This is a genomic window from Streptomyces sporangiiformans (assembly GCF_005768555.2).
GTDB lineage: Bacteria > Actinomycetota > Actinomycetes > Streptomycetales > Streptomycetaceae > Streptomyces > Streptomyces sporangiiformans.
This window is the reverse complement of sequence record NZ_VCHX02000181.1, coordinates 1-94,984: the sequence shown is the minus strand read 5'-3', so window position 1 is coordinate 94,984 and position 94,984 is coordinate 1. Positions and strand designations below refer to the sequence as shown.

Here is a 94,984-nt window from a genome sequence, read left to right as displayed (position 1 = left end):
CACGCCGTCCCGGCCCCTCCGGGACGGCGTGCGCGTTCTCTGTGCCTCCTCGCGCCGGCGGGCCGGCGGGGATCCCGCCCTCACCGATCGATCATCGCTCATTTGTTAACGCCAAATGACAGATGAGAGAAACTTTTGGCACTCGGTGCCTTGCGAGGTGACACGGCGTGCCATACGTTGGAGTAGTCCGGGCGGCCGGCGTGCAGAGCACCTTCGTACGTCGGCTGTCCCCGCAAGCCTCCCCAGGCGAGCGCGCCCGGACGCCTGCGTCACAGGCAACCTTCCGCGCCACAAAGCGCTGCCAGCTCCACCTTCGCCGAACCGACGGCACGCCTCACACCAGCAGAACCCACCCCGACGTACCCCTCAAGCGTTCCCCTCGGAGCGCTCGCTTCGCCGGAGGCAACACCGTGAAGGAAATCCTGGACGCGATTCAGTCGCCGGAGTCCACCTCCGCCGACTTCGCCGCACTGCAGCTGCCCGACTCGTACCGCGCGGTCACCGTGCACAAGGACGAGACGGAGATGTTCGCGGACCTCACCACCCGCGACAAGGACCCCCGCAAGTCACTGCACCTGGACGACGTGCCGGTGCCGGAGCTCGGCCCCGGCGAGGCCCTGGTGGCCGTCATGGCCTCCTCGGTCAACTACAACTCGGTGTGGACCTCGATCTTCGAGCCGCTGCCGACCTTCGCCTTCCTGGAGCGCTACGGCAAGCTCAGCGAGCTCACCAAGCGCCACGACCTGCCGTACCACATCATCGGCTCCGACCTCGCGGGCGTCGTCCTGCGCACCGGCCCGGGCGTCAACGCCTGGCAGCCCGGTGACGAGGTCGTCGCGCACTGCCTGTCCGTCGAGCTGGAGTCCTCCGACGGCCACAACGACACCATGCTGGACCCGGAGCAGCGCATCTGGGGCTTCGAGACCAACTTCGGCGGTCTCGCGGAGATCGCACTCGTCAAGTCCAACCAGCTGATGCCGAAGCCGGATCACCTGAGCTGGGAGGAGGCCGCCGCTCCGGGGCTCGTGAACTCGACCGCCTACCGGCAGCTGGTCTCCCGCAACGGCGCCGACATGAAGCAGGGCGACAACGTGCTGATCTGGGGCGCGAGCGGTGGACTCGGCAGTTACGCCACGCAGTTCGCACTCGCGGGCGGCGCCAACCCCATCTGCGTCGTGTCCTCGCCCCAGAAGGCGGAGATCTGCCGCTCGATGGGCGCCGAGGCGATCATCGACCGCACCGCCGAGGACTACAAGTTCTGGAAGGACGAGCACAACCAGGACCCCCGCGAGTGGAAGCGTTTCGGCAAGCGCATCCGTGAGCTGACGGGTGGGGAAGACGTCGACATCGTCTTCGAGCATCCCGGCCGCGAGACCTTCGGCGCCTCCGTCTACGTCACGCGCAAGGGCGGCACCATCGTCACCTGTGCCTCCACCTCGGGCTACAACCACGAGTACGACAACCGCTACTTGTGGATGTCCCTGAAGCGCATCATCGGCTCGCACTTCGCCAACTACCGCGAGGCCTGGGAGGCCAACCGGCTCATCGCGAAGGGCAAGATCCACCCGACGCTCTCCAAGGTGTACAGGCTGGAGGAGACCGGGCAGGCCGCGTACGACGTGCACCGCAACCTCCACCAGGGCAAGGTCGGCGTGCTCGCGCTGGCCCCGCGCGAGGGACTCGGCGTGCGCGACGAGGAGAAGCGCGCCCGGCACATCGACGCCATCAACCGCTTCCGGAACATCTGAGGGAGCAGGGAGCAGGGAGCAGCACGATGACTGAGCGGCAGGCACCAGAAGAACCCGTGAAGGACCGTCCCTGGCTCATGCGGACGTATGCCGGTCACTCCACGGCCGAGGCGTCCAACGAGCTGTACCGGCGCAACCTCGCCAAGGGCCAGACCGGACTGTCGGTCGCGTTCGACCTGCCGACACAGACCGGCTACGACCCCGACCACATCCTCGCCCGCGGCGAGGTCGGCCGGGTCGGGGTCCCGGTCTCGCACCTGGGCGACATGCGCCGACTGTTCCAGGACATACCCCTGGACCAGATGAACACCTCGATGACCATCAACGCCACCGCCATGTGGCTGCTGGCGCTCTACCAGGTCGTCGCGGAGGAGCAGGGTGCGGACATCACCAAGCTCCAGGGGACCACGCAGAACGACATCGTGAAGGAGTACCTGTCGCGGGGCACCCATGTGTTCCCGCCCGGGCCTTCGCTCCGTCTGACGACCGACATGATCGCCTACACGGTCAGCCACATCCCCAAGTGGAACCCGATCAACATCTGCAGCTACCACCTCCAGGAGGCCGGCGCCACCCCGGTCCAGGAGATCGCGTACGCGATGTCCACGGCGATCGCCGTCCTCGACGCCGTGCGCGACTCCGGCCAGGTGCCGCAGGAGCGGATGGGCGATGTCGTCGCCCGCATCTCCTTCTTCGTGAACGCGGGCGTCCGGTTCATCGAGGAGATGTGCAAGATGCGGGCGTTCGGCCGCATCTGGGACAAGATCACGCGTGAGCGGTACGGGATCGAGAACCCGAAGCAACGCCGCTTCCGCTACGGCGTCCAGGTCAACTCCCTCGGTCTGACCGAGGCCCAGCCGGAGAACAACGTCCAGCGCATCGTGCTCGAGATGCTGGCCGTGACCCTCTCGAAGGACGCACGCGCGCGTGCCGTGCAGCTGCCCGCCTGGAACGAGGCGTTGGGCCTGCCCCGCCCCTGGGACCAGCAGTGGTCCCTGCGCATCCAGCAGGTGCTCGCCCACGAGAGCGACCTGTTGGAGTACGAGGACATCTTCGACGGCTCGCACGTCATCGAGGCCAAGGTGGCCGCCCTGGTCGAGGAGTCGCTCGCCGAGATCGACCGCATCCAGGAGATGGGCGGCGCGATGGCGGCCGTCGAGTCGGGCTATCTGAAGTCACAGCTCGTCACCTCGCACGCCGAGCGCCGGGCCCGCATCGAGTCCGGTCGGGAGAAGATCGTCGGCGTCAACATCTACGAGACGACCGAACCGAACCCGCTGACGGCCGACCTGGACACCGCGATCCACACGGCCGACCCGACGGTCGAGGACCGCGTCGTACGAGCGCTGCGCAAGTGGCGTGACGCGCGCCAGGAGCCCGGTGCGCGCAAGGCACTGGAGCGGCTGAAGGAGACGGCGGCCGGCGAGGGCAACCTGATGGAGGCCACGGTGGAGTGCGCCCGTGCGGGGGTCACCACCGGCGAGTGGTCGGGCGCCCTGCGCGAGGTGTTCGGCGAGTACCGGGCGCCCACCGGCGTCTCCTCCGCGCCCGTCGCGGTCGCCGGCGAGGAGGGCACCGCACTCGCCGAGGTGCGTCGCAGGGTCGACGCGACCGCCCGCGACCTGGGCGTCGGCAAGCTCCGCTTCCTGGTGGGCAAGCCGGGCCTGGACGGCCACTCCAACGGGGCCGAGCAGATCGCCGTACGGGCCCGCGACGCCGGGTTCGAGGTCGTCTACCAGGGCATCCGGCTCACACCCGAGGAGATCGTGGCCGCGGCCCTCGCCGAGGACGTGCACGCGGTCGGCCTGTCCATCCTGTCCGGCTCGCACGCGCAGCTGGTGCCGGATGTGCTGGAGCGGCTGCGTGAGGCCGGCGCGGCCGACATCCCGGTGATCGCCGGCGGGATCATCCCGAACGGCGACGCCGATCAGCTGCGGGCCGCCGGAGTGGCCGCGGTCTTCACCCCGAAGGACTTCGACATCACCGGAATCATCGGCCGTATCGTCGACGAGATCCGGAAAGCGAACAAGCTCGACCCTCTGGAGGTCCCCGCATGACCAGCCCTGTTCCCCAGGCCAACCGCCTTCGTCCGCGGCGCTCGTGTCTCGCGGTGCCCGGGAGCAACCCGCGCTTTCTGGAGAAGGCCCAGGGCCTGCCCGCGGACCAGGTCTTCCTGGACCTGGAGGACGCGTGCGCCCCGCTCGCCAAGCCCGAGGCGCGGCACACCATCGTCAAGTTCCTCAACGAGGGCGACTGGACGGGCAAGACTCGGGTCGTGCGCGTCAACGACTGGACGACGGAGTGGACGTACCGCGATGTCGTCACGGTGGTCGAGGGCGCGGGGCCGAACCTGGACTGCATCATGCTGCCGAAGGTCCAGGACGCCCAGCAGGTCGTGGCGCTGGACCTCCTGCTGACGCAGATCGAGAAGACGATGGGCTTCGAGGTCGGCCGGATCGGCATCGAGGCGCAGATCGAGAACGCCCAGGGCCTGAACAACGTCAACGAGATCGCCCAGGCTTCCCCGCGCATCGAGACGATCATCTTCGGCCCGGCCGACTTCATGGCGTCGATCAACATGAAGTCGCTGGTCGTCGGTGAGCAGCCGCCCGGTTACCCGGCGGACGCCTACCACTACATCCTGATGAAGATCCTGATGGCCGCCCGCGCCAACAACCTCCAGGCGATCGACGGTCCCTACCTCCAGATCAAGAACGTGGAGGGCTTCCGCGAGGTCGCGGGCCGCGCCGCCGCGCTCGGCTTCGACGGCAAGTGGGTACTGCACCCGGGTCAGGTGGACGCCGCCAACGAGGTGTTCTCGCCGTCCCAGGAGGACTACGACCACGCCGAGCTGATCCTGGACGCGTACGAGTACTACACGTCCGAGGCCGGCGGAAAGAAGGGTTCCGCGATGCTCGGCGACGAGATGATCGACGAGGCCAGCCGCAAGATGGCGCTCGTCGTCTCGGGCAAGGGCCGGGCCGCCGGTATGCAGCGCACGTCCAAGTTCGAAGCTCCGGAGGCCTGAGCACCATGCAGTTCGGACGCACCTACGAAGAGTTCGAGGTCGGCGCGGTCTACAAGCACTGGCCCGGAAAAACGGTCACCGAGTACGACGACCACCTCTTCTGTCTCCTGACCATGAATCACCACCCGCTCCACATGGACACGAACTATGCGGAGAAGACGACGGACTTCGGGAAGAACGTCGTCGTCGGGAACTACATCTACTCACTGCTGCTCGGCATGTCCGTACCGGACGTGTCCGGGAAGGCGATCGCGAACCTCGAGATCGAGTCTCTCCGTCATGTCGCGCCGACCTTCCACGGCGACACCATCTACGGCGAGACGACGGTCCTGGACAAGACGCCCTCCAGGTCGAAGAGCGACCGCGGCATCGTCCATGTCGAGACCAAGGGCTACAAGCAGGACGGCACGCTGGTCTGTGTGTTCCGCCGCAAGGTGATGGTCCCCACCGAGACGTACATCAAGGAGCGCGGCGGCGAGCAGCCGGGCCGCCCGGAACTGAAGGCACAGGAGAAGTAGCCATGGCGCGACTCGCCCAGACCGCAGGTCTGACCGACATCCAGCAGGAGATCCTGTCCACCGTCCGGGACTTCGTGGACAAGGAGATCATTCCGGTCGCGACAGAGCTGGAGCACCGCGACGAGTACCCGCAAGCGATCGTCGACGGCCTCAAGGACCTGGGCCTCTTCGGGCTGATGATCCCCGAGGAGTACGGGGGCCTGGGTGAGTCGCTCCTCACCTACGCACTGTGCGTGGAGGAGATCGCACGCGGCTGGATGTCGGTGTCCGGCATCATCAACACGCACTTCATCGTGGCGTACATGCTCAAGCAGCACGGCACGCAGGAGCAGAAGGACTACTTCCTGCCGCGTATGGCGGCGGGCGAGGTGCGCGGCGCGTTCTCCATGTCGGAGCCGGGACTCGGCTCGGATGTGTCGGCCATCACATCCAAGGCGGTCAAGGACGGCGACGAGTACGTCCTGAACGGCCAGAAAATGTGGCTGACCAACGGCGGCACGTCGACGCTGGTGGCCGTTCTGGTCCGAAGTGATGAAGGACACGCCGAGGGCACGGCACCCCACAAGTCGATGACGACCTTCCTGGTCGAGAAGGAGCCCGGCTTCGGTGAGGTCCGCCCCGGCCTGACGATCCCCGGGAAGATCGACAAGATGGGCTACAAGGGTGTAGACACCACCGAGCTCATCATGGACGACCTGCGAATTCCGGCCAATCGCGTACTTGGTGGCGATACGGGCCGAGGGTTTTACCAAATGATGGACGGCGTCGAGGTCGGCCGGGTGAATGTGGCGGCCCGTGGCTGCGGTGTCGCGCAGCGTGCGTTTGAACTTGGTGTCTCCTATGCCCAGCAGCGTCACACTTTCGGCAAACCGATCGCCCAGCACCAGGCGATCCAGTTCAAGCTGGCGGAGATGGGTACCAAGGTGGAGGCCGCTCATGCGATGATGGTCAACGCAGCTCGCAAAAAGGACTCCGGTGAGCGAAACGACCTCGAAGCAGGGATGGCGAAGTACCTCGCCTCCGAATACTGCAAGGAAGTCGTGGAAGACGCGTTCCGGATCCACGGCGGCTACGGCTTCTCGAAGGAGTACGAGATCGAGCGCCTCTACCGTGAGGCACCGATGCTGCTGATCGGTGAAGGTACCGCCGAGATCCAGAAAATGATCATCGGGCGCAGGCTGCTCGAAGAGTATCGGTTCCAGGGCTAGATGTCCGAGTACGGGGTGTTTTCTTGGAGAAGAAGGTCACACCCCGTCAGCACTCTTCGGACGCCGACTCGGCTTCCTGGCTTGCCCAGTTGCGGCCCGCGACCGGTACCATCCCCGGAAAGCCGCCGTCCCCCGTTCCAGCGCGGCATCATCCGCTACGAAGGTCATCCATGCCCCACAGCCAAACCTCTGCACCACGCGTCAGCGCCCTCGGTGGACGCATCGCGCGCGGAGCATCGCCGTGGCTCCTCCCGACCGTTGCCACCGCAGCACTCAGCCTGGCCCGCGCGCGCCGCTCCGGCGCCGCCAAGGCCGTGGCCGTACCCGCCACCGCGCTCGCGGCGGGCATGCTGTGGTTCTTCCGCGACCCCGAGCGTGAGATCGCCCCGGGCCGGGTCATCTCGCCCGCCGACGGTGTGGTGCAGAGCATCATGCCGTGGCGGGACGGACGCACCCGCGTCGCGATCTTCATGAGCCCGTTGAACGTCCACGTCAACCGCGCCCCGCTCGCCGGCTCGGTGACGTCGGTCGAGCACATCCCCGGTGGGTTCGTTCCGGCGTTCAACAAGGAGAGCGAGAACAACGAGCGCGTCGTCTGGCACTTCGACACCGAGCTCGGCGACATCGAGATGATCCAGATCGCCGGTGCGGTCGCGCGACGTATCGTGCCGTACGTTCCGCAGGGCACCAAGGTCGAGCAGGGGGACCGGATCGGCCTGATCCGCTTCGGCTCGCGCGTCGACATCTACCTCCCCGAGGGCGTCGACGTCGCGGTGGAGGTCGGTCAGAAGACCGTGGCTGGGGTGACTCGCATTGACCGTGATTGATCCGGATACTCAGGCCGGCTGGGTGCCGGATGCCGACGAGGTGGACGACGCGGAGGAGATGCCGCTCTCACTCCGCCTCTCAATAGCGGACACCCTCACGCTCGGTAACGCCACGTGTGGCTTCATGGCGGTGTACTTCACCACCACCGGCATCCTGATCCCGCACCTCACGGGCAGCCAGGAGACGGGCATGGCCCGGCACAGCGCGGCCACGGCCGTGATCCTGATGCTGTGCGCGGCGGTCTTCGACCTCTTCGACGGCCTGGTGGCCCGCAAGCTGCGCTCCTCCCCCATGGGCGCGGAGCTGGACAACCTCTCCGACCTGATCAGCTTCGGTCTGGCGCCCGCGTACTTCGTGCTCGTCTACGGCATGGTCGCGGACGACGCGCACCAGCGGGTGGCGGCGGTGGGAGCCATCGTGGTCCTGCTGGCGGTCGTGCTGCGGCTCGCCAGGTTCTCGTGCGTGACGGTGAAGGACGGAACCTTCCAGGGCATGCCCTCGCCGTTCGGCGCGCTGACAGTCGTCTCGATCGTGCTCCTGGAGCTGCCGTTCGTCGCCACGCTCATGGCGATCCTCGGCACCGCCTGGCTCATGGTGAGCCGGGTCGAGTACCCGAAGCCGCGGGGTCCGCTCGCGGTGGCGATGCTCTCCTGGATCGTCGCCGCGATGGGTCTGCTGGCGGCGTGGGCCTTCGACGCCCCCGGCGGTCAGCTCCTCCTCCAGACGGGCTGCGCGCTCCAGCTGGTCCTCGGCGCGGTGATCCCCCTCTTCGCCACGGCTCGCAGGGTGAACAACTTCCGCGACAACCGACGCGAGGCCCGGGCGGCGCAGCTGCCGTAGCTCGTCTTGTACGTACGGCGAGAGGGCCCGAACCGGAAGGTGCGGGCCCTCTCTCGCGTACCGAGGAGCCGGTGGCCACGCGCTCGGCCACGACGAAGAGGGCCCGGACCACACGGTTCGGGCCCTCTTCACCGCGCGGGTGAGGTCCTTGCTCGACCCTCAGGTCAGGAAATCCCGCCCGATCCGCTCCGCCACGTCCTCCAGAATCGGCCCGGCCTCCGCGATGCACCGCGCCACATCGGGCTCCACCCCCGTCAGCGGGTACACCCGACGGATACCAGCCCTGCCCAGGGCCTCCGGCGGAAGCGCCAGGCGGCCGCACACCGCGATGACCTCCTTGCCCGCGGCACGCGCCGCGGCAGCCACCCCTGCGGGAGCCTTGCCATGGAGGGTCTGCTCGTCGAGAGATCCCTCACCGGTGATGACAAGGGTGGCGCGCTCCAGCGCGGAGGCGAAGCCCAGCACATCGAGCATGACCTCGATCCCGGGCCGGAAGCTCGCACCGAGCCCCACCAGCGCGCCGTACCCGATACCACCGGCCGCCCCGGCCCCCGGTGCGGCCGCGTACTCCGCGGCCTTGGCTCCGATCGACTTCTCCAGCACCGTGACGAAATGCGCGAGAGCCGCGTCGAGGACGGCCACGTCATCAGGAGACGCGCCCTTCTGCGGCCCGTACACCGCAGGCGCCCCCTTCGGCCCCGTCAGCGGATTGTCCACATCACTCGCGAGGACGACGTCGACCGACTCCAGCCGGGGGTCGAGCCCGGAAAGGTCGGCCGTGGCGAGGTCCCGCAGCGACTCGCCACCGGGAGCCACCGGCTCCCCGTCCGCGTCGAGGAAACGCGCCCCGAGCGCGGCCAGCATCCCGGCGCCCCCGTCCGTCGTGGCGCTGCCGCCCACCCCGAACACGATCGTGCGCGCCCCGGCGTCCAGGGCGGCCCGCAGCAGCTCTCCGGATCCGTACGTGGACGACGTGAGCGGCGCGAAGACACCGGCGGGCAGCCGCTGCAGCCCACTGGCCTCGGCCATCTCCACGACCGCCATGTCGCCGCGCAGCGCGAACGCGGCGGTGACCTCGCCCCCGAGCGGTCCGGCGACCCGCACCTCACGGCGTTCGAACCCCGCCGCCACCGCCGCGTCGACCGTGCCGTCACCGCCGTCGGCCACCGGCAGCGCCTCGACCTCGGTCCGCGGCGCCACCCGGTGAAGCCCGGCCGTCACCCGCTGTGCGACCTGCACGGCCGTGAGCGAGCCCTTGAACTTGTCCGCGGCGATGAGCACCCGTTGGGTCCGATTCACTGCAGCGTCCGCCACCTTTGCATTCCCCTTGCTCTCCGGGCCTTGCACTCGTCAAGGCAGTCGCGCCGCTGCGACCTTAACCGGAGGAAGAGGCCGCTGCCCAGTGCGGATCCCGCGCCCACGACCGGCCACGGACATCGTCCGAACCGGCACCCGACCGGCCCACCCGGACAGCGACCCTCTCATGCGACATGGGTCGGTATGCGCATAAACCAGGCAGGAGCGGCCGGAATTCGGTACACCGGACGTATGACTGCTGTCGGTGTTGACGTCGCGGACCGCGTTCTCGGGGGCTGGCTGGGCCGGATCTCGGGCAACATGCTCGGCAAACCGGTCGAGCAGGGCGACCACTGGACGCGGGACCGCATCGACCGCTACCTGAGGCAGGCCGCCGCCCTGCCGCTCACCGACTATCTGCCCGAGCCCGCCGCCCCGGCCGAGGAGTCCGCGCTGCGTCCCGAGTGGCGCCAGTGCGTACGCGGCCACATCCACGGCAGCTGCCGGGACGACGACGTGGACTACGCGATCCTCGGCCTGCACCTGCTGGAGACACACGGCTTCGGCTTCACCACGGAGCAGGTCGGCGAACTGTGGCTGCTGCGACTGCCGTATCTGCAGACGTTCACGGCGGAGCGCGCCGCGTACCGGAACCTCGCCAACGGGCTGAAGCCGCCGCTGACCGCGACGTACGACAACCCCTACCAGGAGTGGATCGGCGCCCTCATCCGCGCCGACATCTATGGCTGGACCTGCCCGGGCCTGCCCCGTCGCGCGGCGTCCCTGGCGCGCCGGGACGCCGTCCTGTCGCACACCGGCAACGGCGTGTACGGGGCGATGTGGGCGGCGGCGCTGGTGTCCGCCGCGTTCACCGCGCCGACCGTGCGGGACGCCCTGAACACCGCGCTGACGGTGATCCCGGCAAGCAGCCGCCTGGCGCGCACCGTACGCCGGGTGCAGTCGCTCCACGAGTCCGGCCTGACGTGGGAGGACACGCTCACCACCATCGCGGAGGAGACCGCCGCGCTCGGCTGGATCCACACCATCCCGAACGCCGCGGTCCTCACGGCCGGACTCCTGTACGGCGACGGGGACTTCACCCGCACCATCACCCTGACCGTGCGCGGCGGCCTCGACACCGACTCGAACGGCGCGACCGCGGGCTCCGTCGCGGGAGTGCTGAGCGGAGGCGCCGCGATCCCGCCGCAGTGGAAGGACCCGCTGGAGGACACGGTGCACAGCGCGGTATTCGGCTTCGACGGCGTACGGATCAGTGAACTGGCCGAGCGGACGCTGCGGTTGGCGCGGACGCAGATGTAACACCTCGGAGCTCGGCCCGCCCCAGCACACGCTGCAGCGGGCGGCCGGACCGCCTCGCTAGGCTTTCCCAATGACCGTTCCTGACTACGCCACGTACATTGCCGGCCTACCCCGCGTCCTCGCCGGTGCCGCCGCGCTGTTCCGTGATGCCGATGGCCGCGTGCTGCTGGTCGAGCCCAACTACCGCGAGGGGTGGGCGCTGCCCGGCGGAACCGTCGAGTCCGACGCCGGGGAGACTCCGCGGCAGGGCGCCCGTCGGGAGACCACGGAGGAGATCGGCCTGGACCTGGAGGTCGGCCGGCTGCTGGCGGTGGACTGGGTCCCGGGTGCCGCGCGCCCGCCGATCGTGGCGTATCTGTACGACGGCGGTGTCCTGGAGGAGGAGCAGTTCAAGTCGATCCGCCTCCAGGAGGAGGAACTGCTGTCCTGGCGCCTCGTCCCACGCCATGACCTCGCCGAGTACCTGCCGGGCGCGCTGGGGCGGCGCGTACTGGCCGCACTGGATGTCCTGGCGGACGGCTCGGGGACGGCGGAGCTGGAGAACGGTCACCGGGTCGGCTGACACGAACCTGCGTAGCGCTTCCCCGAGCACAGGGCTTCAGGACCGGCGCTGCGCGCGTCGCCACTTCAGACGTCGGACGCCCAGGGCGGCCAGGATGGCCGTCATGGCGGCGAGTCCCCAGGACAGCAGAGGGGGCCACTGCCTGAAGTTCGCGATGTCGGGGGCGATGGACGCGCCCCACATGCCGGGCGACGGAAAGCTGACGGTGGCGGTGGCGGTCTCCCGGACCCTGCCGCTGGCCAGAGTCAGCTTCGCTTTCCAGGGGCCGTTGGGCAGTTGGTCATCCAGTGCGGCGGTCACGGACCCGGTATCGCCGGGGGCCAGAGTGGTGCCCCGTGCCACGAGGTAGGGACCGGCACTCAGACCCGCCGGTCCCTTGGACAGCCAGAGCTTGCCGGACATCTCCAATGCGCGTTCGCCGGTGTTGCGGACCTGGGCGGTGAGCTGTGGTTTGCCCTCGCCGGAGCGGGCGGGGGTGAGCTTCTCGATCCGGAAGGCCGAGGGCGGTTCCCCACCAGGGCCGACATCCAGATAGAGCCGGGTCCCGACCCGGTTGACCAGCTTGATGTTGCCCTTGCCGGAGCTGGCGACCTCAGCCCAGATGACCGCGTACCGCTCGCCCCGCGAGGCCCATCGCGGCACCTGGATTCTGAACCGTGCGGTCTCTCTGCTCTCCGGGGGAAGGGTGAGCACGGGGCGGTCGAGCGACGTCCACTCCGACAGTTCGTTCTTGGAGCGGCCGGCGGCGAAGGTGAATTTGCCGTTCTTGATGGAAGCGGCAGCGGCGTAGAGGCTGACGCGCAGGGGCTTCGGTGACTTGTTCGCGACTTCCACGCGCCGTTCGATGGTGGCGCCCGGATTGAGGTGATCGACGACGGAGGTGTACGCGCGGGGATCGTCGCGCCGGACGACCGGCGCGTCGAGCAGCCGTAGGCCGAACGTCCCCTTCGGCTCTCCAGGGCCCTCGCTTCCTCCCGGGGCATCCCCCGTCGCGTTGGCATCACTGCTGACCGCGCCCTGGACGAGCGCGGTCAGCAGGAGCAGCAGAAGCAGCGGGGCGGCTCGCCTAGGCACCGGCGACGGAGTGGGTCACGGTCCCGGAATAGGCGCCGGCCACGATGTTGCCGGGGACATGCACGATGAGATGGGGATCCCACGATGCGTTGTTGATGCCGGCGCCGCCGGTGAGGCTGCACGCGGTTCGGCTCGTGCTGAGATCCACTGCTGCCCCAGCATCGGCCTGCCCACCGGTCCACACCGGTGTGGCACCGCCTCCGTCGCCGCCGGTTCCGGTGCACGTACCCGACCAGTAGTCCACGTTGCTGTTCGCGATGGTGCGAGAGGCCCCACCACCCGGGGTGGTGAAGGCGGTAGCCGTCACCGTCGCGGTCCACACGGCGGGCTGCACGGCCCGGCCGTCCACCACCGTGACGGTTCCGATCCCGGCCGCAGGAGCGATGTCGGTGCCCGGAGCCCCACTGCCCAGGGGCGCACTGGCCGGGGCTGTGATCCCCAGGACATCCCCGGTCACGGTGAAGGTCGCGCCGGTGTCCGCCGCGGACGCCGGAGCGGCGGTCACCACACCGAGGGCCGCCACGGCGACGACCGAGAGCCCGACACGGGACGTGACTCTTCCCAACTGCTTGAACCGTGAATCCATTGCTACTCCCAGAGCTGATCGCCAGTTGACCCCGCTGATCAACAGGTCCCTTCCACCGCCACTCGACGAGTCATTCCGATTAGCTGACTTTTCACCCGCGCGGCATCCAACGGCAGTCATCGGCAGTCGCCGGCACACGGCTGGAGTGCCCAGCCGATTCATCCGTCACGGTGAACCGACCGCGCCGCATCGGCGAGCCCGGCCATCGGTCCGCGGGCAGCCGCTTTCACTGGCCGGGAGTCCAGACCGAGCGGAACCGGGGTCCCACGGACGAGGCCGCGTTTTTGCCGCCGTGAGGAAAGCCAGCGATGCCCCTTCCTGGGAATCCGCTCACCAGGTGGCTCAGAAAGGAGCACGGGTGCGATCGCGATCTCTTTCACGGCCCCGACTCTCGTTGCGGATCGGGACCGGAGTAATGCTGTGTGCCGGCTGTCTGACGCTGCCTCCGATGGAATCGGGACGGGCCGCGCAGGCCATGGCGGCCACCGCGACCTTCGTGGTTCCCCGGGCCGTGATGGCCGCCCCCGCGATCACCACTCCGGCTTCGGCCAACCTCGGGTCCGCGGCGCCCGGACAATCGACGACCGTGCAGCTGGGGCAGGTGAGGGTGACCAGCAGCGGTAACCGGACCTGGGCCACTACTGTGTCGGCGACCGCCTTCACCACCGGGGGCGGCACCGCCCTCGAGACGATTTCGTCGAGCCGTCTGGCGTACGCATCGGGTCCGCTCGTCTCCAAAACGGGCCCCGGGACCTTTGTTCCTGGGCAGCCGAACACAAATCAGAAACAGCCCCTGGACACCCCTCGCCTGGCATTCTCCTACAACACTGTTGTGACGAACGCAAGTTCCGTTATCTGGAACCCGACGTTGACGATGTCGGTGCCTGCCACCGCGGTGGCAGGCACCTATACCGGCTCGATGACCCATTCGGTCGCCTAGCCGGCGGACCGCAGGCCCGAGGAGGGCCTGAGGCCTTATGGAGTCGTCGTGTTGAGCAGGACCGACACGTTGTTCGGCTGGTAATTGCAGGTCACCACATCAGGGCGCGTGTCCTCGTCGAAGTCGCCCACCGCCACCGAGAACGGCGTGCTGTCGACGGCGAAATCTGCCCTGGTGCCGAATGTGCCGTCACCATTGCCCGGCAGCACCGACACATTGTTCCCTGCGGAGTTCGGCGTCACGAGATCGAGAGCCGAATCACCGTCGAAATCCGCTACCGCGAGCGAGAACGGAGACAAGTCCGTTCCGTAGTCCACCTTGGTGTCAAGGGTTCCGTCACCATTGCCCAACAGCACCGACACCGTGTTGTCCTCGAGATTGGCAACCGCCAGGTCGACGTTGCCGTCCTCGTCGAAGTCCGCCAGCACTACCCAACTGGGCTGAAGGCCCGTTCCGTAGTCGACCTTGGCATCGAACGTGCCGTCACCATTGCCCAACAGCACCGACACCGTGTTGTCGCCGACGTTGGAGACGGCCAGGTCGACGTTGCCGTCCTCGTCGAGGTCGGACGTGGCGATCCCGTAGGGCCAGGTTCCCGTTCCAAAGTCGACCTTGGGGTCGAACGTGCCGTCACCATTGCCGTCCAGAATGGACACCGTGGCGTCGTCGATGTTGCTGACGGCCAGGTCGACATTGCCGTCCTCGTCATAGTCGGCGATGGCCACCTTGTACGGAGACGTGCCCGTTGTGTAGTCGACCTTGGTGTCGAAAGTGCCGTCACCGTTGCCGATCAGGATCGACACGGTGGAATCACCGGAGTTGGCCGAGACCAGGTCGACGTTGCCGTCCTCGTCGAAGTCACCGACTTCGACTCCGTTCGGGATGTCGCCCACGACGTAGTCGACCTTGGTGTCGAAAGTGCCGTCACCGTTGCCGAGCGCGACCGACACGGTGTCGTCGTCGAAGTTGGCCGTGACAACGTCTTGGTTGCCGTCCTCGTCGAAGTCGGCCACCCGGACGGCGACAGGAGACTCTCCTACCCCGTACTCGACATGGGTCGCGAACGTCGGTGCGTCCGCCCACGCGATTCCCTGCGTCATGAACAGCGCCATGGCCGCCGCCACGACAGTCACCACATATCTGTGGCTTCTCCGGGCTCTGGCGGTCTGTTGTTTCTGCGACATATTTCCTCCTCGGCGCCTGTATACCGCTTTTCCGCGTGACCACTTGAGACTTGTCGAGACGACGGAGTCGGCGACTCGGCGGGAATCACGCTCAGTAGGAGGTTTACAGCGACGACCACTGTTGACGCCTTCTCCCTGAATTTCAGGGGCCGTTGAAGGGAACAGGTGCCGCAACCGCAGGGCGGCCGGACAGCGCGTACGGCTTCTTCGACGGGCCGCTCAAAGAAGCCGAGGCCACGCCGAAACCACCCATACGGTCCCGCATCCTTGACAACCCTTCAATAGGAAAAGGGCGCGGAGGAGGCCGAATTGATGCACAACGATACTTCGCGATGGTAGTGAAATGTCCCCCGGAGCCAGCCTCGATCTTTCGTGACGGCCTGCCGCTTCATCTGGTGGGCCGTTTCGGCTTGTTGGGTGGGGTGCGGGCAGGTCAGTGGCCCGGCTGTCGCGTCGGGTGGGCGCCGGGTTCCACGGCTCCGGCGTGTGGGTTCTGGTTGTAGGGCTGGTTGTCTCTGCTGGTCAGCCTGGGTTCGGGAGGGCCTGCAGTCGTTCGATCGCGTCGATGATCACGTTGGTCCATGGCCAGTGCGTCGCGAATTTCAGGTGCCGGCGGCGGGCTGTGGTGACTAGTGCTGTGACCGCATAGGTTCGCCGAGTTGACGATTGGAGCGATGGGACGCCGACCGGCCGCAGTGGAACTGCCTGCAGCGGTACAGGAGTCGGTGACCGTGTTCGGGGAGGAGGTGGCCGCTTTGGAGTTCGATGCCAATGGCTCTGACGCCACCTTCGCTGCCCTGAAGGAGTACCGGGCGGCGTTGGCGGCGTACGACCGGGCCAGTGGGGCGCGTACGAAACCCGACGCGCTGACCGCCCTGCGCGACGGCCGCGCCGCCATGATCCGTCTCGACGCCCGGCGCCATGGCCGACCAGTCCCGATCGACGCCCTCCCGCCGGCCGCCGACCCCGGTCGCCCGCGACCGCTCACCGGCACCGGCGAACGTCATCTGTCCATCGGTTACGGCGACGCCAAGACCGAGGTGCTCATCGACGACCCCGAGCCCGGCCGTCCTGCCCTGGTGGAGGCCGATCCACCAGCGAGGGCAACTTCCACTGAGGGGCATGACACACACTGCGGATTGCCCCATACCAGGATCTGGTCGTGATCACTGGGAAGTACCATGGCCGTCGCTACCTGGCTGCGGACGGCACCCACCTGCTCGTTACCACTGCCAACAGCAGGGACGACCGCAGTTGGTCGACCCGCGTCGCCCCGTTGTCGGCCACGACCAGGCTCGCCCCCGAACACTGCGGCCACAGTGACGAGGTGCTTCGCCACAACGGCGGCCTCGCGTTGCTCACCGTCCAGTACCAGTCCGACACCAACTGGCAGGTCCGTTACGTGTGCCAGTGCCTACGGTATTGGCCTGCAAGGCAGACGTCGACGCCGACCTCAGGCACAGAGGTCGGCGTCGACAGACGTTGTGGTGACTAGAACGAATGAGTGTCGCAGTACGGGTAAACGCCCCCGTTGACGACGTCCTGGGCATATCCCAGCCACTTAATCGCATTACGGGTTGCCGGCCCGTAGACGCCGTCGGCGCTCAGGCCGAGCATTGATTGGAGCCACCGAACGGCATCCACCGTGCCGGTGCCGTAGATCCCGTCTGCCCCTCCGGTGGCGCGGATCCGATCGGCGGCATAGGTGCCGCTGTAGCAGCGAAGGATAGACGTCTGCAGCGTCTTCACGGCGTTTGAGCTGCCCGTGTGATATTGCATGTAACAGCTCGTACCGTTATCGGTGCGCGCGGGAACTGTGTAGCTTGCCAAGTACCCATCGGCGCGCTTCACCGTCGTGTTGCACGGACCGTAGGCGGCGTGGGCGGGCGCAGTCATCATCGGGCTGGCCGTCAGGCCGGCGGCGAAGAGGAGAGCCAAAGCCCCCAACACTCCGCTCCGCATGCGGAGCGTCGTTGATACTCGTTGCACGATGCAATCCTTCCGGTCGGTGATGTCGTCTCAGGGACGGCCTCGCCCACGGACCGTAGGGTCATCGTGACCTTCGGACTTTGTCATCCGTGCAGGGACCTTTGTCAGTAGTGCACAGCCTCAAGTTGACGCCACATCAGGCGAGGCCCTGCGTGTGCCCGTCGAAGCCATTGCGCAGCAAGAGAGAATCCCGCCAAACTGAGGGCGGGAACCGTCCGTGTCTAGGGGGACTTGTGGGGGAACGGGCCGAGGTACTGTCAGGCTGGCTCTATGACCGACGCAGACGAAGGTCTGCCTCATGAGCCCGGTCCTGGACACCGCGTTCATACCGCCGCGGGACCGGGAGGAAGTGATCCGGAATGCGGTGTGGGAATCCATGGTGGCGGTCGATATCGACCACCGTCCTCCGGCTGAGGACATCTCCGTTCGCATAGGGCTCGGCGCCGTTGGGCCAATCAAGATCTGTTCGGCGCGGGCGACCGCGGTCACTCTCCGTCGGACGGCGCGGCTCGCCCGGGAGGACGAGGAGCCGGCCGTCACTCTCGGTGTTCAGATGACGGGCAGCAGCCTGGTGGTGCAGAACGGCCGCGAGTGCCTGCTGAGGCCGGGAGACTGCGCCGTCTACGAATCGATCGCTCCCTACACACTTCTCTTCGACGAGGGAGTCGACCACCGCTTCATCCGGTTCCCCCGCGCGGCACTCGCGCTCCCCGACCGGTTGCTACGAGACATCACCGCGGTCCCCCTGGGATCCGACAACCCCATTGCGCGCCTCGCCTTCACCTACTTCTCCCAACTGGCCGTCAGCGACGAATTGCACCAGGGCGTGTACGCCGACGCCGTGGTGGAACCCAGCATCGAACTGCTCCGTGCCGCGTTGGCGTCCCAGCACGGTAACTCCAGCGTGGCCAAGGGCCCGTTGGAGGCGACACTCAGCCTGCGGATCACTCATTACATGCGGGCGCACCTGGCTGATCCCGATCTGTCGGCGGCACGGATAGCCGCTGCACACAGCATCTCCGTACGTCACCTCTACGCGGTGCTGTCCCGGTCGGGCATCACTCTCGGAGACTGGATCCGTAACCGCCGCCTGGCCGAATGCAGGCGAGAGCTGGCCGGCCCGACCGGCCGACTGCGGACCATCGCAGCAATAGGACGGAGTTGGGGCTTCGTGGACGCGACCCACTTCAGCAAGGTGTTCAAACAGGCATACGGACTCTCGCCTCGGACCTGGCGCGACCAGAACCACCCCCGCTCCTCCGCGTGATGGTCTCCGCGCGGCCGCGTTTCGCATGGCCGACCTTGGACGCTCAGTCTGGGCCCGGGGTCAGACCGAGCGGACCATCAAACTCATGCCCGACGGAACCGTCTTCGACCAGACGGCAAGAAGGTCAGCCTCCAGGAGCAGGGCCACGAGTATGCAGAAGCCCAGCTCATCGCGCTCGGAGCGCCGGTGCCGTGGGCTGGCTGCACAGGTTTCGCCAAGTTCTTCAGGCCGCGGCGGCGACGGGACGTCCGCCCCAGCGGATGCCTCTCTCGTTGCGGATCCGGGCGCGTTCCTTGCATTCGGCGGCCAAGACGTCGCGGTGACGGGCATGGGCGTTGCGCCACCGCAAGTAGGCGTGCAGAGCCCAGGTCTGCACGGTGTGGTTGGGGTGATGGGAGTTGGCGATGGTGAACTGCCGCAGCGGTCCGAAGTGGGCCTCGATCGGGTTGGCCCACGAGGCGTAGGTCGGGGTGAAGCACAGTTCGACCTTGTGCTTCTTCGCCCAGCGGCGGATGTCGGCGCCCTTGTGGGCGGACAGGTTGTCCAGGATCACGTAGATCGGGGCGCCGTCGGGCCGGGCGGCGCGGATCGACTTCAGCGCGGCCAGAGTGTTCCCGGCGCCTTTCTTGCGACGGTTGACGCCCCACAGGGTGTCGTCGCCGATCGAGTAGCAGCCGTGGAAGTACCGCACCCCGTGGGTGCGGTGGTAGGTGGCCGGTACTCGGTCGGGCTTGGTCTGCTCGGCCCAGCAGTTGCCGCCGGTGGGCCGGATTCCCAGCGGGCCGAACTCGTCGAAGGCGAAGGCCCGGTCCGGGAAGCGGTCCAGGACGTGTTCGATGCGGTCGAGCTTGGCGTCGCGCTCGGGGTCGGGTGATTCCTTCCACGTCTTGGTGCGCTGGAAGGTGATGGCGCGGCGGGCGAGCAGGCAGCGTAATGTCTCGCGGCCGATGCGTATGACCCGGCCGTGGACCTTCCGCAGGTAGGCGACGAGCTTGCGCAGTGACCAGCGGGTGAAGGGCTGGCCGAGGTGACCGGTCGGGTTGTGGCCGTCGCCACGACGAAGTCCTCGTCGTCAGTGCTGAGCAGGCGGGGACGGCCTCCCGCCCATCGAGGGTCCAGACAGGCCAGGCCGATCTCGTTGAAGCGATGGATCACGCCGCGGACGGTGTCTTCGTCGGCCTGAACCAGCTGGGCGATCACCGGCACGCGGTTCCCGCCGGCCGAGGCCAGCAGCATCATTGCCCGCCGGTAGCGCACCGAACTCGTGCTGCCCCGCGCACGATCTGCTGCAGCCGCTGCCCTTCCTGGTCGGTCAGTCCGCGCACACGGACAGGCTCAGCCACCGCGCCTCCAGCAGGCGGAAAGGACGTCACCGCACATCCAACCGCCAGGACCACCAACCCGGCGAACCTATGCGGTCACAGCACTAGCTGGGCGGCGGCGGAGAAGAGACGGATCCGCAGGCGGCGGGGCTCCCAGAGCCGGGCCCGGCCGGTCAGGGCTTGCAGTCCTCGGCTCTCGCCCGCTGGCGGTGGACAGTTCGAGGGCGGCGATCGCCGCGTGGGTGGTGCTGGTGGCGAAGCAGGTCAGCCGTAGTCCGTCGGCGTCGGTGAAGCGCAACTGGGCGCCGGGGTGCGGGCGTTCTCGTGGGTGCCGCCGCCGGAGTCGGCCCGGATCAGTGTCTGCCGTCCGCTCCGGTACTTCTTCGGCAGCTGGGCCAGGGCGACGGGTGGTGTCCGAACGTCTTCTTCCAGGTCGCGGCGTCCTGTTTCTCTGAGTGGGCCAGCACGAGCACCCCGTCGATGTCGACGATCACCTGTCCGCCGGCGTCCGGGCCCGCTTGTCCGGCCGGCTTCCAGACGCGTTCGCGGACGTGGGGCCACATCCAGCAGAACCTTCCCCGGATCGTGCACCGCGCGCGCCTTGCGTCACGGTGTCTGGGCTACCGATATCTTGCTGGTCAGAGGCACTTTTCGTTTGTCTGACCACCCGTTGGACACCACGATTCATGAAAGCGCGAGGCTAGGCCCCGGAGGCGGAACGCGTGACAAAGGCGATCAACTGCTCGTTGAATAGGTCGGGTTCCTCCAGGAACGGTGAGTGTCCCGACCCTTCCCACAGCCGCACCTGCGCGGCGGGCTGGACGGCGGCGATGTGTTCCGCCGCGGCCGGCGCGACGATCCGGTCCCGGCCGCCCTGGACGGCCAGCCAGGGCACGGTGACACCGGCCGCCGCCGCACTGCGGTCCAGCGGACGTTGCAGCAGTGCGGCACAGACGCGGGGCGGCGTCAGCAGGCTCGCGTCGAGCAGGGTCTGTGCCGTGTCGTCGGCGAGGGGGCGCTCGGTCGACACCTCCAGCAGTTTTCGGCGGGCCTCGACGGTGCTCTCGCCGTCGTCGTTCACCAGCTCCGGCAGCAGGGCCACGAAGTCCGGGCCGAACATCCGTTCCGCGCCGGGAACGCCCGCCAGCAGGCTTGCGTCCACGGTGAGCAGCCCCGACAGGGCTGAGTCGCCGTGCACCGCGACGTAGTCGAGGGCCACTAGCCCGCCGTAGGACCAGCCGCCCAGGACCGGCCTGTCGAGCCGCAGCCCCTCGATCACGGCCGCCACGTCGTCGGCCCAAACCCGCTCGTCAAGGCAGCCGGAGTCGGGCTTTCCGGAGTGACCGTGGCCACGCAGGTCGGGAGCGACCACCCGGATCGGCCCCGGGGCGGTGAGCTGGTGGAGCCAACTGCGGGCGGACTGGGCGAAGCCGTGGAGCAGTATGACGGCCGGCGCGTCCTCGGGTCCGGCGTCGAGCACGTTCAGCGGCACTCCGCCCGCTCCCGTGACCGTGACCGATCTGATGCCGTCCTCGACGAGCGAGTCCGTCTCCATGCCGATGTCCTCTCTGTCCTCTGTTGTCATGTCAGCTGACTCCGATCAGGGCCTTGAGCCGCAGGGACCGGAAGGTGGACTGTCCGGTGTGGGCGACGGCGAACTGTGCGAACGCGTAGATCCAGGCCCAGGTCAGGCCGCCGCCGACGACACCGTCGAGCGTCGAGGTGAACAGGCCGAGGATGGGCAGCGGGAGGAAGAAGAGGCACCTCACCGCGGAAAAAGCGGAGAGCGATACGGATCCGTTGCGCCGCTATGGTGTCGAGGGGCGTCATCGCCCCGGCAGATATTACGTCCGGCTTTGCTTGCCGGACTTCCTGAGCCATATCCGACTCCCGTCTCCGTTGAGGATTGGGCGGGAGCGTATATGGGCCGGAGAATGCGAGGCAATCAGGGTTTCGGAGTTTGTGCCCAGTGTTTTTCCTACTGGGGTAAGGATTCCTTTACGGGCGTCACGGGGAGGGCAGTACGCCCCCGTGCTGGAGCACGGCTCGGACGAGTGTAACCATGCTCTCGGCGTCGGCCTTCTCGCGCTTGGTCAGCAGCTTGCCGTTGCGATAGCGGCGGACGCTCAGGGGCACTTTCTGCGTTCTCGACCACCTGCCGGACGGCACCCCTGGTGAAAGCCCGAGGCTAGAAGAGGGCGCTTCCCCTTTCGAAGTCCAGCAGCCGTTGCTTGCGGTCCAGGCCGCCGCCGTAGCCGGTGAGGCTGCCGTCGGCGCCCACCACGCGGTGGCAGGGCACGATGATCCCGACCGGGTTCTTGCCGTTGGCGAGGCCCACCGCACGCGATGCCTTGGGGCTGCCGAGGGCGTCGGCGAGTGCGCCGTACGTGCGGGTCTCGCCGTACGGGATCTTCCGGAGCTGTTCCCACACGGAGCGCTGGAACGGCGTCCCGTCCAGCCGCAGGGGGACGGTGAACTCCTTCAACTCGCCCGCGAAATAGGCCCGCAGCTCGTCCATCACCTCACCGAAAGGCGTGTCGTCGGGTTCCCCGAAGGTCTCCTCCGGCGGGCGGTGGCGCTGATCGGTCATGTAGAGGCCGGACAGGGAGCCGTCCGTGGCGACGAGGGTGAGTGGTCCGTACGGGCTGTCGATGACGTGGTGCTGCTTCAACGGGGCTCCCCGGGAAGGAAGTTGATCGGGTGGTTGTCGGTCGCCCACAGGTACTGGACGGCGTACGCCCGCCAGGGACGCCAGGCCGCGGCGTGGGCCGTGAGCGCGGCGGGTGTGGACGCCAGTCCCAACCCCTGTGCGGCGCGCCGGACGCCGAGATCGGTGGGCAGAAAGGCGTCGGGGTCGCCGAGGGCGCGCATCGCGATGACGTCGACGGTCCACGGCCCGAACCCGGGCAGCGCCAGCAGTCGGGCGCGGGTCTCCTCCCAGTCGCTCTCGACGCCCAAGTGGAGGGTCTGCTCAGCGAGTTGGTGTACGAGGGTGGTGAGGGTGGCGCGGCGGGTGGCCGGCATCGCTAGTGCCTCGGGGTCGAGCGCGGCCAGCGCCTCGGTGGAGGGAAAGAGGTGGGTGAGGCCGCCTTCGGGATCGTCGACGGCTTCGCCGTGAGCCGTGACCAGGCGTGCCGCGTGGGTACGGGCGGCGGCCGTGGACACCTGCTGACCGAGCACCGCGCGTACGGCGAACTCGGCCTCGTCGACGGTGCGCGGCACCCTGCGGCCCGGTGCCTTGTCGACGAGGGGCGCGAGCAGTGGATCCGTACGCAACTGGTCGTCGACCGCCACCGGATCCGCGTCCAGGTCGAGCATGCGGCGGCAGCGGCTGATGGCGACGGGCAGATCACGCATGTCGCTGAGGGTGAGCCGGCAGCCGATGTGGTCGGGCTTCGGAGTGAGCGCGACGACGCCGTGGCCGTAGGGCAGGCGCAGGGTGCGCCGGTAGGCGCCGTCGTGCCACTCCTCGACGCCGGGTACGGCGGTGGCGACGAGGTGACCGAAGAGGTTGTCGGGGTTGAGTGGGGCCCGGAAGGGCAGACGAAGCGTCAACACACCTGGTGTACTGGTCGAGTTGGCGCGGTTCTTGGGCACCCGGGCGCGCAGCTCGCTCGGTGAGAGGGCGAAGACCTCGCGGACCGTGTCGTTGAAGGTGCGGATGGAGGAGAAGCCCGCCGCGAAGGCGATCTCGGCCATCGGGACCGGGGTCGTCTCGATGAGGAGGCGTGCGGTCTGGGCGCGCTGGGCGCGGGCGAGGGCGAGCGGTCCGGCGCCCAGCTCGGCGAGGAGCTGACGCTCGATCTGCCGGGTGCTGTAGCCGAGCCGCGTCGCGAGGCCGGGAACGCCCTCGCGGTCCACCACTCCGTCGCCGATCAGCCGCATCGCGCGGGCGACCACGTCGGCGCGCTGGTTCCACTCGGGCGAACCGGGGCTGGTGTCCGGGCGGCACCGCTTGCAGGCCCGGAATCCGGCCTGCTGACAGGCGGCCGCGCTCGGGTAGAAGGTCATGTTCTCCGGCTTCGGCGGCACGACGGGGCAGCTGGGCCGGCAGTAGATCCGCGTGGTCAGCACCGCCGTGTAGAACCATCCGTCGAAGCGGGCGTCCTTCGACTGGACGGCGCGTACGCAGCGCTCGGTGTCGGTGTGCATCCCGTTCAGCATGCCCTCCAGCATCAGCCACGGTCATGGCCGTGGCTGGCGAGAATCCGACATGTACCTGGGGCCCCGCCCACTCGGCCTCGCCCCGGACGTGCTGATCCAGGACCTGCTTCATCCAGGACGCACTCGTCCACGACGTACTCATCAAGGACTACACGCGGGTCGGCATGTACTGCGTTCTCAGTAGCCGGGATTGTCGGCAGGCGCACGACGACGCGGAGGCCGTGCTCGGAGAGCCTGGGGAGGTCCCCGAGATCAGATGTGGAGACCTCCTGCCTCATGGCTACTTTCCTCCATCGACTGGGCCGCTCGGCCTTCCGGCGGCGCTGGTCTTCGCCGGGTTCATCGGCGTCGGCGAATCCATGATCAAGATGATCGGCTTCGGCCTGGCCATCACGGTTCTGTTCGACGCCTTCGTCGTCCGCATGGCGATCGTGCCCGCGATCCTCGCCCTGCTCGGCGACAAAGCCTGGTACCTGCCCCACTGGCTGGACCGGATGCTGCCCCGCGTCGACGTGGAGGGCGAGGCGCTCACCCGCCACTCCCCCACCGTCCCGGCCGGGAGCCAGCCGACGACCACGGCCACGACCGCGTCGACGACCGACCCGGCCGGCCTCGAGACGGCGCGCGTCTGATCCCCCCAGATCCGCGCCCGAGGGCCGCCCGTAGTGGACACGGGCGGCCCTCGTCCGCCGTTCCGCGGACGCGGGGCCGTGCTCGGCCGAGGCGTCGTCCATCATGGTTCCACTCATCCGACCGGAGTATCCGATGACCCTCAGCCTGGAGCGATACGCGGATCGCCATCCCCGCCTGTCCGACGCGGCGGCAGCCGTCGTGCTGTTCGGCTTCGCCGTCCTCGGTGGCTCGCTCAACATCCCGGAGGTCGAGCCGCCGGACCAGGACGAGCTCGCCGTGCTCCTCGCGGCCGTCTCCTGCATCGCTCTGCTGAGGCATCGCGAGTATCCGCGTACCACCGTCATCGTCACCACGGTCTGTGCCATGGCCTCCAGCTCGCTGGGCTACATGCTCAACCCCCTCCTGATGGCACCGGTCATGTCGGCGCTCTACTGGCTGGCCGCTCTCACCGACCGCAGGACCACACGCTGCTACCTCCTGGTCACCGTCGTGCTCCTGGTGACCAATGCCGTGCTCATCGACCCCGTCGACTACCCGCTGGTCCTCAAGACGCTCGCCCCCACCATCTGGGTGCTGCTGCCGGTAGCCGCCGGCAGCGCGGCCAGGCTGCGGCTCTCCTACATGGAGGCCGTGCAGGCCCGCGCCGACCACGCCGAACGCACCCGCGAGGAGGAGGCACGCCTGCGGGTCGCCGAGGAGCGCATGCGCATCGCCCGCGAGCTGCACGATGTCGTCGCCCACCACCTGGCTCTGGCCAACGCCCAGGCCGGCACCGCGGCACACCTGTCGCGCACCCACCCCGACCGCGTCCAGCAGATCCTCGACGACCTGTCCGGTACGACGTCCTCGGCGCTGCGCGAACTCAAGGCCACCGTCGGCCTGATGCGCCAGGCGAACGACCCCGACGCCCCGCTGGAACCAGCCCCCGGACTCGCGCGGCTCCCCGAGCTGACGGACGCGTGCAGGACCGCCGGTCTCGAGGTCACCGTCACCACGGACGGCACACCGCGGCCTCTGTCACCAGGAGTGGACCTCACCGCGTTCCGTATCGTGCAGGAGGCCCTCACCAACGTCACCAAGCACGCCGCCGCGAAGGCAGCGTACGTACGACTCGCCTACTCCCAAGACCGCTTGACCGTCACGGTCTGTGACGACGGAACCACCACAGCGGCCACCACCCCGTCGCCGGGCCGCGGCTTCGGCCTCATCGGCATGCGCGAGCGGGCCCACTCCATCGGCGGTGACCTCCAGGCCGGCCACCGCCCCCAGGGCGGCTTCGAGGTGACCACCCAACTACCGCTGCACACTGACCCCAAAGAACCGGAAGAACAGATCACATGGCCATCCGCATCCTGCTCGCCGACGACCAAGCCCTCCTCAGAGCCACCTTCCGGATCCTCATAGACTCCTCCGACGACATGGAAGTGGTCGCGGAGGCCACCGACGGCAGCGAGGCGGTCGACCTCACCCGGGTCCACCGCCCCGATGTCGTCCTCATGGACATCCGTATGCCCGGCACCGACGGCCTGGCCGCGACCGCCACCCTGTGCGCCGACCCGGACCTGTCCGCCACCCGCGTTCTCATCCTGACCACCTTCGAGACCGACAAGTACGTCGCCCAGGCCCTCCGTGCCGGCGCGAGCGGCTTCCTCGGCAAGGACGTCACCGCCGATGCGCTCCTCGACGGCATCCGCACCGTGGCCGCGGGCGAGTCCCTCCTCTCGCCCGTCGCCACGCGTACCCTCATCAGCCGCTTCCTCGCCACCCCGGAAGCCGGCAACCACCTGGCGCCGCCCGAACGTCTCGCCGCTCTCACCGCCCGTGAACGCGAGGTGATGGCCCTGGCCGCCGAGGGGAAGTCGAACAGCGAGATCGCCGACGTCCTCGTGCTCAGCCCGCTGACCGTACGCACCCACGTCCAGCGCGCCATGACCAAGCTCGACGTACGCGACCGCGCCCAACTGGTCGTCATCGCCTACCAGTCGGGCCTGGTACGACCGGCACCGCTGCCCCCGCAGTGACGGACCTGCGGTGACGGGGCCCGCCGCGATGCGCTACCCGGAGAACTCCCCTGCCGTGGGCCGGCGTGAGGCCGCCATCGCCCGGTCGACGTCGGTCAGGGGTCGCAGCCGGTAGGTGTAGGAGTAGTCGCGGTTGGCGAAGAGCTTGTACTCGTCGTGCGTGTGCGCGCCCCAGCTGTTGTCGCCGCCCACGCCCATCTGCCGGTGGTTCAGCCGCAGGACGACCGCGTCCCGCGGAGTGAGCTGGAAGTCGTGGCGCGTCCCGACCGACAGGTCCTCCGGGGTGAAGTGGGAGGCGTTGATCTCGAGGAGCGGCTCGCCGGAAACAAGCAGCCCCTCGCCGCTCCGGTCGGTCAGGGCGACCCAGCGGACGTCGGTCTTGTTGCCGTTCTCCTGCGGGCGGATGTAGGAGGTCCACTGTCCGGCGACGGTCCCGGAGTAAAGGCCCACATCGGTGGCGTCGTTGCGGTCCCAGTGGTTCTCCTCGGGGCCTCGCCCGTAGTAGTGCAGGCGGTCCAGGCGGCGCGGCAGGAAGAGCAGCGTGCCGACCTCCGGGATGTACGGCAGGCTCGCCGCGCCCGGATGCAGGGTGTTGTCGACCTTGATCTCGCCGTTGCCGAAGACCGTGTACGTGGTGGTGTACGTGGACTCGACGGTGGTCGGCAGCGTGCCGCTGACCTTGATCTCGACGGCTTTGTCGCGCAGTGCGCGGACGCTCACGTCCGTCACCTTGCGCCGGGCGCCCGCGTCGCGCCACGTCTGGTTGCGGGTGTGCTGACCGTTGCCGTAGTCGTTGTCGGTCGGCGCCCGCCAGAAGTTCGGCGCGGGCCCGGAGGTGATCAGCCGGGTGCCGCCCGCCTCGTACGAGGTGATGACCCCGCTCCTCTTGTCGACGACGACGGAGAAGCCCTTGCCCGTGACGGTCACCGACGCGTCGCCGGCCTTGTGGCGCAGTGCGGGGACACGCTCCAGCGGCACGGGCTTGACGGCCGGGCCGCCTGCGTCGACGGCGAGTTGCCGCTTCGCCACCTCGAAGCCGGCCTTCGCCCACTTCGTGGGCTCCTTGGTGGTGAACGACAGCTGAAGGAAGTACTCCGTGCCCGGCGCGGGATCGTCCGGCAGCCTCACGGGAACGGTGATCTCTTTGCTCGACAGCGGCGGAACGTCCAGTTGGGCACGGCTCAGCTTCCCGCGCTGTACGACCTCACCGTCGGCGACGAGGGCCCAACGGCCGTCGAACTCACGGACGTTGGTGAACAGGTACTCATTGGTGAGGGTGACCCGTCCGGAGGTGACGGTGTCGCCGCCGGAGGCCGGTGCGGCGTTGATGGCCTGGTAGATCTGCTTGACCTCCGCGGCCTTGCCGGTGTGTCCGCGGTCGGCGGTGACGATGCCGTCCGCGACGAAGGCGCCGTCGTTGGGGTGGTCGCCCCAGTCGCCGCCGTACGCGAAGAACGTGCGCTCCTTCGGCCGCTTCTCGGTGACCTTGACGGTGGCCGCGTCGAACCAGAACCGCACCCCGTCGTCGCCGGGGCCGCGCCCGTCGGATGCGATCTCGGCCGCGGACAGGGCACGGGCGTAGACGCGCGCCCGCCGGATCGTGCCGCTGAACTCCCGGGTCGGGTTGTCGGCGTCGGTGGCGAGCGTGAGCGGTGCGGTGTTGCTGCCGGGCCGCCGGGTGGTGGTCCGGGTGGCTTTCACCGCACCGTCGACGTAGAGGGTCAGCGTGCCCGCCTCCGCGTCGAAGACGCCCGCGATGTGGTGCTCCTTGCCGGTCCAGCCGTCCGGCAGCGCCCAGCTCGCGGTGACCCACTGGCCGCCGCCGTGGATGAAGAACTCCAGGTTCTTGTTCGTCTGCTTCAGGGCGTATTGGGTGTCGCCCTTGGCGAGTAAGGGCTGGTGGTAGCCGGTCACATGCGGGGTGACCCAGGCCTCCAGCGTCAGGGAGCCGGTGATGTCGAGGCCGGTGTCGCGGGCGAAGACGGTGCTGCCGGAAACGCCCTTCTCGCGGTCGAAGGTCGCGCTGCCGGCCTGGATCTCACCGCGCAGCGCGCCCGGCCCGGCCTCGGTGAACAGCGCACGCGTGGGGGTCGGTGAGCTCAGGGACTGGTCGACGAAGTCCCAGATCCACCCGCCCTGCAGCACGTCGTGCCGCCGCACGACGTCCCAGTACTTCTTGAAGTTGCCGGTCGAGTTCCCCATGGAGTGGGAGTACTCGATCATGACGTACGGCCGCGTGTCGCCGGTGTCCTTGGCGCGGGCCTCGACCCGCGCGGGGCTCTCGTACATCTCCGAGCGGATGTCGCTGATCCCCGGGCGGTCGTCGCCCTCGTACTGGATGACGCGGGTCGGGTCGTACGACCGGATCCAGTCGTGCATGGCGACGAACGTGCTGCCGCCGCCGGCCTCGTTGCCGAGCGACCAGATGACGACCGAGGCGTGGTTCTTGTCCCGGTGGACCATGTTCTGGGCGCGGGCCACGCAGGCCTTGCTCCAGTCGGCGTGGTCGCCCGGGTACTCGTCGCGGATGCCGTGGGTCTCGAGGTTGGTCTCGTCCACGAGGTACAGGCCGTACTCGTCGGCGAGTTCGTACCACAGCGGGTTGTTGGGGTAGTGCGAGGTGCGGACGCTGTTGATGTTGATCCGCTTGAGGACTTCCATGTCCCGGACCATGTCCGCGCGGGTGAGCGCCGTGCCGCGGTCGGGGTGCATCTCGTGGCGGTTCGTGCCCCGGAAGGACACGGGCTTGCCGTTGATGCGCATCAGCCCGTCCTTGAGCGCGAACTCACGTATTCCGACCCGGTGCGACAGGGTCTCGATCACCTTGCCCGCCGGGTCGCGCAGCCGCAGTACGGCGGTGTAGAGGTACGGATGCTCGGCCGACCAGAGCTTCGGCGCGGGCACGGCTTTGGCGGCCCGTACGGTGACGTCCTCGCCGGCCGGAGCGGAGCCGAGGTCGACGGCCTGGTGCAGCGGACGGGGCCAGACGGCGTGGCCGCGCGCGTCGTAGAGCTGGGTCTCGACGGAGTACTTCCCGCCGCCGTCGCCATGGGCCCCGCCCTTGCCACCGCCGTAGTCGCGCACGTCGGCGGTGACCGACAGCTCGGCGGCCGTGTGGTCGTCGCTGAGCGGGGTGTCCAGTTTGAAGTCGCGCAGATGCACGGCCGGTGTGGAGTACAGGTAGACCGAGCGGAAGATGCCGCTCAGCCGGATCATGTCCTGGTCCTCCAGCCAGTCGCCGTCGGAGTAGCGGTACACCTCCACCGCGATCTGGTTGGTGCCGGGCTTGAGGTGCGGGGTGATGTCGTACTCCGCGGGGACGTAGGAGTCCTCGTGGTAGCCCACCAACTCGCCGTTGATCCACACGTAGTGGGCGGACTTGACGCCTTCGAAGTGCAGGAACGTCCGCCGTCCCGACCAGTTACGAGGAACCGTGAAGGTGCGCCGGTACTGCCCCACGGGGTTGTAACGCGTGGGGGCGGTCGGCGGCTGCGCTTCCTCGCCCAGGCCGTTGGGGCCCCACCACGGGTAGGTGATGTTGATGTAGATCGGGAAGTCGTAGCCGTGCAGCTGCCAGGCCGAGGGGACGGGGATGGTGTCCCAGGAGGAGTCGTCGACGTCGGTGCGGTAGAAGTCGGTGTCCCGGTCGTCGGGGCGGTCGGCGTAGGCGAACTTCCATTTCCCGTCGAGGCTCTGGCGGTACGGCGAGCGCGTACGGTCGCCGGCCAGCGACTGTCTGACGTCCGCGTACGGCATGAGCGTGGTGTGCGGTGGCTCGGTCCCCAGCTGGAAGACGTCGATGTTGCCGTTCCACTCCGGAGATCCGTCCGCCGCCTCGCGCCGGCCGGTCGGGTGCGCCACGGCGGACGACGCGGACAGGGTGAGCGCGCCGAGGACGGCGGCTCCTCCCTCAAGGAGACGACGGCGGCTGACGACCGCCCGCTCGGGGTGGTGGGGCCGATCCGTGGGTGACACGTGGGGGTGCGGGTGCGGCATGACCATGGCCTTCCTCGGTACGACAGTGCGGTGCACGGACTGAGGGAGCGTCAGATCTTGTCGAAGCTGCGGACATACGGAAGTTGGTGTCAGGCCGGAACACAACTGCTGATGCCAAAGACACCTGGTGAGCCAGAGAAACCCTAGAACCCGAACACAATCGGAGCAATGATCCTGTCGGACTTTGTGTGATCCTGGGGAGTGGTGCCCCTCCATGCGCGACCGCGGCCGCAACCGACGTCAAGGAGGATCACGCACCGTGACCCGGTTCGTCGGGGTGCTTTGTGTGGCAGGCCCTCTATCTCCCCCGCGTAGGGCCCGCAGCTCCGGCACGCCCGCCCTGCCACACTGGGCGCATGGCACGCGAGCGGCAGAACGGCAGGGGCGGCAGCGAACTGGGGACCTTCCTCCGGGCACACCGCGCGCAGGTCACCCCCGAGCAGGCCGGACTCCCCGCCGGCATCGGGCTGCGGCGCACTCCTGGGCTACGCCGGGAGGGGCTGGCCACGCTGGCCGGGGTCAGCGTCGACTACTACGTCCGCCTGGAGCGCGGCAAGGAGAACAATCCCAGCCCCTCCGTCGTCGGCGCCCTCGCCAAGGCCCTGCGACTGCACCCGGCCGAGCACGAGCACCTGCGCGACCTCGCCGCCCGGGCCGCGGGCAGCTCTCCTCCGGAGCAGGCCTTTGAGCCGGTCCGGACCGTACGGCCCGGAGTCGAGCTGCTACTGGAGAGCGTGCGCCCCTTCCCGGCGTACGTGATCAGCCGCACCATGGACATCCTCGCCTGCAACCCGGGCGGCCTTCGGCTGTTCGCCGGGCTGGCGGACTGGCCGGCGAGGAAGCGCAACGTGGTGCGCTGGATCTTCCTCCACCCCGCCGCGACCGAGCTGTTCGACGACTGGGACGAGCAGGTCCGTGCCTGCGTCGGCCGCCTGCGCGCCCTCGCCGGCATCGAACCGGACGCCCCCGACCTGGCGGAGCTCGTCGACGAACTACTGAAGAAGAGCCCGGAGTTCACCGAGCTGTGGGAGCGCTACGACGTGCGCCGGCACACCCACGGCAGCAAGACCTTCCACCACCCGGAGGTCGGCGACCTCACCCCCGACTACCAGTCCATGCAACTCGAGGGCACCCAGGGGCAACGGTTCGTGGCGTACTTCGCCGAGCCCGGAACCCCCGAGCACGACAAGCTGGTCCTGCTCGACGTGTCGCGGGCCGAGCAGGCCGAGGCGGCTTCGACCGAAGGCGTGGGTTGATCCCTCGTTCAGCGCCCGAACGTGTCGGTGATCTTCTCCAGCCAGGCCGTCTCCAGGCTGCCGTCACCCCCTCAGCCGATGCGGCTGCCGGCCGCCACTGTGGCGGTCAGCCCGATGCCGCGGTGACGGACGACGATGTCGCAGCGCGGAGCCGAGCCCTGCGGGTGGCCGGAATTCCGTGCCGTTTCCCGGTCCGGTGTCCGGATCCATCCGGAAAAACGGGCAGCGAACGGGCACGCGCAGCACGGCGAGCGGGCGGCGGCCTTCCGCGCGCCCGAGCCATCCTCCGCATCGTCCAGGGTCTCCGCACTCCGGGAAACGGGCACATTCGGTCATGAAGTGCTCTACGACGAACCTGTTCAGCAGGGCGGCCACCATATAGAAATTGCCACAGGAGCCCGAACGGGCAGGGCTCCTGGAAACAGCCGGCGCGGACACAGCGCCCGGAGCCGTGAAACGGAGGTGTCGCCGTGGACGCCGAGGAACGAAGACGCGGAATCCTGGCAACGGCACGCCGTACCGGGTCCGTGGACGTCGGAAAGCTCGCCGCCGACCTCGGGATCTCCAAGGAGACCGTGAGGCGGGATCTGAACGTACTGGAGGAGCACGGGCTGGTCCGGCGTACCCACGGCGGTGCCCATCCCGTGGAGAGCGCGGGCTTCGAGACCACGCTCACCTTCCGTGCCACCATGCACGTCCCCGAGAAGTCACGGATCGCGGCCGCCGCGGCCGAACTGCTCGGCGACGCCGAGACCGTCTACATGGACGAGGGCTACACCCCCCAGCTCATCGCGGCCGCGCTCCCCCGCAGCCGGCCACTGACCGTCGTCACCTCGTCCCTGGCCATCGCAAGCACCCTCGCCGCCTCGGACAACATGACCGTGCTGCTGCTCGGCGGCCGGGTGCGAGGCGGCACCCTTGCCACGGTCGACCACTGGGCCACCCGTATGCTGTCCGGCTTCGTCATCGACCTGGCGTACGTCGGCGCGAACGGCATCTCCCGCGAGTACGGACTCACCACGCCCGATCCCGCGGTCAGTGAGGTCAAGGCCCAGGTCATCAGGGTCGCCAGGCGCCGGGTGTTCTCCGGCGTCCACACGAAATTCGGTGCCGTGAGCTTCTGCCGCTTCGCGGACGTCTCAGAGTTCGAGGCGATCGTCACCGACGCCGGGCTGCCCGCCTCCGAAGCACACCGCTACTCACTGCTGGGCCCCGAGGTCATCCGGGCCTGAGCCGCGGTTCATCTCCCTGTCCCACTCCATATCCCACCCTCGCAAGGCCGGGGGCCTGGTTCCCCACGCCCTCGAAACATCCCCTGGAGTCAGTCATGCGCGCACGAAGAATGACCCATGTCCTCGTCACGGCCACGGCCGCAGGCTCGCTGCTGGTCGCATGCAGCGGGGCGGGCGGTTCCACAAGCTCCGGCGGCGGGGACAAGAGCATCAACGTGCTGATGGTCGGCAATCCGCAGATGGAGGACATCGCGAAGCTGACGAAGAGCACCTTCACGAAGGACACCGGTATCAAGGTGAACTTCACGATCCTTCCCGAGAACGAGCTGCGCGACAAGGTCACCCAGGACATCGCCACCCAGGCCGGCCAGTACGACGTCGCCACCGTCGGTGCGTACGAGGTCCCCGTCTGGCACGAGAACGGCTGGCTGCACGAGCTGGGCTCCTACGCGGACAAGGACTCGGCCTTCGACAAGGGCGACCTGCTGAAGCCGATGGTGCAGTCCCTGTCGGGGGCGGACGGCAAGCTGTACGCACTGCCGTTCTACGGGGAGTCCTCCTTCCTGATGTACAACAAGGACGTCATGAAGGAGAAGGGCATCACTATGCCCGAGCGGCCGACCTGGCAGCAGGTCGCCGACATCGCCGCCAAGGTCGACGGCTCCCGTCCCGGGATGAAGGGCATCTGCCTGCGCGGCCTGCCGGGCTGGGGCGAGCTCGGGGCGCCGCTGACGACAGTGGTCAACACCTTCGGCGGCACCTGGTTCACCAAGGACTGGAAGGCGCAGGTCAACAGCGACAAGTTCAAGCAGGCGACGAACTTCTACGTCGACCTGGTCAGGAAGCACGGTGAGGCGGGTGCCCCGCAGGCCGGGTTCACCGAGTGCCTGAACGCGATGAGCCAGGGCAAGGTCGCGATGTGGTACGACGCGACCAGCGCGGCCGGATCGCTGGAGGACCCCAAGTCCAGCAAGGTCGCCGGCAAGGTCGGCTACGCCTACGCGCCGGTGGTGGAGACCAAGAGCAGCGGCTGGCTGTGGACGTGGGCGTGGGCCATGCCGAAGACCACGAAGAAGGCCGACGCGGCCTCGAAGTTCATGCTGTGGGCCTCCAGCAAGAAGTACGAGAAGCTCGTCGGCGAGAAGCTCGGCTGGGCGCGGGTTCCCTCCGGCAAGCGGGCCAGCACCTACGAGATCCCCGAGTACAAGAAGGCCGCCGCGGCCTTCGGTGACATCACGCTGAACTCCATCCAGGAGGCCGACCCCACCAACCCGGGCGTCCAGCCCAGGCCCACGGTGGGCGTCCAGTTCGTGGCCGTGCCCGAGTTCCAGGACCTCGGGACCAAGGTGACCCAGGAGATCTCCGCGGCCATCGCCGGCCAGACCAGCGTGGACAAGGCGCTGAACGACGGCCAGAAGCTCGCCGAGGAAGTCGCCAAGAAGCACCAGTGACCCGGAAGTGCCCGGCCGGCCTCACCTGCCGGCCGGGCACCCGACCACGACCCGGCTGTCACCCGCCAAGGAAAGCCTCATGACCACGCTCACCGAAACACCCGACAAGCGCAGGACACAGCCGCGGCCCGGCCGTCGGCGGAGGTCCACAGCAGTCAGCAAGTGGCGACGGCGCGTTCCGCTGCTGCCGGCGCTGGTCTTCACCATCGTCGTCACGCAACTGCCCTTCGTGGCAACGCTGGTCATCTCCACCTTCCAGTGGAACATCCTCAAGCCGGGCGACCGGCACTTCACCGGCCTGTCCAACTTCAAGTTCGTCTTCACCGACGAGCGGCTGCGCGCCGCGGTGCTCAACACCGTTGTCCTCACCGCGTCGGTGGTGCTCATCAGCGTGGTCCTCGGCCTGGGTCTGGCCATGCTGCTCGACCGCAAGTTCGTCGGCCGCGGACTGGCGCGCACCCTGCTCATCGCCCCGTTCCTGGTCATGCCGGTCGCGGCGGCGCTGTTGTGGAAGCACGCCATCTACAACCCCGACTACGGACTGCTCAACGGCACCCTCAACGCCGTCTACCAGCTCTTCGGAGCCGACCACGGCCCCACGATCGACTGGATCTCCTCCTACCCCATGCCCGCCGTCGTGATCGCGCTGGTCTGGCAGTGGACCCCGTTCATGATGCTGATCCTCCTGGCCGGCCTGCAGGCCCAGCCCGGCGACGTCCTGGAAGCCGCCCGCGTCGACGGTGCGACGGCCCTGGCCACCTTCCGCTTCATCACCCTGCCCCACCTGCGCCAGTACCTGGAGCTGGGCATCCTGCTCGGCACCATCTACGTCGTACAGACCTTCGACGCCGTCTACACCATCACCCAGGGCGGCCCCGGCAAGCAGACGACCAACCTGCCCTACGAGATCTACCTGACCATGTTCCGCAAGTACGAGTACGGCGAGGCGGCCGCCGCCGGAGTCGTGGTCGTACTCGGCTCGATCGTGATCGCGACCTTCGCGCTGCGCACCATCGCGTCGCTGTTCCGCGAGGAGGTATCCCGATGACCGCGCACGCAGCAGCAGCCGCCCCCGGGACCAGAATCAACAAGCTCATCCGCCGTCACGACAAGCACCAGGACCCCGCCGGTGCGCCGCGGCTGTCGCCGCTGTGGACCTTCGTCGCCTGGCTCGCCACCCTGGCGTTCTTCGCGCCGGTGGCATGGATGGTCCTCACCTCCTTCCACCAGGAGGCCGACGCGGCGACCAACCCGCCGACCCCCTTCGCCCCGTTCACCTTCGACCAGTACTCCCTGCTGTTCAGCCGGGACATCACCCCCTTCCTCCTCAACTCGGCCATGTCCAGCGTCATTTCCACCCTGCTGGTCCTCGCCCTGGCGGTACCGACGGCCTACGCCCTGTCCATCAAGCCGGTCGAGAAGTGGACCGACGTGATGTTCTTCTTCCTGTCCACCAAGTTCCTCCCGGCCATCGCGGCCCTGCTGCCGGTCTACATGATCGTCAAGGACGTCGGGATGCTCGACAACGTGTGGACACTGATCGTCCTGTACACCGCCATGAACCTCCCGATCGCGGTGTGGATGATGCGCTCGTTCCTCGCCGAGGTCCCCAAGGAAATCCTGGAAGCGGCCGAGATGGACGGGGCCAACCTCCTCACCGTGCTGTGGCGGGTCGTCGCACCCATCGCCATGCCCGGACTCGCCGCCACCTCGCTGATCTGCTTCATCTTCAGCTGGAACGAGTTCATGTTCGCCGTCAACCTAACCGCCACACAGGCATCGACCGCGCCCGTCTTCCTCGTCGGCTTCATCACCAACGAGGGCCTCTTCCTCGCCCGACTCTGCGCCGCCGCCACGCTGGTCTCCCTGCCCGTCCTCATCGCCGGTTTCGCCGCCCAGGACAAACTGGTCCGCGGCCTGTCCCTAGGAGCAGTCAAGTGAAAGCCGCCGTCATCGAAGCTCCCGGCAAGGTCACCGTCACCACGGTGCCCGACCCCACTCCCGGACCGCGCGAGGTCGTGGTCGATGTGGCGGCCTGCGGACTGTGCGGGACCGATCTGCACATCCTGCAGGGCGAGTTCGCGCCGACCCTGCCGGTCGTTCCGGGCCATGAGTTCGCCGGGGAGATCGTGGGCCTCGGCAGCGAGGTGACCGAACTCGCGATCGGCGACCGGGTCGCCGTGGACCCCTCGCTGTACTGCAACGAGTGCCGCTACTGCCGGGTCGGACGCAACAACCTCTGCGACCGGTGGGCGGCGATCGGAGTGACCGTGGCCGGTGGCGCCGCCGAGTACGCCGTGGCACCCGTCGCCAACTGCGTACGCCTGCCGGACCACGTGGACGTCCAGGACGCGGCGCTGATCGAGCCGCTGTCCTGCGCCGTGCGCGGCTACGACGTGCTGAGCAGCAGGTTGGGCTCCCATGTTCTGATCTACGGCACCGGCACGATGGGCCTGATGATGCTGGAGCTGGCCAAGCGCACCGGCGCCTCCTCGGTGGATGTCGTCGACGTCAACCCGGAGCGGCTGGCGACGGCTCAGAAGCTGGGCTGTTCACAGGCGGCGCTCTCGGCCGAGGAGTTGGGGCGGGTAGAGGGCTGGGACGTCGTGATCGACGCGACCGGCAACGCCGCCGCCATCCAGGACGGCCTGGACAGGGTCGCCAAGGCCGGAACATTCCTGCAGTTCGGGGTCTCCGACTACGCGACGACGGCCACCATTTCGCCGTACCGCATCTACAACCAGGAGATCACCATCACCGGCTCCATGGCGGTGCTGCACAGCTACGAGCGCGCGGCGGAACTGTTCGCCACCGGGGTACTCGATCCGCAGGTGTTCATCAGCCACCGGCTGCCGCTGACGGAGTACCCGCAGGCACTGGACCAGTTCGCCGCCGGCCAGGGACGGAAGATCGTCGTGCTGCCCTGACCTCCCGACCGCCGGAGCAGGCCGACGATGCCGGCATCGGCCTCGAAGAAGGCTTCAGCCTCGAAGAAGGCCGATGCGGCGCAGCCACGACCCGACCTCGTCGTCGGCGTCCCTGGCCTTTTCGCCGCGCACTGCCAGTCCTTCACCGAAGGTCGCGCCCCCGCAGGACGCGGCATAGTCGCGTTCGGTGGTTCCCAGCCCGCTCATGGCGTGGGTCGTGAACGGGATGACGGTCTTGCCGCTGAAGTCCAGGGCTTCGGTGAAGGTCGTCATGATCATGGGTGCTCTGACGTTCCAGATGGGGCTGCCCAGCAGAACGGTGCCGTAGGCGTCGATCGTGGGCAGCCGGTTGGCGATGGCCGGCCGCGCGTCGGCGTCCTGTTCGCGGACGTTCCGCTGGACGGTGGGTCGGCCACGGGAAGGTCAACAAGACCTACCACCACCCGAAGGTCGGCAACCTCACCCTCAGCAGCCAGGCCATGTCCTTGAACGACACCCCGGGACAGCGGCTCGGCGTCCACGTCGCCGAACCCGGCACTCCCGACCACGACGCCATGCTCCTGCTCGACATGACTTCACCCGAGCATGCCGAGCGCCCGGCCGGCGGCGAGGCAGCGCCGCGTCGGCAGTCATGACCCGCCGCCTCAATGGTCCTGCCCCAGCGAGGCGTTCATCCCTGCCTGGCGAACGCCTCGTACGCCCGCTCGTCGAAGAGGACGAACCTGACCTCCTCGACCGAGGTCTGTGCGGCGCGCACCGTCTCCACCGCGATACGGGCGGCGTCCTCCATGGGCCACCCGTAGATCCCGGCGGAGACGGCGGGAAACGCCACCGTACGAGCGCCGAGCTCGTCCGCGACCCGCAGCGACTCCCGGTAGCAGGAGGCCAGCAGCTCCGAGCGGTCCTGGCTGCGGCTGAAGACGGGTCCGACGGTGTGGATCACCCACTGGGCGTCCAGCTCACCCGCGGTCGTGGCGACGGCCTGCCCCGTGGGCAGACCCTTGCCGTAGTGCGACGCGCGGAGTTTGCGGCAGTCGTCGAGGATGGCGGGGCCGCCGCGCCGGTGGATGGCGCCGTCGACACCGCCACCGCCGAGCAGCGAGGAGTTCGCGGCGTTGACGATGGCGTCGACGCTCTGCCGGGTGATGTCGCCCTGGACGAGTTCGATGGCGGTCATGACGCCTCAGCCTCCTCCCTCACGACTGCCTCAGCCTTCGCCATACGGCCTTGGCCGCGTTGTGCCCCGACATCCCGTGCACACCCGGCCCCGGCGGGGTGGCCGAGGAGCAGATGAACACCGCCGGATGGGGGGTGCTGTACGGGGACAGGGACAGCTTGGGCCGCAGCATCAGCTGCAGTCCGGAGGCCGCGCCGCAGGCGATGTCGCCGCCCACATAGTTGGCGTTGTGGGCCGCGATCTCGGGCGGGCCCGCCGTGGCGCGGGCCAGCACACGGTCCCGGAAGCCCGGCGCGAACCGCTCCAGCTGCCGCTCGATCGCGTCGGTGAGGTCTCCCGTCCAGCCGTTCGGCACATGGCCGTAGGCCCAGAAGACCTGCTTCCCGTCCGGCGCCCGGGACGGGTCGACGACGCTGGGCTGCACGGTGATCAGGAACGGTACGTCGGGCGCCCGGCCTTCCCGCGACGCCGCCTGCAGGGCGGCACTGATCTCGGCCCTACTCGCCCCGACCTGCACCGTCCCGGCGCGGCGCGCCTCCTTCGCCGTCCAGGGCACCGGTCCGTCCAGCGCGTAGTCGACCTTGAAGACGCTCGCCCCGTACCGGTACCCCTCGTAGTACCGCCCGAGGCCGGCGATCCGGCTGAGCGCCGCGGGCGAGGTGTCGAAGACGTACGCGCGCGCGGGCGGCAGGTCGTCGAGGCGTTTGACCTCGTAGTCGGTGTGCACGGCGCCGCCGAGGTCCTTGAGATACGCGGTGAGCGCGTCGGAGATCGACTGGGAGCCGCCGCGTGCCACGGGCCAGCCGCGGGCGTGCGCGGCCAGCGTGAAGACGAGGCCGACGGCGCTCGTGGCGAAGCCGCCCAGCGGGGCGATGACGTGCGCGACCAGCCCGGCGAACAGTGCCTTGGCGCGCTCGTCATGGAAGCGGCGGGTCAGCCACGTCGAGGGCGGCAGGCCGACGAGGCCGAAGCGGGCGAGGGTGACCGGGTCGCGGGGCAGCGCGGTGAGCGGCAAGGACATGAAGTCCCGCGCGAGCGTGTCCCACCTGTGGAGGAACGGCTCGACCAGTCTGCGGTACGTCCCGGCGTCGCGCGGTCCGAAGGACGCGGCGGTCTCGGCCACGGACCGCGCCAGCACGGCCGCCGTGCCGTCCGGGAAGGGGTGCGCCATGGGCAGGTCGGGGTGCAGCCACTCCAGGCCGTATCGCCCCAGCGGCATCGCGTTGAACGCCGGCGAGTTGACGCCGAGCGCGTGCGCGGCGGAACAGGGGTCGTGCCGGAATCCTGGCAGCGTCAGCTCTTGCGTGCGGGCACCTCCGCCGACCGTGTCGCGCGCCTCGAAGACGGCCACACTGAAGCCCCGGCGGGCCAGCTCCACGGCAGCGGTCAGTCCGTTCGGCCCCGCACCCACCACGACCGCATCGAGCATCGACGGCACCTTCGGACTCCTTTGTCAGCCGATGGCCACTCGGGATCAGGATATGCCGCGCCACCGACGACCCCGCAGCGCGGGTGCCCGGCTCCGCAGGGCGGGTGTCAGACCCCGCGCGCCAGCAACCTGGCCACCCGGCGGGCCGTGGCGGCGTCGCGGGCCGCGGTGAACGGCAGCGCGTTGCCACCGGTTATCCGGAACGGTTCGTTCGTGCGGGTCAGATGGGCGCCGCCCGCCTCCTCGACCAGGAGCAGGCCCGCGGCGTGATCCCAAGCGGCTTCCCAGGAAAAGCCCGTGGCGTCCAACTCGCCGCGTGCGACGGCCAGATACTCCAGCCCGGCCGAGCCGCAGGGGCGCGTCCGCACGCCCTCCACGCGCAGACCGAGCAGCGCGCGCTTCTGGTCGTCGGTCGTGTAGTCCGGGTGGGACGTGGCCACTTCGAGGGGGCGGTCGGGGTCGGGGGAACCGGAGCGCAGCCGCACTCCTTCAAGATGGGCGCCCCCGCCGCGTACCGCCGTGGCGAACAGGTCGAGCGCCGGAGCGTACGTCCAGGAGGCGAACACCTCGCCGCCCAGCGCGAGCGCGACCAGCGTGCAGAAGCGCGAAGTTCCGTGCACGAACTGACGTGTCCCGTCGACCGGGTCGACGATCCACACCGGCGCCTCGCCCCGAATCGCCTCGTACGACGCCGGGTTGGCGTGCACCGCCTCCTCGCCGACCACGACCGAGCCGGGCAGCAGGGCGGTCAGGGCGGTCGTGAGGTACACCTCGGCCTTGCGGTCGGCGTCCGTCACGAGGTCGTGCGGGCCGGTCTTCTCGTCGACCTCGTGCGCCTCGAGCTGCCGATAACGCGGCATGATCTCCGCGGCGGCCGCCTCGCGGACCACTGCTTCGACATCGGACGCCCTGCGGGCGAGAAACTCTTCGATCATGTCTCCATGACAACACGGGGCACCGACAATCCCTACCCGGGCACCGTGCTGCGGACCACGCCCGCAGCGGGCGGGCCTCCAGGCACGCAGCCGGGCAGGCTCAGCGCCCCACCGCGTACCCCTGCATGCCCCGGGGATTCGCCGCCGCCGACAGCACCCCCGTCTCCGGGTCCCGCGCGACCGCGCACAGCCGCCCCTCGGACCAGGCCCCGCCGACCAGGACGTCGTGGCCCCGGCGGCGCAGCTCCTCGACGACGGCCGGGTCCGTCCGGGACTCGACGGTGACGCTGCCGGGGCGCATGCCGCGCGGGTAGAAGGAGCCTGGGAAGCTGTCGTTGTGCCAGTTCGGGGCGTCGATCGCGCCCTGGAGATCGAGTCCGCCCCGTACCTCGGCGCGCAGGGCGACGGCCAGGAAGAAGTGCAGTTGCCACTGGTCCTGCTGGTCGCCGCCAGGCGTGCCGAAGGCCATGACCGGCACTCCGTTCCGCAGCGCGAGCGAGGGCGTGAGCGTCGTACGCGGGCGGCGTCCGGGCGTGAGGGAATTGGGCAGCCCCTCCTCCAGCCAGGCCATCTGGAGCCGGGTGCCGAGTGGGAATCCCAGCTCCGGCACGACCGGGTTGGACTGCAGCCAGCCGCCGCTGGGTGTGGCCGCGATCATGTTGCCCCAGCGGTCGACGATGTCGAGGTGGCAGGTGTCCCCTCGCGTGCCGCCGTCCGCCGAGACGTCCGGCTCGCCGGGCACCGGGGACAACGGACTCTTGGCCACGGTCGGCTCGCCCGCGCCCGCGCCCGCCACGGTCGGCTCCCCGGCCCCCGCCACCCCGAGCGGATCGAACCTCGCCTCCCCGGCGGCCGCCACGCGCGCGTGCCCGCTCAGCCGCGGGGTACGGCCCCCGGGGCTCCCGGGCCGCAGCTCGTAGGAGGCCTTCTCGCCGATGAGGGCTCGCCGCCCGGCGTTGTACTCCTCCGAGAGCAGATCCCCCAGCGGTACGTCGGCCGCGTCGCCGTACCACGCCTCCCGGTCGGCCATCGCGAGCTTGCAGCCCTCGACGAGCAGGTGGACGTACGCGGCGGAGCCGTACCGCGGCAGTTCCGGCGGCAGCAGGGCCAGCTGCTGGAGAAGGACCGGGCCCTGGCTCCAGGGGCCCGCCTTGCACAGCGTCCAGCCCTGCCAGTCGTAGGTCGCGGGAGCCTCGTAGGACGCGGACCAGGAGGCCAGGTCGGCTGCCGTCAGGGTGCCCGCGTGGCGTTCGCCGCTGGTGTCCATGGCCGGCCGCCGTGCCTGACCCACCAGGGCCTCGGCGATGAAGCCCGTGCGCCAGATCCGCCGCGCGGCCTCGATCTGCGCGACGCGGTCGCCGCCCGCCCTGGAGGCCTCGCGGATCAGCCGCTGCCAGGTCGCGGCGAGCGCCGGGTTCCGCAGCGGCTCGCCCGGCCGCGGGGACCGCCCGCCCGGCAGATACACCTCGGCCGAGGAGGTCCACTCGGTCTCGAAGAGCGCCCGTACGGTCTCGACGGTCTCGCCGACGCGCTCGACGGGCGCGTGCCCGTCCTCCGCGTACCCGATGGCGTACTTCAGGACGTCCGCCAGGGACTTCGTGCCGTGGTCCCGCAGGAGCAGCATCCACGCGTCGAAGGCGCCGGGCACGGCGGCGGCGAGCGGCCCGGTGCCGGGTACGAGATCCAGACCGAGTCCCCTGTAGTGGGCGACCGTCGCCCCGGCCGGTGCGACGCCCTGCCCGCACAGCACCCGTACCTCGCCGCCCGCCGGGGCGAGGATGATCGGCACCTCGCCCGCCGGGCCGTTGAGGTGCGGCTCGACGACGTGCAGCACGAAGCCCGCGGCGACGGCGGCGTCGTAGGCGTTGCCGCCGTCCTCCAGCACGGCCATCGCCGACTGCGAGGCGAGCCAGTGTGTGGAGGACACCATTCCGAAGGTGCCCTGGAGCGTGGGTCGGGTCGTGAACATGCCGCGTGCCACCTCGCCTGTACCTCGTGGTACCTCGCCGTACGGAGCGATCAACCTCGGTATCGACTATGGCACTCGGGGTTACGGCGAGAGGCGGCCGGACCCCGCGAACGGGACGTTGCGCAGATAGAACTGCGCGAGGTCGTCCCACAGGAGGCGCTCGGCGGCGGGATCGTCCGGCACGTCGAGTTCGAGGTGGCGCAGCAGTGCGCGCCGGTGCAGGTCGAAGACGACCCGTACCTCCTGGCCGTAGGCGGTCGCTGCCTGGAGTGACGCCCGGTGGGCGGCCCAGGCCACCGGCCAGGCCAGCAGGGTGAGCGCCGCGAGCGTGGCGTGCCCGCCACGGAGCAGCAGCACCACTGGCCAGACCGTGCCGAAGGCGGCGGACAGGCCCAGCAGGCTGATCGCGCCGTCGAGTGCGGTCCGGGCGGACGTGACGCGGTCGGTCGCCTCCGGCGGGAGCAGCGGGCGCAGCCGGGACCAGATGACCACCGCGTCGATGCCGTAGCGCTCCAGGGGGTAGTACTCGGCCGCGCGCAGCCGGTTGCCGAGCGCCGTGGGCAGACAGCCCTGCTCCAGCCGCGGCGGTGGTGGATAGGCCATGAGCAGCTGGGCGGCCAGCGTCGAGCCGCCGGTCCGCTCCCCCGCGTCGTGCAGCTCCCTGACCCGGTCCCAGCCCGCGCGGGCCCTGCTCCGCTGCCGCTCGGCACGCCGGCGCGCCAGGCCACGCAGCAGCGCCGTCTGGGGCCAGTAGCCCTCCAGGAGACGCAACAGGGGCAGATGGAAGAGCGCGAGGACGTAGGCCGCCGCGATCAGGCCCAGCAGGATCCACAGGGCCGCCATGAGCTGCCCGGAGGCGCTGTACTGCTGCCAGGCCCGCAGCGCGTCACCCGGGGTGTGGTCGGTCGCCGCGAGCGCGGCGAGCCCCGAGGATCCGGCGGCGAGGAGGACCGGAAGCAGGACGGCGATCAGGAACCGGGAGCCCAGGATCCGTTCGGCGCTGCCGAGGCCGACTTCGAGGAGAGTGTTCACCGCACCTTCCGGACCATCAGGTCACCTCTGCTGCAGCGCGGCGGGGACAGGGGATCGTAGTAGTCGACGACCAGTTCCTCCGCGTGTTCGGCGCACGCGAAGAGCAGGGCGGTCAGCGGGAACCCGGGCAGGCCGTCGTCCCCGTAGGCGCCGCTGTTGCCGGGAACGGGCATGTGGTTGTCCCGTGTGACGATGTCGTCATCTTCGGGGCGCCTGGGTTCCACGGGTTTGATCGGCTTCATGGGCTCGGTGTCATCGCCCATCGATGTCTCCTCTCCTCAAGTTCCCTCAAGGGATGTCCGCCGTACGTCACAGACTTCCCAGTACCGTGAAGGCGCCCCACAGCCCCGGATGCGCGAACCGCGGGTCTGCCATCACCGCGAGCTGGGCGCGTCGCGTCGCCTGGGCCAATCCGACGCCAGGGGCGGCGAGTTGACCGTACAGGGCTTCGTTGAAGGCGAGTGCCGCGTCATCGCGCACGGGCCACAGCGGGGCCACGACGGTCTCCGTGCCGGCCGCCAGGAACGCCGCGGCGAGACCTTCTCCCTCGCCGCCGAGAGTGCGCCGCTCGGCGCCCGTACGGCAGCCGCTGAGGTTGACCAGGCGCGGGGCCCGGGGTGCGCAGGCGATCTCGAAGGCGAACAGGGGCCGGTCGGCGAGCAGGATGCGGGCCATGTTCGGCTGCGCGGGTTCGAAGGACGCGTGGCCCGCGATGTGCAGGACGTCCGCCGTGCCGAGCGCGTCGAGCGTCGCGCCCGCGGTGGCCTGGTCGTCGTACAGCCCGGTCGTGTGGGGGAACGCCGCACGGACGGCCGCGGCCTCCGCGCGCAGCGCCGGGAGTTCGGGCAGCAGCTCGTAGCGGGGCTGACGGACCGCGGCGACGACGGCCTTCGGGGAGCCGCCGGCGAGCGGCCCGCGCCGTCCGCCGTTCGAGCCGAGCGGTGCGAGGGAGGGCAGGGCGCGGACTTCGGCGCTCACGACCAGGGGCCGGCCCCGGAAGGGAGCGGCGTGGAACGGGAAGTCCTCCAGGACTCCGTGGGCGGTGACATACACGCGGGACGCCGTCTCCAGCAGGTCGGCCACCGGCTCCAGGACGGCTTCGCCGAGCCGGTGCACGCTGTCCGTTCCGGTCCGCCGTACGCATTCGTCGTGCGCGAGAGCGGTCAGTTCCGCCACCTCGTCGGCGGACAGGTCCAGCGGCAGGTGGCGCACCGTGCCGTCGTGGACGGCGAAGACGATGACCCTGCCGAGGTCGTCCCGGCCGTAGGCCAGGGCGAGTTCGCCGGGTCCCACGGCTCGGGGGATGGTGAAGGCCAGTTCCTCGACGGTGGTGCGGCCTGGGCTCTCGTTCCGTCCCGTCTCGTGGAGAAGGGTGTCCCGGGTCTCCAGCAGGGCGCGTGCCCGGTCGTTGTGGTCGAACAGCGTGGCGTGGTCCCTGGCCACCGCGGCGCCGGTGGCCCTGCGCGCCAGCTCCGACACCTGGGCGTCGATGTTGCGCAGCGCGTCGGCTGCGACGGGTGGGGGCGCGTCGTCCGGGCGTACGGGCCGGCGGGTGGCCATCGCGGCGAGGACGCCGACGGCCAGATCGGGACGGCCGATGTGCAGGGCCGAGCCGACGGCCCTGCCGAAGAGCGTGACGCTGTTCTCCAGGTAGTGGGTACGGCCGGGCAGCGTGACGGTGTCGAGGTGGGCGAACCTGGCGTCGATCGCCCGCATGTAGGCGTCGAGCCCTTCCGTGATCCTTTCTTGACGGACCCTCAACTCCGCGGTGGCCGCGAGCAGGTCGAAGGAATTCCCCAGGTGGCCGCCTTCCCGACGCCAGGCGCCCAGCGCGGCTTCCGCCTCGTCGACGAATCCGATGCGGGTGAGGGCACGGACGCGCTGGTCGTGCAGGAACTCGGTGAAGTGGACGTGGCCCACGGGCAGTTGGCCGCCGGGCTCGCCGGTGAGGCGCTCGCCCACCCGCTGTCCGGCCTCGGCGTGCAGCAACGCCTGCTCGTACAGCCCGAGGCGGCTCATGAGCGCGGCGAGTCGCGCGTGGGCGGCGCGCAGTCCGTGGTCGTCGCCCACGCTCTCGAGGAGCGCGCGGCCGCGTTGGTACGCGGTCATGGCGTCCGGGATCCTGCGGAACCCCACCAGGGCGCGGCCCAGCTCCACATAGGCCCGGCCCTCGTGACGCGGCAGGTTCCTGCCACGGAATCCGTCGAGTGCCGTCAGGATCAGGCGCACATGGCGCCGGGGACTGGCCGCCGCGCGCTGCGGATTTCCGCCCAGCGCGGCGAGGGTCTGTGCCCCGAGCGCCGGCCCGACGCCGTGCCGGGCCATGGGAGTCAGTGCCTCCCAGGCCGCGGCCATCATCATCTCCCAGGTAATGGTCGAATCGGTCCCCAGCCGGCGGATGTAGTCGGTGGGGACCAGGAAGACCTGTTCGACGAGATGGGCGTACGTCAGCGCGCCGGGTCCCAGGTCGATCACCGAGAACTCGTCGTCGCGTTGGGCGTCGAAGTACTCGTCATAGACGGAGTGCCGCTTCGGCGTGGCGTTCACCAGCCGTCCCCCGGCAGGTCGACGAGTTGGGCGACTTCGCCGGCGAGGTCGGCCTGTTCGCCGGCGCCGTACATCCTCAGGATGGCCGCCAGGGCCCGCCACAGGTTCACGTCCTCCTCCAGCCACATCACATCGGACAGGGCAAGCTCACGCAGCCCGGCCCAGTCACCGGCCGCGAAGGCCCGGCCGCGAGCGTCGACCCGTGCCGCCAACTCGGCCTCGGTGGGCTCCTGTTCGTCGACAAGCCGACGCAACAGCTCGCGCTCCAGGCCTGTGGGGTCGGTCCGCCAGTCCGTCAGGTCCAGCAGTTCGGCCACGCGCCGGACGTGGCCGAGCGCGTACGCCCTGCGGGCCGTGTCGAGAACGGACCGCAGATGGAGGGCCGCCGAGTCGCCCATGGGCGAGCGGACGAGAACGGACAGCGCGAGATCGGGACGCTGCTGCAAGTCGTAGCAGCGGGCGAGGAGTTGTCCGGTGGCGACCTGTCCCGCCTCGCCGAGTTCGAGGGCCCCGGCGGCGACGACCTCGTTGATGAGATGCTCGGGCGGCATCCCCGCCCGCAGTCCGTACAGCGCGGCCGACAGCGCGACCTGGGCCAGATTGCCGCGCATGCCCTCCGCGAACGTGGCGTCGTCCGTGTCGTCGTTCCCCGCGAGACCGAGGTCCACCGCGCGCAGCCAGCGGGTGTACCGCCGCACCTCATGGAGCATCAACTGCCGTGCGGCTTCCGGCCCTTCGCGCAGGCTCTCCCGCTCGGCCCTCTGGTGCACCGATTCCGCGTCGGCGTACAGGGTCTCCTCGAAGGGCTCCTCGGGCCCGTCGTCGAGCGCCCTCGCCAGACCCGCCTCAATGGCCAGCGACTCGCGTATGTAGCTTTCGTCGCCGCGTATCGTGAACCCGCCCCGCCCCGACTGCATACCAGCAGGGTATCCCCGTCGATCACGCGGCCGGCTCGGAATCCCCGTTGATCGGGCAGCTTCGTCGACGTGCGTCGACGGGCCCGGCGGCCCCTGGACCGGAATCAAACGCCAGAAGCCGGCGTGGCCCGCCGTGCAGGGTGCGGCTCAGTGGTCGTCGCGGATGGTGGTCGCCATGCCGTTGCTGATCTCGACCTCGGCGGTGAACCCCTTCTTGGCGGCGCTCTCCAGTTCGGCTTCGGTGCACTCGATGCCGCCCTGCTGCCCTTCTCCCGTCCCCTCTTCTCCGCAGATGTCGCCGTAGCCCCAGATGGCGGTGTCCTCGGCGACGAAGAACTGCTGCTCGACGCCCTTCATGTCGGAGACCGCGTACTTGCCCGGCGCGAGGTAGGTGACGTTGCCGAACCACGTCCCGTTCACGCCCTTGCCCTTGTTGATGCCTTCGACGGCCGTGTCGCGGGAGCCGGTACCGTTCTCGGCCCGGGCGGCACGCCGCTCGGAGACCAGCGTGGCGACTCCGCCCTTCATCTCCACGTCCGCGGGGACGGCGCCCTTCTTGGTGGCCGCCTCCAACTCGTCCAGCGTGCACGGCGCGTCCACCTTGGACTGCGCGTCCCCGCACAGAATGCCCACGCCGTAGACCTCGGTGTCGTCGGCGACCCAGAACTGCTGGTCGCTCCTGCCCGGGACGGACACGATGTACTTGCCCGGCGCGAGGTAGGTGACCGTGCCGTTGCTGAACGTCCCACTGACCCCCTTGGGCGCGGCGCCGTTCGCGCTCGTGGAGCCCTTCGAGCCGCTGGAGCCGCTGGAGTCCGACACCTTGTCCGCGACCGTGGTCGAGTCCTTGGTGCCCTTGCCGGAGGACGAGCTGCCGCGGGTCGCGGAGTCGTTCTGGCAGGCGGTCATCAATAACCCGGCGGTGATCGCGGCGGTGACGACGGCGGCCTTACGCAGGTGGCGGTTCATGACGGGAGGTCCTTTTCGATGAGAGGAGTAGCGGGGCCGACGGCACTTGTGCCGTTCTCCCGCTGCGTGACCCGTATGAGGACCCGTCAGCCCCTCAGGTCACGCCCGTCATCGCACCAGGACACCGCTGTCGCACCGCCGTGACACAGCAACACATCGGCTGGGAGACGACGCCCTGAGCCAGGCGCGGTCGACGCGACGGTGTCTCAGCCTTCCGCGAGAGGCACCCATGCCGTTGTGCCGAGGATGTTCTCCGGGCCGATGTCGAGGTAGTCGTCGGCGCGTACGGTCGCGAAGTCACGCCCCTTCTGAGGCGCGACGCGCAGATAGATGCCCTTCTCCACGTGCGTCCGCCAGTACAGGCCGGCGTGCGCGGTCTCGCCCGGAGCGAGGGTCAGCGCCTTGGGCTCGGGGGCGTCCGGCGCCATGGGCACCTCGTCCGTGCCCTCGACGGTCCGTACTCCGGTGAGGGGGGCGCCCGTCTTGTCGAGCACCTGGACGGAGGGATAGCCGTTCACCTTGTAGGGCCGGTCACCGCAGTTGGTCATGGTGAGGCTCATGGCTCGCAGCCCCATGGCGGCATCGACCAGGCCGGTGCCGAAGCGCACACCGGACGGCGGGCACTCGCCCCCCTGCTGGACCGGCACGGTCGGCGAGGCCTTGGGGGTCGCGGTCGCGGGGTGCGGCGTGGTTTGTATCGGCGACGGTGGGGGCTTGGGGGCGGGGTCGCGCTCGCGCTCCAGCTCGGCGGAGAGTCCGCATCCGCTCACGCCGAGCGCCAGCACGCAGGCGAGAGCGGCGTACCGGGATGCCCTCTGGGCCGGTCTCTGGGCCGGTCTCTGGGCCGACCTGCGGCGTATCGCGATCACCCGCCGATCATCGCACGCAGCTCCGGCGGAAGGGTTCACTCCGCGTGACCGCGTGCCTGGTCACGCGCCGCCACCAGACCCGACTCGTACGCGAAGACGACCAGTTGGGCCCGGTCGCGGGCACCGAGCTTCGTCATGGCGCGACTGATGTGGGTCTTGGCCGTGAACGGGCTGATGACCATGTGGGCGGCGATCTCCTCGTTGGTGAGGCCGCGGGCGGCCAGCGCGGTGACCTCTCGCTCCCGCCGGGTCAGACACTCCAGGCCGGGGGGCGTCGCCCGGTCCGGTGGCCGGGCCACGAACTCGCCGATCAGTGTGCGGGTGACGGACGGGGACAGCAGCGCCTCGCCACCGGCCACGACGTGGATGGCCTGGAGCAGATCGGCGGGCTCGGTGTCCTTGAGCAGGAACCCGCTGGCACCGGCGCGCAGCGCTTCGAAGACGTACTCGTCCAGGCCGTAGTTGGTGAGGATGACGACGCGTACGCCGGACAGGGCGGGGTCGGCGGCGATGCGGCGGGTGGTCTCGATGCCCGTCATCACCGGCATCTGGACGTCGACGAGGGCGATGTCCGGAACCCGCGCGCGCACCAGTTCGAGGCCCTGCCGGCCGTCCGCGGCCTCCCCCACGACCTCTATGCCGTCCTCGGCGTCCAGGAGGGCGCGGAACCCGGCGCGCATCAGCGCCTGGTCGTCGACCAGGGCCACGGTGACGGGACCGCCCGGACCACCCGGAGCGCTCAGACCGCCCGGACCGTTCATGCCGCCTCCAGCGGCAGTCGGGCCCGCACCGAGAAACCGCCCTCGGCGCGCGGGGCGGCGTGCAGCGTGCCGCCGAGCGCTGTGACGCGCTCCCGCATGCCGGTGAGCCCGATGCCCTCGGCGGGCGGGCGCGAGGGGTCGGCGGTTCCGTCGTCTTCGACCCGTATCGTCAAGTCGCCCTCTCCGTAGTCCAGTTGCACCGTGACCTTGGCGGGCCCCGCGTGCCGGGCGGCGTTCGTGAGGGCCTCCTGGACGATGCGGTACGCGGCGCGGTCCACGGTCGCCGCCAGGGGGCGCTCATGGCCGGCCACGGTCAGGGCGACGGCGAGGCCCGCCGCGCGGGCGCGCTCCACGAGCACGGCCGGGGTGCCGGTGGGCTCGTCCGTGCGCAGCACGTCGAGCGTGGCGCGCAGTTCACGCATCGCCTCACCGCCGGCCTCCTGGATGGCGAGCAGCGCGGGCGGCACCTCCTCGCCCCGCTTGCGGGCGAGGTGGACGGCAACGCCCGCCTGGAGCTTGACGATCGAGATGCTGTGCGTGAGCGAGTCGTGCAACTCGCGGGCGATACGCAGACGTTCCTCGCCCGCTCGGCGCAGCGCCGCCTCCTCACGGGTGCGCTCCGCCTCCAGTGCGCGCTGCTCGGTCTGGCGCAGGTACGCCTGCCAGTTCTTGTCGGCCACACCCGTGACCACGGCGCACAGGAACCAGCCGGCGAGCAGCGCGGTATCCCGGGCCGCGTCCCCGGACGCCCCTCCCGCCGCCAGGTATCCGCCGAGGAAGACCGCTCCCGCTGCCGCCGCCACTGCCCGGTGACCGGTCCGCGCCGAGGTGTGGACCGCGGCGACCACGGGCAGGGCGGCGGTGGCGGCGGGACCGGCGTGCCACACGTACGCGAGCAGGCAGACCGTGGTGACCGCGAGGACGCCGCGCGGCGCCGAGCGGTGGGCGGCGAGCGCCAGCGAACCGACCGCGATCAGCGCGTGGTCGAGCGGACTCGCGCCCTCGCCGAACGCCGCCGCGAGCATGACGACGGCGCCGACCACAGCGGCAAGTGCCGCGTCGGCCAGCCGGATTCGCCACCCGTGATCCCCGCTCATGTCCGCACCTTAGACCGCGGCACCGACCGTGACGTCCCTCGTGCGGACGGCTATGCCGCTACTCCCGTCGTAGTAGTCCGCGTCCCGGCCGGACCAGTCGTCGTAGCGGCGATTGCCTTCGGGTGTACGACGCTCGCGGGCACCTCCCGGCGCCAAGGTTGCCGACAACACGAACCATCCGTCCGGCACTCGGAGGCCGCCATGCCCAACCCCTTCATGCCCACCCCCTTCCGTCACACGACCCCACCCGCGCCCCAGTCCGCGACGGGCCGCACCGCCGAGGTCTACGCCCAACTCGCCGAAGACTTCGGCATCGAGCGGGCGGCCACCTTCGTGGTGCTGTCCTCCGCACCCGAACTCCTCGCCCCCACCTGGGCGTTGATGCGCGAGTCGCTGATCGCGGGCGACGGCAGCCGGACCGGCAAGGAACTGGCGGCCCTCGGGGTATCGGCGGCCAACCGCTGCCCCTTCTGCGTGGACGCGCACACCATGCTGCTCCACGCCACCGGGGACCACGCCCTCGCGGAGACCGTCGCGCGCGGCGGGACCCCCGCCGACGAGGGGCACGCGCGCGTGCTGGCGTGGGGCAAGGCGACGCGCGCCCCCGGCGCTCCGGAGCTGACGCCCCTCCCCTTCCCGCGCGAGCACGCCCCCGCGTACATCGGCACCGCCCTGTCCTTCCACTTCATCAACCGCATCGTGTCGGCGCTCCTCACCGAGAACCTGCTCCCCGGCAACATCCAGCGATTCCGCGCGGTCCGGAGCCTGGGGGGCCGTTCGCTGTCGCGGACCGTGCGCCGCCGCGCCGTCCCCGGGGCGAGCCTGGCCCTCCTCGACGACCCGGGCACCGGCCCCGGCCCGCAGTGGGCGACCGGCACGCCAGTGGGCCCGGCCTACGCGGCGCTGCGGGCCGCCGCCACCGCGGGCGCCGGCCTGCTCGACGAGGACGACCAAGCCCTCGTGCGGGAGACGCTCCGGGCATGGGACGGCTCGCACCCGTCCCTCGCGTGGCTCGCCCTCCCCGACCGCGAGCGGCGGCCCGGCGCACGGCTGGCGCTGCTGGCCGCGCTCGCCCCGTACCGCATCACGGACGAGGACGTCGCCGCCTGGCGCACACCCGCGCACACCGACCACTGCCTGGTGCATCTCGTCGCGTACGGCGCCTTCGCCGCCGTCGACCGCATCGAGTCCGCGCTTCCCCTCCTTCACCACGCCGACAACCACGCCCACTCCCCCGCCCGCACCGCCGAGGAGACCTCGTGACCACGACCGCCAACTACCTGCCAGGCACAGGTCTGGAACGCCCCGGTCGGTAGCCATTCGGCCACGCACCAGCGGCGCTGCGATGGCGTCTTTGTCCGAACCCGCCCGCATTCGCGAGGTCCTCCAGGACTACGCCGACGTCGAGGTGACCCCGGTGAGCGTCTAGACCCCCTGGAGTCGGGACGCCGCCGACGCCGTCGGCTTCCCCCACTCCCTCCCGCACCCCCGGGCGGACGGTCTCCGCCGAGGTGCGCCTCACCCTGGAGGACTCCCTGCGCCCGTACGAGACCGGCAACGGCGTATGTCCGCCTGCCGGCGTGTGGCTCGTGACAGCGGCCCGGCCGCTCTGAATCCCGGCCGTCCGTCCCGGCTTGAACAGCGTCACCACGCGGCCACGGAGCGAGTTCGCACTACCGCCCCACAAGTCACTCATGTGACACTGGCGTCCCGTCCGCGGTGCGGACCCCTCCGCACCATCCCCCACGAAATGTGCGCTGTGCGTTCTCTTCCTCTGCCGCTCGCTCTCACCGCCCGTCTGCTGCCGGTCGCCGTGCTCGCCTCGGCGGGCTGGGCGCTGGCGGCCGGGCCGTTCGCCGCGACTCCGGCGGCGGAGCACAAATCGGCCCCCTCCGAGTCCCCGTCCGCACCGTCGACGGCGGCGGCGAGCAAGACGTACCGCAGTTCTCCGGCGCCCTGCTCGGCCCTCGCGAAGAAGACGGTGTCTTCCCTGGTGCCGGGCGCCAAGACGGCCGGCAAGGAGATTCCGTCGTCCGACGAGTCCGTGCGCCGCACCTGCTCCTGGAACGCGCTCAAGGGATACGACTACCGCTGGCTCGACATCTCGTACGAGATCAAGAAATCCGACCAGGATGCCGAGACCGCCTACAAGACGCGCACCACCAAGGCGAGCGGCGGCGGGGTGGTCCCCGACCTCGGCGACGCGGCCTACTCCGTCGTGAACCTCACCACCGAGGACAAGCAGCAGGCACGCGAAGGCATGGTGATCATCCGCGCGTCCAACGCGCTGGTGGTCGTCACGTACAACGGCAGCGACTTCGAGACAAAGAAGGCGCCCAGCACGGACGAGATCAACAAGGGCGCCATCAAGGCCGCCCGCGAGGGGTTGGCCACGCTGGAGGACGCCCAGTGAGTCCGGGAGACTGAAACGTCTCTCCAGCGCGGCCCGCGTGGCCCGCGTGGCTCGCGTGGCCCGAGCCACCGTCAGACGCGCTGGGGCTCGCGCTCCCTTCCGCCCATCAGCACCACGTACAGCAGCAGCGACGTGCCCACGCCCACCGCCCAGCCGTAGTCGGCGAGCGGCTTCAGGAACGGGATCAGCCCGTCGACCGGGAACGGCCCCTGCTTGGCGCCCTGGTCGTTCACCGTCGAGTACGAGCCGCCGACGGCGAGCACGCCGCCGACGACGAAGGCCGCCACCGCACGCCAGTTCCAGCCGCCCGAGTACCAGTAGCGCCCTCCGGGCGTGTACAGGTCGGCCAGGTGGAGGACGGTGCGCCGCACGATCCAGTAGTCGGCGATCAGGATGCCCGCGACCGTGCCCAGCAGGCCGCCGACCACACCGAGCCACGTGAAGATGTAGAACTCGGGCGTGGAGATCAGCTTCCACGGGAAGATCAGGATGCCGATGACACCCGTGATCAGCGCGCCCGTACGGAAGTTGATGAGTTTCGGAGCGAGGTTGGCCAGGTCGTACGCCGGGGAGACCACGTTCGCCGCGATGTTCACGGAGATCGTAGCAACCAGCACGGTGATGAGCGCGAAGAGCAGCCCGAAGGTGCTGTCCGCCTTGGCCGCCAGCGTGACCGGGTCCCAGATCGCCTCGCCGTAGACCACCTCGGAGCCGGAGGTGACCATCACCGCGAGGACCGCGAAGAGGGTCATCGTGGTGGGCAGCCCCAGGGACTGGCCCCAGGTCTGAGCCCTCTGGCTGGCGCCGAAACGGGTGAAGTCGGGGATGTTGAGCGACAGGGTGGCCCAGAAGCCGATCATGCCCATCAGGGAGGGGAAGAAGACCGGCCAGAAGTCGGGGCCCCAGCCGAGCTTCGAGGGCTGCGACAGCAGGTGCCCGAAGCCGTCAGCCTTGACGGCGATCCAGATCAGCAGCACGAAGGCACCGACGATCACGAAGGGCGCGGCCCAGTTCTCGAAGTGCCGCAGGAAGTCCATGCCGCGGTAGATGATGGCGATCTGTACCGCCCAGAAGAGGACGAAGCAGAGCCACAGCGGCCACGGGTTGCCCGCGATCTTCCCCGCGTTCTCCCACTCACCGCCGGTGAGCTTGGAACCCAGGGCGAAGATGCCGCTGCCGCCGATCCAGGTCTGGATGCCGAACCAGCCGCAGGCCACGGCGGCGCGGATCAGCGCCGGGATGTTGGCGCCGCGCAGACCGAACGAGGCACGGGCGAGCACCGGGAACGGGATGCCGTACTTGGGTCCGGCGTGCCCGGTGGCCAGCATCGGCAGCAGCACGATGACGTTGGCCAGGGCGATCGTGAAGACGGCCTGCTTCCAGTCCATGCCGAGGGCGACCAGGCCGGAGGCCAGGGTCCAGCTGGGGATGCAGTGGGCCATGGAGATCCACAGGGCCGCGAAGTTGTACGTCGTCCACTTGCGCTCGGAGGCCGGAACGGGACGCAGATCCTCGTTGGCGAAGGGGCTGTCGGCGGGAAAGGCGTCAGGGGCGAGTTCGATCCGGCCGGCGGCGTCGGCGGTCTGGGTTATCGGCGGCCCCGTGGGGACGGTTTCGGTCATGGCAGGCCAATCGATCAGGCGGGNCCAATCGATCAGGCGGGATGGGAGGCCGTGCGGGCGTGGCCCTCCCCGGAATGGCGGGGAGGGGTGACCAAGGGGCGGGGGGTTCGGGAGAGGGTTTGGGCGGGGGTCGGGGCGGGAGTTTGGGGAGGAGCGGCAGTGCGGGTCAGGAGTTGACCGCGGGGATGACCTGCTGACCGTACGCGTCGATCACGGTCTCCTGCGCGTCGTGCATGTCGTACACGGCGAACTGGTCGACGCCCAGCTCACGCAGGGCGTTCAGCTTCTCGATGTGCTTCTCCGCCGGGCCGATCAGGCAGAACCGGTCGACGATCTCGTCGGGCACGAACGCGGTGTCGGGGTTGCCGCTGCGCCCGTGGTGCGCGTAGTCGTAGCCTTCCCGTGCCTTGATGTAGTCGGTGAGTTCGTCGGGAACGGCGGCGGAGTGTTCGCCGTACTTGGAGACGAGATCGGCGACATGGTTGCCGACCATCCCGCCGAACCAGCGGCACTGATCGCGCGCGTGGGCGAGCGCCTCGGGCGAGTCGTCCTCGGTGACGTACGCGGGCGCGGCCACACAGACCTTGACGTCGGACGGGTCACGCCCGGCCGCCACCGCCGCGTCGCGCACCGCCTTGACCATGTACTCGGTCAGATACAGATCGGCGAGCTGGAGGATGAAGCCGTCGGCCTCCTCCCCGGTCATCTTCAGAGCCTTGGGGCCGTACGCGGCCATCCAGACGGGGAGCTGCGCACCCGGCTTCACCCAGGGGATCCTGATGACGGCGCCGCCGAGGTCGGCCTCGTCGCCCCGGGCGAGGGCGCGGATGACCTTCATGGCCTCGCTGATGCGGGCGAGCGTGTTGGGCTTGCGGCCGGCCACCCGCATCGCGGAGTCGCCGCGGCCGATACCGCAGATCGTGCGGTTGCCGAACATGTCGTTGAGCGTGGCGAACGTGGAGGCGGTGACCTCCCAGGTGCGGGTGCCCGGGTTGGTGACCATCGGGCCGACGGTCAGCTTCTGCGTGTTGGCCAGGATCTGGCTGTAGATGACGAAGGGTTCCTGCCACAGCACCGCGGAGTCGAAGGTCCAGCCGTAGCGGAAGCCGTTGCGCTCGGCCCGCTTCATCAGGCTGACGACGCGCGAGGCAGGCGGGTCGGTCTGCAGGACGAGTCCGAAGTCCATGTGCGCCACTCCTAGTTCAGGTACTGACAGGTGGAGCGGGGGGTGTAGACGCCGTGCCCGGCGCGTCCTGTGAACTCCCGCTCGGTGATGACGAACTCGCCCCGCGACAGGACCGTCTCGACGCGACCGGTGACGCTCTTGCCCTCGTACGCCGAGTAGTCGACGTTCATGTGGTGTGTCTCGGCGGACATGACCTGCTGGGCGCGCGGGTCGTAGATGACGACGTCGGCGTCGGCGCCCGGCGCGATCGTCCCCTTCTTCGGGTACAGGCCGAACATCCGGGCCGGAGTGGCACAGGCGATCTCGATCCAGCGGCGCCGTGAGATGTGCCCGTCGACGACGGCCTGGTGGAGCAGGTCCATACGGTTCTCGACGCCCGGCAGACCGTTGGGAATCTTGGAGAAGTCGCCCCGGCCGAGCTCCTTCTGGCCGACGAAGCAGAACGGGCAGTGGTCGGTGGACACGACCTGGAGGTCGTTGGTGCGCAGGCCCCTCCACAGCGCGGCCTGGTGCTCCTTGGGCCGCAGCGGCGTGGAGCACACGTACTTGGCGCCCTCGAAGTCCGGCTCGGCGAGGTTGTCCGTGGACAGGAACAGATACTGCGGGCACGTCTCGCCGAACACGTTCAGGCCCTCGTCACGCGCCCGTGCCAGCTCGGCGACGGCCTCCTGCGCCGAGACGTGCACGACATACAGCGGGGCGCCCGCGACCTGCGCGAGCTTGATGGCACGGTGGGTCGCCTCCGCTTCGAGGAGCGCCTTGCGCACCTCGCCGTGGTACCGCGGATCCGTCTCCCCGCGAGCCAGCGCCTGCTCGACGAGCACGTCGATCGCGATGCCGTTCTCGGCGTGCATCATGATCAGTCCGCCGTTCTCGGCGGAGCGCTGCATGGCGCGCAGGATCTGGCCGTCGTCGCTGTAGAAGACGCCCGGGTAGGCCATGAACTGCTTGAAGGAGGTCACGCCCTCCTCGACCAGCAGGTCCATCTCCTTGAGCGTCTCCTCGTTCACATCGGAGACGATCATGTGGAAGCCGTAGTCGATGGCGCAGTTGCCGTCGGCCTTGGCGTTCCAGGCGTCGAGGCCCTCGCGCAGCGTGTGGCCCACGCTCTGCACCGCGAAGTCGACGATCGTCGTGGTGCCGCCCCAGGCTGCGGCCCGGGTGCCCGTCTCGAAGGAGTCGGAGGCGAAGGTGCCGCCGAACGGCAGCTCCATGTGCGTATGGGCGTCGACTCCGCCCGGAATCACGTACTTTCCGGTGGCGTCGATGCTTCGCTCGGCCGTCCAGGCCTCGGCGGCGGCGGTGCCGCTCGCGGCGAGGGCGGCGATACGGCCGTCCTCTATCAGGACGTCGGCGTGGATCTCGTCGGAAGCGGTGATGACGAGACCACCACGGATGACGGTACGGCTGCTCATGCTCCCACTCCTACCGGGGTCGGCACTGGTGTCTTGCAGGTCAGTCGGTGCCGCCGGTCCGCCCCCCGCGAGCCGGACCGGCGGACGTCCGGCCGACTACGGAGCGGTCAGCGGCTCGTACGCGCCCGGCGCACGGTCGCGGTAGAACTGCCAGCGGTCGCGGACCTCGCGCAGCTTGGCCAGGTCGAGGTCGCGGACGACGAGTTCGGTTTCCTTGTCGCTCGCCACCTCCCCGACGAACTGAGCCTCGGGGTCCACGAAGTACGAGGTCCCGTAGAAGTCGTTGGAACCCAGTTCCTCCACGCCCACGCGATTGATGGCGCCCACGAAGTACTCGTTGGCGACGGCCGCCGCCGGCTGCTCCAGCTGCCACAGATAGCCGGACAGACCGCGCGAGGTCGCCGACGGATTGAACACGATCTCGGCCCCGGCGAGGCCGAGCGCACGCCAGCCCTCCGGGAAGTGCCGGTCGTAGCAGATGTAGACGCCGATCCTGCCGACGGCGGTGTCGAAGACAGGCCAGCCGGAGTTGCCCGGGCGGAAGTAGAACTTCTCCCAGAACCCCTCGACCTGCGGAATGTGCGTCTTGCGGTACTTGCCGAGATACGAGCCGTCGGCGTCGATCACCGCCGCCGTGTTGTAGAGGACGCCGGGCTGCTCCTCCTCGTACATCGGCAGGACGAGGACGATGCCCAGCTCCTTGGCGAGCGCCTGGAAGCGGCGCACGATCGGCCCCTCGGGGATCTGCTCGGCGTACTCGTAGAACGCCTTGTCCTGGACCTGGCAGAAGTACGGCCCGTAGAACAGCTCCTGGAAACACAGGACCTGGGCGCCCTGCGCGGCGGCGTCGCGGGCCGCCTGCTCGTGGACCTGGATCATCGACTCCTTGTCGCCCGTCCAGGCGGTCTGAAAGACGGCGGCACGGACCACTTTGCTCATCGGGACCTCCGGTCACTCGGTGTGCGGCGAGCTTAGGAAGTCCGAAAGTGGTCTTTGAGGTGCACGGTGTCACGTCTGACGGCACGTGGCGTGCCACGGTGTCACCCTGGCTCCGACCCATGTTTCACCACCGTTTTCGCACGTCGTCCCATGTTTCAACCCTGTTGCGCGTCGTGCGCGAGGAGCGCGATGTGCACGGACGCGGCCTGCTCGAAGTCGTCGAGATCGACCCCGAGCCGCGCCTCTATCGCCTCCAGCCGGCGGTACAACGCGGGCCGGGAGACGTGATGGAGCTGGGCGGTACGCGACTTGTTGCGACCGGTCGCGAGATAGGTCCGCAACACCGGCAGCAGATCCTGGTCGGCCGCCCCGCCACCGCACAGCAACCCGTCCAGCTCCCGCTCCGCGAACGACTGGACGTGCGGATCGTCCCGCAGCAGCCGGATCAGCCCCCGCAGATGAACGTCACGCAGACGCACCACCACCGGAACGTCCAGACCGGCGGGCGTCTCGGCGACGGCGTCGGCCACATGCTGGGCCTCGCGCAGCCCGGCGGGCACGTCGTCCCACAGGATGCGCGGATCCGCCGCGGCGACGACCCCTTTGCCGCCGCCCCCGGATTCCGTACGCAGCCGGGTGGCGAAGTGCGTCGTGAGCGCCTCCGCGTCCTGGTCCCGGGCCAGGCTCAGCAGCACTGCGGTGGCCCCGTCGGCCAGCTCGGCGACGAGTCCCGGCAACCCCAGCATCCGCAGCACACGGTCGAGATGCGCCGGGTCGCCGTCGCGCACCGCCAGCGGTACGAACGTCCGACGGTTGACGGGGAGGCCGGCCGCCCGCGCCCGTGGCAGCAGTTGCCGGGCCGGTACGACACCGGAGACGAGGTCGGTCAGCAGACTCTGCGCGGACTGTTCCTCCCAGGAGTGCGCGGAGCCGCCGAGCATGCGATGCAGCACCAGAGCCTCGGCGGCCCGGTCGGCGAGCAGCCGCCCGGTGGCGGCGTCGCCCCGGTAGCCGCACAGCACGATGCGGCCCCAGCGCTCCCCGCGCCCGCCCAGCTCGGCGCGGACCCAGCCGTCGCCCTCGCTGCCGCCCGCCTGCCGCGCGATGCGCTCCCAGTCGCGCAGCACGTCGTCCACGGCGGACCGTTCCCCGGCCGTGGCGAGGACACGGTGCGCGAGGTTGGTGACCACGACCGGACAGGCACTGTGCGAGGCGACTTCGTCGAGCAGGCGCTGCAGCGGAGCGCCCGCGGTGATGAGCCCGGTCAGCGCGGTCCGCACGGCCTCCGACAGACTGACGGCGGCGAACTTCCGCCGTACGAGCCGGGACTGGACCTCTTCGGTCAGTTCGGCGAAGGGGAAGGGGCGATGGAGCACCACCATGGGAAGCCCACACCGCTCGGCGGCCCGGCGCATCACATCGGGCGGGGCGGGAAAGGCACGCCCGAGCCCCAGCACGACAGCCGCGGCCTCGGCGCGATGCAGCGAGCGAATGTACTCGGCCTGCGCCTCCACGTCGCCCGCGAGCAGCACCCCGGTGGTGAGGACCATCTCGCCGCCGCTGAGCATCACGCCCACATCGGGCGCCTCGGCGACGTGCACCCAGCGCACGGGCCGGTCGAGATGGCTCGCGCCGGCCACCACCTCGGGCTCCCCGGCGAGCACCCGCTCCAGGCCGAGGACCTGGCGGACCGACAGGGCGGGTTCCGGGGCGGTGGGCATTGCACCTCTTTTCTCTTGAAGGCTCGGTTCGCCTCCGGGGCGCCAAAGCCTGTGTCGAGACGGCGGTCGTGCTCGGCCCTCCTTCGTCGGGCCTCCGCGCTCCCCCAAGCTCTCGGCTTCGCTCGAGCAGGGGGACCCCCATGCCGTCTCGACACAGGCGCGCTCCTTCCGCTCACTCGCCCTTGCTCTGCTGCTGCTACGGGATGAGCCTCAGCGCGCGTTCGAGGATCGCGGCGCCCTCTTCGGCCTCCGCGACGGTGAGCGACAGCGGCGGGGCGATGCGCAGCACGCTGGTGTTGTGACCGCCGCCCTTGCCGATCAGCAGGCCTTCCTCACGGGCCGCTTCGAGCACGGCGGCGGCCGCGTCCGGGTCTGCCTCGTCGGTGCCCGGCTTCACCAGCTCGATGCCGATCATGAGCCCCCGGCCACGGACCTCTCGTACGCCCGGAAGCTGCGCGGCGATCGCCCGCAGCCGCTCGATGAGCAGTCCGCCGACGCGGCGGGCGTTGCCCTGGAGGTCGTGTTCGAGGAGGTAGGTGAGGTTGGCGTTGCCGGCCGCCATCGTGACCGGTGAGCCGCCGAAGGTCGAAATGGAGTTGGCGTCAAGGCAGTTCATGATCTCGGCGCGGGCGACGACACCACCGATCGACATGCCGTTGCCGATGCCCTTGGCGAAGGTCAGCATGTCGGGCGGACCGTTCTGGCCGTGTGCCTGCCAGCCCCAGAAGTGGTCGCCGGTCCTGCCCCAGCCGGTCTGCACCTCGTCGGCGATCCACAGGATGCCGCGCGGTCGCAGTACGTCGCGGAAGGCCGCGTACAGGCCGTCCGGCGGTGCGGTGAAGCCGCCGACTCCCTGGATGGGTTCGGCGATCAGGGCCGCCGGCACCCGGACATGGCCAAGCAGGTCCTCCAGATCGGCGACACAGGCCGCGATGAACTCGTCGTCGCTCAGCTGCGCGTACGGGCCGCGGGTGCGGACGCCGCCGTGGACGTACACGGTCTGGAGTGGCGAGAGACTGGTCGGCGACCAGCCCTTGTTGCCGGTGATGCCGACCGCGCTGAACGAGCGTCCGTGGTAGCTGTTGCGCATCGCCAGGATCTGATTGCTCCGCCGGTACGCCGTCGCCAGCAGGAGGGCGGTGTCATTGGCCTCGGTTCCGGAGGTCGTGAAGAACACGCGGGCGTCCGGGATGCCGGACAGCTGGGCGATCCGCTCGGCGAGCTCGACCATCGGCCGGTTGAGGTAGAGCGTGGACGAGTGGATGATCCGCCCGGCTTGCTCGCTGACGGCCTTCGTCACCTCGGGCAGGGCGTGCGCGGTCATGGTGGTCAGGATCCCGCCGAAGAAGTCGAGGTACTTCTTCCCCGCGGCATCCCAGACATGGCGGCCCTCGCCGTGGGTGATCTCGAGAGGGTCGGCGTAGTAGAGGGCGAGCCAGTCGGGCAGGACGGCCCTGTGGCGTCCGTACAGGTCACTCACGGCTGCACCAGCCCTTCGTACGCGTCGGGCCTACGATCCCGGTAGAAGGCCCACTGCTGTCGCACCTCTTCGATGAGGTCGAAGTCGAGGTCGCGGACGATGAGCTCCTCGGTCTTGTCGCTCGCGGTCTCGCCGACGAACTGCCCGCGGGGATCGACGAAGTAACTCGTCCCGTAGAAGTCGTTGTCGCCGTACTCTTCCTGGCCGACGCGGTTGATCGCGGCGATGAAGTACTCGTTGGCGACGGCCGCGGCGGGCTGTTCCAGCTGCCAGAGGTAGGCGGACAGGCCGCGCGAGGTGGCGGACGGATTGTAGACGAGCTGAGCGCCGTTGAGCCCCAACTGCCGCCAGCCCTCCGGGAAGTGCCGGTCGTAACAGATATAGACGCCGACCTTGCCCACGGCCGTGTCGAAGACGGGCCAGCCCAGGTTTCCCGGTTTGAAGTAGTACTTCTCCCAGAAGCCCTTGACCTGGGGGATGTGGTGCTTGCGGTACTTGCCCAGGTACGTGCCGTCGGCGTCGATCACCGCGGCGGTGTTGAAGTAGAAGCCGGACTGCTCGACCTCGAAGACCGGGACGACGATGACCATGCCGGTCTCGCGCGCGAGCTCTCGCATACGAGTGACGGTCGGGCCGTCGGGCACGGGCTCGGCCCAGCCGTAGTGCTCCGGTTCCTGGACCTGGCAGAAGTAGGGGGCGTTGAAGACTTCCTGAAAACCGATGACCTTCGCGCCCTGGCGGGCCGCCTCGCGGGCGTGCTCCTCATGCTTGGCGACCATGGATGCGGTGTCGCCGGTCCAGGTGGCCTGGACCAGGGCGGCACGTACGACGTTGGCCATGAGCTGCTCCTTCGACGGGCGTCAGAGAGCCTCTACGCCCGTAGACACAGGACGTAGAGCCCCGAAAGTAAGCCTCCCCGCCGACCTGGGCAAGACCATCGCCGTCAACGAGCGGAGTCGATCATGTTTCGCACTCCTGTGGGCTATGGGTGTGGGGTCACCCGGTGCGGGTGCGTGGGGGCGAGTTTTCTTTCCCCAACCACACCCCTTCCCGAAACAGGGGCTCCGCCCCCAGACCCCCGACACCGGTCGTGTCTCGGGTGCGGCCCGGTTGTGGCTGATCGCGCAGTTCCCCGCGCCCCTGAAGGGGCGCGTCCCGGCCGCCCACGCGCGAGAGGAAGGCCCACCGGCCTCAGGCGAGACCCCGTCAAGTCGTGTAGCCCGCGACGCGGAAGGCGTGCACAAGGTTTCGGTGGCAGTCGTCCGAGATGCCGCGGGCCGCCTCCAGGAGGAGCGGAGTGAGGCGCTGCGGGGCGGCGTCCGCGCTGCGGGCGGCCTCCTCCGGCGTACGGACACGTACGTACGCGTCGAGCAGGGCACGGACCTCCCGGCCGCGCCCTTCCTCGACCAGCTCCAGCAGGGCCTCACCGATCTCCGAGGCGGGGCGTACGACGCCCTGCCTCAGCATCTGCTGCCCATCCGCCGTACGCCCCGCCGCAATCAGCGCATCGGCGGCCGCGGCCAACCGGCCCACCGGCAGCGAAAGGGCCTCCCACAGGAGGGTGGCCCAGTCGGCACCGAGTCCCGCGCGCTGCAGCTCGGAGGCGAGGAGCGGAAAGCGGGCGGCGGGCCAGTACGCGGCCTCGGCCAGGATGGCGTGCGCCTCCCCGCTGCGCCCCTCCTGACGCAGGTGAACCAGTCTCTCGACCGTCTCGACGGTGGCTCGCCGCGCCTCGTCGACCGACGGCTCCGGTACCGTCGGCCGCTGCCGCACCTCCTCCTCGACGGACCCGGCGAAACGGGCACCTCGCGGGCCCGCGTCCGTGACCGGGGGCTCGGGCATGGCCGGCACGGCGTCGAGGTCGACATCCTCCTCCACGATCCCGGCGAAGCGCGCGCCCCCTCGGGGGCGGCGCTTGGAACGCTGCTTGCCGGCCTTGGCCTCTTTGGCGGCTTTAGCAGCTTTCGGGGCTTTGGCTGCCTCGGGGGCGGGGTCGGGGACCGGCGGGGCAGGAGAGGCGGGGTGCGCCTCGGATCGAGCGCCTGCGGCAGGGGCCATGCCATCCGGGGCGGTTCGCTCGGGAAAGTCCGGAGCGGTCTGCGTCCACCCGTACTCACTCGCCGCCCGCCGGTCCACCTGAGCCATCCGGGCACGGAGTTCGGCACAGCGGGCGGTGGCGCGCTCATGGTCGTCGCGGGCCCAGGCCAGGTCGAGGCGCAGCGATTCGGCCTCCTCCCCCGAGGCGGCGTCACGGAGCAGCCGGCCCAGTTCCTCCAGCCGTTCGGCCGCGTACCGCTGCTCGCGGAGCATGACGTCGAGGCGGCCATCGAGGGCGTCCCGGCCGCCGGGCCGGGCATCGTACGCGGCGAGCGAGGCAGCGTGCAGCGCCCGTGCCCGCTCGGTCTCCTGCGCGGCGGCCCTGTCGCCGTACTGGGCGGCGACGTCCTGAAGGAGCGCCTCCACGACGTCCCAGGGCGGTATCTCCATCCCGTCCAGACAGGCCCGCATCCCGTCGGGATCGCGCTGCCAGAACACCCCGCACCACCCGCCGCGCTGATCGAGCCGCGTCAGCAGGCCGTTGAGATACTGAGCGAACTCCCTCACCTGGCCCGGGAGTTGTTCCACCGCCATTACGTTCACCCCACGCCGGACCGGAGCACTCCGTTCGGGGTAGAAAACACCATTCGTGTTACAGAAGCGCTACGGCAAGTTTTCGGACCGGCCGCAGAGCGCTCCACTCTCGCCGGAACGGGAAGTGCGCGACCCAAGCCGCACCCGAGCCGCAACCGGGCCCCGCCCAGGTCACCGGTCGCGGCTACACCGCGACCAGAGCGCACCGCCCGGCGATCTCGTCCATCGAGAGCCCGAGCACGCGCGCCAGCGCCGCCACGGTGAAGAAGGCGGGGGTGGGAGCGCGCCCGGTCTCGATCTTGCGGAGGGTCTCGGCGGAGATGCCGGCGCTCGCGGCGATCTCCGCCATGCTGCGGCGGCCGCGCGCCTCGCGCAGCAACCGTCCGAGCCGCTCGCCGCGTTCACGCTCTTCGGGGGTCAGGGGGGTGCGCACCATGGCCCCTACTCTAATACCGGCAAGCGTTATATTAATAGGCATCGACCGGTATAGTAATTGGCATGGTGGAACTGAAGACGGACACGTCTATCGACGCGATGTACGAAGCGGGCCAGATCGTGGGCCGCGCCCTCACCGCGGTACGGGAGGCCGCGGACGTCGGTGTCTCGCTCCTGGAGCTGGACGAGATCGCCCATGACGTTCTGCGGCGCGCGGGAGCCGGCTCCCCGTTCCTCGGCTACCGTCCCTCCTTCGCCCCCACCCCGTTCCCCGCGGTCATCTGTGCCTCCGTGAACGACGCGATCGTGCACGGCATCCCGACCGGATACCGCCTGCGCGACGGAGACCTCGTCTCCATGGACTTCGGCGCCGAGCTGGGCGGCTGGGTCGGCGACTCGGCGATCAGCTTCATCGTGGGCAAGCCGCGCGCCGCCGACGTACGCCTCGTGGAGACCGCCGAGCGCGCGCTGGCGGCGGGCATCGAGGCGGCCGTCGTCGGCAACCGCATCGGAGACATCGCGCACGCGATCGGCTCGGTGTGCCGCGCGGAGGGCTACGGCATCCCGGACGGCTTCGGCGGCCACGGCGTGGGACGCCGTATGCACGAGGACCCGCCCGTACCGAACGAGGGCCGCCCCGGCCGCGGGCTGCCGCTGCGCCACGGCATGGTCCTGGCCATCGAGCCGATGCTCATCGGCGGCGGCACCGACGGCTACCACGCCGCCCCCGACGGATGGACCCTCCGTACGGACGACGGCAGCCGCGCCGCCCACGCGGAACACACGGTGGCGATCACGGACGCGGGGCCGCGCATCCTGACGGCACGCTGAGACCGAGCGAGGGAGAGCCTGCGGCATGCTCATCAGGAACGGCGCGCCCGCCGACGCGGAGAGGATCGCGGCCCTGCACACGGCCAGCTGGCGCAGCGCCTACGCCGCGCTGATGCCCGCCGACTATCTGCAGGGGCCACTGGCGGAAGAGCACAGGGCCAAGTGGAGGGCCCGTACGGCCGCGCTGTCCACCGACGGCTGCCTGCTCCTCGCCGAGGAGGGCGGCGAACTGCGCGGGTTCATCCACCTCGACATCGCGGGGGACGGGCGCGTGCACGTGGACAATCTGCACGCCCGTCCGGACCACGTCGGCACCGGCGTCGGCCACCGCCTGCTGTGCCGTGGCTTCGCCTGGGCGGCGGCCGAGTACCCGGGCCGGGACGTCTCCTTGGAGGTGCTGCGCGGCAACGACCGCGCGATCGCCTTCTACGAACGTCAGGGCGGCCTGCGCACCGATGAGCGGCCGCTGCGGCTGGCGGCGGGCTTCACACTCGACGAGATCGAGTACACCTGGCCCGCGGCGTCGGTCCGCCGTCTGGCGGCAGACTGACGCCACCTCGCTCCCAGCTCCCCGGAGGGGCTGGCCCGGGGCGACCTCCTGCGCCCATGTGACCACGGGCCGCAGGTGTAACCGGGCCCTCTTCGGGCACTCGCGTGCGGACCGGCACGTCGATGAGTGAGCGCGTCCCGGACGGGGCTGGGCCGACCGACCCGATCGGCCCGCTCGGCCCGGTCCCGGGACGCCGGAACGGATGGCCATGACCAGCGGGTTCACGGGTCCGCAGGGCTACGGCTCGGACCCCTACGAAGAGTTCTTCGCACGCTTCTTCGGGGGCGGGCCACGACCCGGGCCCCGGCACATCGACATCGGGCGGCTGATGAGCCAGCCCGCCCGTCAGCTGGTCGCCACCGCCGCCTCGTACGCCACCGAGCACGGCAGCAGCGACCTCGACACCCAGCACCTGCTGCGCGCCGCGCTCGCCGTCGAACCCACCAGGAGCCTGCTGGCCCGCGCCGGCGCGGATCCCGACGCGCTGGCCACCGAGATCGACGAGCGAGTGGGCCCCGCCGGCAAAAGGCCCGACACAAGGGCCGACGACACATCCGGCGGCAAGTCCGCCGAGAGGTCAGACGAACGGCCGCCCACGCCTCTCGCCGTGACCCCCGCCGTCAAGCGCGCCCTGCTGGACGCCCACTCCCTGGCCCGAGCCGAAGGGCTCGGCTACATCGGCCCCGAGCACGTCCTCAGCGCCCTCGTCGCGAACCCCGACTCCGCCGCCGGGCACATCCTCAACGCCGCCCGGTTCACCCCTTCCTCCCTCCCGCCCGAGGCCCCGGACCCGTCGGCCACGGCCGCCCCGGCGCGCCCCGAGCGGTCCCACGGCACGGCCACCCCGACCCTGGACAAGTACGGCCGGGATCTGACCGATCTCGCCCGCCAGGACCGCATCGACCCGGTCATCGGCCGGGACGAGGAGATCGAGCAGACCGTCGAGGTGCTGTCCCGGCGCGGCAAGAACAACCCGGTCCTGATCGGCGACGCGGGGGTGGGCAAGACCGCCATCGTCGAGGGCCTCGCCCAGCGCATCGCCGACGGCGACGTGCCCGATGTCCTCGCCCGTCGCCGAGTCGTCGCGCTGGACCTGTCCGGCGTGGTCGCCGGGACCCGCTACCGCGGTGACTTCGAGGAACGGCTGACCAACATCGTCGACGAGATCCGCACCAACTCGGACGAGTTGATCATCTTCATCGACGAGCTGCACACCGTCGTCGGCGCCGGAGGCGGCGGCGAAGGCGGGTCCATGGACGCGGGCAACATCCTCAAACCGGCCCTGGCCCGCGGTGAGCTGCACGTCGTGGGCGCCACGACGCTGGAGGAGTTCCGCCGCATCGAGAAGGACGCGGCGCTGGCACGCCGCTTCCAGCCGATCCTGGTCCCGGAACCCTCCACCTCGGACGCGCTGGAGATCCTGCGCGGTCTGCGCGACCGCTACGAGGCCCACCACCAGGTCCGCTACACCGACGAGGCGCTCCTGGCCGCCGTGGAACTGTCCGACCGCTATCTCACGGACCGTCATCTGCCGGACAAGGCCATCGACCTGATGGACCAGGCCGGTGCCCGCGTGCGGCTGCGCGCGGGCACGAAGGGCACCGACGTACGAGCCCTGGAACGCGAGGTCGAGCAACTCACGCGGGACAAGGACCAGGCGGTGGCGAGCGAACAGTACGAGCAGGCCACACAGTTGCGCGACCGTATCAGCGAACTCAAGACGAAGATCGGAGCGGGCAGCGAGGAGGAGGCCGACGAGGGACAGCACCTGGAGGTCACCGCCGAGGCCATCGCCGAAGTGGTCTCCCGGCAGACCGGCATCCCGGTCAGCAGCCTCACCGAGGAGGAGAAGGACCGCCTGCTCGGCCTCGAGGAGCATCTGCACCAGCGCGTGGTCGGGCAGGACGAGGCGGTCGGCGTGGTCGCCGACGCGGTGCTGCGCTCCCGCGCCGGGCTCGCCAGCCCCGACCGGCCCATCGGCAGCTTCCTCTTCCTGGGCCCGACGGGCGTCGGCAAGACGGAGCTGGCCCGCACGCTCGCGGAGGCGCTGTTCGGCACCGAGGAGCGGATGGTGCGTCTGGACATGAGCGAGTACCAGGAACGTCACACCGTGAGCCGGCTCGTCGGTGCCCCGCCCGGCTACGTCGGCCACGAGGAGGCCGGTCAGCTGACCGAGACCGTGCGCCGCCACCCGTACTCGCTGCTCCTGCTGGACGAGGTCGAGAAGGCCCACCCCGACGTCTTCAACATCCTGCTGCAGGTCCTCGACGACGGCCGGCTCACCGATTCGCAAGGGCGCACCGTGGACTTCACCAACACCGTGATCGTGATGACCAGCAATCTCGGCTCCGAGGCGATCAGCCGGGGCGGCGCCGGACTGGGTTTCGCCGCGGGCGGCGCCGAGGCCGACGAGCAGGCCCGCCGCGAACGGGTCCTGCGACCGCTGCGCCAGCACTTCCGGCCGGAGTTCCTCAACCGCATCGAGGAGATCGTCGTCTTCCGGCAGCTCACCTCCGAGCAACTGCGTCGCATCACCGACATGCTGCTGGAGAAGACGCGACATCGTCTGCACGCCCAGGGCATCACGGTCACGTTCACCGATCGGACCGTGGACTGGCTCGCCCGGCGCGGCCACGAGCCCGAGTACGGTGCCCGGCCGCTGCGCCGCACCATTCAGCGGGAGATCGACAACCGGCTCTCCCGCCTGCTCCTCGACGGCCGCCTCAGGGCGGGCAGCCAGGTGGTGGTGGACATCGAGGACGGACAGCCGGCCTTCCGGACCGACTCGACGCCCGACACACCCGACACACCGCCCGGCGGCACAGCACCCGACTCGACGGAGGCCGGCTGAGCCTGCCGCGTCGTAGGACGCATCCTGTGCGTGGCCCGATCCCGGGAGGCCCCCGCGGCCGGAGGTCGCTGATGGGCACTGCCCTGTGGTCGAGTCATAGCGGCCTTGTGCGGACTCCTCGGCGCACAGTTGCCGGCCGCTACGACGCGTACTCAGCCCCCTACGCCTCCTACGGCGCCGGTTTCACCACCATCGCCGAGCCGCCCCCTCGCCGGACCGTCTCCGCCGCCGCCAGCCACTTCCCGTTCGGCAGCCGCTGGACGCCCGTCGCCGCGCCGATCTCCGGGTTCTGGCGGAAGCCGTGGCCGATCGACTCGAGCTGAGTCCGGAGCGGGCTGTTCCAGAGGCCCGGTTCGAGTTCCGTGGTCGCCTGGTTGCGCTGGCTGGCGCGGGGCGCGGCGATCGCGTCGACGAGCGGGAGGCCTCGGTCGAGGAAACCGGTCAAGGTCTGCAGCACGGTCGTGACGATGGTCGCGCCGCCCGGCGAGCCGAGTGCCACCACCGGCTTTTCGTGCTGGTCCAGCACGATCGTCGGTGAGATCGACGAGCGCGGCCGCTTGCCCGGGCCCGGCAGGTTCGGGTCGTGCACGTCGGGGCTCGCGGGCGTGAAGGAGAAGTCCGTCAGCTCGTTGTTGAGGAGGAATCCGCGGTCCGGGACGGTGATGCCGCTGCCACCGGTCTGCTCGATGGTGAGGGTGTACGCGACCACGTTGCCCCACTTGTCGGCGGCCGTGAGGTGCGTGGTGTTCTCGCCCTCGTACGTCGTCGGCGCCGCCGTGCCGCCGGTGGAGCAGGCCGCCGGGCCGCGCGGGTCCCCGGGCGCCAGCGGGCTCGTCAGCACCGCGTCGTCGCGGATCAGGCACTCCCGCGAGTCGGCGTACTTCTGCGACAGCAGTTCCTTCGTCGGTACGTCCTCGAAGGCGGGGTCGCCCACCCAGCGCCCCCGGTCCGCGAACGCGATCCGGCTCGCCTCGATGTAGCGGTGCAGGTACTGGACGTCCGAGGCCTTCGAGAGGTCGGTCTTCTCAAGGATGTTGAGCGCCTCCCCGACCGTCGTGCCACCGGAGGACGAGGGCGCGATCGAGTAGACGCCGAGACCGCGGTACGACGTCTTCGTCGGCGCCTGCCGCTTCGTCCGGTACGCCGCCAGGTCCTTCAGGGACAGCTCCCCGGGGCGCGCGTTGCGGCCCGAGGCCGGGTCCACGGGCGGGTCGTTGACGGTGTCGACGATGTCCCGCGCCAGTTTGCCGCGGTAGAGCGCTCCGACGCCCTTGCGGCCCAGCTCCGCGTACGTACGCGCCAGATCCGGGTTCTTGAAGGTCGAGCCGACCACCGGCAGGTCGCCCCCGGGCAGGAACAGCTCGGCCGTGTCCGGGAAGTCCTTGAAGCGCGCCTGGTTGGACGCCGTCTGCGAGCGGAAGGTCGCGTCGACGGTGAAGCCGTCGCGCGCGAGCCGCTCCGCGGGCTTCAGCAGGGACCCGAGTCGCTTGCTGCCCCAGGCGTCGAGCGCCGTCTGCCAGGTGGCGGGCGTGCCGGGCGTGCCCACGCCGAGTCCGCTGGTCACCGCGTCGGCGAACGGGATCGGCTGGCCGTTCTCCAGGAAGAGCCCCGAGTCGGCGGTCAGCGGCGCCGTCTCTCGTCCGTCGATGGTGCGCACCGTGCGGGATTTGGCGTCGTAGTAGACGAAGTAGCCGCCCCCGCCGATGCCCGACGAGTACGGCTCGGTGACGCCGAGCGCCGCCGCGGTGGCGACGGCCGCGTCCACCGCGTTGCCGCCGCCCCGGAGGACCTCGACACCGGCGGCGGAGGCGTCCGCGTCGACGCTCGCCACTGCCCCGCCGTACCCGACGGCGACCGGCGTCTTCTCCACCCGCTGAGCCGCCGGTCCGGAGGACGGCGGTGCCGCGGCACCGACCGACAACACCGCGGCCGAAACCGCCCAGACAGCTAGATTCCGCGCAACCGAACGACGCATCCGCACCTCCCGTGAAGGACCGTCCGCGCAGCGTAACCGTCTCGCCATGACCTCGTCAGGTCCACTCGAACACCGGCTCGTCGGCCCGCTAGCATGCGCGCCCATGAATGACGTCGTGCGCAACATCGTCCTGGCTGTGATCGTGGCGGGCATCGGCGCCTCGCTGGGCTGGATCGCCCGGACCTATCTGTGGAGGCGCAAGCTCCACCGCAAGCAGGCTTTCTTCGGGCTGCCCGACAATTCCGAGTCGCTCCTCGTGGTCAACCGGGAGGCGGGCGGTGGCCCGGATCTGACGGTGACGCGTCACGACGTGTCCGCGCTGCTCGAACTCTCCGCGCTCATCAAGGACTGCGGCGCGCACGCGCAGATCGTCGCGCACGATGCGACCCAGCAGGGGTTCGGAGAGCGCACGGAGTTCTGCGTCGGCCACCCGGCCCCGAACCGCCGCATGGCGGCCCATCTGATATCCCTGCTGCCCGGCGTACAGGTGAACGCCGACCCCGAACCCGGCCCGGACCGGGGGGCCTTCCTGATCGGCAAGGAGCAGTACCGGCTGGAGCCGGGCCGCAGCGAGTACGTGATCCTCGCCCGGCTCACCGCGGACCAGGGACACAAGACCCGTCCGGTCTTCCTCTTCTGCGGCCAGCGGTCGATCACCACCCAGGCCGCGTCCCGCTACCTCGCCCGCAACCACGAACGACTCGCCCGCAAGCACGGCGACAACACCTTCGTACTGCTCCTGAAGGTCGTCAACTCCCAGGCGTACGGCCCGGACGTGGTCGAGCTGGTCGCGGACGTGACCCGCGCGGCGCAGACCCCTCTCCCTTCCGCGGCTCCCAGCAAATCCCACCGCTCCTCCTAGGTCTCTTCACATTTCAACGATCGTTACTCCCACGTAACTTACCGACGGGTTACCTCCGGTAAGGGCCTGCGGTTACCGTCGGGTCACTTTGCACTTACACGAGTGAGGAGTGACCCGTGGGAAACCCTCGCAAAGCCCTGCGCACCACCGCCGTGGGCGCCGTCTCGGCGAGCCTGATCGCCGGCACGACCCTCGGCCTCGCCCCCGCCGTGGCCGCGGCGCCCGTCGCGGCCGGCACGGCGGACGTCCGTTTCGTCGACATCACCGGCGACGGCGGCACCAACCTCAAGGCCAACGTCGTCACCCCCGCGAACGCCGACGGCACACGCCGCTACCCGCTGATCGTGCTGCCGACGAGCTGGGGCCTGCCCCAGGTCGAGTACCTCGCCCAGGCCCAGAAGCTCGCCGACTCCGGCTATGTCGTGGTCAGTTACAACGTCCGCGGCTTCTGGCAGTCCGGCGGGTACATCGAGGTGGCGGGCCCGCCCGATGTGGCGGACGCCTCCAAGGTGATCGACTGGGCCCTCGCCAACACCCCGGCCGACGCGCGGAAGGTCGGCATGGCGGGCCTCTCCTACGGCGCCGGCATCGGCCTGCTCGCGGCCGCGCACGACAAGCGCATCAAGGCGGTCGCGGCACTGAGCGGCTGGGCCGACCTGATCGACTCGATCTACTCGGGCCGCACCCAGCACTCCCAGGCGGCCGCCCTGCTGAACGGCGCCGGCACCCTCACCGGCCGCCCGAGCCCCGAACTCAAGCAGATCTTCAAGGACTTCTTCGCCTCCGACCTGTCCAAGGAGCAGGAGATCATCGACTGGGGGAAGAAACGGTCCGCGGAGACCTACGTGGACCGGATCAACGCGAACGGCCCGGCGATCATGCTGGCCAACGCCTGGGGAGACACCATCTTCCCGCCCAACCAGTACGCCGATTTCTACGAGCGGCTGACCGGCCCCAAGAGACTGGAACTGCGCCCGGGCGACCACGCCACCACCGAGGCGACCGGGCTGTTCGGGCTGCCCAACGACGTGTGGACCGACACCACCCGCTGGTTCGACCACTACCTCAAGGGCGAGGACAACGGCATCGACCGCGAACAGCCGGTCCAGCTCAAACCCCGATCCTCGGGCGGCTTCGAGGGCTACCCGGACTGGAAGTCGGTCGGCGCGACCCGGAAGAAGATCGCTCTCGCCGGCACCACGACGCTCCACACGAACGTCGATTCCGGGGCGAACGGCGGGATCATCTTCCTGTCCAGCATTCTCGACCAGGTGGCCCAGTTGCCCCCGATGGCGTCGATCCCGCTCCTGCCCCGGCGCTGGGCCGGCGTCTGGCAGTCCGAGAAGTACGCGAGCGCCCAACAGGTGCGCGGAACGACGAAGTTGCACACCACGGTCACCAGCACCAAGACGAGCGGCACCCTCGTCGCGTACCTGTACGACGTGGGCCCGCTCGGCCTCGGCAAGCTGGTCAGCAACGCGCCGTACACCTTCCACGAGCAGACACCCGGCAAGCCGTTCGGCGTCGACCTGGAACTGTTCTCCACGGCCTACGACGTCCCGGCAGGGCATCGTCTCGCTCTGGTCGTCGACACGGTCGACCCGCTCTACATCGAGCACAACCCGACCGGCGCGCAGCTGACCTTCTCCTCACCCACGACCGACCCGTCATACGTGTCGGTCCCGCTGCGTGAGCAGTGATCTCCGGCTGCTGCCGGGCGGGCCATTGCCCCTGAGCTACTGCGCGCCCGGCAGTAGCGTCCCTGGTTCAGCCGGAGCGGCGTCCACGGCCTCGGCCCCCACGGGGATGAACGGCACATCGTAGTTCACGGACATACCCGCCCCGTCAGTGGCTGAGGATCTTGGAGAGGAAGTCCTTGGCCCGGTCGCTCTGCGGGCTGGTGAAGAACCCCTCGGGTGTGCGGTCCTCGACGATGCGGCCGTCGTCCATGAAGGCGACGCGATTGGCGGCGGAGCGCGCGAAGCCCATCTCGTGGGTGACGACCACCATGGTCATGCCCTCGCGCGCGAGCTGCTGCATCACGTCCAGGACCTCGCTGATCATCTCCGGGTCGAGTGCCGAGGTCGGCTCGTCGAACAGCATCACCTTGGGGTTCATGGCGAGGGCGCGGGCGATGGCCACGCGCTGCTGCTGGCCGCCGGAGAGCTGCGCCGGGTACTTGGGAGCCTGATCGGCGAGTCCCACGCGGTCGAGCAGTTCCCGCGAGCGCCGGTCGGCCTCCTCCTTCTTGCGCCCGCGGGCCTTGACCTGCCCCAGCGAGACGTTCTGCAGGACCGTCTTGTGCGCGAAGAGGTTGAACGACTGGAAGACCATCCCGACGTCCGCACGGAGCTTGGCGAGGGCCTTCCCCTCCTCGGGCAGCAGCTGCCCGTCCAGTCTGATCTCCCCCGACTGGATCACCTCGAGCCGGTTGATCGCCCTGCACAGCGTCGACTTGCCCGATCCCGAGGGGCCGATGACCACGACCACCTCCCCCCTGCCGACGGTGAGATTGATGTCCCGAAGGACATGCAGCTCGCCGAACCACTTGTTGACGTCACGCAGCTCGATCAACGGATCGACAGCCATGATCTGCCCTACCCACTCTCAGCTGTGTCGATGGCCGCAAACTATCCAGGCACGCGTCACGTTCCTGCACGACACGCACTTTTCCGACATTAGCCGTATTTACGCCGATTTCCGAGGGGTGGGGGCAATCAAGGGGGCCCGGTCTACGCCTCCGCCACCTCGGCATACACATGCGAGAGCTCGGGCACGCCGCTGGACGCCCACTCGTGGCCGGAGGCAACCACGTCGATCTCCCGGCCCGACAGCAGCCGCACCACCGGCTGGCCATTGGGCCACACCTCCCAGAAGGCGCCGGGGACCGTGCGCACGATGACCGTGCCGAGGTAGAGACCCGCGTCGTTGCCGAGCCAGAGCAGGCTCTCCTCGTCGTCCCGCCAGCGCGGCAGCAACTGGTCGAGCGCCTCCAACGAGGTCGCGGAATCGTCGAGTTGGATCCCCGCCCGGTGCGCCTGCATGCGCAGCAGCTCGCATTCGGAGAGAAGTTCGGCCACTCCCTCACGATCACTCTCACTGTCGGAGAAGACCGCCACTCCCCTGGCGGGCCCTCGCTTCTTGCGCCAGTTGTCCAGGAAAGAGATGTTCATACGCCCAGAGTGGCATCCGTATCGCCCGACGCACCACAGGGCGCGCGGACGCGCCTGTTCCAGGCAAGTTCGCACGGAGTTAGCGCCCGGATCATTGACGAGTCCCCGCTGTCTCCTTAGCTTCGCGGAACATCTGTCGTCTCGTCAGAAGCGGGAGGTCGGTAGTGCGCCGACATGTCTGGGGTCCGGCCGTTGCTCTCGCACTTCTTTCGGTGGGGGTGCCGACAGCATCCGCGCAGGCCGCACGGGAGGCGCCGCCCGCCCGGACTCAGCCGCTCCCGTTGGAGCGCCTCTTCGACAACACGGCCGTCAGCGACGACGCCCGGCCCGGGGCGGCGGACTTCGACGGCGCGGGCGGCTCGCTGTCGGCGCAGGACCTGACCGCCGCGGGCTGGACGCCCGGCCGCTCGCTGACCGTCCAGGGTGCCGGGCTGACCTGGCCGCGCCGCGAGGCGGGCGGGCCGGACAACGTGCGCGCCGACGGCCAGTCCGTCCGGGTACGGGGCCGCGGCGACGCCCTCGCCTTCCTGGTGGCGGGCACGGGAGGCGACGCGGTGACGGGCACGGGTGTCGTGCGGTACGCGAACGGATCACGCTCCTCGTACCAGCTGACCGCACCGGACTGGCGCCGCGGCCCGCTCGCCACCAAGGCCGTGGCCCTGCCGCACATCAACACACCCGGTGGTCAACTCGCCGAGAAGGCACGGCTGTACGTCGTGACCGTGCCGCTCGCCCGAGGCCGGGACGTCGCCTCGGTCGAACTGCCGCGCGCGCACGACCTGCATGTGTTCGCGCTGTCGGTGCGCGCCGACAGGCCTGGCTGGACCGGCAGTTGGGCCGCCTCCACCTCCGGCTACACGGCGGTCGGGCCCTGGACGGACCGGACACTGCGCCTGGTGGTGCACACCTCGGCGGGCGGACCGCGCGTACGGATCCGGCTCGACAACACCTTCGCGGCCACACCCGTACGGATCGGCAGTGCGACGGTGGCCGTTCAGGCGTCCGGCGCGAGCCCACGGAGCGCGCCCGTGCCGCTGTCGTTCCGCGGCGCGGCGGGGGCCGAGATCCCGGCAGGCGCACAGGTGTTCAGCGATCCGCTCGGCTTCGACGTGCCCGCGGACACCAACCTGCTGGTGAGCTTCCATCTGCCGGGAACGGTGACCGCCGCGCCCGTCCACACCCAGGCCATCCAGCGGTCGTACGTCAGTGTGCCGGGCGACCACGCCGCTGCCGCCACCCCGGACGCGTACACCTCGACGATCACCAACTGGCCGCTGCTGACCGGTGTGGACGTGGGCGGCGGGCCCGGTTCCGTCGTGCTGCTCGGGGACTCCATCACGGACGGCGACAAGTCGACGCCGGACGGGAACCGCCGCTGGCCCAATGTGCTCTCCAGGCGACTGCTGAACCAGGACGCGGTGCCGCACTACGGCGTCCTCAACCACGGCATCTCGGCGAACCGCGTGGTCACCGACGTCTACTCCGGCGACGGCGTCTCCACCAGCACAGGTGGCGTGAGCGCACTGAACCGCCTCGACCGCGATGTCCTCGCCCAGACGTCGGCCCGGACGGCCCTCGTCTTCCAGGGCGTCAACGACGTCCGCTGGGGCGCGAGCGCGGACCAGGTCATCGCCGGACTGCGGAAGATCGCCGAGCGGGCGCATGCCCGAGGTCTGCGGGTCCTGGCCGCGACGATCGTCCCCTGCGAGGGCGAGACACGCTGCACGGCGGCGGCAGACGCACAGCGCGTGGCCGTGAACGCGTACATCCGGTCCAACTCCGACTTCGACGGCGTACTCGACTTCGACGCGGTGGTGCGGGACCCCGCCCACCCGGCGCGGATGCTGCCCGCCTACGACAGCGGGGACCATCTGCATCCGGGGGACGCGGGGTTGGCGGCGCTGGCGGACTCCGTGGACCTCAAGCTGCTGTAGGGCCTGTCGGCGTCACACGTCCAGGTCCACCACTACCGGGGCGTGGTCGGAGGCGCCCTTGCCCTTGCGCTCCTCACGGTCCACGTAGGCGTCCGTGACGGCCTTCGCGAAGGGCTGGTTGCCGTAGACCAGGTCGATGCGCATGCCGCGGTTCTTGGGGAAGCAGAGCTGGCGGTAGTCCCAGTAGGTGAACGGGTGGTCGTACTTGAGGGGGCGCGGGACCACGTCCGAGAGCCCTGCCTCACGGAGGGAGGCGAGGGCGGCGCGCTCGGCCGGTGTGACGTGCGTGGCGCCCTCGAAGGCGGCGATGTCGAAGACGTCGTCGTCCGTCGGCGCCACGTTGTAGTCGCCCATCACGGCGAACGGCCGGCTACCGCCCGCGTCACCCGCGACCGCCGCCTTGAGCGCCTCGAACCACTGGAGTTTGTACGCGAAGTGGGCGTGGTCCACCTCGCGTCCGTTCGGCACGTACACCGACCAGACGCGGACCGGGCCGCAGGTCGCGGAGACGGCCCGGGGCTCCTGGACCCCGTCGTAGCCGGGGTCGCCGGGCAGGCCCCTGACCACGTCTTCGAGGCCTATGCGGGAGATCACCGCCACGCCGTTCCACCGTCCCGTCGCGTGCACCGCCGACTCGTAGCCCAGTTCGCGGAGCTGGGCGGACGGGAACTGCTCGGCGGTGGTCTTGGCCTCCTGGAGGCACAGCACGTCCGTGTTCGTGCTCTCCAGCCAGGCCAGCAGCCTCGGGAGACGGGCGGTGATCGAGTTCACGTTCCAGGTGGCGATGCGCATGCCCGACAACTTACCGGCAGGGTCTGACAACGGAACCGCCGGAGGTATCGGGCGCTCAGCTCTCCGGCGCGCTCAGCTCTCCGGCGCGCTCAGATCTCCGCCGACGCGCCCGGTGCAAGCCGCAGGTGCTCCGATCCGCCCAGGCCGCCGATCTGACGGTCGTAGATCGGGCGCGCGAGGTCGGTGAGGAGCGCGTCATGGATGTCGTACGCGCGGTGCGGTTTGACCTCGCGTACGTAGTCGATCACTTCGGCGATCTTGTTCCATGGGGCCATCACCGGAAGCATCAGCGTCTCGACCGGCTGGTCGGGGACGGTGAGGGCGTCGCCCGGGTGGAAGACGCGGCCGCCGTCGACGAGATAGCCGACGTTGGTGATGCGCGGGATGTCGGGGTGGATGACGGCGTGCAGTTCGCCGTGGACCTGTACGTCGAAGCCCGCGGCGGTGAACGTGTCGCCGTGGCCGACGGTGTGCACGCGGCCCGGGAACGCCGCCGCGACCTGGTCGGAGACGGACTTCAGGGTCCACAGCTCGGCGCCGGGGCTGGCCTCCAGGCCGGCCCGCAGCCGCCCCTCGTCGAAGTGGTCGGGGTGCTCGTGCGTGACCAGGATCGCGTCCGCGCCGACCGCGGCGTCCTCCTCGCTGAAACCGCCGGGATCGATGACGAGCGTGCGCCCGTCCTTCTCGAGCCGGACGCAGGCATGCGCCTTCTTCGTGAGCTTCATGTGTTCCATCCTGCCCCCGACACCGAGCAGGATCATTCCTGGGGCGTGGTCTCCTCGCGGATCACCTTCTGGGCCACCCGGAAAGCGCTGTTCGCGGCCGGTACGCCGCAGTAGACGGCCGCCTGGAGGAGTACTTCCTTGATCTCGACCGGGGTCAGGCCGTTACGAAGGGCGGCCCGGGTGTGGAAGGCGAGTTCTTCGAGATGGCCGCCCGCGACCAGGGCGGTGAGCGTGACACAACTGCGGGAGCGTCTGTCCAGACCCGGTCGGTCCCAGACCTCACCCCAGGCGTACCGCGTGATGAACTCCTGGAAGTCTCCGGAGAACTCGTCCGCCTGGGCCAGCGCCCGGTCCACATGCGCGTCGCCGAGCACCTCGCGGCGGACCTTGAGGCCCGCGTCGTACGGGTCGGGCCTGCCGAGGACCTCGGGCTGCGCGACGGGGGCGATCTCCGCGAGTGGCATCATCGGCGGGGCCGCGGCCAGGACCGGCTTGACCGGGGGCGCCGAGATCGCCATCTGGTGGCCCGAAGTCGTATCGAAGGCGGGCTGCCAGGCGCTGGAGAAGTGTCGTACGAGAAGGTCGGTGACCGCGCCGGGCTGCTCCACGGGGACCAGGTGCGAGGCGCCGGGCACGACCGCGAGGCGGGCGTCCGGTATTCCGGCGACCAGTGTACGGGCCTCGGCGGGGCCGGTGACCTGGTCGTCGGAGCCGACGAGGACGAGTGTGGGAACGCCGACCCGGCCGAGTTCGGCCCGTACGTCGAAGGAGGCGAGCGCCTCGCAGGCGGCGATGTAGCAGCCCGGGTCGGTGGTGCGGACCATCTGCACCGCCCACTCGGTGATGGCGGGCTGCGCGGCGGCGAACCCGCTGGTGAACCAGCGCTCCGGCGATGTCCGCGCGATGGGGTCGAGGCCGTTCGTCCGTACGATCACACCGCGCTGCCGGAACTGGTCGGCCGTGCCGAAGCGCGGCGAGGCGGCGATCAGGGCGAGCGAGGCCATCCGCTCCGGGTGGCGCAGCGCCAACTCGATACCGATGGCACCGCCGAACGCGCAGCCCGCGTAGCCGAACCGCTGGACGCCGAGGCCGTCGAGCGTGCCCAACAGCCGCTCGGCGAGGTCGGCGACCGAGGCGGCCGGGTGCGCGGGCGCGCCGCCGTGGCCCGGCAGGTCGAACCGGAAGACCCGCCAGTGCTTGGTCAGCTCCGGGATCTGCCGGTCCCACATGTGCCAGGTTGTACCGAGTGAGGGACCCAGGATCAGGACAGGTGCTTGTTCTGGTCCGTCGAAGCGGTACTGCAGGGTGCTCGTCATCGTCTCGCTCACCCGGCTCACGCTCTCATATCTCACGATTTCTCACGCGCCTGGGGCAGGGCACTCTGCAGACCTCCTGCAGACCTCCCCACGTTGTGGCGGCATCGCGAAGATCCTCGACTGCCGGCTTCACATACCTCTGACCGCGCCCGAGATGCGCAGGACGGTCGCCGTGGCCGGACTTCGAGGTCACGTTTCCCCAGTCGCGTTTCCCCAGCTGCGCTACGACCCGACGATGGTGCGCAGAGCGGTGAGATGCGCCTGGTAGGCCTCCCGCCCCTGCCGGGTCAGGCGTAGCCAGACGCGTTGGCGGGTGTCGCGCACGGCCTTGCGCTGCTCGACATAGCCGGCCTCCATCAGCACGGTGACGTGCTTGCTCAGGACGGAGGCGGACACGTCGAGCTGCCGCTGGACCACGGAGAACTCGGCCTCGCCCGCGGTGTCGAGCAGGGCGCAGATCCGCAGGCGGTTGGGGGCATGGATGGTGGTGTCGAAGCCGTCCATGGGGTCGGTGGCGGCGCTGGTCACGAGGCCTTCCGGTGCAGGCGTACGAAGGTGAGGTGGAAGCCGATCGACACGGCGGCCCCGGCGGCTGAGGCGGCGAACAGCCACAGTGGCTCTCCGGTGGCACGGAAGGCGTGGGGCCCGCCCAGCAGCAGCGCGGGCAGCCCGATCGCCAGCGGCACGACGGCGCGCTTGGGCAGCACGTCCAGGCGTAGGGCCACGCCGGTCTTCTTGCGCCAGTTCGCCGCCGCGACACCGTACAGCGCCAGGTACCCCGCGGTCATCACCAGCATGATGACGCCCCAGACCGGACCGGGCAGGAGCCACTGGGGGTCCGCCAGCAGGCCCCCGTAGACCGGCGGGATGGCGGCGATGAACAGCGCGAGCGTGATGGCGAACCAGCGCGGCCACGGAGTGGCGGACAAGGCGGCGGCGGACGCCCTGACCTGCTCGGTGTCGGCCAGGGCGGCGCGGGCCTGCTGCGGGGTCGGGCGAAAGGCGTGTCCGTTAGTTTCCACAACGGAAAGACTAGCTTGTGTGTTTCCGGTACGGCAAGACACAAGTTTCCGCCATGGAAAGCGTTGGTCCCACGCGGGCGGCCGGGGCCGGGGCCGGGCTCAAGCGGCCGGGGCCGGGGGCCGGGCTCCGACTCGGGCGGCCCTCAGAGGTCGTTCGGGGTGCCGAGGCCTGTGAGGGCGCCGACCGGGTCGAGGTCGGGGGTGCCCCGGGGCCACCAGTCGTCGTGGCCCGGCTCCGATTCGTACGCGTACCAGAGACCGTCGCGGCCGAGGCGGAGTTGTATGTGACCGCGAGGGTGGGTGAGGTGGTTGCGCCAGGGGCGGAAGGCGGGGAGGTCGGCGGCCAGGAGGAGCGGGCGGGCGCGGTCGAAACGGCCCGCCGGCGGATCCCAGGGCTCTTCGAGGACGGCCAGTCCTTCGACTCCGCCCTGGCGCCAGGCGGCGACCGCGCGCGCCAGATCGGCCGGGGTGCGGCCGGCGGCGGAGGCGAGCGACTGGTAGAGGGCGCGGGTCGTGGCGGTGAGGCCGGAGCCGGGGCGGGTGGCCGCGAGGCGGACGGCGTCCTGCCAGAGCGTCAGCTCCGCGACCGGGTCGCGTCCCGTGGTGAGCAGCGCGTGCGCACGGGTGGCCGCGTCGGTGGCCAACTGGTCGAGGGCCAGCGGGTCCGGGCCGCCCGGTGCGGCCGGATAGGCCGGGGGTTGTTCGGGGTGCGCGGGCGGCGGTAGCGGTTGTGGAAGAGGGGGAAGCGTGCGGGGTGCGAGGGCGTCACGGGCACGTACGCCCGGGAGCGACGGTTCCTGTTCCTGGGCGGCGCGGGCCGACCGCGCGGCCAGGGCGGCGTTGCGCCGCGACAGCGCGTCCAGCAGGTCGCGTTCGCCCCGGCCGCGCAGCAGGAGGAGGACGAAGGGGTCTTCGTCCAGCAGCCTTGCCGTCTGGTAGCACAGGGCGGCCGCGTGCTTGCAGGGGTGACCGAAGTCGGGGCAACTGCAGTGCGGTTCGAGATCACCGGGCCCGGGCAGCAGCTCGACGCCGCATTCGGCGAGCGACTGGGGCATGTCCTTGTCGAGCAACGCCGCGATGTGCCCCGGCCGTTCGGCTGCCGCGTCCAGGAACCGCTCCCAGTCGCGGTCGGCGAGCGTACGCATCCGGATCTGCACCCGGTACGGCCGCGGCCGGCTCCCGTGCACATACGCGAGCACGAGCCCGGGCGTAACGGTGACGGCGTCCACGCGCCCCTTTCCCGCGTACACCCGCCCCCGCGCGAGCCGCGCCGGATCCAACGCGGTCTCCTCCAGCGCGGCCACCCAGGCGTTGCCCCACCACGTCTCGGCGAACCCGTCCGCACCGGGGGGCCGCGGCGGAAGGGCGGGGAAGGTACGCCGAAGCTCGCTGTCGCGGGCCGGGGTGGCGGCGCCCTGGTTGCCCCTCGCCGGGGGGCCGGGAGCGAAGGGGGGCGTGGAGCCGCCCTCTTCGAGCGTGGGCGCGGGCGCGGGCCCGGTGTGAGCGATGCCGCCTGGTTCATCGGACTTCGTCGGGCGGTCCTCTGTCCCGCCCAGCCACGGCGGCGCTTCGGACTCCGCGTTGCTCAACCGGTCCGGGCGCGACACTGCCCGCGCGCGGCGGTTCGCGGATCTCTGAGGTGGTTCGGAGACGGGGGCCTTCCCGTCAACGGGACGGCTCGGGCCACCAACACCCTTGCCCCCGGCCGTCGTACGAGCGGCCAGGCTCGCCTCGGTTCGCGCGGCACGCAACGCCTCACGGGCCACGTCACCAGGGCGCAGCGTACCGGCGGCCCCACCACCACCGCCGGGACGGTCGGCGGCCGACGGCTCGGACGTCTCCCCGGAGCGCTCGCCGCCCTCGGTGCCTGCCGCCGCTTCGGGCTGTCCGTCCTCCCCGCGAGTGGCAGCGCCACGCAGGGCCTCACGCACCACGTCACCCGGCCGAGGCCCCTGCGGCACGGTCCGCCGCCGGGCCATCTTCATCTCGGAGGGTCCCTGCTCCGCGTCCCCTCCCGCCGGTCGCCCCTCCGACGCGACGGAGCGGTGCTCCTCCGAGCCGCCGTCCGAGGCCCCGGCCGCGCCCCGCCGCGCGGCCCACAAGGCCCGTCGAGCCACATCCGCGGGCCGGGGCCGGGCCCCCGCGCCGGCCCCGGCCGAGGAACCGGACTCAGTCGACACCTCTGACTCAGCCGGGCGCTCTTCCGATGCGCAAGACCCTCCCGACAGCCACTCGTCCGAGACTCCGGCGTCCCCCGACTCGCGCTCGCCCGACGCGTAGGCCTCCGCGCACGCACCCTCGTCCAGCTCCGCATGCTCCCCCGACGCGCGCCCGTCCAACGCACCGCGCTCCTCCGGCGAACGCCCGCCCGCCGTATCCCGCCGACCCGTCGGAGACATCACACGGTCCTCCGGAGCGAGACCAGGTCCGACAGTTCGCGGTCGGTGAGTTCGGTGAGGGACGCCTCGCCGGAGCCCAGGATCGCGTCGGCCAGGGCCCGCTTCGATTCGAGCATTTCGGCGATGCGGTCCTCGACCGTGCCCTCGGTGATGAGGCGGTGGACCTGGACGGGCTGGGTCTGGCCGATGCGGTAAGCGCGGTCCGTGGCCTGTTCCTCGACGGCGGGGTTCCACCAGCGGTCGAAGTGGATGACATGGCCCGCGCGTGTGAGGTTGAGGCCCGTGCCGGCGGCCTTCAGGGACAGGACCAGGACGGGTGTCGCCCCGCTCTGGAAGCGGTCCACCATGTGTTCGCGCTCGGGCACCGGCGTACCACCGTGCAACAGCTCGACCGGTACCGCCCTGACCGCGAGGTGGGAAGTGATCAGCCGGGCCATCCCCACGTACTGGGTGAAGACGAGCGCCGAGCCGTCCTCGGCGAGCAGCGTGTCCAACAGCTCGTCGAGCAGGGCCAGTTTGCCGGACCGGGCCGCGAGACGGGCCGTGTCGCTCTGGCCGCCGGGCCTGCCTGCGGACACCCCTCCCGCGTCCTCCTTCAGATACAGCGCCGGGTGATTGCAGATCTGCTTGAGCGAGGTGAGGAGTTTGAGGACCAGACCACGCCGGGCGATGCCCTCGGTCGTCTCGATCGCCAGCATCGACTCGCGGACCACCGCCTCGTACAGCGAGGCCTGTTCACGGGTGAGCGGTACGGGATGGTCGGTCTCGGTCTTCGGAGGGAGCTCGGGGACGATGCCGGGATCGGACTTCTTGCGGCGCAGCAGGAAGGGGCGGATCAGCCGGGCGAGGCGGGCCACGGCCTCCTCGTCCTCTCCGTTCTCCACCGCGCGCGCGTGCCGCGCACGGAAGGACTTCAGGGGGCCGAGCAGTCCGGGCGTCGTCCAGTCGAGCAGGGCCCAGAGTTCGGAGAGATTGTTCTCCACGGGCGTCCCGCTCAGGGCGACCCGGGCCGGCGCGGGGATCGTACGCAGGGCTTTCGCCGTCGCCGAGTACGGGTTCTTGACGTGCTGCGCCTCGTCCGCGACGACCATGCCCCACGGCTGCTGGGCGAGCCGGGGCGCACCCGAGCGCATCGTCCCGTACGTGGTGAGGACGAAGCCGCCGTCCAGGTCGTCCAGCGTGCGGCCCGGTCCGTGATAGCGACGGACGGGGACGCCCGGGGCGAACCGGGCGATCTCCCGCTGCCAGTTGCCGAGCAGCGAGGCGGGGCAGACGACCAGGGTCGGCTCGCGGCGCGCCCGCTTCAGGTGGAGGGCGATGACGGTGACGGTCTTGCCGAGGCCCATGTCGTCGGCGAGGCAGCCGCCGAGGCCGAGCGAGGTCATGAGGTCGAGCCAGGCCAGCCCACGCAGTTGGTAGTCCCGCAGCCGCGCCGTCAGCCCGGCGGGCGGCTCGGCGGGTCGCACGCCCACCGTCAGCCGGTCCCGCAGCGCGGCCAGCGCGCCGACAGGCACCGCTTCGACCGTCTCGCCGTCGACCTCCGCGGTGCCGGTGAGCGCGGCGGAGAGGGCGTCGACCGGGTCGAGCAGGCCCAGTTCGCGCTTGCGGGCCTTGCGGACCAGTGCCGGGTCGACGAGCACCCACTGGTCGCGCAGCCGCACGACCGGCCGATGAGCTTCGGCCAGCGTGTCCATCTCGGCCTCGGTCAACGGATCCCCGCCGAGGGCCAACTGCCAGCGGAACTGGAGCAGTTCCTCGCTCTCGAAGAAGCCCGTGCCGTCCGTCGCGGAACCCGGTGCGGGGCGCACCACCGCCGCCGCGCTCAGGTCCTGGGCGAGGTCGCGCGGCCAGTGCACGGCGACACCGGCCGCGCCCAGGCGGGTCGCCGCGACGCCGAGCAGGTCGGACAACTCGTCCTCGGACAGGGCGAGTACGTCCGGCACGTCCTGCGCGGACAGCCGGTCCAGGGGAGGCCAGACGCGGGCCGCGCGGCGCACGGCCAGCGCCGCGTCGACACGGGCACGCGGCCCGAACATCGCGTCGGCGTCACCCGCCCACAGGGCCGCGGCGTCGACGACGAGGGTGGAATCGGCGAGGCTGTGCACCTGGACGATGGCCGCGCCCGCCCGCCTCGCCCGCGATCTGTCCTCGCGGCGCTCGCTGTCGTCACTGTCGTCGCTGTCGTCGAAGAGGTCGTACGCCGACAGGTCCAGACGCAGCGAGATCCGTACGCCCGCGTCCATGCCCGCGGCGACCTCCGCCGCCCAGTCCTGGGCGCCCGGCAGTCGCTGGGGCTCGCGCGCGGAGAAGGGTTTCCCGGCGGCGTACGGCGCGGCCGCGGTGCGCGGCAGTGTGTCGGCGACGGAGTCCAGGAAGGCGCGCATCAGCGCCTCCGGGTCGGGCACCTGAAGGGGGCCGCGGCCCGGAAGCGGTACGGCATGCCCTTCGTGCGGGAGGGCCGCCGCCATCGCCCTCAGGTGCGCGATGTCGTCCGGGTCGAGGGGCCCGGCTCGCCAGGCGTCATGGCCGTCACGCGTCAGGCCGGGCAGCAGGCGCCCGCGCGCGACGAGCCGCAGCGCGTGCAGGGCGGCGGCGCCCCAGCAGGTCGTGGAGGCGTGCGCCGAGGGGTCCTGCCTCGCCCGTACGAGCAGTGGCAGGGCCTCCCCGACCGTCAGCGTCAGCGCGGGCGCCGGTCCCCGCCGCACGCCTGCGCCGTGCCGTCGTACCACCGTGAGCTCGGTGTGCTCTCCGGCCGGAAGCGCTCCCCCGTCCGGATCCCAGAAGGCGATCCGCCCCTCGCGCGGCAGCGCGGCGGGCAGGAAGACGGCGGCGAGCCGACCGGGCACCGCGGTGTGCGCCACGTCCCCCACGCTCATGCTCCCCGCCACCTCCCTCGCCCGCCGGCCCCGTCAGCCCCGCCGACCCAGCCGGCACCGACGTGCCTGATGAGCCGAGTCGGATCACTCGTCTTCGACTGTACGGGCCGGGTCTGACAACGGAGTCCGGCGGCGGAGCGGGAAAGGATCAGGGAGTCGTCCGCGAGACCGCGTAGACCATGGGGTGGCCGCGCTTCGACCAGTTCACGACTATGTCCAGCGTGGGTGTCGGGTTCTTCCGCTCGCGGGTGAGGCCCGACCAGGGGCCGGGTCCTGTGAACTCCCAGCCGACGATCCGCCGGTCGCGGGCGGTGACGGCGAGCTCGTCCCGCTCCAGGGCGGCGCGGCTGGAGCCGATCCTCTTGAGGAACTTGTCGAGGCCTTTTTCGCTGGTGAGGAACTGGATGTACAGACGGCTGGTCTTCCAGTTGTTCGTCTCGTAGTACGCGACATGGTCCGAGCCCGACGGGACGGGCAGGTGGTAGAGACGGCGCTGGACCCGCGAGGGCCAGCCCTCGGTGAGGCCGGTCGCCGAGTACTTCTTCTCCTTGTCCTTGCCGCTGTCGCGGCTCTGGTTGGCGGAGATCACCAGGTAGCCGGCCGGGACGCCGATGAGCAGCACGATGATCAGCAGGGTGAGCGCACGTCGGCGGATCATGTGGCGACGGTCCTCGGACGGTCGCGACGGCTCGTCCGGCGGCGCCGCCTGGCGCGGCAGTGAGGGCATCACAGCGACCCCTGGGTCGTACGGCGCGATTCCACGTACCGCTCGTAGCGCTCGTAGCGCTCCACCCGGCGCCGCTTGGCGCGCCGGAAGCGGCGGGCGACGAGCCGGGCGAGGTCGGCGGCGCCGACCATGCCGGCCTCGGGGCCGAGCTGGGCGCGGGCGATGCGGGCCTCGGGTCGGTAGCCGCGACCGGTCAGATGGCGCCGGAAGGCGTCCCGCGCGGGGCCGATCAGCAGGTCGTCGGCCGCCGAGACACCGCCGCCGATGACGAAGCAGGACGGGTCCAGGGCAGCCGCGAGGTTCGCGATACCGACGCCGAGCCACTGGCCGATGTCCTGGAGGAGCTCGATGCACATGGCGTCGCCCTCGCGAGCCAGTTCGGTGATCATCGGGCCCGTGATCTCGGAGATGTTGCCCTTGACGTGCTCGACGATCCCGTAGGCCACCGGGGAGTCGGCGGCGGCGAGTTCGCGGGCCTCGCGGACCAGCGCGTTGCCTGAGCTGTACTGCTCCCAGCAGCCGCGGTTGCCGCAGGGGCAGCGGTGGCCGCCGGGCACGACCTGCATATGGCCGAACTCGCCCGCCACGCCGAACTTTCCGCGCTTGACCTGGCCGTCCTCCAGGATCGCGCCGCCGATGCCGGTGCCCAGCGTGATCATGACGAGGTGGTCCTCGCCGCGGCCCGCGCCGAAGCGCCACTCCGCCCAGGCGGCGCTGTTCGCGTCGTTGTCGACCAGGACGGGGACGGCGAGGCGCCCGGAGATGCGGTCCCGCAGCGGTTCGTTGCGCCAGGACAGGTGGGGCGCGAACAGGACGCGGTTGCGGTCGGCGTCGACCCAGCCGGCTGCCCCTATGCCGACGGCGTGCACGTCGTGCCGGTCGGAGAGATCCAGGACCAGTTCGACGATGGTGTCCTCGACGACCTTGGGGCTCTTGGACTTGTCGGGGGTCTCGGTGCGGACCTTCTCCAGGATGTTGCCGTCCGCGTCGACGACGCCCGCCATCACCTTCGTACCGCCGATGTCGATGCCGACGGTGGGGACGCGGGGCGCCGTCAGATGCGATCGGCGCTCGCGCGTCCCGACGGTACGCAGGACGGTGGCCCGCGCGGAGCCGCGGTGTGCGAGGTCGCGGTAGGTGCTCATCGCGCCGATTCTGCCTCACGCTGCCGCTGGGCTGCACGACGGAGTCCCTTGCCGTCGGCTTGGCGAGCCGTGGGCAGGTGCCGGTCGTTTGTTCGCTGCCGGTTCATTGTGGCTGGTCGCGCGGTTCTCCGCGCCCCTTACGGGGTACGGCCCTGCACCCATACGGGGCATGGCCAGGGATCTCGGCCCTCAGGGGCGTACCAGTAGCTGGAACTCGAACGAGTAGCGCGACGCCCGGTACGTGTGGGTGCCGAACTCGACGGCGCGGCCCGTGTCGTCGAAGGTGGTGCGCTGCATGGTGAGCAGGGGGGCTCCCTCGGGCTCGCCGAGGCGTTCGGCTTCCACCACTGTGGCGGCGCGCGCCCCGACGGACTGGCGGGCGCTGTGCAGCGTGATGCCGGCCGCTCGCATCAGTCGGTACAGGCCGGTGGCCTCCAGCTGCGAGCTCTCCAGGTCGAGCAGTCCGGGCGGCAGGTAGTTGCACAGGTACGCCACCGGCTCGCTGTGAGCCAGGCGCAGTCGCTCCACGCGGTGGACGTCGCTGCCCTCCGCCACCGCGAGGGCGGCGGCGACCTCGGCCGACGCCGGGACGACGGTGTTGACGAGGACCCGGGTCTCCGGTCGCTGGCCGGCCGCCTCGAGGTCGTCGTAGAGGCTGCTGAGCTCCAGCGGGCGCTTGACCTGGCTGTGCACGACCTGGGTACCGACGCCTCGGCGGCGTACGAGGAGGCCCTTGTCGACGAGGGACTGGATGGCCTGGCGGACCGTCGGGCGGGACAGGCCGAGCCGCCCGGCGAGCTCGATCTCGTTGCCCAGCAGGCTGCCGGGCGTCAGCTCGCCGTGCTCGATCGCCGCCTCGAGCTGCTGGGACAGCTGGAAGTACAACGGCACCGGACTGCTCCGGTCGACGCTGAGCTGGAGCGTCACGGTCGGATCCACTTCTGGTTTGGGCACGGAGCGAGCGTAGCTCTGGTGAATGATGACGGGAAGTTGTGAAGTTCGATTGTCCGGACAAACCATTGACAGAGTGCGGGGTCCGCCCTCAATTTGTTCCCATGCGCATCGGACTCATCGGAACGGGCCGTATCGGCACATTCCACGCGACCGCTCTCAGCCGCCACCGCGAGGTCGGCGGCTCTCTCATCGTCACGGACGCGGACCCGGCCCGGGCTCGTGAGCTCGCGGACCGCCTGGGCGCCACAGCGGCACCCAGCGTGGACGAGATCTTCACCTGGGGCGTGGACGCCGTGGTCATCACGGCGGCCACGTCGGCCCACGCCGAACTGATCGGTCGGGCGGCACGCGCCGGACTCCCGGTGTTCTGCGAGAAGCCCATCGCCCTCGACCTGCCCGGCACGCTCACCGCGCTCGCCGAGGTCGAGGCCGCCGGTACGGCACTGCAACTGGGCTTCCAGCGCCGCTTCGACGCCGGCTACGCCGCCGCGCGCGAGGCGGTGCGCTCGGGCCGGCTCGGACGGCTGCACACCGTGCGGGCGATGACGTCCGACCAGTCGCCGCCTCCAGCCGCGTATCTCCCGCTCTCCGGTGGCCTGTACCGGGACTGCCTGGTGCATGATTTCGACATCCTGCGGTGGGTGACCGGCCGAGAGGTCACCGAGGTGTACGCGATGGGTTCGGACGCCGGTCCCGGGATGTTCCGCGAGGCGAACGACATCGACACGGCCGCGGCCGTCCTCACCCTGGACGACGGCACGCTCGCCACGGCGACGTCGACCCGCATGAACGGCGCGGGATACGACGTACGCATGGAGCTGGCCGGTGAGCTGGACCAGATCGGCGTCGGCCTGGACGACCGTACGCCGATCGCCTCCACGGAGCCGGCCGGGCCGCCGCCCGCGAGCAAGCCGTGGACCGGGTTCCTGGAGCGATTCGCGCCCGCGTACGAGGCGGAGCTGCACGCCTTCGTCGAGGTCGTGCGCGGGGAGCGGACGAACCCGTGCGACGGGCGCGAGGCGCTGCACGCGCTGCGGATCGCCGAGGCGTGCGAACTGTCCCGGCTCGAACGCCGGCTGGTGTCCGTGGCGGAGATCCCGGACACCCCGGGCTGACTCACCGGCTGCGCCTCCTGCCAGGCTGTGGCCCCCAGGAAGTCTGCGCGCCTGAAGGCGAGCAGACTTCCTGACTCGTACCCGGACCCAACCAAAACGCCGAGGCTAGGACCCGTCTCCCTCCAAGAGCCCCGCGTCATAGGTCAACAGGGCGATCTGCACACGGTTGTTGAGGTCCAGCTTGGCGAGGATCCGGGAGACGTGGGTCTTGACGGTGGCGACGCTCATGAACAACTCGCTCGCGATCTCGGCGTTCGACCGCCCCCGCCCGACCGCGACGGCGACCTCGCGCTCACGGTCGTTGAGCGCGGCGATCCGCGTACGGGCGTTCGCATGCCGTGTGTCCGGGGCGGCGCCCGCGGCGTGCTCCATCAACTGCCGGGTGACGGTGGGCGACAGCACGGGATCCCCGGCCGCGACCCGACGCACCGCCGCCAGGATCTCCGCCGGCGGAGTGTCCTTGAGGACGAACCCCGCCGCGCCCGCCCGTAAGGCCCGCATCACCTGCTCATCGGCGTGAAAGGTGGTGAGCACCACCACCTGGGGCGCGTCCTGACGGCTCCTGAGCCTTTCGGTAGCGGTCAGTCCGTCCACGGTGGGCATCCGGATGTCCATCAGCACGACATCGGGCCGCGTGCGATCCACCAGCGCCTCCACCTCACCCCCGTCGGCAGCCTCCCCAACGATCTCGAGGTCGTCGGCGCCCCCCATCATGAAGGTCAGCCCGGCTCGGACCAGCGGATCATCGTCGACGAGGAGCAGACGGATCGGAGTCATGGGGCACACGTAATCACGGTTCCCGCCAGGACGGCACTCCGCACCCATCGGGCCGTGGCACCACGCTCACCGCTCCCACGGCAGCCAGGCCCGCACCTCGAACCCCCCGTCTCCCAGCGGCCCGTGGGCAAGCCGGCCGCCCGCCAGCATCGCCCGCTCGGTCAGCCCGATCAGCCCCTGCCCGGAGCCCGGCACCGGCGGGACCTCGCCCGACGGATCCGGATTGCGTACGGACACGGTCAGTCCGTCCCCCGGCGCTCCCGACACGGCGACCGTCACCTCCGCCCCGGGTGCGTGCTTGCGCGCATTGGTCAGGCCCTCCTGCGCGATCCGGTACGCGGTACGCCCGACGGAGGCGGGAGCGGAGGCCGCGTCGGCGACGCGGTTGTCGAGCAGCACCTTCATCCCGGCCTCACGGGACTCCGAGACGAGCGCCTCCAGCGCCGCGAGGGTCGGCTGCGGCCGCCCGGGCTCCCCCACCGCATCCCCGGGCCCGGCCCCGCCCTCGTCCCCGACCCCCCTCCGCAACACCCCGATGATCTCCCGCAGGTCCTGCAACGCGTCGTGCGCACTCTCCCGAATGACGCCGGCCGCCCGCGCCACCTCCTCCCTGGGTGCGTCAGGCCGGAACTCCAGCGCGCCCGCGTGGACGCTCAACAGCGTGAGCCGGTGGGCCAGGACGTCGTGCATCTCGCGCGCGATGGCCTCGCGCGCCAGGCGCTGGGCCTGTTCGGCGCGGAGGGCGGCCTCCGTCTCCGCGCGCCGGGCACGGTCGCGCAGGCTCAGCAGGAGCTGGCGGCGGGAGCGGACGAACATGCCCCAGCCGGTGATCGCGACGGCCAGCAGCACCCCGAGGATCACCGACGGGACGTAGCCCAGATCGGGGTCGGGCCGCAGCCAGTAGAGGAGCGGTACCAGGGCGGTCGAGACACCGCCGACGCAGGCCACGTACTTGAAAGGTCTGTGCACGGCGAGCGTGAACAGCGCGACCAGACCCGCACCGCCCGCCGTGACCGAGACGAAGGTGACGGGGACCATGGCCACGGCGAAACCGACCGGCCAACGGTGGCGCAGCCAGATCGCGGCGCAGGCGAACGCGCCGATCCACTGGTCGGCGACCTCCAGCGCGTACGGGGTGCCGGGCGCTTCGGGCAGGCTGTCCGCGGTGAGCAGACCGAGGACGACGGCCAGCAGGAAGACGGAGAAGTCGACGATCCAGTCGCGCACGGTGCGCCGGGGCCGCCCCGTCCGCCCGGCGCGCGCCACCCGGTCGGGGTCGAGCTCGGCGGCGACCGCCGAAGGGAGCAGCCAGCGGCGCCCGGGCAGAGGCAAAGGCAAAGGCAGCGCCTCCGACGCCGTCAGCGACGTCGCCCCCGGGCCTGCCCCCGCCCCCCGCATCCCCTCGTTACCCCTCACGGTCGACAAATCTACGCATCGGCGGACTCTCCCACAGCCCACAGCACATGATCACCGACCAAAGTCGCACCGTCGAAGACTTTCGGCTCGCCCCCACCGCTCCGGCCCGAGACTTCCGTCGGGACATACCTCGCCCCGCGGCCGATGAGCGTGGGGGGTCCGCGGGGCGAGGATCCTGGTATGAAGCAGGTTCTGGAGTTTCTCGGCGTGATCGCTCTCATACAGGGCGCGGCCGGTCTGATGCACGAGCTCACCGGCTGGCTGCGTGCCTGGCCCCTCGTGCAGAGGATCGGCCTTCTCGAGGGCTACGAGATCTACGCGAGCGTCGCTCTGCTGGTCCTGTCGATCGCGCTGTTCGCAGCCGCCGAGAGCCGGCGATCCGGGTGATCAGCAGCCGTAGTCGACCAGCCGGAACGAGGCGTAGTGGTCCGCCGTGTAGTAGTCCTCCTGCTGCTCCTCACCGGTGACGATGCGTCGGGCACCGCGCGTGTCGGAGCCGGGAGTGATCACCGTGTACTCGTGGTAGTAGCCGGTGCTCTGGTCCGGAAGGATGCCTTCCCTGTTCTGGAAGACGGTGCCGTCCTGGGGGTAGGGGAAGGGACCGCCCGACTCGATCAGGTCGAGCGTGTCGTGCGCCTGGGACGGCAGCGCGCTGTAGCAGACGTTGCCGACCGCGGTCGGCGCCGCGTTCGCGGGAATCGTGGCGGCGCCGCCTATGAGCAGGGCGGACATCAGAGAGACCAGGGCGCCGATGCGAGTGGTACGTGGGGGGAATCTCATGCCTTCTAGCATGACGCGCGTAGACCCTGGCATGTCAATGTCAAGGGCGACGTTTTTGCCCAGCAAGTCGGTTGAATTTTCCGGTAGTTAACCTGCCGCGCGACAGACACACCGGGACGACACGGCTCCCGTCCGCACGCTCTACGCGGTTTCCGTCGGAAGCTCGTACGAGCCGTATTCCGGACGTCCTGCCAGCTCGTAGGTGTGGATGGCGACGCCCTTGCTCGTGACGCGCGCCCCGGTGTGCCGGAACGCGGTCGGCAGCCCACCCTCGGCGAAGAGGCGGCGGCCCGTGCCGAGTACGACGGGGAAGGACAACAGGTGAACGGTGTCCACCAGGTCGAGCCCCAGAAGAGACTGTGCGAGGGCGCCGCTGCCGTGGACCTGGAGCTCTCCGTCGGTGTCCTCCTTGAGCGCGGTGACCTCCTTGACCAGGTCACCGTCGATCACCGTGGTGTTGGCCCAGTCCGGCTGCGTGAGCGTCGACGAGGCGACGTACTTGGGCAGGGAGTTGAGCTTCGAGGCGATCGGGTCGGCCGGATCGGTGACCTTGGGCCAGTGCGAGGCGAAGATCTCGTACGTACGGCGGCCGAGGAGGAACGCGCCCGCGTGGTCGAAGACCTCGATCATGAACCGTCCGAAGTCCTCGTCGCCGTACGGAACGCTCCAGCCGCCGTGCCCGAACCCACCGCTCGGGTCCTCGTTGGGACCGCCGGGGGCCTGGTAGACGCCGTCGAGGGTGACGAAGCTGGTGAGGGTGAGCTTGCCCATGACCGGTGCCTTCTTTCGATGTGGGTGGTGTCCTGTCATCAGCTCAGACCCCACGGACCCCCGCAACTCATCGGTCCCGCCGTCCAGGTGTGAACTCGGCGTCCGATCGCCGCCAGCACCGGAGGGCGACGGCCGGTGTGATGAAGCCATGACTTCTCACGACATCAGGAACGCCCCGCAAGACACCCTGCACGGCAAAGTGGCCCTCGTGACCGGCGGCAGCCGTGGGATCGGGGCGGCGACGGCGCTCCGGCTCGCCCGTGCGGGCGCGGACGTGGCCGTCACCTACGTACAGGGCAAGGAAGCCGCGCAGGACGTCGTACGGGGCATCGAGGCGCTGGGGCGGCGCGGCGTCGCGCTGCGGGCGGACGCGGCGGACGCGGCCGAGGCGGTGGAGGCCGTCGAGCGGGCCGCGACCTCGTTCGGACGGCTCGACGTGCTGGTCAACAACGCCGGCGTCGGACTTCTCGGGCCCCTGCCCACGTTCTCCCTCGCGGACGTGGACCGCGTCCTCGCGACCAACGTCCGTGGCGTCTTCCTCACCTCCCAGGCAGCCGCCACGCGGCTGGTCCCCGGAGGCCGCATCATCATGATCGGCAGCTGTATGACACAGCGTGTACCGGGCCCGGGCGGCACGCTCTACGCGACGAGCAAGTCCGCTCTGATCGGCCTGACGAAGGCGCTCGCCCGTGAGCTGGCCGATCGTGGCATCACCGCGAACATCGTCCATCCCGGTCCCATCGACACCGACATGAACCCGGCGACCGGTCCGTACGCGCCCGGTCAGAGCGCGGACACGGCTCTCGGGCGGTTCGGCTCCGCGGAGGAGGTGGCGTCGATGGTCGCGTATCTGGCGGGGGGTGAGGCGGGGTATGTCACGGGGGCGGAGTTCTCGGTGGATGGCGGACATGCGGCGTAGGTGACCGGGGGTTTTCGCCCCCGCCGCCCCTACCCTCCCCCAAGCTCTCGGCTTCGCTCGAGCAGGGGGGACCCCCATCATCCCGTACCTGGGGGCTCCGCCCCCAGACCCCCGTATCGGCCTGAACGGCCTCGTCCTCA

The 94,984-nt window shown here is 70.2% G+C and carries 83 protein-coding genes and 4 pseudogenes; 33 read left to right on the top strand and 54 right to left on the bottom strand.

Annotated elements, in window-relative coordinates; genetic code table 11:
• The first annotated feature begins 410 nt into the window (after positions 1-410).
• The 7 genes from ccrA (at position 411) to pssA (ending at position 8,170) form a co-directional block, all read left to right on the top strand.
• Entirely contained in the window at positions 411-1,748 is a 1,338-nt protein-coding gene (ccrA, locus tag FGD71_RS33815; RefSeq protein ID WP_119104391.1) for a crotonyl-CoA carboxylase/reductase, read from the top strand.
• A gap of 26 nt (positions 1,749-1,774) precedes the next feature.
• On the top strand, positions 1,775-3,805 hold the full coding sequence (locus tag FGD71_RS33810) for a protein meaA (protein WP_119104390.1): 2,031 nt from the start codon (positions 1,775-1,777) through the stop codon (positions 3,803-3,805).
• Positions 3,802-4,776 carry an HpcH/HpaI aldolase/citrate lyase family protein gene (locus FGD71_RS33805; protein ID WP_119104389.1) on the top strand — a complete coding sequence of 325 codons (975 nt, stop codon included), beginning with the start codon at positions 3,802-3,804 and terminating at the stop codon, positions 4,774-4,776. The genes FGD71_RS33810 and FGD71_RS33805 overlap by 4 nt, the downstream gene beginning before the upstream one ends.
• A 5-nt stretch (positions 4,777-4,781) precedes the next feature.
• Positions 4,782-5,294, top strand: a complete 513-nt coding sequence (locus FGD71_RS33800; RefSeq protein WP_119104388.1) for a MaoC family dehydratase — start codon at positions 4,782-4,784, stop codon at positions 5,292-5,294.
• A gap of 2 nt (positions 5,295-5,296) precedes the next feature.
• Entirely contained in the window at positions 5,297-6,502 is a 1,206-nt protein-coding gene (locus tag FGD71_RS33795; RefSeq protein ID WP_119104387.1) for an acyl-CoA dehydrogenase family protein, read from the top strand.
• Between the two features lie 170 nt (positions 6,503-6,672).
• The gene (locus FGD71_RS33790; protein WP_119104386.1) at positions 6,673-7,329 is read left to right on the top strand and encodes a phosphatidylserine decarboxylase; all 657 of its coding nucleotides are present in this window, start codon (positions 6,673-6,675) and stop codon (positions 7,327-7,329) included.
• 22 nt (positions 7,330-7,351) lie between these two features.
• Complete coding sequence (pssA, locus tag FGD71_RS33785) at positions 7,352-8,170, top strand: CDP-diacylglycerol--serine O-phosphatidyltransferase (RefSeq protein WP_119104385.1); 819 nt, start codon at positions 7,352-7,354, stop codon at positions 8,168-8,170.
• A 159-nt stretch (positions 8,171-8,329) separates the two neighbouring features.
• Here the strand turns inward: pssA and FGD71_RS33780 are convergent, their stop codons facing one another.
• Positions 8,330-9,451, bottom strand: coding sequence for a glycerate kinase (locus FGD71_RS33780; RefSeq protein WP_119104384.1), 1,122 nt, complete (start codon positions 9,449-9,451; stop codon positions 8,330-8,332).
• 267 nt (positions 9,452-9,718) lie between these two features.
• Here FGD71_RS33780 and FGD71_RS33775 point away from each other — a divergent pair, with 267 nt between their 5' ends.
• Entirely contained in the window at positions 9,719-10,786 is a 1,068-nt protein-coding gene (locus FGD71_RS33775) for an ADP-ribosylglycohydrolase family protein (protein ID WP_119104383.1), read from the top strand.
• Between the two features lie 70 nt (positions 10,787-10,856).
• The gene (locus FGD71_RS33770) at positions 10,857-11,348 is read left to right on the top strand and encodes an NUDIX domain-containing protein (protein ID WP_119104382.1); all 492 of its coding nucleotides are present in this window, start codon (positions 10,857-10,859) and stop codon (positions 11,346-11,348) included.
• Positions 11,349-11,384: 36 nt separating this feature from the next.
• On the opposite strand, the gene FGD71_RS33765 is transcribed toward FGD71_RS33770, so the two are convergent.
• A complete protein-coding gene (locus tag FGD71_RS33765) occupies positions 11,385-12,422 on the bottom strand; it encodes a peptidase (protein WP_205571175.1) in 1,038 nt (345 codons plus the stop codon).
• Positions 12,415-13,008, bottom strand: coding sequence for a hypothetical protein (locus tag FGD71_RS33760; protein WP_119104381.1), 594 nt, complete (start codon positions 13,006-13,008; stop codon positions 12,415-12,417). Before FGD71_RS33760 ends, FGD71_RS33765 begins: the two co-directional genes overlap by 8 nt.
• 448 nt (positions 13,009-13,456) lie before the next feature.
• Between FGD71_RS33760 and FGD71_RS33755 the strand changes: the two genes are divergently transcribed.
• The gene (locus tag FGD71_RS33755; protein WP_140936006.1) at positions 13,457-13,948 is read left to right on the top strand and encodes a hypothetical protein; all 492 of its coding nucleotides are present in this window, start codon (positions 13,457-13,459) and stop codon (positions 13,946-13,948) included.
• Between the two features lie 35 nt (positions 13,949-13,983).
• Here the strand turns inward: FGD71_RS33755 and FGD71_RS33750 are convergent, their stop codons facing one another.
• Positions 13,984-15,072 carry an FG-GAP repeat domain-containing protein gene (locus FGD71_RS33750; protein ID WP_162931300.1) on the bottom strand — a complete coding sequence of 363 codons (1,089 nt, stop codon included), beginning with the start codon at positions 15,070-15,072 and terminating at the stop codon, positions 13,984-13,986.
• 734 nt (positions 15,073-15,806) lie between these two features.
• On the opposite strand from FGD71_RS33750, the gene FGD71_RS33745 reads away from it, so the two are divergent.
• Positions 15,807-16,298, top strand: a complete 492-nt coding sequence (locus tag FGD71_RS33745) for a hypothetical protein (RefSeq protein WP_140936005.1) — start codon at positions 15,807-15,809, stop codon at positions 16,296-16,298.
• Positions 16,299-16,623: 325 nt separating this feature from the next.
• Here FGD71_RS33745 and FGD71_RS33740 read toward each other — a convergent pair whose 3' ends face one another.
• Complete coding sequence (locus FGD71_RS33740; RefSeq protein WP_240436891.1) at positions 16,624-17,070, bottom strand: peptidoglycan-binding domain-containing protein; 447 nt, start codon at positions 17,068-17,070, stop codon at positions 16,624-16,626.
• A 349-nt stretch (positions 17,071-17,419) separates the two neighbouring features.
• Between FGD71_RS33740 and FGD71_RS33735 the strand changes: the two genes are divergently transcribed.
• The gene (locus tag FGD71_RS33735) at positions 17,420-18,388 is read left to right on the top strand and encodes an AraC-like ligand-binding domain-containing protein (RefSeq protein WP_119104375.1); all 969 of its coding nucleotides are present in this window, start codon (positions 17,420-17,422) and stop codon (positions 18,386-18,388) included.
• A gap of 223 nt (positions 18,389-18,611) precedes the next feature.
• On the opposite strand, the pseudogene FGD71_RS33730 reads toward FGD71_RS33735, so the two are convergent.
• The 8 genes and pseudogenes from FGD71_RS33730 to FGD71_RS33705 all read right to left on the bottom strand — a co-directional run bounded on the left by FGD71_RS33730 (position 18,612) and on the right by FGD71_RS33705 (position 23,862).
• Positions 18,612-19,731 (bottom strand): annotated as a pseudogene (locus FGD71_RS33730) (IS630 family transposase).
• A gap of 164 nt (positions 19,732-19,895) precedes the next feature.
• Positions 19,896-20,035 (bottom strand): annotated as a pseudogene (locus FGD71_RS47645) (IS1380 family transposase); the annotation flags it as partial.
• A 28-nt stretch (positions 20,036-20,063) separates the two neighbouring features.
• Positions 20,064-20,273: a hypothetical protein gene (locus tag FGD71_RS47640; RefSeq protein ID WP_181359323.1), complete on the bottom strand. Its 210-nt coding sequence runs from the start codon at positions 20,271-20,273 to the stop codon at positions 20,064-20,066.
• Positions 20,274-20,410: 137 nt separating this feature from the next.
• Complete coding sequence (locus FGD71_RS33720) at positions 20,411-21,295, bottom strand: alpha/beta fold hydrolase (protein ID WP_119104374.1); 885 nt, start codon at positions 21,293-21,295, stop codon at positions 20,411-20,413.
• A gap of 1 nt (position 21,296) precedes the next feature.
• Positions 21,297-21,479, bottom strand: a complete 183-nt coding sequence (locus tag FGD71_RS33715) for a hypothetical protein (RefSeq protein ID WP_119104373.1) — start codon at positions 21,477-21,479, stop codon at positions 21,297-21,299.
• A gap of 238 nt (positions 21,480-21,717) precedes the next feature.
• Entirely contained in the window at positions 21,718-21,846 is a 129-nt protein-coding gene (locus FGD71_RS49770) for a hypothetical protein (RefSeq protein WP_276147172.1), read from the bottom strand.
• Between the two features lie 52 nt (positions 21,847-21,898).
• Positions 21,899-22,381: a methylated-DNA--[protein]-cysteine S-methyltransferase gene (locus FGD71_RS33710; RefSeq protein WP_119104372.1), complete on the bottom strand. Its 483-nt coding sequence runs from the start codon at positions 22,379-22,381 to the stop codon at positions 21,899-21,901.
• Positions 22,378-23,862 carry an AlkA N-terminal domain-containing protein gene (locus FGD71_RS33705; protein WP_119104398.1) on the bottom strand — a complete coding sequence of 495 codons (1,485 nt, stop codon included), beginning with the start codon at positions 23,860-23,862 and terminating at the stop codon, positions 22,378-22,380. The genes FGD71_RS33710 and FGD71_RS33705 overlap by 4 nt, the downstream gene beginning before the upstream one ends.
• Before the next feature lie 338 nt (positions 23,863-24,200).
• Here FGD71_RS33705 and FGD71_RS33700 point away from each other — a divergent pair.
• From FGD71_RS33700 to FGD71_RS33690, 3 genes and pseudogenes are all read left to right on the top strand, one after another.
• Positions 24,201-24,506, top strand: a pseudogene (locus tag FGD71_RS33700) (MMPL family transporter); the annotation flags it as partial.
• A 133-nt stretch (positions 24,507-24,639) separates the two neighbouring features.
• Complete coding sequence (locus FGD71_RS33695; RefSeq protein ID WP_119104371.1) at positions 24,640-25,911, top strand: sensor histidine kinase; 1,272 nt, start codon at positions 24,640-24,642, stop codon at positions 25,909-25,911.
• The gene (locus FGD71_RS33690; RefSeq protein ID WP_119104370.1) at positions 25,845-26,528 is read left to right on the top strand and encodes a response regulator transcription factor; all 684 of its coding nucleotides are present in this window, start codon (positions 25,845-25,847) and stop codon (positions 26,526-26,528) included. Before FGD71_RS33695 ends, FGD71_RS33690 begins: the two co-directional genes overlap by 67 nt.
• 33 nt (positions 26,529-26,561) lie before the next feature.
• On the opposite strand, the gene FGD71_RS33685 is transcribed toward FGD71_RS33690, so the two are convergent.
• A complete protein-coding gene (locus tag FGD71_RS33685) occupies positions 26,562-30,524 on the bottom strand; it encodes a glycoside hydrolase family 2 TIM barrel-domain containing protein (RefSeq protein WP_240436890.1) in 3,963 nt (1,320 codons plus the stop codon).
• 356 nt (positions 30,525-30,880) lie between these two features.
• On the opposite strand from FGD71_RS33685, the gene FGD71_RS33680 reads away from it, so the two are divergent.
• The 6 genes from FGD71_RS33680 (at position 30,881) to FGD71_RS33655 (ending at position 37,390) form a co-directional block, all read left to right on the top strand.
• Positions 30,881-31,780 (top strand): helix-turn-helix transcriptional regulator, encoded by a 900-nt coding sequence (locus tag FGD71_RS33680; RefSeq protein WP_119104368.1) that lies wholly within the window; start codon positions 30,881-30,883, stop codon positions 31,778-31,780.
• Between the two features lie 470 nt (positions 31,781-32,250).
• A complete protein-coding gene (locus tag FGD71_RS33675) occupies positions 32,251-33,012 on the top strand; it encodes a DeoR/GlpR family DNA-binding transcription regulator (RefSeq protein WP_119104367.1) in 762 nt (253 codons plus the stop codon).
• Between the two features lie 95 nt (positions 33,013-33,107).
• The gene (locus FGD71_RS33670) at positions 33,108-34,463 is read left to right on the top strand and encodes an ABC transporter substrate-binding protein (RefSeq protein WP_119104366.1); all 1,356 of its coding nucleotides are present in this window, start codon (positions 33,108-33,110) and stop codon (positions 34,461-34,463) included.
• Between the two features lie 79 nt (positions 34,464-34,542).
• Positions 34,543-35,511, top strand: a complete 969-nt coding sequence (locus FGD71_RS33665; RefSeq protein WP_119104365.1) for a carbohydrate ABC transporter permease — start codon at positions 34,543-34,545, stop codon at positions 35,509-35,511.
• Entirely contained in the window at positions 35,508-36,404 is an 897-nt protein-coding gene (locus FGD71_RS33660; RefSeq protein WP_119104364.1) for a carbohydrate ABC transporter permease, read from the top strand. The genes FGD71_RS33665 and FGD71_RS33660 overlap by 4 nt, the downstream gene beginning before the upstream one ends.
• Positions 36,401-37,390 (top strand): zinc-dependent alcohol dehydrogenase family protein, encoded by a 990-nt coding sequence (locus tag FGD71_RS33655; protein WP_119104363.1) that lies wholly within the window; start codon positions 36,401-36,403, stop codon positions 37,388-37,390. The genes FGD71_RS33660 and FGD71_RS33655 overlap by 4 nt, the downstream gene beginning before the upstream one ends.
• A 54-nt stretch (positions 37,391-37,444) precedes the next feature.
• On the opposite strand, the gene FGD71_RS33650 is transcribed toward FGD71_RS33655, so the two are convergent.
• Positions 37,445-37,726: a flavodoxin gene (locus tag FGD71_RS33650; protein WP_240436893.1), complete on the bottom strand. Its 282-nt coding sequence runs from the start codon at positions 37,724-37,726 to the stop codon at positions 37,445-37,447.
• Positions 37,727-37,821: 95 nt separating this feature from the next.
• Here FGD71_RS33650 and FGD71_RS33645 point away from each other — a divergent pair.
• Positions 37,822-38,025 (top strand): annotated as a pseudogene (locus FGD71_RS33645) (MmyB family transcriptional regulator); the annotation flags it as partial.
• Between the two features lie 35 nt (positions 38,026-38,060).
• On the opposite strand, the gene FGD71_RS33640 reads toward FGD71_RS33645, so the two are convergent.
• The 13 genes from FGD71_RS33640 to FGD71_RS47635 form a co-directional block, all read right to left on the bottom strand.
• A complete protein-coding gene (locus tag FGD71_RS33640) occupies positions 38,061-38,567 on the bottom strand; it encodes an O-acetyl-ADP-ribose deacetylase (protein WP_119104361.1) in 507 nt (168 codons plus the stop codon).
• A 19-nt stretch (positions 38,568-38,586) separates the two neighbouring features.
• Positions 38,587-39,996: a phytoene desaturase family protein gene (locus FGD71_RS33635; RefSeq protein ID WP_119104397.1), complete on the bottom strand. Its 1,410-nt coding sequence runs from the start codon at positions 39,994-39,996 to the stop codon at positions 38,587-38,589.
• Positions 39,997-40,103: 107 nt separating this feature from the next.
• A complete protein-coding gene (locus tag FGD71_RS33630; RefSeq protein ID WP_119104360.1) occupies positions 40,104-40,931 on the bottom strand; it encodes an inositol monophosphatase family protein in 828 nt (275 codons plus the stop codon).
• Between the two features lie 100 nt (positions 40,932-41,031).
• Positions 41,032-42,900, bottom strand: a complete 1,869-nt coding sequence (locus FGD71_RS33625; RefSeq protein ID WP_119104359.1) for a gamma-glutamyltransferase family protein — start codon at positions 42,898-42,900, stop codon at positions 41,032-41,034.
• Between the two features lie 81 nt (positions 42,901-42,981).
• Positions 42,982-43,932 (bottom strand): hypothetical protein, encoded by a 951-nt coding sequence (locus FGD71_RS33620; protein WP_119104358.1) that lies wholly within the window; start codon positions 43,930-43,932, stop codon positions 42,982-42,984.
• A complete protein-coding gene (locus tag FGD71_RS33615) occupies positions 43,929-44,195 on the bottom strand; it encodes a hypothetical protein (protein WP_119104357.1) in 267 nt (88 codons plus the stop codon). Before FGD71_RS33615 ends, FGD71_RS33620 begins: the two co-directional genes overlap by 4 nt.
• A gap of 46 nt (positions 44,196-44,241) precedes the next feature.
• Positions 44,242-46,479, bottom strand: a complete 2,238-nt coding sequence (locus FGD71_RS33610; RefSeq protein ID WP_119104356.1) for a CHAT domain-containing protein — start codon at positions 46,477-46,479, stop codon at positions 44,242-44,244.
• Entirely contained in the window at positions 46,476-47,396 is a 921-nt protein-coding gene (locus FGD71_RS33605) for a hypothetical protein (protein WP_119104355.1), read from the bottom strand. Before FGD71_RS33605 ends, FGD71_RS33610 begins: the two co-directional genes overlap by 4 nt.
• A gap of 147 nt (positions 47,397-47,543) precedes the next feature.
• Positions 47,544-48,365 (bottom strand): hypothetical protein, encoded by an 822-nt coding sequence (locus FGD71_RS33600; RefSeq protein ID WP_119104354.1) that lies wholly within the window; start codon positions 48,363-48,365, stop codon positions 47,544-47,546.
• A 206-nt stretch (positions 48,366-48,571) separates the two neighbouring features.
• On the bottom strand, positions 48,572-49,234 hold the full coding sequence (locus FGD71_RS33595) for a DUF4232 domain-containing protein (RefSeq protein WP_162931299.1): 663 nt from the start codon (positions 49,232-49,234) through the stop codon (positions 48,572-48,574).
• Between the two features lie 35 nt (positions 49,235-49,269).
• Positions 49,270-49,995, bottom strand: a complete 726-nt coding sequence (locus FGD71_RS33590; protein ID WP_119104352.1) for a response regulator — start codon at positions 49,993-49,995, stop codon at positions 49,270-49,272.
• Positions 49,992-51,092, bottom strand: a complete 1,101-nt coding sequence (locus FGD71_RS33585; protein WP_119104351.1) for a sensor histidine kinase — start codon at positions 51,090-51,092, stop codon at positions 49,992-49,994. The genes FGD71_RS33590 and FGD71_RS33585 overlap by 4 nt, the downstream gene beginning before the upstream one ends.
• 9 nt (positions 51,093-51,101) lie before the next feature.
• Positions 51,102-51,263, bottom strand: a complete 162-nt coding sequence (locus FGD71_RS47635; protein WP_162931298.1) for a hypothetical protein — start codon at positions 51,261-51,263, stop codon at positions 51,102-51,104.
• A gap of 45 nt (positions 51,264-51,308) precedes the next feature.
• On the opposite strand from FGD71_RS47635, the gene FGD71_RS33580 reads away from it, so the two are divergent.
• Positions 51,309-52,355 (top strand): carboxymuconolactone decarboxylase family protein, encoded by a 1,047-nt coding sequence (locus FGD71_RS33580; RefSeq protein WP_119104396.1) that lies wholly within the window; start codon positions 51,309-51,311, stop codon positions 52,353-52,355.
• 496 nt (positions 52,356-52,851) lie between these two features.
• On the top strand, positions 52,852-53,505 hold the full coding sequence (locus tag FGD71_RS33575; protein ID WP_119104350.1) for a hypothetical protein: 654 nt from the start codon (positions 52,852-52,854) through the stop codon (positions 53,503-53,505).
• Between the two features lie 71 nt (positions 53,506-53,576).
• Here the strand turns inward: FGD71_RS33575 and FGD71_RS33570 are convergent, their stop codons facing one another.
• The 9 genes from FGD71_RS33570 to FGD71_RS33530 all read right to left on the bottom strand — a co-directional run bounded on the left by FGD71_RS33570 (position 53,577) and on the right by FGD71_RS33530 (position 64,935).
• A complete protein-coding gene (locus FGD71_RS33570; protein WP_119104349.1) occupies positions 53,577-55,127 on the bottom strand; it encodes an NCS1 family nucleobase:cation symporter-1 in 1,551 nt (516 codons plus the stop codon).
• A gap of 166 nt (positions 55,128-55,293) precedes the next feature.
• A complete protein-coding gene (locus FGD71_RS33565; RefSeq protein ID WP_119104348.1) occupies positions 55,294-56,313 on the bottom strand; it encodes a TIGR03842 family LLM class F420-dependent oxidoreductase in 1,020 nt (339 codons plus the stop codon).
• Positions 56,314-56,324: 11 nt separating this feature from the next.
• Positions 56,325-57,728: a dihydropyrimidinase gene (hydA, locus tag FGD71_RS33560; protein ID WP_119104347.1), complete on the bottom strand. Its 1,404-nt coding sequence runs from the start codon at positions 57,726-57,728 to the stop codon at positions 56,325-56,327.
• 96 nt (positions 57,729-57,824) lie between these two features.
• Positions 57,825-58,667, bottom strand: coding sequence for a nitrilase-related carbon-nitrogen hydrolase (locus tag FGD71_RS33555; RefSeq protein ID WP_119104346.1), 843 nt, complete (start codon positions 58,665-58,667; stop codon positions 57,825-57,827).
• Between the two features lie 155 nt (positions 58,668-58,822).
• A complete protein-coding gene (locus tag FGD71_RS33550) occupies positions 58,823-60,388 on the bottom strand; it encodes a PucR family transcriptional regulator (RefSeq protein WP_119104345.1) in 1,566 nt (521 codons plus the stop codon).
• A gap of 196 nt (positions 60,389-60,584) precedes the next feature.
• Positions 60,585-61,868: an aspartate aminotransferase family protein gene (locus FGD71_RS33545; RefSeq protein WP_119104344.1), complete on the bottom strand. Its 1,284-nt coding sequence runs from the start codon at positions 61,866-61,868 to the stop codon at positions 60,585-60,587.
• On the bottom strand, positions 61,865-62,707 hold the full coding sequence (locus FGD71_RS33540) for a nitrilase-related carbon-nitrogen hydrolase (RefSeq protein ID WP_119104343.1): 843 nt from the start codon (positions 62,705-62,707) through the stop codon (positions 61,865-61,867). Before FGD71_RS33540 ends, FGD71_RS33545 begins: the two co-directional genes overlap by 4 nt.
• A 367-nt stretch (positions 62,708-63,074) precedes the next feature.
• A complete protein-coding gene (locus tag FGD71_RS33535; RefSeq protein WP_181359322.1) occupies positions 63,075-64,499 on the bottom strand; it encodes a hypothetical protein in 1,425 nt (474 codons plus the stop codon).
• A 184-nt stretch (positions 64,500-64,683) separates the two neighbouring features.
• Positions 64,684-64,935: a helix-turn-helix domain-containing protein gene (locus FGD71_RS33530; protein ID WP_119104342.1), complete on the bottom strand. Its 252-nt coding sequence runs from the start codon at positions 64,933-64,935 to the stop codon at positions 64,684-64,686.
• A 62-nt stretch (positions 64,936-64,997) separates the two neighbouring features.
• On the opposite strand from FGD71_RS33530, the gene map reads away from it, so the two are divergent.
• The 3 genes from map (at position 64,998) to FGD71_RS33515 (ending at position 69,166) form a co-directional block, all read left to right on the top strand.
• Positions 64,998-65,765 carry a type I methionyl aminopeptidase gene (gene map, locus FGD71_RS33525; RefSeq protein ID WP_119104341.1) on the top strand — a complete coding sequence of 256 codons (768 nt, stop codon included), beginning with the start codon at positions 64,998-65,000 and terminating at the stop codon, positions 65,763-65,765.
• Between the two features lie 25 nt (positions 65,766-65,790).
• A complete protein-coding gene (locus FGD71_RS33520) occupies positions 65,791-66,315 on the top strand; it encodes a GNAT family N-acetyltransferase (protein WP_119104340.1) in 525 nt (174 codons plus the stop codon).
• Between the two features lie 208 nt (positions 66,316-66,523).
• Entirely contained in the window at positions 66,524-69,166 is a 2,643-nt protein-coding gene (locus FGD71_RS33515) for an ATP-dependent Clp protease ATP-binding subunit (RefSeq protein WP_119104394.1), read from the top strand.
• 169 nt (positions 69,167-69,335) lie between these two features.
• On the opposite strand, the gene ggt is transcribed toward FGD71_RS33515, so the two are convergent.
• Positions 69,336-71,141, bottom strand: coding sequence for a gamma-glutamyltransferase (gene ggt / locus FGD71_RS33510; protein WP_119104339.1), 1,806 nt, complete (start codon positions 71,139-71,141; stop codon positions 69,336-69,338).
• Between the two features lie 103 nt (positions 71,142-71,244).
• Between ggt and FGD71_RS33505 the strand changes: the two genes are divergently transcribed.
• Both FGD71_RS33505 and FGD71_RS33500 read left to right on the top strand, forming a co-directional pair.
• A complete protein-coding gene (locus FGD71_RS33505) occupies positions 71,245-72,003 on the top strand; it encodes a hypothetical protein (protein ID WP_119104338.1) in 759 nt (252 codons plus the stop codon).
• A gap of 116 nt (positions 72,004-72,119) precedes the next feature.
• Positions 72,120-73,703, top strand: coding sequence for an alpha/beta fold hydrolase (locus FGD71_RS33500; protein WP_119104337.1), 1,584 nt, complete (start codon positions 72,120-72,122; stop codon positions 73,701-73,703).
• Between the two features lie 145 nt (positions 73,704-73,848).
• On the opposite strand, the gene FGD71_RS33495 is transcribed toward FGD71_RS33500, so the two are convergent.
• Both FGD71_RS33495 and FGD71_RS33490 read right to left on the bottom strand, forming a co-directional pair.
• Positions 73,849-74,592 carry an amino acid ABC transporter ATP-binding protein gene (locus FGD71_RS33495; protein ID WP_119104336.1) on the bottom strand — a complete coding sequence of 248 codons (744 nt, stop codon included), beginning with the start codon at positions 74,590-74,592 and terminating at the stop codon, positions 73,849-73,851.
• Positions 74,593-74,735: 143 nt separating this feature from the next.
• Positions 74,736-75,176 carry a DUF6278 family protein gene (locus FGD71_RS33490; RefSeq protein ID WP_119104335.1) on the bottom strand — a complete coding sequence of 147 codons (441 nt, stop codon included), beginning with the start codon at positions 75,174-75,176 and terminating at the stop codon, positions 74,736-74,738.
• 212 nt (positions 75,177-75,388) lie between these two features.
• Between FGD71_RS33490 and FGD71_RS33485 the strand changes: the two genes are divergently transcribed.
• A complete protein-coding gene (locus FGD71_RS33485; RefSeq protein ID WP_420878372.1) occupies positions 75,389-77,110 on the top strand; it encodes an SGNH/GDSL hydrolase family protein in 1,722 nt (573 codons plus the stop codon).
• 12 nt (positions 77,111-77,122) lie between these two features.
• On the opposite strand, the gene FGD71_RS33480 is transcribed toward FGD71_RS33485, so the two are convergent.
• The 10 genes from FGD71_RS33480 to FGD71_RS33435 form a co-directional block, all read right to left on the bottom strand.
• Positions 77,123-77,902 carry an exodeoxyribonuclease III gene (locus FGD71_RS33480; protein WP_119104333.1) on the bottom strand — a complete coding sequence of 260 codons (780 nt, stop codon included), beginning with the start codon at positions 77,900-77,902 and terminating at the stop codon, positions 77,123-77,125.
• 89 nt (positions 77,903-77,991) lie between these two features.
• On the bottom strand, positions 77,992-78,627 hold the full coding sequence (locus FGD71_RS33475) for an MBL fold metallo-hydrolase (protein WP_119104393.1): 636 nt from the start codon (positions 78,625-78,627) through the stop codon (positions 77,992-77,994).
• Between the two features lie 32 nt (positions 78,628-78,659).
• Positions 78,660-79,955 carry a bifunctional 3-oxoadipate enol-lactonase/4-carboxymuconolactone decarboxylase PcaDC gene (pcaDC, locus tag FGD71_RS33470; protein WP_119104332.1) on the bottom strand — a complete coding sequence of 432 codons (1,296 nt, stop codon included), beginning with the start codon at positions 79,953-79,955 and terminating at the stop codon, positions 78,660-78,662.
• Between the two features lie 210 nt (positions 79,956-80,165).
• Positions 80,166-80,471 (bottom strand): transcriptional regulator, encoded by a 306-nt coding sequence (locus FGD71_RS33465; protein ID WP_240436889.1) that lies wholly within the window; start codon positions 80,469-80,471, stop codon positions 80,166-80,168.
• Positions 80,468-80,965, bottom strand: coding sequence for a hypothetical protein (locus FGD71_RS33460; protein ID WP_119104331.1), 498 nt, complete (start codon positions 80,963-80,965; stop codon positions 80,468-80,470). Before FGD71_RS33460 ends, FGD71_RS33465 begins: the two co-directional genes overlap by 4 nt.
• Positions 80,966-81,108: 143 nt before the next feature.
• A complete protein-coding gene (locus tag FGD71_RS33455; protein WP_240436888.1) occupies positions 81,109-82,950 on the bottom strand; it encodes an SWIM zinc finger family protein in 1,842 nt (613 codons plus the stop codon).
• Between the two features lie 413 nt (positions 82,951-83,363).
• Entirely contained in the window at positions 83,364-86,240 is a 2,877-nt protein-coding gene (locus FGD71_RS33450) for a DEAD/DEAH box helicase (protein WP_119104329.1), read from the bottom strand.
• 148 nt (positions 86,241-86,388) lie between these two features.
• Positions 86,389-86,970 carry a sugar kinase gene (locus tag FGD71_RS33445; protein WP_119104328.1) on the bottom strand — a complete coding sequence of 194 codons (582 nt, stop codon included), beginning with the start codon at positions 86,968-86,970 and terminating at the stop codon, positions 86,389-86,391.
• On the bottom strand, positions 86,967-88,112 hold the full coding sequence (locus FGD71_RS33440; RefSeq protein WP_119104327.1) for an ROK family glucokinase: 1,146 nt from the start codon (positions 88,110-88,112) through the stop codon (positions 86,967-86,969). Before FGD71_RS33440 ends, FGD71_RS33445 begins: the two co-directional genes overlap by 4 nt.
• A gap of 189 nt (positions 88,113-88,301) precedes the next feature.
• On the bottom strand, positions 88,302-89,039 hold the full coding sequence (locus FGD71_RS33435; protein WP_119104326.1) for a GntR family transcriptional regulator: 738 nt from the start codon (positions 89,037-89,039) through the stop codon (positions 88,302-88,304).
• A 128-nt stretch (positions 89,040-89,167) separates the two neighbouring features.
• On the opposite strand from FGD71_RS33435, the gene FGD71_RS33430 reads away from it, so the two are divergent.
• Complete coding sequence (locus FGD71_RS33430; protein ID WP_119104325.1) at positions 89,168-90,181, top strand: Gfo/Idh/MocA family protein; 1,014 nt, start codon at positions 89,168-89,170, stop codon at positions 90,179-90,181.
• A gap of 105 nt (positions 90,182-90,286) precedes the next feature.
• On the opposite strand, the gene FGD71_RS33425 is transcribed toward FGD71_RS33430, so the two are convergent.
• Positions 90,287-90,958: a response regulator gene (locus FGD71_RS33425; protein WP_119104324.1), complete on the bottom strand. Its 672-nt coding sequence runs from the start codon at positions 90,956-90,958 to the stop codon at positions 90,287-90,289.
• Positions 90,959-91,024: 66 nt separating this feature from the next.
• A complete protein-coding gene (locus tag FGD71_RS33420; RefSeq protein WP_119104323.1) occupies positions 91,025-92,356 on the bottom strand; it encodes a sensor histidine kinase in 1,332 nt (443 codons plus the stop codon).
• Between the two features lie 198 nt (positions 92,357-92,554).
• Between FGD71_RS33420 and FGD71_RS33415 the strand changes: the two genes are divergently transcribed.
• Positions 92,555-92,761: a hypothetical protein gene (locus FGD71_RS33415; protein WP_119104322.1), complete on the top strand. Its 207-nt coding sequence runs from the start codon at positions 92,555-92,557 to the stop codon at positions 92,759-92,761.
• Here the strand turns inward: FGD71_RS33415 and FGD71_RS33410 are convergent, their stop codons facing one another.
• Complete coding sequence (locus tag FGD71_RS33410; RefSeq protein WP_119104321.1) at positions 92,762-93,154, bottom strand: guanyl-specific ribonuclease; 393 nt, start codon at positions 93,152-93,154, stop codon at positions 92,762-92,764. It abuts the gene before it with no gap.
• Positions 93,155-93,295: 141 nt separating this feature from the next.
• On the bottom strand, positions 93,296-93,925 hold the full coding sequence (locus FGD71_RS33405; protein ID WP_119104320.1) for a dihydrofolate reductase family protein: 630 nt from the start codon (positions 93,923-93,925) through the stop codon (positions 93,296-93,298).
• Positions 93,926-94,073: 148 nt separating this feature from the next.
• Here FGD71_RS33405 and FGD71_RS33400 point away from each other — a divergent pair, with 148 nt between their 5' ends.
• The gene (locus FGD71_RS33400; RefSeq protein ID WP_119104319.1) at positions 94,074-94,844 is read left to right on the top strand and encodes an SDR family oxidoreductase; all 771 of its coding nucleotides are present in this window, start codon (positions 94,074-94,076) and stop codon (positions 94,842-94,844) included.
• Positions 94,845-94,984 lie beyond the last annotated feature (140 nt).

Coding starts and splice junctions, on each gene's coding strand:
- FGD71_RS33810 (WP_119104390.1), top strand. CDS start 1,775: ATGACTGAGCGGCAGGCACCAGAAGAACCCGTGAAGGACCGTCCCTGG.
- FGD71_RS33805 (WP_119104389.1), top strand. CDS start 3,802: ATGACCAGCCCTGTTCCCCAGGCCAACCGCCTTCGTCCGCGGCGCTCG.
- FGD71_RS33800 (WP_119104388.1), top strand. CDS start 4,782: ATGCAGTTCGGACGCACCTACGAAGAGTTCGAGGTCGGCGCGGTCTAC.
- FGD71_RS33795 (WP_119104387.1), top strand. CDS start 5,297: ATGGCGCGACTCGCCCAGACCGCAGGTCTGACCGACATCCAGCAGGAG.
- FGD71_RS33790 (WP_119104386.1), top strand. CDS start 6,673: ATGCCCCACAGCCAAACCTCTGCACCACGCGTCAGCGCCCTCGGTGGA.
- FGD71_RS33775 (WP_119104383.1), top strand. CDS start 9,719: ATGACTGCTGTCGGTGTTGACGTCGCGGACCGCGTTCTCGGGGGCTGG.
- FGD71_RS33770 (WP_119104382.1), top strand. CDS start 10,857: ATGACCGTTCCTGACTACGCCACGTACATTGCCGGCCTACCCCGCGTC.
- FGD71_RS33760 (WP_119104381.1), bottom strand. CDS start 13,008: ATGGATTCACGGTTCAAGCAGTTGGGAAGAGTCACGTCCCGTGTCGGG.
- FGD71_RS33755 (WP_140936006.1), top strand. CDS start 13,457: ATGGAATCGGGACGGGCCGCGCAGGCCATGGCGGCCACCGCGACCTTC.
- FGD71_RS33745 (WP_140936005.1), top strand. CDS start 15,807: ATGGGACGCCGACCGGCCGCAGTGGAACTGCCTGCAGCGGTACAGGAG.
- FGD71_RS33735 (WP_119104375.1), top strand. CDS start 17,420: ATGAGCCCGGTCCTGGACACCGCGTTCATACCGCCGCGGGACCGGGAG.
- FGD71_RS47640 (WP_181359323.1), bottom strand. CDS start 20,273: ATGTGGCCCCACGTCCGCGAACGCGTCTGGAAGCCGGCCGGACAAGCG.
- FGD71_RS33720 (WP_119104374.1), bottom strand. CDS start 21,295: ATGACAACAGAGGACAGAGAGGACATCGGCATGGAGACGGACTCGCTC.
- FGD71_RS33705 (WP_119104398.1), bottom strand. CDS start 23,862: ATGCACACCGACACCGAGCGCTGCGTACGCGCCGTCCAGTCGAAGGAC.
- FGD71_RS33695 (WP_119104371.1), top strand. CDS start 24,640: ATGACCCTCAGCCTGGAGCGATACGCGGATCGCCATCCCCGCCTGTCC.
- FGD71_RS33690 (WP_119104370.1), top strand. CDS start 25,845: ATGGCCATCCGCATCCTGCTCGCCGACGACCAAGCCCTCCTCAGAGCC.
- FGD71_RS33685 (WP_240436890.1), bottom strand. CDS start 30,524: ATGCCGCACCCGCACCCCCACGTGTCACCCACGGATCGGCCCCACCAC.
- FGD71_RS33680 (WP_119104368.1), top strand. CDS start 30,881: ATGGCACGCGAGCGGCAGAACGGCAGGGGCGGCAGCGAACTGGGGACC.
- FGD71_RS33670 (WP_119104366.1), top strand. CDS start 33,108: ATGCGCGCACGAAGAATGACCCATGTCCTCGTCACGGCCACGGCCGCA.
- FGD71_RS33665 (WP_119104365.1), top strand. CDS start 34,543: ATGACCACGCTCACCGAAACACCCGACAAGCGCAGGACACAGCCGCGG.
- FGD71_RS33660 (WP_119104364.1), top strand. CDS start 35,508: ATGACCGCGCACGCAGCAGCAGCCGCCCCCGGGACCAGAATCAACAAG.
- FGD71_RS33640 (WP_119104361.1), bottom strand. CDS start 38,567: ATGACCGCCATCGAACTCGTCCAGGGCGACATCACCCGGCAGAGCGTC.
- FGD71_RS33635 (WP_119104397.1), bottom strand. CDS start 39,996: ATGCTCGATGCGGTCGTGGTGGGTGCGGGGCCGAACGGACTGACCGCT.
- FGD71_RS33630 (WP_119104360.1), bottom strand. CDS start 40,931: ATGATCGAAGAGTTTCTCGCCCGCAGGGCGTCCGATGTCGAAGCAGTG.
- FGD71_RS33625 (WP_119104359.1), bottom strand. CDS start 42,900: ATGTTCACGACCCGACCCACGCTCCAGGGCACCTTCGGAATGGTGTCC.
- FGD71_RS33615 (WP_119104357.1), bottom strand. CDS start 44,195: ATGGGCGATGACACCGAGCCCATGAAGCCGATCAAACCCGTGGAACCC.
- FGD71_RS33605 (WP_119104355.1), bottom strand. CDS start 47,396: ATGCAGTCGGGGCGGGGCGGGTTCACGATACGCGGCGACGAAAGCTAC.
- FGD71_RS33600 (WP_119104354.1), bottom strand. CDS start 48,365: ATGAACCGCCACCTGCGTAAGGCCGCCGTCGTCACCGCCGCGATCACC.
- FGD71_RS33590 (WP_119104352.1), bottom strand. CDS start 49,995: ATGAACGGTCCGGGCGGTCTGAGCGCTCCGGGTGGTCCGGGCGGTCCC.
- FGD71_RS33585 (WP_119104351.1), bottom strand. CDS start 51,092: ATGAGCGGGGATCACGGGTGGCGAATCCGGCTGGCCGACGCGGCACTT.
- FGD71_RS33580 (WP_119104396.1), top strand. CDS start 51,309: ATGCCCACCCCCTTCCGTCACACGACCCCACCCGCGCCCCAGTCCGCG.
- FGD71_RS33570 (WP_119104349.1), bottom strand. CDS start 55,127: ATGACCGAAACCGTCCCCACGGGGCCGCCGATAACCCAGACCGCCGAC.
- FGD71_RS33565 (WP_119104348.1), bottom strand. CDS start 56,313: ATGGACTTCGGACTCGTCCTGCAGACCGACCCGCCTGCCTCGCGCGTC.
- hydA (WP_119104347.1), bottom strand. CDS start 57,728: ATGAGCAGCCGTACCGTCATCCGTGGTGGTCTCGTCATCACCGCTTCC.
- FGD71_RS33555 (WP_119104346.1), bottom strand. CDS start 58,667: ATGAGCAAAGTGGTCCGTGCCGCCGTCTTTCAGACCGCCTGGACGGGC.
- FGD71_RS33550 (WP_119104345.1), bottom strand. CDS start 60,388: ATGCCCACCGCCCCGGAACCCGCCCTGTCGGTCCGCCAGGTCCTCGGC.
- FGD71_RS33540 (WP_119104343.1), bottom strand. CDS start 62,707: ATGGCCAACGTCGTACGTGCCGCCCTGGTCCAGGCCACCTGGACCGGC.
- FGD71_RS33535 (WP_181359322.1), bottom strand. CDS start 64,499: ATGGCGGTGGAACAACTCCCGGGCCAGGTGAGGGAGTTCGCTCAGTAT.
- FGD71_RS33530 (WP_119104342.1), bottom strand. CDS start 64,935: ATGGTGCGCACCCCCCTGACCCCCGAAGAGCGTGAACGCGGCGAGCGG.
- map (WP_119104341.1), top strand. CDS start 64,998: ATGGTGGAACTGAAGACGGACACGTCTATCGACGCGATGTACGAAGCG.
- FGD71_RS33520 (WP_119104340.1), top strand. CDS start 65,791: ATGCTCATCAGGAACGGCGCGCCCGCCGACGCGGAGAGGATCGCGGCC.
- FGD71_RS33515 (WP_119104394.1), top strand. CDS start 66,524: ATGACCAGCGGGTTCACGGGTCCGCAGGGCTACGGCTCGGACCCCTAC.
- ggt (WP_119104339.1), bottom strand. CDS start 71,141: ATGCGTCGTTCGGTTGCGCGGAATCTAGCTGTCTGGGCGGTTTCGGCC.
- FGD71_RS33505 (WP_119104338.1), top strand. CDS start 71,245: ATGAATGACGTCGTGCGCAACATCGTCCTGGCTGTGATCGTGGCGGGC.
- FGD71_RS33495 (WP_119104336.1), bottom strand. CDS start 74,592: ATGGCTGTCGATCCGTTGATCGAGCTGCGTGACGTCAACAAGTGGTTC.
- FGD71_RS33490 (WP_119104335.1), bottom strand. CDS start 75,176: ATGAACATCTCTTTCCTGGACAACTGGCGCAAGAAGCGAGGGCCCGCC.
- FGD71_RS33480 (WP_119104333.1), bottom strand. CDS start 77,902: ATGCGCATCGCCACCTGGAACGTGAACTCGATCACCGCCCGTCTCCCG.
- FGD71_RS33475 (WP_119104393.1), bottom strand. CDS start 78,627: ATGAAGCTCACGAAGAAGGCGCATGCCTGCGTCCGGCTCGAGAAGGAC.
- FGD71_RS33455 (WP_240436888.1), bottom strand. CDS start 82,950: ATGAAGATGGCCCGGCGGCGGACCGTGCCGCAGGGGCCTCGGCCGGGT.
- FGD71_RS33450 (WP_119104329.1), bottom strand. CDS start 86,240: ATGAGCGTGGGGGACGTGGCGCACACCGCGGTGCCCGGTCGGCTCGCC.
- FGD71_RS33440 (WP_119104327.1), bottom strand. CDS start 88,112: ATGAGCACCTACCGCGACCTCGCACACCGCGGCTCCGCGCGGGCCACC.
- FGD71_RS33430 (WP_119104325.1), top strand. CDS start 89,168: ATGCGCATCGGACTCATCGGAACGGGCCGTATCGGCACATTCCACGCG.
- FGD71_RS33425 (WP_119104324.1), bottom strand. CDS start 90,958: ATGACTCCGATCCGTCTGCTCCTCGTCGACGATGATCCGCTGGTCCGA.
- FGD71_RS33420 (WP_119104323.1), bottom strand. CDS start 92,356: ATGCGGGGGGCGGGGGCAGGCCCGGGGGCGACGTCGCTGACGGCGTCG.
- FGD71_RS33415 (WP_119104322.1), top strand. CDS start 92,555: ATGAAGCAGGTTCTGGAGTTTCTCGGCGTGATCGCTCTCATACAGGGC.
- FGD71_RS33410 (WP_119104321.1), bottom strand. CDS start 93,154: ATGAGATTCCCCCCACGTACCACTCGCATCGGCGCCCTGGTCTCTCTG.
- FGD71_RS33405 (WP_119104320.1), bottom strand. CDS start 93,925: ATGGGCAAGCTCACCCTCACCAGCTTCGTCACCCTCGACGGCGTCTAC.
- FGD71_RS33400 (WP_119104319.1), top strand. CDS start 94,074: ATGACTTCTCACGACATCAGGAACGCCCCGCAAGACACCCTGCACGGC.